A 115,343-nucleotide genomic window follows, 5' to 3' on the forward strand; every position below is an offset into this window, starting at 1 on the left:
ACTATTGCTAGTAATCGTTGAGCCTGTACCCGTGGTTGTAAAGCTATTGCTAGCGACAGAACCACCAGTTACTTTTATTTCAAATTGGTCGCGTTTGGCATTACTGTCATTAACACGCGTACCGTTCAAGACTTTTTTGACAACTAGCTTTGGTGGGGCAAGACAGAAGTAGAAGTCTGAGTAGCCTACGATATGTGCACCATTAATTTCTCGCTTTGTATTGTTATGTTTTAAACTCAAAGGAGTATTAGCAATATTGTAATTCCAACTAGTATCAATGTTACATTCTCCGACCCCGCAGTTTTCGCCCTCTCTTGCCGTTACTATATTATTATTGGCATTAACAGTTTGAAAAATACTATTAAATGTCAGTTTTCCATTATTGGTAGATACATCTACTTGCTCAATATAGGGTGTAAAACTGAAAAAATAGTAGTTCACCTTTGTAGAGTCTAGATCTTGTATTTTATAGCCTGTTTTACTTACAGAACGATTAATACTTATATTTAAAATATGATTAGTTTTTGCGCTAGTAGAATCATGAGATAAGTTAAGGGCAGACGAAGTAACACCGTTGACGGATCCATAAAATGGTGGTTGACCATAGTCATTGTTTAGATCTACTGCTAGAGGAAAATTAATGTTAAAGATTTTATTACCTGTAGCTTCAGTAAATGTAAAATCCTTCGTGATACTTCCTGCGCTCCAACTTAGAGATTGAGTTTCTATAGGAGTATGTTTTGGTGGACTTGCGCCTATATAATACATTTTATGTCCAGATGGACAGCTAGCTATTTCGGAAGTTGGGGAAGACTCAAAAAGGTTGAGGTTAGCTACAGATAAGTTACTCACTAACAGAGAAATGATAAAAGCTATCAACGCTAGTATTCGGTATATATAGTGATTAAATGAATAGCTACTAATTAAATCTAAAAAGCGTTGAACTTGATGCATAGTATTGTTCCCAAACCAAATATAGGTTTAATTTGTATACTTATTTATTATTTCTATACATATTATTTAATATATTATGTTAGAAGATATGTAATATAGCTTCCATATATATGGCTACCAGCGGTTGATTTGATACGATGAGGGTTGTTTAGTTATAGGGTAAATACAGTTGATGCCTAAGAAAACAGAATGGGAATAGAAGAGATGAAGTGTATTTTTTATTATCATTTTTAAAAAAACTAATCGCTATTTATTTATAAAATACTTGTTATGTTGTCATTTCTCTACAGCCATAAACATTTGCATCATAAGCGCTTATAATAAATACCTATCCCTGTTTTATAATCATACATATAGGTATTGTAAGTATGGTTGATAACTGACGTTAATGATCAAAGAGGTTGGGCAGCCAATATTGTATTTGAGCTTGTTAACCCTTTAATTACAAAGAACATTATTCGTATAACTGCATGAGACAATCAAATGCTTAAGCGCAGTAAGGACGTCGTAAAGTAAACCATATCTCATCACACACTATTTAATAACGACCTACCATAAGGTGGGAATGACTCATATAAAAGGACAGACAAAGATGAATTATTATAAGGATGCTGATAGCACCGAAACGCAAGAATGGTTGGAAGCTTTTGAATCCGTCATTAAGCATGCCGATAAAGATCGGGCGCAGTTCTTACTCAAAGCTTTATACAATATGGCGGTACAAGAAGGGCTACCATTTAACCGCCTAGATACGGCCTACATTAATACGATTGCAGTCGAAGATGAGCCTATGTATCCTGGTGATCTGGCTATCGAGCGTAAGATTCGTGCTTTGATTCGCTACAATGCCTTGGCGATGGTCATGCGTGCGAATAAGAACGATGATGATTTGGGTGGTCACTTGGCGACATTTGCCTCTAGTGCGACTCTTTATGAGACTGGCTTCAACCATTTTTTCCGTGCCGCTAACGACCACTTCGGTGGCGATATGGTCTACTATCAAGGTCACTCAGCACCAGGTATCTATGCCCGCTCTTATTTAGAAGGCCGTTTGACAGAAGAGCAGCTTGATAATTTTCGTCGTGAAGTCGGCGGTAAAGGTCTATCAAGCTACCCACATCCATACTTAATGCCAGACTACTGGCAGTTCCCAACTGTATCAATGGGTCTTGGACCTATTATGTCGATCTATCATGCTCACGTGCATCGCTACATGGAAAACCGCGGTTTGCTAGAGGCTGAGGGTCGTAAGATTTGGACATTTTTGGGAGATGGCGAAACTGATGAGCCAGAAAGCTTAGGTGCAATCTCACTTGCCGGTCGCGAAAAGCTCGATAACCTCATATGGGTAATCAACTGTAACCTACAGCGACTCGATGGCCCAGTGCGTGGTAACGGCAAAATTATTCAAGAGCTTGAGTCTGTCTTTCGCGGTGCCGGCTGGCGCGTAATTAAAGTTATTTGGGGCGGCAAGTGGGATACGCTACTGGATAAAGATGAAACTGGCGTACTAAAACACCGTATGGAAGAGGTGGTCGATGGTGAGTACCAGCTTTATGAAGCACGCCAGCCTGAATTTACCCGCAAAGAATTTTTCGGTAAATATCCAGAGCTTGAAGAGATGGCAAGTGAGCTAACTGATTATGATATCTCACGCCTAAACCGCGGTGGTCATGACCCAATGAAAGTGTACGCTGCCTTTAGTGAAGCAATGAAAACCAAAGGTCAGCCGACCGTTGTCTTGGTTAAAACTGTTAAAGGTTACGGCCTATCTACCCAAGCGCAAGCGGTCAATAAGTCGCATCAGATCAAAAAGCTGGATCAAGACTCGTTGATGTATTTCCGAGATCGTTTTGAGTTGCCGTTTACGGATGAACAATTAGAGACCTTACCATTTTATCGTCCCGAAGAAAATTCACCAGAAATGAAATATCTAAAAGGGCGTCGTGAGGCCTTAGGTGGTCATCTACCAAACCGCCGTAGTGGTCATATTCCGCTTCCTATTCCTGACTTGTCTATCTTTGATCGAGTATTAAAAGGCAGTAACGGTAAAGAGCAATCAACGACGATGGTGTTCGTGCGTTTATTATCAGCGATGTTAAAAAACAAAGACATCCAAGACCGTGTGGTACCTATTGTACCTGATGAAGCACGTACGTTTGGTTTAGAAGGTATGTTCCGTCAATTAGGTATCTACTCAGCTTCTGGGCAAAAATACACGCCTGAAGACAGTGAAGCTTTGATGGGTTATAAAGAAGCCATCGATGGTCATATGTTAGAAGAAGGCATCAATGAAGCGGGTGCGATGAGTACTTGGATTGCACTAGCAACCAGTTATTCTGTCAACGCCTTACCGATGATTCCTCTATATATTTACTATTCTATGTTTGGTTTCCAACGCGTTGGTGACTTGGCATGGGCAGCTGGTGACTGTCAGGCACAGGGCTTTTTGTTAGGAGCAACTGCTGGTCGTACTACGCTAAATGGTGAAGGCTTACAGCATCAAGATGGCCATTCACAAATTCTCTTTAACGTCGTGCCCAATTGTGTGACTTATGATCCTTGTTTTGGTTATGAGCTAGCAGTAGTGATGCATGATGGTCTGCGCCGGATGTATGGCGAAGGGGAACGTGTTTTTTATTACTTAACCCTAATGAATGAGAACTACGAGCAACCTGAAATGCCAGAGGGTGTTGAAGAAGGCATCAAACGCGGTATGTACTTGCTTGAAGACAATGGTTCAAGCCAAGTTCAGCTATTAGGTTCTGGTGTTATCTTACGTGAAGTACAAAAAGCATCAAAAATACTAAAAGATGAGTTCAATATCACATCTAACGTATGGAGTGTGACCAGCTTTAATGAGCTGACTCGTGATGGTATGGCTTGTGATGATTACAACCGTTTGCATCCTATGGAAGAAGAAAAGGTATCATGGGTGACAGAGCAGCTTGCACCGCATGAAGGTATCGTGGTTGCAGCAACGGACTATATGCGCAATTACTCAGAGCAAATCCGTGGTTGGTTACCGGATAACCGTCCTTATACTACTTTAGGTACAGATGGCTATGGTCGCTCAGATACGCGTGAACAGTTACGTAGTTTCTTCCACGTAGATGCTGCTCATATTGTAGTTGCAACGCTTAAACGCTTAGCTGATGAAGGTGAAGTGGAGATGCGTTTGGTCAAAGATGCTATCTCAAGCTTTGATATTGAAGTAGATCAGCCGCCTGCATGGCAGCAGCAGCCTTATTATGATCATTTCCCAGATGCGCCAGCCCCAGCATCTGACAACGTTAATCCAAATCCTGTACCTGAGTTTGATGATGAAGATGACGATGAGATTAGCACAGAAGGCCGCGCTGAAGATCAAGCTGATGCCAAATTACTTAATGATGGTGACGTCGAAGAATAATAGCTAAATAATAACTATAAGACGTTGTAATCATAAGACCAGGAGAAAAAAATGGATATTAAAGCCCCCGATTTAGGTGTCGATAGCGCCGAAGTCAGTGAAATTATGGTAGAAGTCGGTGATGTTATCGCTAAAGACGATAATATTATCTTAATAGAATCTGATAAAGCCTCAGTCGAAGTGCCCAGTTCTGCTGCTGGTAAGGTCACTAAGGTGAATGTTGCTGTCGGTGATCAAGTCAGTGAAGGCATGGTACTTATCGAACTCGATAGCGATGCTGATACTGACAGTCAAGATGATAGTCAAGGCGTGGATAAAGACAGCGAACAAGCGCCTGCAACTGAAAAGCAAGATGAGCAACAAGCTACTAAGAAAGAAGAGCAAAAAGACTCATCTAAATCTACTGATTCTGACTCATCTAAATCTACTGAGAAGACAGGAAAAGCAACGACTCATGCTTTGCCAGATATGGGTGTTGATGAGGCGCAAGTAGCCGAGATTATGGTCAGTGTTGGTGATGTGGTCAGTGCCGATCAATCAATTTTGCTAATTGAATCTGATAAAGCTTCGGTTGAAGTACCAGCGCCAGAAAACGGCAAAGTTGAGAAAATACTTGTCGAAGCGGGTGATATGGTCGCCAATGGTCAAGACTTCATTGTCATCGTTGGCACTGGTGGCAGTGGCAGTGATGATACTAGCGATGAAGAACAAGCGACTGAAGCGCAAACGCAGCCCAGCTCAGATAATAAAGATGCTAGTTCTGACGCTTCTAGCAAGAGTGCTGCATCATCTGCCAAGCAAACGACTGGTGAGCCCAAGCAAGCTGAGGTAAAGTCGACTTCTGCGAACGCACAAGGTGGTAAGCTTACAGAGTCTCAGGTTAATGAGAAGTTAACCGATGTCTATGCAGGTCCTGCAGTACGTAAGCTCGCCCGTCAGTTAGGCGTAGACATTACTCAAGTAAATGGATCAGCTCTAAATGACCGTATCTTAAAAGAAGACTTGTTTGCGCACGTCAAAGAAAGTTTGAGTACCCAAAAAACTGCACCTGCTAGCGGCAATGTAGTGAGTTCGAGTCTACCAAACTTACCAGACATGAGTAATACCGAGATTTGGGGCGAGACTGAAGTACAAGATCTTAGCCGTCTACAAAAAGTCTCAATTCCGCAGCTCAACTACAATACTTATCTACCTCAAGTGACCCAGTTTGATGTATCAGATATTACGGAAACTGAAAAGCTACGTGGCGAGCTAAAAGGCGGTATGAAAAAAGAAGGCATTGGTCTGACTATCTTAGCCTTTATCGTTAAAGCAACTGCTTACGCGCTTACTCAGCATCCACGCTTTAACAGCCACTTAAGTGATGATAATACGCAAATTATCTTGCGTAAAACTGTCAATATGGGTATTGCAGTAGCGACTGATGATGGTTTGATAGTCCCAGTGATTAAAAATGCGCAAGACAAAGGTATCAAGCAGATTGCGATTGAGATTGGTGAGCTGGCTGCGAAAGCGCGTGACAAAAAGCTCAGTACCAAAGATCTGCAAGGTGCTAGCTTTACGATTTCAAGTCAAGGTGTTTTGGGTGGTACGTCGTTTACGCCACTAGTCAACTGGCCACAAGTAGGTATATTAGGCGCCTCTGAAGCAACGATGCAGCCACGCTGGAATGCCGATAAGCAGACCTTCGAGCCACGTCTGATGCTACCATTATCATTATCTTATGATCACCGTGTCATTAATGGTGCTGATGCTGCCGTATTTACGCGCTATGTCGCAAGTTTACTGGCTGATCCACGTCGTATCCTATTGTAAAGCTAGCAGATAATTCATGTAATACTTAAACAAAAAGACTGTCTTTGGATGGTCTTTTTTATACTTGTATGTATTTTATAATCTGTCTTTTATAGCCTATGCTAGTTTTTATTAAATAAGACAAACAAAAAAGCCAGCATAAAAGCTGGCTTTCTTATCTAAGGTATTTGGCTTATAGTAGTTGTCTATATTAGAACTGTTTTACAAAAGCAACGCCGTACACCCAAGGGCTGATGTCTACTTCACCAATATCAGTGCCATTTAAGCTAGCATCGGTTTTGATGTCCATATAACGCGCATCAATACGGAAAGACTCAGTTGGAGCAAAAGGAATATCTAAGCCAATGTGACCTGCAACGCCAACACTATCATCTAGCTCTAGATCATTGCCATTATTAAGATAAATTCTTTCTTTAAAGAAAGTTGTATAATTGACCCCAACACCAACGAACGGTTTTACATTCATAGGCATGTTATAGCCGTCAAAATGATATTGTACAGATAGAGTAGGTGGTAGATGCTGGGTTTTACCTTCAATTTCACTACCATTAGCATCAGTTAGAGTAATGTCATGATGAAACGGAACAGCAGCTAGTAATTCGACACCGATATTGTTCGCAACAAAGTACTCGCCGCTTACAGTTGGACGAATGTCGCTGTCTACATCTACAGAGTAAGCGCCATCTAATACTGTGCCATTGTCGCTTTTTGGGTCAACATAGTGTGCACCGGCAGCAACGGTCCAAGTACCTGCAGGAACTGCAAAAGCAGTAGTCATAGTTAACGCAGCAGCAGTCGCCAAAACTAGGGATTGTAGTTTCATCGGGTGGTTCCTTGAAATAATAGATAATAAAAGGTAAGTATTTAATGAGGATTACATTAATTACTTATAAAGAATAATCACATTTATTTCATAAAATGTAACTAATCTGTTTCATTATAATACATTTTCATTACTACAAATAGGGTTATAAAGCGCAATAAGCAAAATACCTGATGTGTGGTAGCAAATTTGTCTTTAGTAGTGCCTAACGTCTCTTATTTCGCCAATATTATCTAAATTTTATTCACAGAGCTAAGAGTTAAGGTTGGAACAACTACCTATTATTATGCAAATTGTCTATTGTATGAATTATCTGTGGTAACAGATATAAGAGTGTTATAGGCTATACGTGTTGATTTTAGTGAATATTTTCTATGTTTATTCAATGTAAGTAGGGACATTTTGTAAAGTAATAAAAACTATTAAATTATTTTTGCAAAACACTGTGTGAAAGGGATGATAATATATTTATGACTGGCTATTGTAGTAACTCTCCTATGCGTTGTACGAACGCATATTCGTTGATTATACTGAATCAAGCTGATAATAGTTGTTCTGAATGCGGGTTATCACTGGTACCTGCGGCAAGCTCAAGTAGTAGCTCTCGTATGGAGCTACAGTTTTTGCATATAAGCTTAGCTATTACCATTTTATTACTGCTGGCTTTGATATATATATCGTACGTAAATTTTGTATAATTCATTCATTTAATTACGGTACTCTACCGCATAGGGACGGCATGCTATTCCAATCTATACGGCGCCTGCGTCACTTTGTATATGATGTCTTGCAAAACGAGGATCACGACACCTTATTTAGTCGTTATGTCGATTATTTTTTGATTTTTTTAATCATGACCAACGTCGCAGCAGTGATTGCTGAGTCTGTTGATCAATGGTATTACCCATATCAAGAATATTTTACCTTGTTTGAAAATTTCTCAATTGTGGTGTTCTCTATTGAATATTTGCTGCGTTTTTGGAGTGTGGCTGAAGCTAAGCCAGATAATACTACTTGGCGTCAGCGTTGGGAGTGGATAAAAAGCCCAACAGCTTTGATTGATTTGATAGCGATCGTTCCTGCGTTTTTAAACTTCTTTGTCAGCTTTGATCTGCGCTTTCTTAGAATCCTACGTTTATTTAGAATCTTAAAGCTCACACGTTATTTTGCCTCGATGCGCATCTTGCTTGTGGTTATTAGTAAAGAAAAGGGCTCATTTCAAGCGGTCATTTTTATTTTAATAATCATGATTGTAACGGCCTCTAGCGGTATTTATTTGGTAGAAAACCACGCGCAACCAGAAGAGTTTGAATCGATACCCAAAGCAATGTGGTGGGCTGTGGTGACACTCACAACTGTCGGTTACGGTGATGTGACGCCAATTACCAATGCAGGTAAGATATTAGGGGCGATCATTACTATATTAGGTGTGGGTCTGGCGGCACTGCCAGCAGGTATTTTGGCGACAGGTCTGGCTAATGAGCTTGCACAGCGCCGAGACGAACTTGAGCAACACTTTCGTGAGCAGCTGGTGGACGGTGATTTTGACTTAGTGCAAAATCAAGTGATGATTGATAAGATACGCCGTGAGCTTGGGTTAGACAAAGAGCAAGCACAAGATATCGTGTTACAAGTATTACGTGAGCAAGAGCTTGAGCGCCGCGAACAAGAAGTACGTAAAAAGAATTTTTGTCCTAATTGCGGAGAGCCTTTGGACTAGCGTCAGGCTTTATAAAAAAGGGCGATAAACTAGTGAATAGTTTATCGCCTTTTTTAATTTAAAATACTGTCATTGACTTGAATCTAACATAGCGTTTGTCTTAACATCATTGGGCGCTTCAATTGGTAGCATGCGATGCTGGGATAGGCAAAGCACGCGCCAGTTCATGGGCGACTTGTTGCGCTGCTTTTTGCAAGTCAGTTTCAGAGAGTGGTAGGTTTTGCAAGGTTAAATACCAATCGTCGGTTTCACGGCGTAAACCTGCGACCCAAACTGCACTGCAATCACGCGGCAGTTGTTTTAGGTTGACTTCAAACGCATAGTTACCTTCATCATCACTCAAATGGATTTCACCAGCCTTTAACTTGCCGAAAGGCTCTCCATGGTATGAGCTTGCAAGCAGACCTATATGACTGATGTGAGCTGGTATCTTATCTAGATACAGACGAATCTGTTCTTGATCCATCGGCGCATTATACAACGCTTGCTCGCCACGATCTTTGCCATTAAGACTATCGCCTTGATGACGGATAGACTCGGCTTTATCGCGCAGTTGCTTAAACCAGACTATATCACTGATCGTACAATTGTCATCGTATAGTACGCAAGCAATATCGATATCTATTGCGCTTTGACCCTTTTTAAAGCGCTTCATCATACCTTTGGTTTCGGTTTTGGTAAACTCGTAATTCAGCGAAAAAAACAACATATCGGCAGTCAAGCCTAACGTGCTTAAACTCTCTGAAAGTAGCGGTGCTGAGGCGGTAGATGACATGGTATTCCTTGTTTATACTTAAATTTTTATTGGTTGATTTATTGCTCGTTATCTGTTGTTTTATCCAACACTACTTGATAAAGAAGCGGCGGTTTGGCGTCTAATAAGCCTTTTCCAAAACCGCGCAGCCACCAAACCAGTTGTGAGGTCAGATTGACAGTCGCATGAATCGTCAAGGTATCGTCGTCATTGAATACCACGACTTGATCATCACTAAGCTTACTTTCGGTCAGGCTTTTGCCAGCTCTTTTGGTAAAGCGCAGTTCGATAGGGGTATTCTTACCCCGCTCAGGTAGCTGACTCAATAAAGGATGGGTAAAGCCCATGCTACCAGCGTCCAAATAGCTGTCTAAGTGAAAGTTGTCTGGTGTCACCGCTGTGCTATCTAGTATCTCAACACTAGCGAATCGATGCAGCGCAAAGGTGCGGATAATGGCTTCTGGATCATCGGTTCGAGTGGCAAGCAAATAGATAATCACGCCACGTTGAATGATGGCAATAGGATTTAAGACATACTCACTGGCCTCTGATTTATTACTGCGTGTATAACAGGCTTTGATCTGTAATTGATAAAACAGAGCATGGTAAATGTTATCTTTACTGTCCAAGTCAATATGCGGGGCAATCAATGGCTGAGTTGCTGTCTCAATACGTACGCGATCTATCCATGAGTGCGTGACTTTGCTGTTTTTAAGCTGTCGCCGCGCCAAATCAAACCATGGGAATAGCTCATCTAAAACAGCAGGCGGAAGTAGCTGAGTAAGATTGGCTTCCACCATATTAAAGGCAACCGCTTGCGATAAATTCATATGTGGCAAGCTTTGCAATGGGGCGTCGTCTTTCCAGCGCCAGCCTTGTGGGTTGGCGTTATTTTTTTCAATTGGGAAACGTTTGGCCAAAGCGTTCAAATCTCTTTGTACCGTACGTAAGCTAATATCAAACCCAGCGAGCTTGAGCTGCTCATAAATATGAGTCGTGCCTACCCAGCGGTTGCGCTGGAGCTGGGATAACACTTGCCATTGCCGCGCAGTAGTTGCTGCTCCATGACGGCTAGCCGCTGTATCGTTCGCTAGATTCTCGGAGCTCTCAGTAGCTGATAAAACAGGCTGTTCTGTCTGCTCATCAGGAGCGTTAGAGGTAGAGATGTCTGTTGCGTTATCGGTTTGCGCAGTCATTGAGAGATAACCTATATAAAGTCTGTCATAAACAGTAACATGTTAAAACATAGCTTGCTTGGCATAAAAGACGTTTATCATCGCAGAAAATAGCTTAAGCGTCTAGGAGGTTTGAGTTTGGCTTTTAAATATTGTTATTTGATAATTTTTCTAGACATTCTAACAAAATAATTTTAGTAAAAAGCATGAGCGCAAGCGATGATCATAAAGGACAGTGCTACCTTTTCACTATTGATTATCACCATCGTTCTCACTTTTGCGCTGTTTTTGTTTGTCTTTTTTCTTACGGCGTTTAGACTTACGTTTCTTATTGGCTTTCTTTTTAGATTCTTTGTCCTCAATCGGCTCGTCTGTATCTTGATTTTCGTCCCATAACATCAATCGATGCAAGACTTTCCCAAATAAGGTGTTTTTACGATAACGACCTTTTTTATTCATCGTATCGATCGGCAGGCCTGTCATGAGTGTTAAGGCTTCACTAATCGTATGTACGCCATAAATAGAAAAGTCACCTGCCTTAACTGCGGCGATAATATCATCTCGCAGCATCAATTGGCTGACATTGGCCATTGGTATCACCACACCTTGTTGACCTGTCATGCCTTGCTCGCGACAAGCATCAAAAAAACCTGCAATTTTAGCATTAATGCCGCCGACGGCTTGCACTTCACCTAACTGATTCATAGAGCCTGTAATAGCAAAGGCTTGATTGATAGGTACATCCGCTAAAGCTGATAGGAGCGCACAAGCTTCACTGACTGTCGCACTATCGCCATCGATATGAGCGTAGCTTTGTTCAAAGGCTAGAGAAGCACTAAAATTTAGCACATGATGCTGACTAAACAGAGCTCGTAAGTAGCTGGTCATAATCAGCATACCTTTAGCATGTAAGCTGCCGCCCAAATCGACATCACGTTCGATATCGAGAATCTCGCCTGCCCCAAGGTTGGGTTGAATCAAAGCAGTAAGACGTGCTGGCATGCCAAACTCACTATCAGCATAGCTGACGACAGTGAGAGCATTAACTTGACCGACAGCCTCACCTTGAGTATTGATGAGCTGCTGACCGTTTTTTAGCTCGTCCCAGTATAGATCACGCAAGTAACCTGAGCGCTCATCCATGTCACTGATAGCTTGAGCGACATGACTGGCGTCGACAATGCTTTTTTCGCTCAGACGTGCATGACGGTTCGACTCATGTAATAGCTTGATGAGACGATCGCTGTGCAGGCTAAGACGGTCTTGATCTTCAGCTTGTAAGCTTAAATGCTCAAGAAGAGCCGCCTGGGCGCTATTATTAAAAGGATAAAGGTCGGCATAATCGATAATATCGGCCATTTTGGCGACCAACGCCAGCTCGTGCTCAGGTGTACGTGTGACATCGTCATGGAAGTCGGCACGAACTTTGAACACAGCATCAAACTCTGGCTCTAGCTCTAATAATTCATAATATAAATCTGCTTCTCCAAGCAAAATTACTTTAACATCAAGATCGATTGGCATCGGCGCTAACGATAAACTGCCTGTTAAAGTGAGCATTTGCTCAAGGCTGGATAGTTTAATTTTGCGTGATTGTAAAGCGCGTTTTAGACCTTGCCAAGCATAGGGGTGCTCGAGTACATGACTGGCTTCAAGGAGTAGGTAACCGCCATTTGCTCGGTGAAGTGCGCCTGCTCGTATCATACTGACATCAGTGGTTACTGTACCCAATTGAGTAATTTGCTCGACATGACCCAGCAAATTAAGATGAGTCGGTAAGTCTTCAAATATGACTGGTACGCCACTTTCAGGCTCATGACTCACCATGACATTGACAGCGTAACGGCTAGGGGTGGTTGCTAGTACAGCAGGAATAAACTCTTCGTCATCGCCATTAACGATACGCTCTACATGAGTCACCATATCAGCGAATATCGCATCAAGATAACTCACAACATCTGGCAGCTTAACGAACTGCTCTTGTATGGGAGCAAACAGGGGTTGTAACGCACGGTGGGCAATACTACGATGTAGCGCTTCTATTGCGTCATTTGCCTCATCCTCTAGCCTTTCTAAAGCGATGGTAAGCTGGCTAAGACGCTTTTGCATGTGATTTTTGTGTGCAAAGCCATTTAGCTCAGACTCATAGTCACTTTGTGTCGCAGCGTTTGTTGGCTCAGTCGTATCAGTGAATACAGGTTTGGGGGTGGTAGAAGTCGCTTTATCATTTTCCTCTATGGGCAATTGACTTGGATGCACAAACATCGCTTTATTATCAAATGAGCGAAACGTCAATGCCAAGTCGTATTGTTTGCCTTCAGCATTTAGGGCGTCGTAAGCAAGGCTCTCTTTTTGATGCGTGTCATTTTTGATCGCTTCGATCTTGCTTTGATACTGGTCACTACGAAAACGTTGACTGAGGCGTTTTTTTGCCTGTGTCCATAAGTCGCTAACTTGCTGTTGTAACAATATTGCTTGCCCAGCAGGCAATCGTATCGCTAAAGGTGTGCGAGGATCGGTAAAGTTGTGCACATAGACCCAGTCATCTGGCGTCGGTGCATCCATAGCGATGTGCTTTAAGAAACGGCTAATAATGGTACGTTTGCCAAGTCCATTTTCACCAGCGGCAAAGACGTGATAGCCACTGGCCTTTATATCAAGTGCAGTGTGCAATGCTTTGAGTGCGCGCTTTTGCCCAAAACCAATATCTAAGTCAGGCGCAGTACGGGTGTCAGTAGGCAAGATATCAGTAGCACTATAACGCTTCAATTGGTTAGCGGCGATAAGACAGCGCTGATTAACCGCTCTAAATATCGGATGGGGCGATGAGGCATCTTGTTTTTCTTCTGTATTTTTTACTTTTGCTAATATAGGGTCTGTCACAACAGTAGTTGTCGTCATCAATTCATTATCATCCGAAGGTTGCGTTGTACAGGCAGTAGGCTGTTCAGTCATAGGCGTATGGTCAGTCGTTGTATAAGAATTTATAAGGTGAAAGGGATAAGTTGTAATAGCGACATCTTACAAGATGTCTTGATATTTTAAATCGGTCATTGACGTCAATTTTGTATCATGCAAATACAGGTCATAGTACCAGTAACAATAAAAAAGTAATCCTATCTAAGGATATAAAAATAAATAACGGTCTAATCCTAGCGCCGATAGTATAAGATGATGGACATTAGCGCAATCTGCAACTATTCAATATGTAACCTGCATGATAAAATAAAAGGTTCACATGCCAAAACTGGATGATTCGTCGTATGTCAGCTTCTGTCAAAACTTCTCTGCCTTCTACTAGCGTAGACAATATCAGTATAGATGCTACTGGTTTTACAAAACTTGGTAAGCAGTTACCGATGCTGGCCAATATCTTGGCTCAAGCAGTGCAAGAGCTTGATCTAACGTTGAGCCAAACGCAGCAGCGCACGTTATTATTGTACTTAGATCAGCTTTTATTATGGAATAAAGCGTATAATCTGACCGCGATTACTGATCCGGTAGAAGCCTTAATTAAGCATGTCATTGATTGTTTGGCTATTATACCGCATTTGCCACCAGGTGCACTGCTAGATATCGGTACAGGAGCGGGGTTGCCTGCGGTTATTATTGCGATTTGTCAGCCTGAACGCTCGTGTACTGCACTCGATAGTAACCAGAAAAAAATTCGTTTTATTAAGCAAATCAGTAGTGAGCTTGGTTTGAATAATGTACAACCAATTGCTGCACGTATTGAAGCCCATGAAGCTACTTATGAAGTGGTCACCTCTAGAGCATTTGCAAGCTTAACAGACTTTGTTGAAGTGGCGCAGCCGCGATTGGCGAATGGTGGTCGATTGTGCGCTATGAAAGGTAAAATACCAACGGATGATGAGCTACAAGTTTTAAAAGAAGAATGGCACATCAAAACCATTATTCTTGAAGTGCCACGTTTGCATGATAGTCGTCATTTGATTGAATTATCTGCCAAAAATGTCTAAGCTATGGGCACATTAGTAGCTATGAAACATTTGACGTAGCCAGTTAGGTTTAGATTTAGCATAATGATTAAAGCGTAAGACCCTAATTTTATAAGGCTTTCTAGCATTGATTTTTATAGCCTATAATAAAATTATGAACAGATTGTTTGTGAAGTATGATAATAAAAATGCAAAGTTAAAGACTGTTAGAGCAAAAACAAGCAACAGACCTTAATCAAATTGAGTAAGTGTATGGAAATCATAGCAATTGCAAATCAAAAGGGTGGCGTTGGCAAAACGACAACGGCAGTAAACCTGACTGCCAGTTTGGCGGCAAAGCGTAAACGCGTACTGCTAATTGATTTGGATCCACAAGGCAATGCTACTAGTGGTACTGGTATAGATAAAAACGATTTAGAGTTGACAATAGCAGACGTCCTACTTGATGATGTGTCACTACAAGATGCTACTGTTATGAGCCCAGCAGGTTTTGATGTGATCGGTGCTAACCGTGAGTTGGCAGGTATGGACGTCACGTTAATGGGACAAACCAACAGTCATGAGCTGTTACAGACTGCAATGACTAACTTAATAAATGCCCAATCTGGCTCTGAAGAAGGGCCCTACGATTATGTCGTTATGGATTGTGCCCCAAGTTTAAACCTGTTGACGATCAACGCTTTGGTAGCGACCGATGGCGTCATTATTCCAATGCAATGTGAGTATTATGCATTAGAAGGTTTGGCTGATTTATCCCAAACGATTGAACGCCTAACTGAGCTTAACCCCAAATTATATATTCGAGGGGTGGTAAGAACGTTGTTCGATGCACGCAATACGTTAGCGCGTGATGTGTCGGCCGAACTTGAAGCTCACTTTGGCGATATTATGTACAAAACTCATATTCCAAGAAACATTCGCTTGGCTGAAGCACCTGCGCATGGACTACCAGTGATTGCCTATGAGCGATGGTCAAAAGGGGCGCGCGCGTATCAAAAACTGGCAGCTGAAGTGATCAAACAAAGCCGTTAGTAGAGGCTAACATTAAGAAGATATAGCAAACGTAATCATCAGCTGGCTGGGCGATAAAGTACTAAGTCGCATATTTATCAGTGAGCATTTATTAATAATCATTTGGCTTTATTTAGCGTTAGAGGATAGGTAATCATGGCGAAAAAACGAGGATTGGCTGCCAATCGAGGTTTAGATGCCTTATTAGGATCAATCAAAAAAGAAAAGCAAATTACCGCCTCTGCTTTACAAGACGATACCGTTATACATGATGGTGACGAAACGGTCGCTGCTACTTCTATTGCTCAGATGCCAGAATCATCTGCTACCCCAAGCAAAGCTCAGACGACAAAAAATGATAAAAAAGTAGCTACAGACACAAATGAGCGTACAGCGCCGCGTACTACCCGCAGCAATACAAAAGCTCGTCATTACCCCAAAAAGAACACTAGAACCACAAGTGACGCAACAGACAACAGTATCACTGAAGATCAAATCAGTTTGGTGCAAATTGCAGTGACTCAATTGCAAGCAGGTAAATATCAACCGCGTCGCGATATGAGCGAAACGGCGTTAGCAGAGCTTGCATCTTCGATCGAGCAACATGGAGTGATGCAGCCAATTGTCATCCGGCCGTTGCTTGCAAATGAGGACAAAAGTACAGTCGATGTGACTCACGAAATCATCGCAGGCGAGCGTCGTTGGCGTGCAGCAAAAATGGCAGGTAAACCAGTCATTCCAGCGATTGAACGCGCTTTATCTGATGAACTGGCAATTGCACTTGCATTAATTGAGAATATTCAGCGCGAAGATTTGTCAGTTATCGAGCAAGCAGCAGCATTACAGCGCTTTCACACTGAATTTGGCATGAGTCATGCAATGATTGCAGATGTGGTAGGCAAAGCGCGAACGACTGTATCGAATTTACTACGTCTTAATCAGTTGCATGACGCGGTAAAAGATCATCTGGCAAATAACGCTTTAGACATGGGACATGCGCGCACACTATTGGCGTTATCCTCTGAGCAGCAGCCTATCATTGCACAAAAAATTATTGATGGTGGGATGACTGTAAGAGAAGCTGAAAAGCTGGTCAAGTCAATCTTAAATCCTGTATCTAAAGCCGATCGTACTGAAAAAACACAGTCTCACGATGCTGAGCGTTTAACGCAGCACCTAACAGATATGCTAGGGGCGGAAGTAAAACTTAAGCATAAAAAAGATGGTCAGGGTAGTGTAGAGATATTTTTTCACAATCAAGATGAGCTTGCAGCGTTAATCAAACAGCTAGAAACGCAGCGCTAATGCACTTATTTAAACTGACGTACTAAAGACAATATACTTAATCAGCATGTAAGTATTTTACTTACATACTGAGCTAGAAATGACTTTCATTACATAATGGTCGCAAGCTTTTGGACAGGTTAAACGGTATACAAGAGAGTCATTATGTGGGAATTGGTAAAAGCAGGTGGTTGGTTGATGATGCCAATCGTCATATGTTCGATAGTTGCACTTATCATTATCATTGAGCGCAGTAGTACGCTACAGTTTAGTAAAATCGTACCTGGCAGATTACGTGAACAACTAATAACGCGCCTACGTGAAAATGGCGATATTGGTCGCACTCAGCTAATGAATGTTAAAGAAAGAACCCCATTGGGTGATATCTTAGCGACAGGATTGGTATATCGTCAGTATGGTCTAGACTCAATGACTATGCACATGCAAAATAGAGCCAGTGTACAGATACATCAGCTCGAAAAAAACATCAATATGCTCGGTACCATAGGAGCAATTGCTCCACTACTTGGTCTATTGGGTACTGTGCTGGGCATCATATCTTCATTCTTAGCCATTACAGATGGAGCAATGCAGGATCCTACTTTGCTGGCAGCCGGTGTCTCGCAAGCTTTAATTACGACGGCGGCTGGTATGGTCGTTGCGATACCAGCGCTCGTCGCTTATCGCTATTTTCAGCGCCGGATTGTAGACATTAATGCTAGGTTTGAGACTGAGGCTGGACTTATGATTCAAGAGCTTTATGACTATCAGTTATTGGCTGATGCGCATTTATCACTCAACAAACCGTTCGCTGCGATGGTAGAAAGTCGGCATACAGACGATGAGCAGTTAGGTGCTACATCGGGGTTTGATACTGAAAATACGCACCAACCTGCATAGAAGATACTTGCGTTTTCGCCTTCTAGCCTTACGTCATCAGAGAATTAGCCATGCGTTTTAGAAAGCCTACCGTCGAACCATTAGAAATCAACTTAACACCCATGATTGACTGCTTACTGTTTTTGATCGTGTTTTTGTTATTAGCAACATCATTTAACCACTTCAGCCGCTTAAATATAGTTTTGCCTGAAGCGGAAGGTGTCGCACTTGTTGAGCAAACCAATAGTATTGAGGTGGCTGTACAAGAAGATGGTAGTTATATGGTCAACGGTATGAGCCTTGCTAACAATAGTGAGGCTGAGCTGACCAATATGTTGCAACAAGAAGCAGGCAGTGAGCGCGATATCTTGTTTGTTATCGCTGCCGATGCCAACGCTACCCATCAATCTGTGGTAAAAGTGATGGATATTGCGGGCAAATTGGGCTTTTTGAATTTAAATATCAGTACCGTCATGCCGCTCGGCCAAACACTGCCGCAGTAGACAGAGGTAAGCTATCTATTTTCTCATTATTACATCTGCATTCTTTTGTATATAATGACGCTGCCAATACTACGAAGCTACGAATGTCACAAACCCATCTACCAATATTTGACCCGAGGCTTTTATGAGTCAATCTGACGTAACTAAAACCTCTGCCAATCTTAAGCTTGCCCAGCCATTGACTCCGCCTAAGCATAAGACGCTGCTACGTTTGTTAAGATATTTAAAACCATACTGGTGGGCGCTTCTTTTAACAGTGTTAGGCTTTGCTATTAATGCGGCAACAGAGATCTGGATTGCCAAACTATTACAATATATCACCGATGCTATTAATCAAAACGATCAGGCAAAGCAAAATTGGTTTCCTGCTTTAATTATTGGGCTGTTCTTTGTGCGCGGTGTTGGTAGCTTTTTAGGTAACTATTATTCTGCGTTAGTCTCACGAAATCTGGTTTATGAGCTACGGGTTCAAGTGTTTAATAAGTTATTACGCTTGCCAAGCTCTTTTTATCTGGCCAATCCTGCAGGAACCATCTCTTCCAAACTAATATTTGATGTCGAACAAGTAACGGCTGCTAGTACCGATTCTATGAAGACTGTGTTGCGCGATGGTTTGACAGTCGTCGCTTTGATTGGTTTTTTGCTTTATAGCAATTGGCGCTTGACGTTGATTCTATTTTTGGTATTACCACCGATCTTATGGTTGATTCGTTTTGCCTCTAAACGTTACCTAAAGCTGTCCAAAGGTATCCAAGAAACCATGGGTGATGTGAGTCACATCACTAACGAGGTAATTGGCGGTTATCAAGTAGTAAAAAACTATGGCGGGCAAGCTTACGAGGCTGAACGCTTTAACATCACATCAAAAAAAAATCTGCGTCAAGGCATGAAAGTGGTCGTCACTAATAGCATCAATACTCCAGCGGTACAGCTATTAATGGCAATGGCGATGTCTGTGGTAGTATGGCTTGCTCTGCGTCCATCGGTGATTGACAATATCTCAGCAGGTGAGTTTATATCTTACATTGCAGCAGCAGGTCTTCTGAGTAAACCTGTACGCTCATTGACCGATGTCAACCAAAAACTGCAAAAAGGTATCGCTGCTGGTGAGTCTATATTTGCATTACTTGATGAGCCTGAAGAGCGCGATACTGGTACGCTTAGTCCGTCACTATCAGGTGAGATTCAATTGGATCACGTCAGCTTAATCTATCCTGATTCAACTGTCGCGTTGCAGGATTTTAGCTTGAATGTACGAGCAGGTGAGACTGTCGCATTGGTTGGTCGTAGCGGTGCTGGCAAGTCATCATTAGTCAATTTGCTAACGCGTACCTTAGCCACGACTTCAGGGCAGATTACGATGGACGGTATGCCTATTGAAGACATTACTTTAGAGAGCCTGCGTGCGCAAATTGCCATGGTTAATCAACAAGTGGTGTTATTTAATACCTCTGTTTTTAATAACATCGCCTATGGTAGTTTAGCGACCAAGTCGCAGGCTGAGGTTGAAGCTGCTGCTAAAGATGCCTTTGCTCATGACTTTATTATGAAAATGCCGCAAGGTTATCAAAGTCAGATTGGAGCAGAAGGCTTGCAGTTGTCTGGTGGACAACGCCAGCGCCTATCGATAGCACGAGCTCTGCTAAAAGACGCGCCAATTTTAATATTAGACGAGGCGACCAGTGCGCTTGATAATGAGTCAGAGTATTTTATTCAGCAAGCGCTCGACAATGTAATGAAAGATCGTACTACTTTAGTCATTGCGCATCGTCTCACAACGATTGAGTCAGCAGATCGTATTGCCGTGATGGACGGCGGACGCATCGTTGAGATTGGTACCCATAATGAGCTTATGCAAAAGCAAGGTTATTATGCGCAAATGTATGATCGGGATTTTGAGTGATAACAGTTTGAATTACAAATTACGGGCAAAACTGGATGGATGCTAAATAATGAGTATTGAGACGACAATTACTCGTGCTTGGCAGCGAAAAGAAGCTTGGCTTTGGTTACTATTGCCTATTAGCTGGCTATATGGTTTGCTTGTTTTTTTGCGTCGTCAGGCGTATAGACTGGGCATACTGTCAAGCTTTCGTGCGCCTGTGCCGGTTATGGTTATCGGTAACGTTACGGTTGGCGGTAGTGGCAAAACGCCTTTAATTATCACTTTGGTCAGTTATTTGCAAAGGCAAGGCATAAAGGTTGGTGTGATTAGCCGTGGTTATGGCGGCGATACATCCCAAATGCCAGCGTTAGTAACCAAAGAGAGTTTGCCAAGTACAGTAGGCGATGAGCCGTGTTTGATTGTCAACAACACTGCTGCGCCAATGGCAGTATGCCCAAACCGCAAGCAGGCAATTACGACTTTGCTAAACGCGCATCCTGACTTACAATTAATTATCGCTGACGATGGTTTACAGCATTATACGTTGCAACGTGATATCGAATGGATAGTAGTAGATGTTGCACGTGGATTTGGCAATGAGCAGCTATTACCGACAGGGTTTTTACGTGAACCAATGTCACGGCTAAAAGATGCAACCGTTATCTATCATGAAAAACCCAACGGAGTATCGGCTCTTAACGATAGTGAAAACTTAGCTCAGCGTTTAACGATGCAGTTACAGCCAGATGAGTTATACCCCTTGTTGTCTGATGATGAATTAGTCGAGTTGAACGTTTCAAACATAATCACACCTTTGTCAGCTAAGGTAGTACCGTCAAAAGGTGATAAGGTACATGCGATTAGTGGTATTGGCTATCCTCAGCGCTTTTTTGCCACACTGAGCACGCTTGGTTTTGATGCTATAGGACATCCTTTTCCAGATCATCATAACTTTAGTCTGAGCGAACTACTACAATACACTGAACATCCTATGATTGTGACGACTAAGGACGCTGTAAAAATTAGAACATTGCTAGTAGCAGGAATCAGTAAAATAGGTGCTATAAAATCGAATGAAACCATTGATATTGATAGTCACAGTGGTAATGATATTAGAGCCTTGATAAACAGGCTATGGGTATTGCCTGTGACTGCCACATTATCTGATGCTTGCTATCAGACATTGCAGCAGCAATTGACCGTACAGGGTATCAATATGGTTGGGTCAAGTTATGATCATTGAGTTGGTCGATGCGTATAGTTGATTTTATGTCTAAGCGTATGTCTAAATTACCCGCTTATTTATACATTACCTATTTAAATTTATGAACTATTTGTTATAGGAAGTATTTATGTCGTCTGCTTTAGCACCTGCCAAAACTCATATCGTTATTCCTGCACGCTTTAAAAGTACACGTCTACCAGGTAAACCTTTGTTAGATATTCATGGTAAACCTATGATACTTTGGGTCGCTGAAAAGGCTCAAGCCGCGCATTTTGCCGATGATATGTGCATTGCAACCGATGATGAACGAATCGCTAAGGTTTGCTTGGATTCAGGATATGAGGTGGTGATGACAAGTGCTGACCATGTCTCAGGTACAGATCGTTTGGCTGAAGTTGCGACGATTAAAGGCTGGGCTGAGCACGACATTATCATTAATATGCAAGGGGATGAGCCGCTAGTGCCACCGTTACTGCTCCAGCAAGTCAAAGACTTGTTGGTAAAAGATGATGACAGCGTTATGGCGACTTTATACGAGCCCATTGAAGATTATCAGACGTTTATGCGTCCTTCGGTAGTCAAGGTTGTGAGTACAACTGCTGGTGACACTCAACGCGCGCTGTACTTTAGCCGTGCCCCAATTCCTTGTGATCGTGATATTGCGTTGGCAGTGGCTGCTGGTAATTTAGATACAGCGGAGCTACCCGCCCCAAAAGAGGCTTACCGACACTTAGGGTTATATGCTTATCGGGTAAGTTTATTACAGCAATTTGTCCATTGGCCTCAAACGCCGCTTGAAACGCTTGAGAGCTTAGAGCAATTACGCGTTTTAGAAAACGGTGGCAGTATAGCTATTGCAGCTGCAAAAGTTCAGCTACCTGCTGGCGTGGACACGCAAGAAGATTTGGATCGTTTAAATGCAATGAGTATTAATAAATTTACAAGCGGTACATAATAAATAGCCTAAGCATATTATTTACATTTAATGCTTAAAAGTAACTGCAAGATGAACTGAGATGAGTGCTAAACCCAGTGAATTTTAAATAAAATAGTAAGCGATAAGCGTGAAACATATGACAGACAGTATTTACTTTGCGCCACTATTACCTTGGCAGCAAGCCTTGTGGACGCAGCTTACAAGTCGTGTACTATCACCCCCACATGATCTGCCGCATGCCTTACTTGCTGCTGGTATGCAAGGGATGGGTAAACGTGCTTTTATTTGGCGTCTAATCGCTTGGCTATTGTGCCAAGAGCGTCATCAGCACCCGCTTGGTGCCTGTGGTCATTGTCAAAGTTGCCAATGGCTTAGGTCTGGCACGCATCCAAGCTTACAAGTATTGCCTATCACCAGTATGCCCATCAGCACTGAGAGTCAGGAATCCAATCAGGCTGTTAGTAATAATAAAAAAACCAAAGCCAATACTAAGTCGGCAAAAGCAACCAGTAGTGCAGTGTTGACAGTAAAGGTAGATGATATTCGCGCGTTGCAGCCTTTTATCTATCAGGGCGGACAGGGGATGCGTATTTGCGTGTTAGATCATGCTGAAAAAATGACTATGGCAGCGGCCAACGCGCTTTTAAAAACATTAGAAGAGCCACAGGCACAAGTCCATTTGTTTTTAATCAGTGACATGCCAGCAAAGCTACTTCCGACGATTAAAAGTCGCGTACAGCAGTTACCATTGCAAAGGGTAGGACCAGCTGTTGCAAATGATTATGTTGCTCAAAAGCTTGGAAATACGATCAATCGTGAAGTAGTGAGTCCGATACAAATTACGCAGTTGCTACAGTTAGCAAATGGTGCACCGCTTGCAGCAATAGAGCTGGCACAGGCTCCATGGTATAGCAAACGCGCACTATGGTTGACCACATGGCAGGCGCTACGTAGCGGTAAGCGTAGTAGTATAGCAGCTAGCGATTATTGGCAAAGTGTGATTGATCTACCAGACTTTCTCAAACTGACTGAACTTATGCTGATTGATATTCGGCGCGTTTGTCTCGGTCTTGATAGTAGTCAAAAAGATATTGCTTTAACAGTAGCGTTAGAGCAGTATCGACCTACAGACAGCGCATTAGACACACTACTAAGTCGATTGCAGCAAACAAAAATAGCGCTTCAACAAAATGTGCAAGAAAAATTTGCCTATGATAAGCTGATGCAAGACTTGGCTCGTCTATAGAGTCTAACTGAGCATATAGACTCAATCTAGTAAAACTAAAGAGACAATCAAGCGATATCTAACTGTAGATTAACATTAAGGATTTTATTATGGCAATGCCAGGACGTGGCGGTATTATTACCTGTCATATTGAAGATGTCGAAAAACTATATGCCAGCTATCTATCTTTTGTAGATAATGGTGCCCTGTTTGTACCTACCAATCGTGTACATGAGCTGGGTGATGAAGTCTTTATTGCTATTACTTTACCCAATTCTAGCGAACGCTTACCGATGAATGGCAAAGTCGTTTGGATCAATCATAAAGCTCAAGCTAACCGTCCTGCAGGGTTTGCCGTCCAAATCGGTACGGATGTTGCGGGACAAAAAATAAAGCAAGAAGTTGAACGCTTGCTAGCAGGTAAGATTGATAGCCAGCAAGCGACTTATACTATGTAAGACGGACTATAGTGTAAGGCAGACTATAAGGCCACATTATATAGGTAAACGTATTATCAGTTATTGACTGTGACATTACAAAGGTCTAATAACGTGATGGAACGTACATATCGTCTGGAATAGGCTCTCGATAGTATTCGTCATCGCGCTTACGTTCGGGCAATTCTACTTCCTCGCGCGGCACTTCTTTGTAAGGTATCTGTTCGAGTAGATGAGCAATGCAATTTAGACGCGCCCGTTTTTTATTATTGCCCTCAACGACCCACCACGGTGCTTCTGGAATATGAGTACGCTCAAACATAGTCTCCTTGGCTTTGGTATAATCCTCCCAACGACGCCTTGATTGCAAGTCCATTGGCGACAGTTTCCATTGTTTGAGTGGATCATGAATCCGGCTCATAAACCGTGAATGCTGCTCGTCATCAGTGATAGAAAACCAATATTTGACTAACCTAATACCGGAACGCACGAGCATACGCTCAAACTCAGGTACAGATTGAAAAAACTCCTCATACTGGGCATCGGTACAAAACCCCATTACGCGCTCAACACCGACACGGTTATACCAACTTCGATCAAACAACACAATCTCGCCAGCTGCTGGCAAGTGCGCCACGTAACGCTGAAAATACCATTGTGACTGCTCACGCTCGGTTGGAGCCGGCAGGGCAGCAACTCTACAAACGCGCGGATTGAGACGTTGAGTAATACGCTTTATAGCGCCGCCTTTTCCTGCTGAGTCACGTCCTTCAAATATGACGACAATGCGCTCACCGCGATCGACTACCCAATCTTGTAATTTGATCAACTCACGCTGCAAGCGCACCAGTTCTTGAAAATAAGTACGACGATCAAGCTTTTCTTGCTCTGTCATCTCAAGTCCATCAAAACGAAAATCACGTACATAATCGTCTATTTCATTTTCAAGCTCTTCATCATAACCGTCGATCAAATCCTGATGCATCTTACGACGTAGCTCATCATTAAAGACCTCTTTGTCCATGCGTGTAATGAAGTTGCCTTGTTCAGGTTTGCTTAGCTCAGCATGTTCCTGCGGTGTCAAAGACTTTGGGTCAATTGCCGAGGGAATCTTACTCATAGAAAACTCCTAATAAATATTCTTATCATTGTATTAATTATGGTCTTTACTTTAGCATATCTGATGGTGAAGCTATGCGGTGACTGCGTTTTATTATTGTGCGGTGCATCCTTGTATGGCTCGTTATCACGCTCGCAGATTTGTCACTGCTTTTAAAAATAAGGGAGCATAAAAAACACCCTCTAATCAATCGATTAAAGGGTGTCAAAAAACCAAAATATTAAGCTATTTGTCCGCTAAGCAGATAAGCACCAGATTATTTTTCTAGGATACAAGTGACGCCTTGACCGCCAGCTGCGCAAATAGAGATAAGCGCACGACCTGAGCCTTTTTGATCTAGTAGCTTAGCTGCTGTCGCAAGGATACGACCACCAGTTGCTGCAAACGGATGTCCAGCAGCAAGTGATGAACCATTCACATTTAGCTTGCTACGATCAATAGAGCCCAACGGCGCCTCAAGTCCTAGGCGCTCTTGGCAAAATGTCTCATCTTCCCAAGCAGCAAGGGTCGATAACACTTGTGAGGCAAAGGCTTCGTGAATCTCGTAAAAGTCAAAGTCTTGTAGGCTTAAACCTGCACGCTCAAGCATACGCGGTACTGCATAGGCTGGTGCCATCAATAAACCTTCTTTATTGCCAGATTTACCGATAAAGTCAACAGCCGCTGTTTCTTGGTGAACGATATAGGCTAAAGGCTTCAGACCGTGTGCTTCTGCCCACTCATCATTGGCTAGCAATACACAAGAAGCACCGTCAGTTAGTGGCGTTGAGTTGGCCGCTGTCATGGTTGGGTTAGCGTTTTTTTTACCAAATACTGGTTTTAGTTTGCCCATCTTTTCAAGAGTAGAGTCTGGACGTAGGTTGTTGTCACGAGTCAAACCTTTATATGGCGTGATAAGATCGTCAAAGAAGCCTTCATCATAGGCACGAGCCAAGTTTTTGTGGCTATTAAAGGCCAATTCGTCTTGATCTTCACGGCTGATATTCCATTCAAGAGCAGTAATCGCTTGATGTTCACCCATAGACAAACCAGTGCGCGGCTCGCCGTTTTGTGGTGATTCAATTAAATCTTTTGGGTTCAGACCCATCAGGGCTTGCAAGCGTTGCTTATTGTTTCTTGCCGCTCCTAATTTTAAGATGACTTTACGTAGGCCATCACCAACCGCGAGGGGCGCGTCTGAAGTCGTATCGACACCGCCTGTGATGGCTGAGTCGATTATACCTAAAGCAATTTTGTTTGCAGAAGCAAATGCAGATTGTAGACCAGTGCCACAAGCTTGTGAGACATCATAAGTAGGTGTATGTGGGTCTAAAGCGGTATTTAAAGCAGCTTCACGAGTTAAGTTAAGATCGCGGCTAAGCTTCAAAACAGCGCCAGCGACCACTTCACCCACACGCTCATCTTGCAAGTTATAACGTTCGATAAGACCATTAAGTGCAGCGGTTAACATATCGATGTTGCTAGCATCAGCATAAGGACCATTTGAGCGAGCAAATGGAATACGATTGCCTCCTAAAATGGCAACGCGATGTTGGCCTGAGCTTAGCTTGGTCGCGCTGCTCTTTTTAGAGGCAGTATTTGGCTTGCTAGTCTTAGCCGCTGCCTCATCGGTATCATCATTACGATCATCTGATTGCACTGACTGGCTCTGTGTGTTGCCTTCATCTGTCTCGCTCGCTTCGGACTGCGCTGTAGTATCAAATACATTGAGGTCTTCAGGCTCACTAAGATCAGACTCATTAACTAAGTCTTCTTTAATTTTTGCTTTTTTCTGGGCCTGATCGTTTTCAGCATTGCCATCAGCATCAACAATGTCAGTTGCTTCTTTTAACTCAGCGATTGAGTCGTAATGAGCATTATTCTCTTGATCATCTTTGTTTGGTTGAGTATTTTTCTGTGTGCTATCCGCCGCTGGAGTGTTACCTTTAACAACCGTACTCTCGACGATAGGGCTGTTTTTTTTGTTACTCATAAAGTTATCCTTAAAACGAGTGAATGTAGCAAATGATAAGGTAATAAAATATCGTGATAAACAAATTAGGTCATCAATATATAAGATGTTAGCCGTTTATCGTAATAATTTTTACCCTGTTATTGTATGTCTTTAGCAAGTCTGGTAACAGAGGCTCAGATTTACGTAAATGGCAAATACATAGACTGAGCAGTATTGCTTATTAGTATTGCCTAACTAGGCATCTGATAATATATTGTTATCAGTATTTGATTGAGTCATAACTTCTAGGTTTTATTTTAGCATATAAGTTTATTTTTCAAAGAAAGAGAAAGTAACTGCTGCGTTTGTAGGTCCGTCCGCTTATCCATGTTTATACCGTTGACTTTTGGACTTGTTTAGCTTAGGCGTGTATAGTTGTGTCAACTTTGAATTCACTTACTAAAGTCTCATTATTATTATCCGTGTTTGCGGAGATAATAAGCTTTTATAGTAAGGGCGTTAAGATTAATGGACCCATCCGTTTTCATTCATTATTTATTGTTCTAATTTTAGATACAGGAGTATTTTATGTCAGACCGTTATGGTGATTTTGTTCAATCCTCGATTGGTAAAAAAGTGGCTAAAAACTTAGGTCTACCGCTACCAGTAAGTCTCGATCGTTTTGAGAGTGGTCAACGTCTTGTACGCGGTAGTGTGCTCGTTGGCTCAGCCGCTGGTGATGACAAGCGTGTTAGTGAGTCTATCGCTCGTATCTTGTCAGAGTTGCATGCTGAAGTGTTTGTTAATAGCAGAGACAGTATCAAAGATGCGCTTGCTGATGCAAACGTAGAAGCAAAAGCCAATACGGGCAGTGAAGATAATTTTAAGGTATTATTGTTTGATGCCAGCAATATCAGTAATGCAGATGAGCTCAAGCAAGTTTATGAGTTCTTTCATTTTGTAGCACGCCGCGTAGAGAAGTCAGGGCGCGTCATTATTATTGGTCGTCCACCTGAAGAAATCATCGATGTAGAGACAGCATTAGCCCAGCGTGCGCTCGAAGGTTTTGTTAAGTCGGTTGGTAAAGAGCTTAAACGCGGTATTACCGCTCAACTGATTTACGTTGCTGAAAACTCTGAAAGCAATCTGGATTCAACATTGCGCTTCTTTACCTCAGCGCGTTCAGCTTATGTCTCAGGTCAAGTAGTACGTGTGAGCATGGGTGATGCGGTTGAAGTCGATTGGACACAGCCGTTGGGTGGTAAGACCATGCTGGTTACGGGTGCGAGTCGCGGTATTGGTGAAGCGATCGCTCGCGTATTGGCTCGTGAGGGTGCGCATGTCATCTGCTTAGATGTACCACAGCAACAAGCTGATTTACAAAAGGTTGCAAGTGAGATTAGTGGATCGACTTTGATGGTTGATATCACCAGTGATGACGCTGGCGAGCAAATCGCTGAAGCTGCCAAAAAGCGTGGCGGTCTAGATTCTATCATTCATAATGCAGGGGTAACTCGTGATAAAACACTTGCCAAAATGGATGAAAAAAAGTGGGATATGGTCATCAATATCAATCTTGCTAGTATCGCTAGGTTGAATCGTTATTTGCTTGATAATGATGTACTAAAAGAGAATGCGCGCATTGTTTGTGTGTCTTCAATCTCAGGCATCGCAGGTAATCTTGGTCAGACCAATTATGCCACCTCCAAAGCTGGTGTCATTGGACTGGTAAATGCAACTGCTAAACAACTGGCAGAAAATAACAAAGGCATGACGATTAATGCGGTCGCTCCAGGCTTCATTGAGACTCAGATGACCGAAGCAATCCCATTTGCTATTCGTGAAGCAGGTCGCCGTATGAACTCAATGAGTCAAGGTGGATTACCAGTCGATGTGGCTGAAACGATTGCATGGCTTGCCTCTCCTGCATCAGGTGGCTTAAATGGCAATATCGTACGTGTCTGTGGTCAAAGCTTGTTAGGTGCATAGTATTTATACGCACAACAGGTGTTTATCGTACTTAGAGATATAAATATATTGATAACTTTCTAAGTCGATGATATTACTAGTGATTTATTGTATACATCATTGTTACTTACGACAAATTTGCTAACTTATTGTAATAAAGCTGCCTATAGGTGGCTTTTTTATGTTAAAACCACAAGGCTTATAAGGTAAATTAAAAGTATTGTTTTTGATGGATATTTTTATATATGTCTTTAGTTTTGCTTATTTAGTAACTTTTTAGTTCTGTATTTTTGGGTTAAGATGTTGCAAAATAAGCGACTAAATAGCCAATGGATGTGCTAAAAATTCGCTTAAGCCTCAATCAGGATAGATTTATGTCAGATAAACACTATGATGCGTTGCCAAAAGCGCATACCACTTACGCTAATATAATAAAGAGCCTGTTGCCTATCGGTGACAACGCAAAAGTTGGCAAAGATGAGCTGCCGCAAGCGACCTACTATGTGGATGATCTGCACATCGATCAAAGTAATTTAGAAGATTACCGTAATATTTGCGGTTTTGCTGATGACGGAAAAATTCCAGTTACTTACTTTGCCGTGCTCTCTCAAGCCTTACAAATGAACATGATGGTCAAAGAACCATTTCCTTTTGCGATGTTAGGGCTGGTGCATGTAGACAATAAGGTCACGCAGTATCGTCCTGTAGGCGAACGTGAGACAGTGGCTATGTCAGTGTCATTCGATAACTTACGTGACCATGCGCAGGGTCAACAGTTTGATTTTGTGACTACAGTCAAATCGCAAGACGATGTCGTTTGGGAAGGGGTATCGACGTATCTAGCCCGTGGTAAAAAACCCGCCAGTAATGCAAGTAGCAAAAACAAGCCGCGTCCGGTAACGGTTAAACCAATGGTCGATGAAGAAGGTACCCATGCGGTCTTTGAAGTGCCAGAAGATATCGGACGTCGTTACGCCTTTATATCTGGGGACTTTAATCTTATTCATTTACATCCTTTATCGGCACGAGCTTTTGGATTTCCTAAAGCTATTGCCCATGGAATGTGGTCTAAGGCCAAATGTTTGGCAATGATGGGCGAATTACCTGATGCCTATACTGTTGAGGTATCATTCAAGCTACCTATCTTTTTGCCATCTGAGGTGGAGCTTATTGCCGAATCGGTGGCCAAGCTTGATACTACTAACGATCATTGTAACTTTGGCTTATATAGTGCCAAAAATGACAAGCCGCATCTTGCTGGTGTGGTGAAGCTAAATGAAACAGAGTAAGCAGTAAAAGCTTGTTTTTAACCTTTATATTCAACTAACATATATATGACTATGACTTTAAATATAGACGCCCAATCTTCCACCGATGTAGATGCTGCTCCAGCATCAGTAGCTGATAATGGTATTAATCTCTCAAAGGTACTTGAGCCTTATTTTCGCCCTGATGAACAGACAATCGTTTGCGGTGCGCTTGATGAATCCAAGGTAAAAGCGTTAGCAGTTGCAGGGGTTGAGCTTGTCATTAATTTGCAGCCTGATGATGAGCTTAGTTTTGATGAATCAGAGGCAGTAACGCGCGCTGGCATGTATTATGAACAGCTACCTATAAGTGGCGCTCAAGATTTAAAGCAGCTTAACATCTTAGCGTTTGATAACATACTACGTCAGTATCATGGCAAAAAAACCGCATTGCACTGCGGGTCGGGAAATAGAGCAGGGGCAGCAATTGCCTTGCGTGCTGGCTGGTTACGTGGGCGTAAGATGGATACGGCTATGGCGCGAGGTCGCAGTCATGGATTGGCTGGTCTTGAGCAAGAAGTACATAACCGCCTACTAGTGCCGCGTTAATGTGATAGTAGGGTTAGAAGTGTGTTTTTAGAAGGCGACCAGTGGGTGGCCTTTTTTATTGTTGTCTGATAAAACTATCTATCATCAAAAACCAAGTGATAATCAATAAGTGAGTGAAACGACAATGCAAGATACTACTAACAACTATGATCGAAGCGGTAGGATTGATACCAAAATACAGCAGCGCCTGCAACAATTGCTAACCGATCTACAGCTAGATGATGCCCCAGCAGGTGGATCACTGATCGTTTATCAAGCTGGCAAGTGTATTGCGCAGGCCAGCGTCGGTATGGCACAACCTGATATCTTATGGCAACCGGAAACTCTATCCCTAAATTTTTCAACAGGCAAAGGGATATTAGCAACGTTGGTTCATGTCTTAGTGTCACAAAAACTACTGAATTATGATACACCAATTGCCAACTATTGGCCTAAGTTTGCCTCTAATGACAAAGCTGATATCACTTTACGCATGCTAATGTCGCATCAAGCCAATTTGTTTTCGATCAACAGTATTGATGCTGATAGCGAAACCTTGCTCGACTGGGACAGTATGCTTGCTAAGGTCGCTGCAATGCCCATAACTTTGCCTGAGGATGCAACGCGATATGACAGTGCTTATAGTGCGCTGGTTTATGGCTGGATATTAGGAGGTGTTATAGAAGCGGTCACCGATATGACGTTGGCCGAAGCATTACGTCATTATCTAACGGAGCCGCTAGGTATCGCTAGTAGTTGCTATTTTGGTGTACCAAGCGATAAAGCAGATAAAGTGGCTATATTGGTAAAAGATTTTAAAACCCTTAAGCAGGATCATAGTGTAGAGCGTCCCCAGCTGCGTTCTCGTCGAAATAAGCCTGTATTAAAACCTGACTCTAAAAATACATTGCGTACCTATGCAAATCTGTCAATTTATAAATGCTGGAAGCAACATGCTATAAAACTTCAAACAACTAAAGAATATAGTAATGACGAAAGTATAGATGAATTGTCGATCTTAGATACCGCTCAGATCAACCGCTTATACCTTAATACCAGTCAGTTAAACTTAAAAAACTATAAGGCTGCACTCATACCGGCCAACAAGCAACCTATAGATTACTATAACCGTCAAACGCTGCAGGCAGTTATTCCAGCCGCAAATGGTGTGGCTTCAGCCAAAGCCTTAGCGACCATCTATGCTATGTTAGCAAACGGTGGTAAATGGCAAGGGCAAACTCTAATCGATGAAGCAACATTCGAGCAGCTATCTACTCCGCAAGTCACAGGGATGGATGCAGTAATGCCTGCTCACATGCATTGGCGCTTGGGTTATCATCGTCTGTTTAGCGTTTGTGCTAATACCGAAGCGGGTTTTGGACACATGGGCTACAACGGCTCAGTCGCTTGGTGTGATCCTACTCGGCAGCTGTCTTTCGCTTTTGTACACAACTTTGATGTAACTATGCTAAATGATGTCCGCCAGTTTGCACTGACGGAAGCGGTATTAGATTTAATCAATACAGATTGAGCATACGAATTAAGGTTACAAACTTGAACTATGAGCGTGGTTTATTTGCTGTCATTTTTAGTAATTTGGGCGCACTTAAACCATGCATAAAGATAGAGGATAAGATAACAATAGAGCATACCACCCAAAGCTTAAGCGCGTCTTCTTCCCCAAAAAATCCGTGATTAAGGGCATAAGACAAATAATATAAAGTACCAATGCCTCTAATACCAAGGGCAGATATTGCATATTTTTCTGTTCGAGGTAGGTTTAATCCTGTCAGTGCGATAATACCCCCTAGCGGACGGATGAGTAGTAAGAAGGTAAAGCTTACAATATAGACCCGCCATGTCAGCTCAACACCTGATTGCAACCCTTGTCCAATAAGTATGCCAAAAGCTACCAGTACTAAAGACATCAATAGACCTTCTGATTGCTCAGCGAAGTCATGCAGTTTTTCATGATAACTGTGTTCGTGCTCTGAACGGCGAAAGGCAAAAGCGGCGATAAAGACAGCAATAAAACCATAACTGTGTATATACTCAGCCAAGCCATAAGCTAACAATGTCAATGCAATGACCACGTAACCTTGAGAGATGGTAGTCTCACGAGTATGCTTAGAAAACACCACTTTTGCCAAAGTCTTTCCAACGACTATACCGACCACTAAACCTGCACCAATCTTCCATAATACGTCATGTGTAAACCAAGTCCAGAGTAGCTCGCCTGAGAATCCTTGACCTTCACTATAAGCTTCAGCTATCTTGATGGCTAAATATACAAAGGGAAATGCCAAGCCATCATTGAGTCCGGCTTCTGATGTCAAGGTAAAACGCGGGGCATCTTCACCCCCAGTATTAGGCGGTCCAACTTGAATGCTAGATGCCAATACAGGATCAGTAGGCGCAAGTACAGCCCCTAGTAAAATTGCTGCACCTATAGTCAGACCAAACGCGTAATAGCCTAAGACAGCCATTGCAAAAATACCAACAGGCATAGTAATAAGTAACAACCGGGTGGTAGGACGCCACAAACGCCAAGATAATGGCGTATCGATTTTGATACCTGCTCCAACCAGTGATACAAGTACCACAATCTCGGTGAGTTTCTCGATAATAACGCCATGTTCCATAGGGTCCAAAAATGACAAGGAGAGCCATAAATAGCCAATCACAATGCCAAAAGTAACTTGAAGCATGGGTAGAGATACAGGTAGAGGCTTAAATACGATAGGAAAAATGGCACCAAATAAAAAGGCGATGCCGCAGACTAATAAGAATAAATTATAATTTTCAATCATAAGGTTTGTGCATGCCGCTTGGTCCATTTAAAATATTTATGAGCTTTTAAATAGAAAGTTGATAATAGCTATCTCTAAAAGTTGTAAGGTGTAGGACGTAAATGTAATCTATGAAAGCGTTCAAAAACCTATAGTGACGAAAAAACGCAATGAGTTTCGCAAAAAATCGTTATCAAAACGACAGCTGCGTTGTTTTTTAGTGAAAAAAAGCCAGCATGAAAGCTGGCTTGATTTGAAAAATTAGTTCATTGCTCTGTAGTTAGCGCTCCACTTGACTCACATCTCGTATCGCACCAGTGTCCGCACTGGTAGTCATAGCAGCATAAGCACGTAGGGCAGGCGTGACATAACGCTCACGACTTACAGGCTTCCATGCATCGCGGCCGCGTGCTTCCATCGCCTCACGACGTGCTGCTAAATCTGCATCGCTGACCTGCATATTGATGGTACGGTTTGGGATATCAATATGGATGGTATCGCCTTCTTCGACCAGACCAATCGCACCGCCTTCAGCAGCTTCTGGACTGGCGTGACCGATAGATAAGCCTGATGTACCACCAGAGAAACGACCATCAGTGAGTAGCGCACATTCTTTACCCAAGCCTTTTGACTTAAGATAGGTGGTTGGATAAAGCATCTCTTGCATGCCAGGACCCCCTTTTGGACCTTCGAAGCGGATAATGACCACGTCACCTGCTATGATTTGATCATCAAGCACGGCCGCTACGGCTGCATCTTGTGATTCAAAAATACGCGCACGACCAGTAAAGGTTAAGATACTTTCATCGACGCCAGCAGTCTTGACCACGCAGCCACGCTCAGCGATATTGCCATAGAGTACGGCAAGGCCACCATCTTCTGAATAGGCATGCTTGACGCTACGAATACAGCCTGACTCACGGTTGACATCAAGGTTAGGCCATTCTTTTGACTGTGAAAACGCCTCAGTGGTACGTACGCCACCAGGTGCAGCAATGTAGCGCGCGCGCGCCTCAGTATTATCAGGATTCATGATATCCCATTTATCAATGGCCTCTTTCATTGAGGGGCTATGGATAGTCGGTATATCGGTGGTAAGTAACCCTGCTCGATCAAGCTCAGCAAGTAATGCCATCACGCCGCCAGCACGGTGTACATCCTCCATATGATATTTTTGCGAAGCAGGAGCGACTTTAGAGAGACAAGGGACACCGCGACTTAAACGGTCGATATCTGCCATTTTAAAATCTACTTCCGCTTCATTTGCTGCAGCCAATAGATGCAAAATAGTATTGGTCGAGCCGCCCATCGCAATATCTAAGCTCATCGCATTTTCAAAGGCGGCTTTGGTCGCGATAGAGCGCGGCAATACAGAATCATCGTCCTGCTCATAGCGGCGTTTGGCCAAAGATACAATCGTACGGCCCGCTTCTAAGAATAACTCGCGGCGTAATGCATGAGTTGCTAATAATGAACCATTACCAGGCAATGATAATCCCAAAGCTTCGGTCAAGCAGTTCATTGAGTTGGCAGTAAACATACCAGAGCATGAGCCACAAGTTGGGCACGCTGAGCTTTCAATAGCTAAGACATCTTCATCGCTAATGGTGTCATCAGCGGCATCCATCATCGCATCAACAAGGTCAAGCTTACGAATCGCATTGCCTTTACTATCAGTAGCATGTACGTCGCTGCCGCCATCATTGTTATGGCTGTGGGCAACGGTACTAGCAACAACTTTTCCCGCTTCCATTGGTCCGCCAGAGACAAATACCACGGGCACGTTTAGGCGCATGGCCGCCATTAGCATACCAGGTGTGATCTTATCGCAGTTAGAGATACAGACCAACGCATCGGCACAGTGAGCATTGACCATATATTCTACCGAGTCAGCGATGAGGTCACGGCTTGGCAGTGAATACAACATACCGCTATGACCCATTGCGATACCGTCATCGACGGCGATAGTATTAAACTCTTTTGCCACACCGCCCGCTTTTTCGATCTCACGCGCTACCATCTGTCCAAGATCTTTTAAGTGCACATGTCCAGGTACAAACTGCGTAAATGAGTTGGCAATCGCGATAATCGGTTTGCCAAAGTCGCCATCAGTCATGCCAGTGGCGCGCCATAGTGCGCGGGCACCTGCCATATTACGACCACCAGTAGAGGTTTTTGAGCGATAATCCATATGATATTCCTTACAAATAGGCGAGGCTCGTTAAAGATATAGCCTCAGCTTTAGCTTTGATGTTTATAGTGTGCTTTTTATATAAAGTGAATACTAGTGAATAATACTAAGAGGTTACCATACCATTAGATATGAATAACTAAAAACAATTCGTAGTTGATGTTAAGGCGTCTCACATAAAAACTTACGTCATATTCTTAGGCGATTCGTTCTAAAATAGCTGCTTCAAACCAAGGTAATTCTGCTTTATCCGCTTCTAATCTAGCAATAAGTGTCAAAGCATGAGTGGCTGACAGCTGTTGATATTCTGTACTAGCATCAATAGTGAGGAGCGGCTCATCGCTTGCGTTTTGCTCATCGATACTGACAAGGGCTTGTTTATCATTTTTATATAATACATCGACACGGCCAAAAAACTGCCATTCATTAAAAGCCGCTATCATCGCATCGTCTGCGTCCTTGGTGTATATCTGCTGCGTTGCTTTGCCCGTATTTGTCCAATGTAGGCGCACCGCTAATTGCAGAGCTTCGCTAAACACAACCAGCGAGCCCATGACTTTTACATGCCAAGGGCTGGTTACTAGCGCTTTATCAATACCGATAAGCTTAGCAGCCTCATCCGCTGTCATAAGTGTATTAAACTGAGCAAGTAGAGCAGGTGTCAACGGATGGGTCTGCTTGATCGCATCGTCTAAACTGTCGTAGTAATATAAAAACGCTAAAGGCTTATCTTGAGTGAGCGTTTTTTCACTAATTTTACAATTATGAATGCGCCAACTGATGGTTGTATCGGTTAGAGCGTCCGCCAAAATGATAGCATTTGGCGTGATGGTTTTTGGGACGGCACCACTTACTGATGAATCCATATAATCTGACGATGCAGATGATAGTTTATCAGAGTTAGAAAATGTATCGGCATTAGAATTGGATGATAAATGAGTAGGTAGGGTAGTCAAATTCATAAACCTAGCATTGGCAGAGTGAAGGCTTAATATAACATTTAACGCACATACATCGCGAACAAAATAAGCATTTAAACGATCGATATAGCGATTTAATATTTGATAAATACGCCTTGTTATAAACGATAATAGTGAGAAGGTATCTTGTACTCAAGCTCTATTTCGTCCACTATATATGGCAGATAATAGGTAACTAGATAAGATGATGCATTAACCGCTAATGAGTATTTAAGGAGTAATATAATGAGTCAGGACAATCAGGTAGTCAAGTACGATGACAATAACATCTTTGCTAAAATGTTAAACGGTGATATTCCGCACCATAAGGTGTATGAAGATGATAAAACTCTCGCCTTTATGGACATCATGCCGCAAGCAGAAGGTCATGTATTGGTCATCCCTAAGCAAAAGGCCGTTGATTTGGTGGATCTTGAGCCAGAATATGCGGCAGCTGTTTTGATGACCTCAAAAAAGGTCATGCAAGCGCAGCGTCAGGTCTTTGCACGTGAAGGTATTATTCAGATGCAACTAAATGGCGCGCAAGCAGGTCAGACGGTGTTTCACTACCATGTGCACCTGATACCAGGGAATATACATGAATTGGGTATTCATGCTGCCAAGCAAGCCGATAGCGATGAGCTTGCCCATACTGCACAGCAACTGGCCGCGGCGATTTCAGATTCTTAATATAGTGCTATTATTTTTGGGCTATATAAATTAATTACATCGGATAAAGGCGTTAAGTCCTAGTAAACTTGTCATAAATATAAAAAGGTAGCTAACAAGCTACCTTTTTTATTGCTTGGTAATAATCATGTAACAAGCGTTAAATTAGTGTTACAAGCTATAAGTTCTTCTGGGGTTTGGTACAAGAGTGTGGTAAAAAACATGCTTTATTGGGCGCGTTTGTACTACTTCATCTATACGAATGAGTTTTTCGTTCGATAAAAGTGCCTTTAATTTGAGGACTATATCTTTTATGAGTAAATTACCTCGCTCCACTATTTTGTTGCCAGTATTTGTACCAGCTGCTGCCATTATGCTGTTATTGGTAATTGGTACCGCAATTAATCCAGAGGCTGCTGGCGAGCTATTTAGTTCAGTACTGGCATTTACCACCGATACTTTCGGTTGGTTTTATATGTTGGCAGTTGCTATATTTTTGATGTTTATTATTGCTTTGGCTTTTTCGCCTTATGGCGGTATTAAGCTGGGTCCTGACCATGCGGAGGCTGAATACAATTTTCTTGAATGGTTTGCCATGCTATTTTCAGCAGGTTACGGCATTGCGTTGCTATTTTATGGCGTCGCTGAACCTGTGCTACATTTTGCCAGTCCACCACTCTCAGAGCCTCAAACGATTGCTGCTGCTAAAGAGGCGATGCAGATTGCCTATTTTCATTGGGGATTCCATATTTGGGCGATATATGGCGTGGTAGGTTTGTCATTGGCATATTTCTCTTTTCGTCATGGGTTGCCATTGTCAGTGCGCTCAACGTTATATCCATTAATTGGTGACAAAATCCATGGACCTATTGGGCATACGGTCGATGTGTTTGCGATTGTGGGTACTATGTTTGGTATCGCCACCAGTTTGGGTTTATCGGTAGCGCAAATCAATGCAGGTTTGAACTACTTATTGCCTAATATGGTACCAGTAAGCACGACAGTGCAAGTCATTATTATCGCTTTGGTTACTGCAGCAGCGCTCGTCTCTGTACTGGCTGGAATGGACAAGGGTGTTAAACGGCTGTCTATTCTAAACATGGTCTTGGCAACAGCACTGATGATATTTGTATTTGTCGTCGGTCCATCAGTATTTATCTTAAATGCCTTTATGGAAAATACGGGTAGTTATTTGGGCAATATCGTTGAGCGTACTTTTAGTTTGCAAGCCTATCAATCTAGTGATTGGATCGGTAGTTGGACGTTATTTATCTTTGCCTGGACGATTGCGTGGGCGCCGTTTGTCGGTTTGTTTATTGCTAAGATTAGTCGTGGGCGTACCATTCGTGAGTTTGTACTGGGTGTCATGTTAGTACCAACGCTGTTTACATTCTTTTGGTTTTCAGTATTTGGTGATACGGCGCTACATATGATTATGGTTGATGGTTACAATGCTTTGATTGGGGAGGTGCAGAATAACCAAGCGATAGCGTTATTTAAATTGTTAGAGAATTTGCCGTTTACACAGATAGTTTCATCATTGACCGTACTATTAATTATCACCTTTTTTGTGACGTCATCAGATTCAGGGTCGCTGGTCATTGACTCACTTGCCGCAGGCGGACGCAGTGACACGCCGTGGTGGCAGCGTTCGTTTTGGGTGGTAACCGAAGGTGCAGTCGCGGCAGCGTTACTTATTGCTGGAGGTCTGAGCGCTCTACAAACTGCTGCTATCGTCAGCGCGCTACCTTTTGCAGTCATCATATTGATCTCTACATTTGGCATGTGGCGTGCGCTACGTATCGAGGGGCATCGCAACGAGAGCTTAGCCAATGACAATCATCTGCCACCGCATTTACTCAAACTAGATGCATGGCGTGACCGTATTGATTATATAACTCATCAACCAACGCGTGACAAGGTACTGGACTATATTAAAGGCACGGTTTTATCTTCAATGCATGAAGTTGCAGAGAAGTTTGAAGAGACAGGTTGGTTGCCTGAGGTGAATTATGATGAGGTTAATGATCGTGCAGTGCTTGAATTAAGACGCGGCGAAAACGTTGAGTTTTGGTACGAGGTTCGTTTGTCCGAGCATGAGATTCCTGATTATTATACTGAAGATATGGCCAATACATTACCGCAAGAGCATCACCATCGTGCTGAGGTATATCTGCGCCGTGGTGGTCAAACCTATGATTTGTATGGTTATCAATCAGAATCGGTGATTAACGATATCATCGATCAGTTTGAGAAATATCTACACTTTGTTAATGTGTCGCCAGACATTCTGCCTTGGCGTATGCAAGAGCATGATGATGATATTACGCTTGAGCAAGGTAGTGTGTTTGATAAGTAAGTATCGAATCATTTGATTGTCACTAAAGGCAGCTAGATGGCTGCCTTTTTTGCTATAGAAAACGCCCTTTTCATTATAGTTTAAAAGCGCTATGGTTAACGCTATTTTAAACTATCGCTTACTGGGCTTATAGATGAATGAATTGTCGACAAGCGTTATTTGTGCATACTAAAGACATATAAATACTTTAAAAAAACAGATGTTATATAAGCGTATCATACACCTATTCAAATTTATGATTTTTGAGAACCTTTTATGAGTAAGCTATCTCGTTCGACTATTTTGATGCCGGTATTTATACCGACTGCTGTGGTCATGGTATTGTTGGTGATCGGTGCTTCGGTCAATCCACAACTGGCAAGTGGTTTGTTTGCACAAGTGCTGGGCTTTACCACCGAGACTTTTGGTTGGTTTTATATGCTGGCCACAGCGCTGTTTTTGATGTTTATCGTGATTTTGGCGTTTTCGCCTTATGGTGGCATCAAGCTAGGACCTGACCATGGCACGGCGCAATATAATTTTATTGAATGGATCTCTATGCTGTTTTCGGCAGGCTACGGTATCGCTTTATTGTTCTATGGCGTTGCTGAGCCTGTAATTCATTTTGCCACACCGCCGCTGTCAGAGCCGCAAACCATTGCTGCAGCCAAAGAGGCGATGCAAATTGCTTATTTTCATTGGGGTTTTCATATTTGGGCCATTAACGGTGTGGTGGCACTCACCTTAGCTTATTTTGCTTTTCGACATGGTTTGCCTTTGTCGATGCGCTCGACGCTGTATCCGATAATCGGTGAAAAAATCCATGGCCCCATCGGTCATGCGGTTGATGTATTTGCTATTTTAGGCACTTTGTTTGGTCTGGCAACCAGTTTGGGTATCTCTGTCTCGCAAATTAACACCGGCTTGAACTACTTGATGCCGAGTATTCCAGTTAATACCACCGTACAGGTTATTGCAATCACCGTAATAACAGGCTTGGCACTGATATCAGTATTGGCGGGTATGGATAAGGGCGTCAAACGCCTGTCTATTTTAAATATGACACTCGCGACCTCCCTCATGCTGTTTGTATTTATCGTCGGTCCTTCAGTGTTTATTCTAAATGCTTTTATGGAAAACACAGGCAGCTATCTGGGCAATATCGTTGAACGTACCTTTAGTTTGCAAGCCTATCAGCAGGGTGACTGGATCACCAGTTGGACGTTGTTTATCTTTGCATGGACGATTTCATGGTCACCGTTTGTTGGTATCTTTATTGCCAAAATTAGCCGCGGGCGTACCATTCGTGAGTTTATCGCCGGTATAATGCTAGTACCGACTATCTTTACTTTCTTTTGGTTTGCCGTGTTTGGTGATACGGCGCTAAACATGATTATGGTACAAGGCTATGAGTCACTCATTAGTGAAGTACAGAACAACCAAGCTATCGCTCTATTTAAGCTGCTTGAAAACCTACCATTTACTCAAGTGGTATCTGGTCTAGCGGTCGTACTTATTATTACCTTTTTTATCACTTCTTCTGACTCTGGATCGTTAGTGATTGACTCGCTAGCTGCAGGGGGACGTAGTGACACGCCTGCATGGCAGCGTACGTTTTGGGTGGTGATATTGGGTGTTGTCGCCTCGGTGCTGCTGCTGGCAGGTGGGCTACAAGCACTGCAAACGGCAGCCATCGTTAGTGCCTTACCGTTTACGATGATTATCTTGATTGCAATGTTTGGTATGTGGCGGGCGCTGCGTATTGAAGGTCACCGTGATGAAAGCTTGGCAAATGAAAACCGTTTGCCACCGCATCTGCTTAAGCTTGAGTCATGGCGCAATCGGATTGATTACATCACTGAACAACCCAGCCGTGAAGATGTTTTGGGTTATATTAAAGGGACGGTCATGTCATCGATGAAGGAGGTGGCAGAGAAGTTTAAGGAAACGGGATGGCATCCTGAAGTCAATTATGATGACACCAATAACCGGGCGGTATTAGAACTACAGTATGGCGATGATGTAGAGTTTTGGTATGAAGTGCGGTTGACGCACCAAGACATACCTGTTTATTATAAGGACAGGGTCAGCAGTGAGATATCGCAAGATCACTATTACCGTGCCAAGGTCCACTTGCGCCGCGGTGGTCAGGTTTATGACTTGTACGGTTATCAATCAGAGTCGGTGATTAACGATATCATCGATCAGTTTGAAAAATATTTGTACTTCTTAGAAGAGTCGCCGAACAGCCTGCCATGGCGTATGCAAGAGCATGACGACGATATTACACTTGAGCAGGGTAGTGTGTTTGATAAATAGTTGGTTTCATTGTTAAAACTGAGTATTAGTTGTTGCAAGTTATTCGCTTGAATGGCTTGCAATAAAATCAAGAACCCTTAGAATAACGGCTTGTTTTCTATGCAAATCAAGCCGTTTTTTATGCTTATAAATAATCCAGCTCATGCTGAATCGGTCGTACAACCTATCAGCGCTCATCCATTATTGCAGCCTCTTAATATTGGCGGTCTGACGATTGAAAACCGCCTTATGGTGGCACCAATGGCAGGCGTGACAGACAATCCTTTTCGTAGGCTGTGTAAGTCATTTGGCGCAGGTCATGCAGTTAGCGAGATGATAATCGCTGATACGGCGCTTTATGCGCGCAAAAAATCTCTTTATCGGGCCAATTTTGACAATGAAATCGCGCCAATTTCTGCCCAGATAGCAGGAGCTGAGCCGGATAAGCTCGCTGAGGCAGCGCGTTATCAGATTGATAATGGTGCGCAGATTATCGATATCAATATGGGTTGTCCTGCCAAAAAAGTCTGTCGCAAGCTGGCGGGTTCTGCACTATTACAAGACGAAGATTTGGTTGCGCGTTTGCTTGATGCTGCGGTAGGCGCAGTCGATGCCCCTGTCACCTTAAAGACGCGTTTGGGGTTTGAGAATGGACGAGAAAATATTTTGCGGGTGGCAAAGCGAGCAGAGCAAGCGGGGATCGCAGCGATTGCCATTCATGGGCGCACGCGTGAGGACATGTATACTGGCGTAGCACGTTATGAGCTGATACGAGAAGTCAAAGAGAGTATCAGTATTCCTGTCATAGCCAATGGCGATATTGATAGCGCGCAAAAAGCGCAGCATGTCTATGAGATGACAGGATGTGATGCGGTGATGATAGGACGCGCCGCCCAAGGGCAGCCGTGGTTATTTCGTGATATTGAGCATTTTTTACGTACTGGTGAGCGTCTTGACGCGCCAAGTATCGGCGAGATAAAAGACATCGTACTGGCGCATCTACAAGAGCTATATGATTTTTATGGTGAATACTCAGGTTGCCGTATTGCCCGTAAGCATATTGCTTGGTACACCACAGGTATTCCTAACTCTAATGCCTTTCGTCAAGCAATGTATGGCGAGGAAAGCACCGCTGGGCAGTTTCGCGTGGTCGAAGATTTTTTGCAAACGCACGAATGACTTAAATAAATGTCATACCAAGAGCATTATTTATAATGCGCACTTCGAGTCTGAGCTTAAGGGTCTAACTCTGAGTTTGATTTATCAAAATTGTCATTATAAAGTTTTTGATTTACACGCTGTGCCCCCTGCGGTGATTTTTCTTTTTGCCACGGGAAGCGTCCTTCTAGCTCGACTTGTAGTGATAAGCTCAAAAAAGTTCGAATGAGTACGATAAAACCCAATACCAAAACGCCGCGTAACGTCGGCTCTGTGACCACGGTTGCCATAATGTCGGCAGCGATAAGTACCTCTAAGCCTAGTAAAATAGACTTACCAACGGTCTGTCTAATCTCGACATAGGTATCATGATTGAAGCCATTAGATAATCGAATGCCGCGATAAAACGCAAAGAACAAACCGAAAAACATAATAAGTACACCAATGATCTCAACTACCTTGGCAACCAAATCGATATAATGAGCTAGCATTTCTATCAAAATATATCCTTATTATCAAAAAACTTAGTTAAGTAAAAAACTAATTAACCAAAGACCCGCCATAATATCCAAAACAATCCTGCCATAATGGCTGCAATCACTAAAAGCCTCTTAGCCCAGTAGGGGACAAGTGATTTTTTGTAGCCTATATCATCCAATTTGCTATCGACGCCTCTTTGTAAGCTTTTAAAACCTTGTTCAGATTGCGTTGTTTTGACGCGGTGCTTGACAAGCGTTTCAGGCGTGGTCTCTACTTCTGGTTCTCTATCAAAGCTGAGAGCTTCATTTGGGATGCCTTGTTTATTGGCAATTGTAGTTAGGTTTTGATGTTGTTTATTCTTAATCTCGGTCTCATAGGCGTCAATACGTAATTTTGCTGCGTCCATGCTGATGTTTTCGTCTTGAGCCAACGTCTTGATGGCCATCACTAGATTGCCTTTTTCGACCATCATACCAATAGACTTGGGTAGCTTTGCACTGGCAGGTTTTGAGTTTGAGTCGGAGTTAAACATGATAGTCCTTGCTATTTAATGACGTTAGAGCGCTTGTTAAGAATGTCAACCATTATAGCAATGTTATCTCTATAAAATTATTGTTCGATGGTATCGTTAATACTAAATCAATTGAATACACCAGATTATGACGCGAGACTGGGAAAATTTTTCTTGCGTGCTATGTCTCTTTTATATTAGCCTGACTATGAGGCAAGACCTTTATAACTTGATAGTTTTTCAATATGACCTAAATTTACACAAAAAAATACCGCCGTCATAGAGATGATGGCGGTATTTTAAATGGTGCTTGTTGACTATCTAAAGCGACAATTTACATATCTTTCCAGCGCTGGATAGATTCTTTGATGACTTCTTTCGCTTCGCTAACGTCACCCCATGATTCGACCACGGTAGTACCTGCTTTTTTTAGATCTTTATAGTGGCTAAAGTGGAAGTGTAATTGCTTGATGAGCTGTTCTGGTAGATCTTCTAGGCTGTTATAAGCGTTACCATTATTACGATCATCAGCTGGTACGACGACGATTTTGTCATCCACTTCGCCATCATCAACGAACTTCATCACACCAATGACTTTGGCTTTTAAAAAGACCCCGGTCGTTAATGGCTGCTCTGTAATAATCAATGCGTCAAGCTCATCGCCATCTTCATCAAGGGTTTGCGGGATAAAACCATAGTTGCAAGGTTTGGCAAAAATCTGTGGATCAATACGATCAAGCTCGAACACGGCCAGCTCGCGATTCCATTCAATTTTGTGACTGCTGCCGGTTGGGATTTCGACTACGACATTGATAATGCCGCCATCAACATCGCCTGCGTCTAAGATTTTATTGAAATCTGCCATAAAATACTCCTATTTGCTTTTGTTATAAATGCTTGATTGGCTAAAAATGTTTACAGGATGATATGCGGCGTAGGATGTGTATCACTACGCCTAATTTGTGCCGCCTGCGAGTATAGCAAGTTTGACTTAAATTTTCTTGTTAAGCTTAAGTCTAAGAAGGCACGATATTATGCAAAATAAGACTCAATACTTTAGATTGGCATAAAATAATTAATATAAAGTAGTAAGACAGCTGCTACTTATAAGAAGTAATCGGGCGCAATTCGATCAAACCAGCATGACGTTTGGCGACGTTATCAATAAGCTTTTGGGTAATTTGCTCATAACTCAATGCTGCGCCTATTTGCTGATCTTGCTTTGCATCATTATTCATTGCTACAAAATCCGCCAATCGCAGCATTTGCATGCCAGCATAACCGCAAGGGTTGATGGCATTAAACGCCGACAAGTCACAATCCAAATTAAGCGCAATGCCGTGATAACTAAAACCGTGTTTAATCTTAAAACCTAGTGAAGCGACTTTTCCTAGCATAATGGCATCTCCTGCTGAAGAGACGGGTTGATGGTTTTTGTCATCGTCAGTATCTCTATTATGAGCATGAGACATATCAGCATATAGATAAACCCCTGGTGCATCACGGCGCGAATGAGCACTAATAACATCGTTACTATTCGATGGCGGCAGGCTTTTTAGACAGTCGTTAACGACATCTTCTATCGCTTGTTCAGCATGTGATACCAGATTTCGAACACTCCAGCCAAGACTGTGTAAGTCAAATAGCCAATATACTACCAGTTGTCCATGGCCATGCCACGTCACTTGTCCACCGCGATCAGTCTTGATAATGGGTGTGTCCGTATGCTGTAAGATATGCTCTTCTTTACCTGCCTGACCTAGAGTATAGACATCATTATGATCGACTATCCATAACTCATCAGGCGTACGTAAGCTTTGCTCTTTTTTCAAATTGATGCGCTCAAGTGTGCGCTCAAGCATGGCATCGTGAGTGGCATTATAGTCTGCAGAAGATAACGACTTACTAATGAGCATATCGCTTATTTGCGACGTTTCTTGTGAGGTTGTTTGCATGGTTTCTATAGTGGGATTTTTCATGAGAGTCAGCTTCTTATTGTCATATAAGCAATTTGCTTAGGATAAATAATGTTACTAGCGAGTTTAGCAGTTTTTGCTATTATCACCCAACCTATAGGCGAATGCTTCTTTCCTAAATAGGTAAATAGGGACAAATGCTACTTTAATAGACCGTTTATGCAAACCTGCCAGTATGTGAATCGACCTTTTCATTCCCTACTCGATACGCTACATTAAATAGCAACTGGCTAGGGTGCGTTCACTTTAGCGTGTATGACAAGGAAGAAACATGATAGATCATGACCAGACTATAGACGACCAAGCTACAATCAATCAAGCAACAACCGGCTCTAATAAGCCGCTGAGTACTATTACAACGATAGAGCAATTGCAAAAAAAGTTTTCGCGCATGCAAACCTTAAGCCGTCATCAGCCTATTACTGATTGGGCCACGCGTGAGAGTCAGTTAGACAATCTAGAAGCGCTACTAAGCGATAATCAAAAAAACTTAGCCAAGGCTATCAGTGCAGACTTTGGTCATCGTAGCGAGTCAGAAACGCAGTTTGCAGAGCTGTTTCCAAGCTTTACTGGTATCAGTCATGCCAAAAAACATGGCAAAGCATGGATGAAAACCCGCCGCGTTTCTATTTCAGCATTATATATGCCTGCACATAATGAGATTCAGCCGCAGCCGTTAGGCGTGGTCGGTATTATGGTGCCATGGAATTACCCATTGTATTTGGCAATAGGACCGATGATTGATGCATTGACGGCTGGCAATCGGGTAATGATTAAAATGAGTGAGGCTGCACCAAAGTTCGCTGAGGCGTTTGCTAAAGCAGTTGCGCATTATTTTTCACCCGATATGGTCTGTGTCGTATTGGGCGAGGTTGATATTGCGGAAGCTTTTAGTAAGCTGCCGTTTGATCATCTGCTTTATACTGGCTCTACTGCGGTCGGCAAAAAAGTCATGGCAGCCGCCGCACCGAACTTAACGCCAGTGACACTTGAGCTGGGCGGTAAGTCGCCAGTCATCGTACTCGATGATGTGAATTTAGAGAATGCAGTCAATCGAGTAATGATGGGTAAGACCCTAAACGCCGGTCAAACTTGCATTGCGCCTGATTATGTATTGATTCAGCGTCAATATCACGAGCGCTTTATCAGCTTAGCAAAAGAGTGGATGCAAAAACATTATCCTAATATTGGTAACAATCAAGACTATAGTCACATTATTAATGACGACCAGTTTAAGCGTGTAGCAGGTTATCTACAAAAACTGCCAGAAGATCGTGTGCAGCCGCTCACCGATGTTGAGGCAAGTCTCGATACGCGCTTGATGCCTCCGGTTGTCGTCACTGATCCTGAGACGGACAGTGACGTGATGCAAGAGGAGATTTTTGCACCGATTCTGCCATTGATGGATTATGAAACGCTTGATGATGCCATTCGTTTTATTAACGAGCGTCCTCGTCCATTAGCATTATACGTATTTGGTAACAACGAGCGCGATGTGGAAAAAGTACGCACGCATACGGTATCGGGCGGTGTTTGTATTAACGAGGTCATCTTGCATGTTGCCCAGCATGATATGCCATTTGGCGGAGTAGGTCACTCAGGTATGGGTGCTTATCACGGTAAAGCAGGGTTTGAGCGCTTAAGTCATATGAAGCCTGTCTTTGTACAATCAAAACTTAATGGTATGAATTTGTTGTTGCCGCCTTATGGTGAGCTATTTAAAAAAGGTATGGCTCTGCTGTTAAAGTAGTTAATATTTAAACTTAATTATTTAAAGTACCAAAGCGTCTATTGACATAGGCGCTATTTTTTTATTTGAAATATAGTCAGTTTTTAAAAAAAGAGCTAAAACCATTAGCATGTACTACCAAAATAAGCTTTTTTTGGTCAAAAAAAGCATTAGTGATGAATAAGTAAGCGTTTGTCATCAATACTATAAATCGCTACACTTCGTAATATTACTAGACGGTAGTTGTGGTAAATTTATATTTCTGATTAGAAACAAGCTTTGGTTTTAATAATGAGCGTCTACCCAATTGACTGGTAAATCATTAATAATAACTCGCTAAAATAACGATAAATAGGACATAACATGCGCCAATGGATTGCGTTAAGTTTACTTTGTATGAGCGCGTTGTTACTGCCAATATCGGCGTCAGCAGCCTGCCAATCACCTATCAAATTTGGCGCACTAACATGGGAGAGCGGTCAGTTTATCTCTGGTGTGCTGAAGTACATCACTGAAGATGGCTATGACTGTACAATTGAAGAAGTGCCAGGAGCAGGGCCTGCGCTCGAGACGGCATTGTCACAGAACGACATCCAAGTCATTGGTGAGCAATGGGTTGGACGCTCGCCAATTATGGAACAAGCCATTGAACAAAACAAAGTAGCAGTCATTGGCGATACACTCAAGGGCGGCGCAACCCAAGGTTGGTATGTTCCTAAATATGTCCTAGAAGAAAACCCAGGTCTACGCAGTTATCAAGATTTGCCTAAGTATGCTGAGCTATTTCCAGACCCTGAAGAACCTGGTAAGTCACGTTTTATGAACTGTCCATCGGGCTGGGCATGCGAGGTTTTTAATACTCGTTTGCTTAAGAATACGGGTTTGGATAGTGTTTTTAACAATGCCCATCCCGGAACCGGTGCTGCTCTCGATGCCGAGATTGCCTCTGCATTTGAGCAGCACAAACCGCTACTATTTTATTACTGGCAGCCTACGGGTTTGATGGCAAAATATGACTTTGCGTCATTAGAGTTCCCTGCTCATGATGACGCTTGTTGGCAAGATTTGTTACGAGCTGATGGTACAGCTGATTGTGTGTCTGGCTTTCCGGTATCACCTTTAGGTATTGCAGTATCGACGCCTTTTATTGAGTCTAATCCCGAGCTGGCTGAGGTATATAAACGTATTCAGTTTACCCCTGATGAGCTTAATGGCGCTATCTTAGAGATGAGTGAGACTAAGCGTAGTGGGGATGAGCAAGCGTTAGCGTTTTTACGTGATAATCCAAATGTTTGGCAAGAGTGGTTGTCTGATGAAGCAGCTAAGCGTCTAGCTGCTAAGTTAGGTATAAGCTTAACAGGCGCGGCTGTTGCTAATACTGGTGTTGCTAACAATAGTACAGGCAGTGACAATCAATCAGGTCTAGCATCAAGCTTTCCTTCGTGGTCACTTGAGACTCCGCTGAATAATACCTTGGCAAACGTTGTTCAAAACTATGGTGATGTGTTTCGTACCATCAGTACGATGGCGCTGACCTACTTGTTGCTCCCTATCGAACGTCTGTTGACCGTTATTCCACCATGGATCATTATCGCGCTCGTGACGATACTTGGATGGTTTGGTGTTCGCAAAATATGGTTTGCCTTGGCCTGCGGTGCGGGGCTATTTTTGATTGGTGCTTTTGGTCTGTGGGGCGCGCTCATCGATACCTTAGCGCTACTGATTGTATCGGTACTGGTTACGGTGGTGATTGGTATTCCAATTGGTATTGCGATGTCAGGTAGTAAGATTCTGCGCAAAGTTGTGACTCCTGTACTAGATGTGATGCAGACCATGCCAAGTTTTGTTTATCTCATTCCAGTGCTGATGCTGTTCGGTATCGGCAAAGTGCCTGCGCTATTTGCTACGGTCATTTATGCACTGCCGCCACTGATTCGCTTGACGACTCTGGGTATCACCCAAGTCAATCACGAGATGATAGAGGCAGGACGCTCATTTGGTAGTACTCATTTGCAGCTGCTTATCTGGATTAAGTTACCGCAAGCACTGCCTAGTATCATGGCGGGGATTAACCAAGCAGTGATGATGTCGCTTGCTATGGTAGTACTAGCTTCCATGATTGGTGCACCAGGTCTTGGCGAAGATGTCTTGCAATCTATCCAAACGCTTAATATCGGCCAAGGCTTGCAAGCAGGTACCGCTATTGTCATTGTTGCTATTATTATCGACCGTATTACTCAAGCATTTGGTCAAGGTAAGCGGGCGCGTCAAAAAACTATTGACGCAGGTAAACGCCCGATTGGTTAGGAGTTTGCTTGGCGTTAAGGTGAACATAACCAGTTAAAAATTGAGTGTAACAAACAGCAAAAATGACAGTAACGACAATAATAAATACCAACAGCGAGAGCAATGATGAATCATATCCAATTAGAGAATATCAGCAAGATTTACAATGCCAATAGTACGCAAGCGCAGTCTGTATTGACGTTATTGGCTGAGGGTATGGACAGCATTAAGGTGAAAGAGCAAACCGGCTATTCGGTTGGGCTATATGATATTAATCTAAACGTTAAAGCGGGTGAGCTGCATTGTATTATGGGATTGTCAGGCTCTGGCAAATCGACATTGATACGTCATATTAACCGCTTAATCGATCCAACCAGTGGCAAAATATGGGTAGATACTTCTATCAATACAAAAAATATTAATGCAAAAAACCCTGCTAATATCAAAAAACCTAACAATGATATTCAGTCAACTGCAACGACTACTGACATCAATAAAGCACCAGTGGGAAACGAAAAGTCATCTTCTGCGATTAATGTATTAGAGCTTGATGATAAAGGGTTGCAGCACTATCGCCAGCAAACCGTTAGCATGGTGTTCCAGCATTTTGGCTTGGTGCCTCATATGACCGTCATGCAAAACGTCGCTTATGGTTTGCGTGTCCGTAAAATGAGTGTAAGCGAGCGTCATGAGGTTGCTCGGCACTGGCTTAATGAAGTTGGACTGCCAAATTTAGAGCACAGCTATCCTGATGAGTTGTCAGGTGGTATGCAGCAGCGTGTTGGGCTGGCGCGCGCGCTGGCAACGGACAATCCTATTTTGCTAATGGATGAAGCATTTTCTGCGCTTGATCCACTTATCCGTGCTCAATTGCAGGATCAGCTGCTTGAGCTACAAAAACGGCTAAATAAGACCATTGTCTTTATTACTCATGATATCGACGAAGCAGTAAAAGTCGGTCAACGTATTAGTATCTTAAATGGGGGGCGTCTAGTGCAAACGGGTACACCTCATGACTTACGCCACAATCCAGCCGACGACTATGTCGCCCAGTTTATGAGTGCTAAAGCCTAGAGCAGGTTAAACATTTATAAATTTAAAAAATATAAGTCAGCTAAAAGCAGTTTTTTAGTCTTTGAAAAAGCGTATAGCCAACAAATAAATTTTTCTCAGTTATGTATGTTTATCTGTTTTATTTAGGGCTGACGATATCGATGGTATTGAATAGTCCAAAATGAAAATTAAGGAAATCATCATGGATAATTTTGAAGAGCTAAGACAGCAAATGATAGATCGCCAACTTGCGGCTCGCGGTATTTACGATCAAACGGTGCTTCGTGCGCTGGGTACGGTACCACGTGAAGCTTTTACGCCTACAGACCTTGTCGAATTTGCTTATAGAGATTCACCTTTACCTATTGAAGAAAACCAGACTATCTCACAACCCTTTATTGTTGCATTGATGACGGCGGCCCTTGAATTGAAGTCAGATGATCGTGTACTTGAAGTCGGTACAGGTTCGGGATATGCTGCAGCCGTGCTTGGGGAGATTTGTGAGACTGTTTATACCATTGAGCGCCACAAAGCTTTGGCAGATACTGCTCAGATAAAACTCAAAGAATTAGGGTATACCAATGTTCAGGTCAAGCATGGCGATGGGACACTTGGTTGGGTAGATCATGCCACTTTTGATGCCATTATAGTTGCAGCAGGAGGGCCTGAAGCGCCGCAAGCCCTCAAAGAACAGCTAGCCATCGGCGGGCGTATGGTCATTCCCGTAGGCGCATCTTTGAATTCTCAAAAACTGGTTCGTATTCGGCGTATCAATGAAAATGAATATGAGACAGAAGATTTAGGAGGTGTTCGTTTTGTACCTCTTATTGGCGTAGCAGGTTGGCAGGAGAAAAACAATGAAAGCTAATAGAAGTTTGTCTGAATTGATTGGTCAATCAAGTGAGCATTTTACGAGTATTAATGATGTTAACCTAGATAATCTCATGGAGCGTATCGGAGATAGTCGTGTAGTACTGCTTGGTGAGGCGTCACATGGTACGGCTGAATTTTATGAAATGCGAGCTCGTATAACCAAGGAGCTTATAGAAAAGAAAGGTTTTACTATTGTCACTGCTGAAGCTGATTGGCCAGATGCGGTGCATATTAATCATTATATTCATGGTAGAGAGCATGATGCTTTGCGGCAAAATAAACCTTTTTCTAGGTTTCCTACTTGGATGTGGGCAAATAAATCAATGCTTGAATTTACCCACTGGCTCCATGACTATAATAAAAAAACTGAATCTTCAGAACAAAAAATAGGTTTTTATGGTTTAGATTTATACAGCTTATATAGCTCTATTGACAGAGTATTGGATTATTTACAAAAAGTGGATCCTAAGACGGCAGAAATTGCCCGAGAGCGCTACGACTGTCTGATGCCTTGGGAAGACGATCCTTCTTTATACAGTCGTGCGATGATAACCGAGCAACATAAAAGTTGTGAATCAGAAGTACTCAACAATCTACAGGATTTACTCAAGATAGAGTTAGAGTATTCTGCCACCAATGGTGAACAACTTTTTGATGCCAAACAAAATGCCAAGCTAATAGCCGATGCCGAACGTTATTATCGTACTGTGTATTATGCCAAAAACAACTCATGGAACCAGCGTGATCAACATATGTTTGAAACATTGCAGGCGGTGCTTGAGTTTAGAGGCGCTCAATCAAAGGCTGTTGTTTGGGCACATAATTCCCACCTTGGTGATGCTCGAGCAACCCAAATGAGTGCACGTGGCGAATTAAATATAGGCCAATTGGTGCGCCAAGAATATGGTGACAAAGCCTACAATATAGGTTTTGGTACCGATCATGGTACGGTTGCTGCTGCGTCTAGCTGGGGCGGACCCATGGAGATAAAACAAGTACAACCATCACATGTTGACAGTTATGAACGTGTTTTTCATGAGGTTGCTACTGACAATTTTCTTTTACCATTGCGCCATCCATTGCATGAAGATATTCGTAAAAAACTACTCCCAGAGCGTTTAGAGCGAGCGATAGGCGTCATTTATAGACCTGAAACGGAATTACAAAGTCATTATTTTTATGCCTCTTTGCCAGCCCAGTTCGATGAGTATATCTGGTTTGATAAAACGCGTGCCGTTGAAGCGTTGCCAAAACAGCGGGAGGAAGGATCATTTGATACATTCCCGTTTGGTTATTGAGGACACACTCTAGCCAATCGTAGTAATTTTGCTGTAATCAATAGCGAGTTCTGAAAAAAACAACAAACTTCGTTATACTTGACCTTTTATTGATGACTCATGAGCAGTAAGTGTTCTGAGCTTATCGATCACCTATTATGTCGCTTTAAGTGTTAGGTGACGTTTATTTCTTATTTTTGCGTTTTTAAGGCCCTAGCATGACCGTTACCTATGCACCTATTATTACCTCGTTACTTGATAACGATTTGTACAAATTTACCATGTTACAAGCCATGCTACATCAGTTTCCACAGACACACGGGGTTTATCGTTTTCGCTGCCGTAACAATAAAGACACCGCTTATCCGCTAGCAGATATTAAAGCGTCACTAGAGCAACAGCTCGACAGTTTGTGTGAATTGCGGTTTTTAGAAGAAGAGTTGGAGTATTTACGAGGGTTGCGTTTTATTCGTTCAGACTTCGTTGATTATCTTGAGCTGTTTCAGCTAAAGCGTCGATTTATTACGGTAAGTACTGACACAAAAGGCAGGTTATGTATCGATATTGAAGGACCGATGATACAAGCGATGTTCTTTGAAGTGTTTGTGTTAGCAATAGTGAATGAGCTGTATTTTAATGCGTTGTCCGATCCTAGTGTGATTAAAGAAGGTCAGCGTAGACTGGATGCAAAAGTTGCCTTGTTGCATCACTATGCAGCAGAACAAGCCCAATACAGCCATGATACGCCGCCCTTTATTGTCGCTGATTTTGGTACTCGCCGGCGTTTTAGCAAAGCTTGGCAAGCGCATGTGGTTGAGACTCTACACAAGGCTGCCCCAAAGATAGTGGGCGGTACCTCTAATGTATATTTGGCAAAAGAGCTGGGAATGACACCAATCGGTACGATGGCACACGAGTTTATGCAGGCGTTTCAAGCGTTAGATGTACGTCTTCGTGATTCACAAAAAGCGGCTCTTGAAGCATGGGTTCATGAGTATCGCGGCGACTTAGGTATTGCTCTAACAGATGTCGTTGGTATGGATGCATTCTTACGCGACTTTGATTTGTATTTTGCCAAGCTATTTGATGGCCTGCGTCATGATAGCGGAGACCCTTATATCTGGGGTGATAAGGCGATCGCTCATTATAAGAAGTTAAAGATAGATCCTAAGACCAAAATTTTGACCTTTAGTGACGGTCTGAATCTTGATAAGGCATGGGAGCTGCATCAATACTTTAAAGATCGCATCAAAACCAGCTTTGGCATTGGTACCAATCTCACCAATGATATGGGCATCACACCAATTAATATCGTTCTTAAACTGGTTGAATGCAATGGGCAACCAGTCGCTAAACTGTCTGATAGCCCAGGCAAGACCATGATCAATAATAATACCTATCTGGCGTATTTGCGCCAAGTTTTTGAGGTTGATGAGCCAGAATAACGACTGTCTAAAGATCGTTAGTCTCTGTTTTCTCTTCTTCAGCAAAAGCTGCATCTAGTGCTTGTTGCACGGCATTGATACGGGTTTCGCACACGCGATAAGCAGCGATCGACTCTTCTACCGTTGTCATCAGATTATCAATGTCTGGCTCGTCTTGCTGTTGTAGTTCAGCTGCATTGGTTTTTAGAATATCGTAAGCCGCCTTAAAGGTTTTTGGGGCGGCTTTTTTGCGTCGGCGAGTAGGGGTTGTCATAAGGTTTCCTAATGTTCAAAAGTAGGGTTAAAAAAAGGGAGATAAAAGTTACTAAAATTCGACTTATGATTCGGTTAGTGTGTCAGTAGATTCTGTCATCTTGTTGTCAGTTTTAATATCAATAATCTGTGCTTTTGCTTTACCATCTTTTAAGACGATATGAATGGTCTGCTCAGGATAAAGCTGCGTACTGCTGGTGAATATCTGCTTATCTTTTGCATCAGTCAGCATGGTATAGCCTTGTTTAAGTACGCGAGACGGACGGTGCAGTAGTACAATATCACGTAAATGTTCGCTATTACGTTGTGCTTGTATGACGCGCTGCTGAGCACTTTGCATAACAGTTTTTTGATAATCTTTACTATCAGTGGCAGCGATTGTTAATTGCTGATAAGCCAAGGCTTGAATCTGCGCGCGTAGCTCGCTTGTTCGTCTTGCTGCTTGCTTTACTTGGCGCTGGGCGCTTTGCTGAATGCTTTGCCACGCATAATCACTGTCTTTTTGTAGTGCGGTTAGCTGGCCGATGGTTTGCGATTGTATTTGGCTCAGTTGTCGTGACGTTTGTTGTTCAGCTATATTCAACTGCCGCTTTGCTGCTTGCTTGATTTGTGCTTGATATTGCAAAGTCTGAGTGACTAGTTGGGCTAAATGACTACTGATTGCGGCGATTACTTTTGATGGAGTGTCAAAGCTGGTATGCGCCACCTCATCTAAGATAACTTTGTCACGCTCATGACCGATACCGACCCATACAGGAATAGGCTGCTCAGCCACCAATGCTGCTAGCTCATAATCATTGAGGTAGGCCAAATCACCAACAGCGCCGCCGCCACGAATAATCACTAACAAGTCTGGCAAACGCTGATAGGCATCATAAAATTGTTGTTGGGCGCTGACGATAGCTTGGCGTATCTCGCCTGGTGCATGATTGCCCTGAAAGGTGGCATGATGGTAATGAAACTGACACGCACCGGTACTGGCTAAGCGATCTGCATCGGCTTGAAAATCTCCCAACCCTGCGGCCTTTTCGGGTGCGATGACCAGCACATGCTCGATATCAAATGGCGTAGGCAGCTGCTGATTTAGGTGCAACAAACCTTCACCGGTCAAGCGGTCGATCATCTCTGCATATTGCCGTGCCAAGTCTCCCAATGTATAGCTAGGATCAATATCTTCGATAGTGAGCGAGAAGCCATATTGTGCATGAAAACCTGCTGACACTTTAAGAAGTACCGTTAAATCACGCTCAAGTGGCATACCCGTTGCGCGCTCAAACTTTGCTAAGACGCGGGCGGCTTTAAAACGCCATAGGTTGCCACGGCAGCTGGCAATAACTTTGCCATCGTCGTCTTTTTCTGCCAGCTCAAAGTAATAATGTCCGCCTTTGCTAGACAGGTTGCGAATCTCTGCTTTTACCCACACACGATGATTAAAGGTTTGTTTGATGACCATCTCAACTGCTGATAGATAATCGCTAAGCCGCAGAACAGTGTCTTCTAAATTGACTTCAGGACTGTTTTCTTGCTCAGCGAGTTCAGCTTCCAATGTCGCCAAATCCTTGGCCGGTGCCAATACTTTCGCTTGTTTAGTATTTGAGAGATTGGGTTTGCGCATAATAAGAAACCAAAGGTAAGAAGAGATTAAGAGCTGGGTGTCTGTAGTCTGTTTGTTTATAAATTAATTTTTTAGACTAAATAAGGTGGGGTTAAACATTTAACACGATAGTTTAACCCAAAAACGGACATACAAAAAGAGAGGACAGTGATACTGCAATTAATCTATTTTGTTTGTTATAGACTTATTGGCAATCACTGATAATTACTGGCAACGAAAGTTGATCTTGTACTCATAATCGTCGCTACGGGACAAATCTGGCGTACCAGTGCCGAAGATTGAGCCGATAACCGCACCAGCTTGTCCAACCATACGACCAGTACGCTCATCCAAGATACCGTTATACGTCACTTTGTCATCCACGATAATCACTTGCTTACTCTTGCAAGTCTTTTGCGCGCTGTCTATCGCATTTTGCTGCGCTTTCACTTTTGTATCTGCAATACCAGTCGTCTCATAAATAGAGTTGGCACGCTGAATGACAGGTGATGAAGGCGTACTTTGACAAGCGCTTAGGGCGAGGGCGGCGGTGACAGTAGCCGTTAATAGTATGGTTTTATTAAAAGTATTCATAAATTATTCCCAGTTTTTATACGTTGTTTTTATACGTTTTCTATACGTTAAGCACGAAAATTCATTAATCACTCAAAACAATTGATTATAACAAGCAAGAGTCAAACAAACATCAACAGTACACAGCAAATCACTTGAAATATAAATCATATCTAGGATAATTAACATATCTATTCTTAATTAATAAGTAAGTCTATGCAATTGATTCCTGCTCCAGCTGGTGTACTTGAAGTTGACGCACTATGGCAACAAGATAACCCTAATGATCCAGATACCGATACAGTGGCGCTGCTTTGCCATCCTAATCCACTTTTTGACGGTACGATGAACAATAAAGTGGTCACGACTATGTATCGTTTTGCTCGTGACAACGGTATGCATGTAGTGCGTTTTAACTTTCGCGGTGTTGGGCAGTCGACCGGTGAACATGATTATGCCGATGGTGAAGTAGTAGATGCAATGACCGTGTTACAATGGATTGCAGAACAAAGCTCTGCACGTAAGCTATGGCTTGGTGGTTTCTCTTTTGGTGGCTATGTGACGGCGCGGGTCGCTGAGCAAGTACTTGAGGCCTCTCATATTTGGGGGTTGAGTGATTTTGAAGTTGCAAAAATCGCCCTTATCGCACCGTCAGTGGAAAAGAACGACAGCAGCGATCTAGATTTGCCTGCTGATAAAACCTTTGAGATTTATGGTAATGCTGATGAGGTGATTGAGCCTCAAAACATGCAGGCATTTGCTGAACGCTTAGGTATTAGCGTCAGTGTGGTAGATGGCGCAGGTCATTTTTTTCACGGGCGTTTGTCTGAGCTTAAGGGTTTGTTAGAAGAGCACAGCTTTGGGAGTGGTACATAGATTTTACCTAATAGTTTTATTTATTAGCATGACTATTAATTATAACTGGTTCTCAGTTTTCCTGCGTTATGGGGAAGCAGAGTTAACGGGTTACTTTATTATTTATTTTGTCTAACGATGAGTCGTATTATGAGATTATCTCCATTGCAACGCTACGAGCAAGCCATCAGTACTGATGAGTTTACTCGAGATGAGCAGCAATATCAGGCTATGAGCTACCTTGATGAGCTTTACCATCAGCTCAATAGTAGCGCTGAACAAAAAAAGGGCTTTTTTAGCTTTTTAAAGTCCAAACCTGCCGCGCCAAAAGGTCTGTATATGTGGGGCGGTGTTGGCCGTGGTAAAACATGGATGATGGACATGTTTTATGACTCTTTAACGATTGAGCGTAAGATGCGTCAGCATTTTCATCATTTTATGCAGCGCGTACATAGCGAGCTAAATACGTTACAAGGTCAAAGTGATCCGTTAGAAAAAGTCGCTGATATTATTCATTCAGAAGCGGTGATTATCTGTTTTGATGAGTTTTTTGTCTCGAATGTCTCTGATGCGATGATCTTAGGGGATCTGTTTACCATGTTGTTTAACCGCGGTGTTACCTTGGTTGCCACCTCTAATATTGAGCCATCGGGCTTGTATAAAGATGGCTTACATCGCGACCGTTTCTTGCCTGCCATTGCTGAGGTTGAGCGTCATACTACCGTGATGAATATTGACTCGGGCATTGATTACCGTTTGCGTGTATTGCAGCAAGCAGAGCTGTACAAGTCGCCGATGACCAAAGCCAATCATCACTGGCTTGCCAACCGTTTTGCCAGCTTATCTAATAATCAAAAAATCAGTAATGAGCCCATCGTTATCAACGGTCGTGAAATCAAAATTAATGCTCGTACCGAAGATATCTTATTTTGTGACTTCCGGCATCTATGCATGGAGCCGCGTTCTGCCTCTGATTTTATTGAGATTGCTAAGCAATTCAATACCGTACTGGTCAACGCAGTACCAGCACTAGATGATGACTTGCGTGATCCTACTCGTCGTTTCATTTATCTGGTTGATGAGTTCTATGATCGCCGTGTCAAGCTATTGGTACGAGCTGAACAGTCGATTCTAGAGTTGTACCAAGGAGAAAAGTTAGCATTTGAGATTGAGCGTACGCGCTCACGCTTGCTTGAGATGCAATCAGAAGACTATCTAAAAATGGAACATCGTGTTGAAAGCGTTGATGCTGCGTGATTGTGTCTTTTAGTATAGCTATTAGAATTCAGCTAGTAAATTAAGTAGTCATCTATAAAATAACACAAGTACTGAACAATAATAACTAAGGACAGACGATGAATGTATCTGACGATAAAAAAGATAAAAGTAATGAAGAGATGCTTGTTGACAATACAGACATCAATGACACAGGCTACACCAGCACTCAATTGATCGATTGGATTAATTCAAGACGCAGTATGGGGAATCTAGACGCGCCAGCACCAACTCGTGCTCAAATCCAACAGGCTATCGAATGCGCTGCAACAGCGCCTGATCATAAAAAGCTTCGCCCATGGCGCTTTATTGTGACCGAAGGCGATGCTCGTCATGAGCTAGGCCTTGCCCTTCTTGAAGCTGCACAAGCAAAGGCGGTGCAAGATGGTGAAGAATTGACCGAAAAGACCATCAAGAAAACCCGCAACATGCCATTGCGAGCACCCCTTATCATTACCGTCGTGACTCAAATGCAAGCACACAAAAAAGTCCCACCTTTTGAGCAAATGTTAAGCACAGGGGCTGCTGTGCAAAATTTGATTTTGGCTCTAAAAGCGCAAGGCTATAGTACTGTATGGCGCACTGGGTTACTGTGTAACGAGCCTGCAGTAAAAGCGTATTTCGATGTCGGTCCAGATGATTATGTCACCGCTTTTGTTTATACTGGCACCAGTCCTAAGGATGAGCCAAAACGCAAACCTATTGATATCGAACCGTTAGTACGCTTTGAATCATAAGCGTCATTTATTAGATTCAATCATAGCTGGTGTGGTGATGTACAAAAACTAAAGCATCATATAACGCTATACCTTTTTATGCAGACAGTGTAATCTGCCTCAATGATATAAGCAGTCAACACGGATAATTAGATATGACAAGCTCTACTGAAAACAATTCATCTAACAAAAAGCCAAATAAAGAAGCTGTCGATAAAAACGCTTCTAAACAAAAGACAGATGATAGAAGTTCGGATCAGGTTAATACTGAAAAATCTAGTGGTTTGCTGGCAGGTATTATTGAGCGCGCGACTAAATCAGGACTTGGTCGAAGAAAGCTTAATCCTAGTGCGGTTGAAGCAGATGTCGCCAAAAACATGGGACAAGTACGTGATAATCCAGACCAGCTGCGTTTGGCGTTTTTGGGCGGTGGTAGCTTTGGTACAGCGATGGCAAATTTGGCAGCACGCAATGGCTGTGATACCACCCTTTGGGTTCGTAACAAGCGTACGGTTAAATCTATGGCTAAATCGCAGATGAACAAAAAATATCTGTCCGGTTATAAGCTAGATGAAAGCCTTAAATACAGTCACGATTTAGAGTCTGCCGTCAAAGACAAAGACATTATTTTTCTTGCAGTACCAAGCATGGCATTTCGTGAGACACTTAAGAGTATCGCCCCATTTATTACGGGACAGTCGGTTGTGTCTCTCACTAAGGGCATGGAAAAAGACACCTTTGCGCTGATGAGTGACATCATCAAAGAGGAGCTGCCAGAAGTAAACTTCGGTGTTATGTCAGGGCCAAATCTCGCTATTGAGATTATGAAAAACATGCCCTCAGCGACAGTAATAGCCAGTCATTCTGAGCCTTTGCGTCATGCAGTGCAAGCTGCACTACATAGCGCGTTTTTTCGAGTATTTGCCAGTGATGACATACGCGGGGTAGAGCTTGGCGGAGCGCTCAAAAACATTTATGCCATTGCTATGGGTATGGCTGCTGCATATGATGTAGGCGAAAATACCAAAGCCATGCTACTAACCCGAGCGTTGGCTGAGATGAGTCGTTTTGGGGTAGAAGCTGGCGCCAACCCTTTGACGTTCTTAGGCTTGTCAGGCGTTGGGGATCTGTATGCTACCTGTAGCTCAGAGCTTAGCCGTAACTATCAAATTGGTAATATGCTTGGTCGCGGTATGAATATTGATGCAGCCGTCAAAAAGCTGGGGCAGACTGCCGAAGGAGTCAATACGATTCAGCAAGTGCATGAAAAGGCATCTAAAGACGGTATTTATATGCCGATTACCCACGCTCTATACGCTGTTATTTATGAAGATAAGGCAGCGCTTGGCGTAGCACTGCACTTGATGGAAGCAGGGTTTCGTAGCGATGTCGAGTTTGTCATGCCACACGATTATAGTAATGCTGCGCTTACTGCACAGATGCAGGCGGCGGCAAACAACCCTCAAGACGATAGTGATAACTCTGACAACAGTTCTGACACTAATGACTCGGTTCACCACAAAACCGCGCAAAACACTGATAAAAATGACAATTTTGATGAAGAAGATACCGACAAAGACAAAAAATAAGTTTGCTAAAAGTTATGTATTAAGTAGTAATAAAGGGGTATTATGAAGATTATATTAATGCGTCATGGACAAGCAGAAGATGAGACTCGGCCAGATAGTGCACGGCAGTTGACTGACTATGGTCAACAGCAAGCAGCACAAACGGCTGAATATATTATTGAAAATTATGCGCCAGACCACTTTGTAGTGAGTCCTTATAAACGCGCGCAGCAAACGTTGTCCGCCCTACAATCGCGCGCTCCTACAGTACCGTGTATAGTACAAGACAATATTACACCATCCGATGATGCTCACATGGCATTGGCAGATATTGCAAAGATTGAAGCCGAGTGTTTGGTAGTGGTTTGTCATATGTCTATCGTTGCTTATCTTGCCGGTTTACTAACAGGCGATAGTCCTGAATCATTTGCTTTGGCTGAAGCACGTGTCTTTGAGATGGAATTTGTCATGACGGGTATGGCAAACGAGATAGACCGTTTTGTGCCGCAGCAGCCGCGTTAATATTATACATGCGTAAGTCAATACTAGGCTTTGACTTAACTGGCAACCATGATTAAATACCAAAATATTTGATGGTTGGTTTTATTTTAATAATTTATCTCATAAGTTAAGTAAGGACACGCTTGGTGTTACATGTTTGGATAAGATCGCAGCATAGTCCGTTAGCAGTTTGGCATGCTAACACAAAAGAGTGGCAGTCTGTAAGCGGCTGGCAACAGCTGTATGATATATATGGCAATAGCAGAAACAGCTCTACATCACTTTGTCTTTATTTTCCCTCCAGCCATTTGTTGCAAGTCGACACAAAGCTAAATGCAGCTCAGCTCAAGCAGCTTGGCAACACAGGTAAACAGTATTTATTTGAAGAGACCTCTTTAGCGCCAGTTGAGCAATTGGCAGTCAGGCAGATCGGCGATACTCATGCGCATTATCTTTATGCGTTGGCTGAAAACGACATAGAAGCATGGCAACAAAGTGCATCTTTGGTCGGCCTAAGCATCAATGCACTACTGCCAGACTTTTTACTGTTGCCTATTCCTGAAGAAGGCGCTGCTCAGCAAGTAACCTTATATCAAGATCAATATACTGCCTTATTACGACAGTCACAATATCAGGGCTTGGCAGTAAATTACTTACCGCTTATTTTTGAGCGCTTACCGCATTTAAGTGAAGTTTGTATATTGCCTTCGATACAATCGATTGATCCAGCGTCTATCAGCGCTCCAATTGATTCATTTGATGACTTGGCAGATGATAGCAGCAACTTGCAAAAGACTAACTTAGAGTCAGGCCTTATATCAGACTCTACAACAGAAACAAGTATCGCGACAGAAACAGCTACTTTGCTGGCAGAACAGCAGATATTATCAACGCCTTTATCTATAGTCCCTATACCAATAGAGATACCAGAACGTCACGCGCTTAACTTTTTTGTTAAATCTTCAGAGACGAAGCTCTCACCCTACTTACGAGTGGCGATGATGGTCGCATTGTCAGCATTGGTGTTGCAAATGGCAACTGATGGCTTACAAATTTATCGTTATAACCTTGCTGCAGATGCTACGCAGAGGGCAACTGCAGAGCAGTATCAGTCATGGTTTCCAGATGAGATACTCAATACCAATCGCACTAAGCTGCAGGTACAAATGCAACCAAAACTGCGTAGCGATAGTCAAGAGTCAGCATCGCACCTAGCAGTACTCGGTCGAATATCACCGCTTATTAAGCAGTCTTCGTTACATGCACAGTCGCTGGTTATGGAGCCATCTGCTTTAAGCTTTACCTTAATAGCGCCAGACCGGGGAAGTCTTGATAAATTCGCCAGTACACTGACTGCGCAAGGTATTCAAGCAAGTCTAGAGCGGGTCAATAGCAATGAGCAAGGGCAGTTTAGTGGGCAGATAACCGTCGATGTTGAAGATGATCCTGCGGCTGTAGATAACGTGGCTCAATCTTAATTTTTAGTTTGTAAATTTTATACCATCCATCAAGGTCAAGTGATGAAACTATTACAGCGCCGCACTACCCAAAACCCGTTAGCAACCAAAGCCTTGTCAGCACGTGTGAACAACTACCAAAATGCGCTATGGTCACGCTGGCAAGCGCTCTCTTCTCGTGATCAGATGGCATTGGCTGTTTTGCTGGTGTTTTTATTGTTATTTATCGGTGGTTATGGCGGTTATAGCGTCCATCAAACTGCCAAAGAGAGTAAGTCTGATTACCAAGAGCAGGTCAATGATTATTTTTGGCTACGCTCGCAGGCAGGTAATATCGATCCTAATGCATTAAATGCTACCAGTAATCAAGACGGTGCTGATGCGGTGCCACCAGCAAGCCGTGTGAATACTGCGTTAAACAGCTCAGGTATTGATAATGCGCAAGTGGTGGCCAATGGTGCAGGGGTGCAATTAAGCTTTAGTCATCCGAGTCAAGCGACTGTCAGTGCTGCACTTGGTAAGCTTGAGCAACAAGGCTGGCAGTTTACAAAGCTGTCGATGCAGCAGGACTTGGCGACCAAGCAAGTGCAAGTACAAGCAACTATCATCTCTTAATAAAATCTATTTTCAAAATTTGTCTCAAAATTTTTTTATATCTATCCATGTTTAACCTCTGATATAGGTCAAACTATAAGGAAGTGATGGTTTTATCTTGAAAGCGGCGCTATTTGCCACAATTGAGTACTTAATGGCTACTGTCAGTTATGGATAGAAATTATGAACCAGTCTTCTAACAATAATTCCGATAAGCATTCATATACAAGAACGCAGACTACCGAACCTTTTATTGACTCACAAACGACACACAGACTTATGCAGCAAGAGAGACCACTGTTGACTCAAAAAGAGCAGCGCTCATTAACCACCTACAACCACATTACTTATCTGCTCTACGTGATCAGCTATTTTACGGCAGGATTATTATGGATTGTGCCAATCATGATGAACTATGGCAAACGTCGTGATGCTGAGGGTACTTGGCTTGCGACGCACTTTGACTGGCAGATTAAAACTTTTTGGTACAGTATTATTTTTTTCGTTATAGGAACGATTATTATAACGTTTGCGCTCGGTGGTTTTGGCGTTAGTATGTTGGCTGATAGCGGTAATATAGCTATCGGTTCATTTTTGTTGGCTGGGTTTGGGGTGTTGATAATGCTCTTTACCTTTATCTGGCATCTATACCGTATTATCAGAGGCTGGATTGCGCTTACCGACAGTCGTCCTGTACCGTAAGTTAGTTAACTACCAATGCGTCTGTTTATGTGCATTAAAGCGCAGCTAATACTTAGGTGCAGTCGTTGATATTAGGAATGAAACTTTGGTCTTATTATTATTAAGCTGATATAATCGCAGCGTTTTATGACACTCAATTTTTCATTCGTGTTGTCCCATTCATTATTTTTATCCAGACCGGGTTTATCGTTATTATGTCTTATGCCTTGCTTCGCCCTTTTTTGTTTAAGATGGATCCTGAACACGCTCATGATATGACTCTATCTTTATTGGCTAAAGCTCATAAGGCGCGCGCTTTGGGATTGGTCTATGGTCAGTCTATGCAACCAACCGATTGTATGGGTTTGCAGTTTTCTAACCCAGTTGGACTGGCTGCAGGATTGGATAAAAATGCCGATTATATCGACGCATTGGCTGAGCTTGGTTTTGGCTTTATTGAGGTAGGTACGGTCACACCAAAGCCACAAGCTGGGAACGATAAGCCGCGTTTGTTTAGAATAAGACAAGCAGACGCTATTATTAATCGTATGGGTTTTAATAATCTGGGTGTCGATTATCTGATTGAAAATGTCAAACGCTGTAAATATAAAGGTAATATCGGTATCAATATTGGTAAAAATGCCAGTACACCTGTCGAGCATGCTGCTGATGATTATATTTATTGCCTAGAGCGTGTCTATCCTCATGCCTCATACATTACAGTCAATATCTCATCACCCAATACAAAGAATTTGCGTGACTTACAAAGCGGTGAGGCATTGACACAGCTGTTAGACGTGATTAAAAACCGTCATAGCCAGCTGGCGACAGAATACGGGTTCTATGTGCCGTTGGTATTAAAGGTCGCTCCTGATTTAGATCCACTACAAGTTGATTATATCTCGCAGCAATTATTGGATTTTGAAATTGATGGTTTGATTGCGACCAATACAACCTTAAGCCGAGTAGGGGTTGAGGATCTTACAGATGGCGATCAAGCAGGCGGTCTATCTGGTCGTCCAGTCAGTCATATTAGTACTCAGATTTTGCAACAGTTCTCAGATCAGCTAGATGGTAAAGTGACTATTATAGGCGTCGGTGGCATTGATAGCGGTGAAAAGGCTGTCAAAAAGATCAAGGCTGGGGCAGATATGGTTCAGCTTTATACAGGTCTTATCTATCGCGGTCCAGGCTTGGTGCAGTCTTGTATTCAGGCCATTGGCGGCTACTATGATGCCCAAGAGATTTAGTTAAATCGGTTTTATAAAGTCATAAGGCGGTAAATATGAGTGGTCTAGATATCGTTATTGCCATTGTTGTCCTTATTGGCTTATGGCGCGGTTTTCAGATAGGACTTGTCAAGACAGCTGTCGGCTTAGTCGGCTGGTTCATCGCTTTGATTATTGCGACTCGTTTGGCTGGCCCTGTTGCGCCGCAGCTATCAGGGTTGACCCAAAGCTCTGTATTACAAATGGCGATGGCTTTTTTGCTCATAGTAATCGTAGTGTTAGCTGCGATACATCTAGTAGCGTTTGTATTTTCAGGAGTACTTAAAACTTTACGCTTGGGTGTGGTAGATAAAATGGCAGGCGGTGTATTGGGGGCGGCCAAAAACGTTCTTGTGGTTTTAGTCGTTCTTAGTGTCAGTGCGCCGTTATTAGTGCAGCTTCCGCAGTGGCAAACTTCTGTGCTGGCTCCTGAGCTACTTCCTTATGCGCCAATGGCAAAAACGCTTGCATCCGATGTATTAGGCAGTGCGTGGGAGCAGATTAATCAGTCATAACTATTAATAACTATCAACAACTATGGTTAATATCAAGTAATATAGTCAAACATACCGTGTAAAACATAACATAGTATATAGCCTTGATAAATTGGCATTTAACATCATTTAGCATTCATGATGTTTATAATATAAATTGTTATGGTTGATAAAGTTTAAGCTAAATATCATAATTTATATGCCATTATATACAGTGTATTCATTCTTATATTCATCAAATCTTAGCGTGAACATGACGTTAATAACGAACAAGTATCGTTAACTAGATATCATCAAATCCTCGGTTAGCTTATAGGTAACATCGCTATTAAGCTTACCGTTATTGCGTTACTAATATGTGGTTTTAAATAGGACATAAATATGTGTGGAGTCGTTGGGGTTGCAGCTCATGAGCCGGTCAACCAAATTCTTTATGATGCCTTAACTATGTTGCAACATCGTGGTCAAGATGCGGCAGGTATTGTGACCTTGCAAGATGGGCGCCTATATCTGCGTAAAGAAAACGGTATGGTTCGTGATGTCTTTATGAACCGTCATATGATAAGACTGGTGGGTAAGTTTGGTATTGGTCATGTTCGTTATCCCACTGCAGGCACCTCAAGTAGTGCAGAGGCACAGCCATTTTATGTGAACTCGCCTTATGGCATAACTTTGGCTCACAATGGCAATTTGACCAATGCTGAGAGCTTAGCTAAATCGTTATATCAAGAAGATCGTCGTCATTTAAACACTGACTCAGACTCTGAAGTTCTATTAAACGTTCTTGCTCATGAGATGCAAAATCTAGGTAAGACTCATCCAACGTCTGACGATATTTTTGAAGCGGTAAAAGCGGTCTATGCTCGCTGTGAAGGCGCTTATGGCGTAGTAGCGATGATTACTGGTCATGGCTTATTAGCGTTTCGTGACCCAAATGGCATTCGCCCATTAATCTTTGGTGAACGTTTGGCTGCCAATGGCGGTACAGAGTACATGGTTGCTTCTGAGTCAGTGGCGCTAACTGGTTGCGGCTTTACTATTATTCGTGATGTCAAACCTGGTGAGGCCATCTTTATTGATTTGGATCATAATCTACATACATATCAATGCGTAGAGCAAAAAGAGTACACGCCTTGTATCTTTGAGTATGTCTATTTTGCGCGTCCAGATTCTATTATGGACAATATCTCTGTCTACAAATCGCGTCTTCGTATGGGCGAAAAGCTGGGACAAAAAATCCTCGATGAGTGGGGTGATGACCACGACATCGATGTTGTGATTCCCATCCCTGATACGTCGCGTACTTCAGCGATGGAGCTGGCACTTAAGATGAATATTAAATACCGTGAAGGGTTTATGAAAAACCGTTATATCGGTCGTACCTTTATTATGCCAGGTCAACAGCAGCGCAAAAAATCGGTCCGTCAAAAGCTCAGTGCCGTGCCGTTAGAGTTTAAAGGCAAAAATGTCTTGTTGGTTGATGACTCTATTGTCCGCGGTACTACCTGTCATGAGATTATTCAAATGGCACGTGATGCGGGGGCGAAAAAAGTGTTTTTTGCCAGTGCGGCGCCACCGGTAAAATATCCTAACGTATATGGCATTGATATGCCGGTACGTAGTGAGCTTATCGCTTCAGGACATAGCGTAGAAGAAGTACGTAAAATCATCGGTGCTGATCGTCTGATTTTCCAAGATTTAGATGATCTTATCGACGCGGTAAAAGATACGAAGCATAGCCGCGTTGAAGGCTTTGATTGTGCAGTATTTAATGGCTGCTATATCACTGGACAAATCAATGAAGCTTATCTTGACCATTTACAAGAACAGCGTAGTGAAACCGCTAAAACTGGCAAAAAAGGCGTACAAATCGTCGCGGATACGCCTGTTGATATGATGGGTGTCGAAGAGTCTTAAATAATCATTTTTAGTCAGTATAGTCGATACCGAATAAAACCGATACGTTGTAACGTAATGCGCCACTGGTATAAATTTTTCTTGCTTGCTGTGTCTACGCTGACAGAAGCTGCAAAAAAATTATACCAGCCTCGCTGTATCGTTTTTATAGCGAGTTAACTATAGTATGACTTAAAGGTGATTATATAAAAGTAATGATATAAAATAAAAGGCTGGATTCGATTAAGAATCCAGCCTTTTATTGTTTTTATTTAATTATTATTGAGTAAGACCTGCCAGCTAATAAAGACTATCAACTTAGAACGTTATTTAACAACCAAAGTAGGCCATTAATCGCTGTAATACCCACAACCATGCTTATTAATAACTGACGACTGATGTGATAAACCATTAATACCAATAGCAATGCGCCAATTTGAGCAAGTAATAACTGTACCTCGGCGCTATTTAGCCCAGTACTGGCAGATATGTCTTGATAGGAGAGACTGGTGAGAATCAATAAGACCATGACAGATAGCGGCAAGCTCTCGTTAAGGCGATGTAGCCAAGGAGTATCAAGAAGCTTTTTGGGTATCAATGCTGGAATAGCGCGAGTAATAAAGGTAACTCCAGCCATCGCGAAAGTGGCTGCAATCAAATAGCTACTATTCATCGTTCTCTCCTGTCACTTTATTCTGTATCCAAAAACCACGTCCCAAAATCATAAGCATACAAATGGTAATGGCTACCAACAGTAACCAATTACTGGTAAACAATGAGGCAATAGCCAAAGCAACGATCGCAATCCCAATAGGGAAGTAACGTTTAATACTTTGAAACTGCTCGTAAGCCAAAATTGCAAACAGACAAACCAACGCAAAGTCCAAATGCGGCACCAAGTCACTAAGAGTGCTGCCGATCATCACTCCAATAGCGCCTGCTAACACCCACCAACTTTGGTTAAATAGACTAATAGGCAGTATCAGCGCCTGTCTCGACTCATTGGGCAGGCTGGTCATCACCGAAAATGTTTCGTCCGTTAAAGCAAACAAACAGTAGGTTTTGGCTATTTTATTTTTGGGTAAAGACTGCAATAACGGCATCCCATAAAATACATGACGCAGGTTAATGGCTGCGATATTTGTCGCAATATTACCTATCGGCAAGCCGGCGCTGAGCATGGGTAGACAAGCGTATTGAGCTGCCCCTGCATATAGTACGACACTTAGCATAATCGTCGCCCATATAGGCACACCAGCCACCTGTGCCAAGACCCCAAAAGCAATACCTGCAGGTAGATAGCCCATGGCGACAGGAATGCTTTTTTTGAAGCCTTCAGCCCATTGATAGGTGGAGTTTCGCTGTTGTTCAGAATAAGTATTCACAAGATATCCTAAGATCGTCAAACTTAACTAGTTGGTAAAGAGGTCGTTTTATAGACATAATGACTTATAAACAGTGGTTTTTGCTATATGCATCAATAATATCGATAAACATGTATTTAATTGTTCATTAAATTGGCTGTAATTCTTCATAACTGCCGGTTCTATGCGCATGATACAAAAAACCGCTAAGAATAAGCATACGTAACAATAATAAGCTCCAAACACTAAGCCAAATACCAGTCATATCCCACTGCTGATATAGTAGCCAGCTAAGGGGAAAGAAAATGATAGCCAATATTAATGCAGCATTGCGAATAATATGGCCTGCTGTCAAACCAAAAAATATACCATCAAGCCAATAAGCCCCCACACCAACGAGTGGTAGCAGTATTGCATAGCCTTGATAGCTATTGGTTAAGGTAAAAACCGTCTCAATATTGGTCATCAAATCTAAATAAATTGGCATAACAAGCCACCAAATCGAACTTAATAGTAGAGCAAGAGTATAGCTGACGACGCCTGTACGCTTGACAATAAGACGAAAACGCACCCAATCGCGACGTCCCGCTGCTTGTCCACTCAAAGTTTCAGCTGATACTGCTACGCCATCAAGTGCAAAGGCTGAAATGCTCAATACTTGCAATAAAATGGCGTTGGCGGCCAATACCAGATCGCCGCTTTGAGCAGATAAGCGAGTAATCCACGCAAAGCTCAATGTTAGGATAAGTGTGCGAATAAAAATATCTTTATTCAAAGAAAATAGCCTAAGCATTTTTTCTTTAGTAAAATGCTGTGGATTAACTTGAAAGAAAATAGACCAAGACAATTGCAGATTTCGGCGACTAAGCCACAATGCCAATACCACCCCTGACCAAAACGCGATGGTAGTGCCTAATGCAACGCCTGCTATTCCCAGCTGCATACCGTAAACAAAAAACAGCGTCAAAATAATGTTAAATACGGCAATAAAACCTTGCTGATAAAGCATATAACGAGTTTTACCTTGACCTGCAAACCAGCCGATAAAAGCAAAGTTCATCAGCTCAGCCACAACGCCCCAAAAACGCACATCCAAATAAACTTTTGCAGCAGCGCCACTATCAGGATTAGCTGACAACGCCTGCAAGCCAAAATCAATCAGCCAAGGCTTTGCTAGTAGTAGTAGAAGACCAATGATAATGGCCAATAATAGCGCGCGCTGTAAAATCGACAGTAGTGGTGACAGCTTATGTTGCAGATTAGCAGAATCATTGCGATCTGCAAGCTGCCCCAAAGCTTGTGCAGACAAACCAGAAGACGCATATTGCAAAAAGTTAAAGCTAACGAGTAACAAGGACAAAAGCTGTATTGCCAGCCCCATACCTGCAAGCTTCGCTGCATCATTCATGTTGCCGACTATAGCGGTATCAATCACACTTTGTAGTGGCATAGCCAGATTGGCCAGTAAGACTGGAACGGCAATCGCGACAATACGCCTGTAGCGTGTATCAATGGGCGGCATGGCTTTTGGTGAGGTAGTCGTTGGCATAAGAGGATCACTTCTGCATAAACACAGATAATACCCGCCCGTTTACTACATGGCTGCGGGATGAGCTTTTGCTATTAAATATATTGGATGGTCATACAAAGATAAAAGCACCTAACGGTTAGGTGCTTTTACTCGATTCTTTAGTTGTATCTTAGTATGTGCTACTACTAAACAGTACTATTAAAACCAATATGATCCAAATAGGCGTTTAATATTAATCTTGTTCAAACATCTTTGGGTCATTAAAAGTCACAATCTCTTCTTCAAACTCAGGCTTCACTTTTACCACGAAATCATCGCGTGATAGACCCATTCTAAGAGGAATAGAGCTTGCAATATAGGTTGATGAATAAGTACCAGCAAGCAGACCAATAAACAGTGCTACTGAGAACCAATACAACCCATCACCGCCTAAGAACATCATGGCCAAGACCACTAATAATACTGTGGAAATAGTCATAATAGTACGGCGCAGTGTTTCAGTTAATGATAAATCAACCGTCTGACTAGGACTAATACCGCGAACACGGCGGAAGTTTTCACGTATGCGGTCATAGACGACAATGGTATCGTTTAGCGAATAACCGATCAATGCTAATATGGCTGCCAATACGGTTAAGTCAAAAGGGAAGCCAAACAATGCAAAGACACCGATGGTGACGATAGCATCATGAAATAATGACATGACCGCGCCAAGTGACAGCTTAAACTGAAAACGTAGAGCGACATAACCTAGCATACATACTAGTGCTAGTCCTAACGCCATGACTGAATTTAGATAAACCTCGTTACCGACTTGACTGCCGATAATGTTGACGTTACTAATGTCAGCGGGGTTATTAGGTAAGGCTAAAGCTTGAGTTAGGCTAGCACTCAGACCATCAATGTTATCAGATTGTGGTGGCAATCGTACGAGCAGCTCTTGGCGGGTGCCTAGATACTGTACGATAGCATCATCGAAACCATTATCCGCCAATGCTTGTACAACTTCAACTTGCTCAGCGGGCTGCTCATAACGTACATCTGCTGAAACCCCGCCTGTAAAGTCCAAACCAAGATTAAGACCATTAACAGCGATCGCAATAACACTAGCAATGACCATAAATAAAGATAAAATTGCCATAGGCTTTTCTATCTTCATAAACGGAATAATACGCTGATTACCAACTGCCTTGATACCGCCTTCTTTAGCAGCAGCGTCATCAGCAGCGCTATCAATAATTTGGTTATGATCGTTATCGATAGCAGCATTAGATGCTTGAGTCGTTACTGCTTGCTCATTCTTTGAACTTTGGTTGTTTCGGCGAGATTTGCCTTTACCAGTTTTTGCTGTTGTAGGGTTATTGGCTTTGGCGTTGCTGCCTTTACCATCACGGCGCGGCTTACTACGGCGGCGACGTTTTTGGTTGTCATTAGGACTGTTACCTGCACCGCCTGAGCTGCTAGACGTCGGCGTGTTATTTTCAGGATTGTTATTTTGTTCAATCGCCATGTTATTCTCCTAGCCGATACTCAAACGTTTGATAGATTTACGCTTACCATAAGCAATTTGTACTAGTGCGCGTGTCACCAAAATTGCGGTAAATAGCGAGCTGACAATACCGATCGCTAAGGTAATTGCAAAGCCTTTAATCGGACCAGTACCAATCGCAAATAAAATAAATGCAACCAATAACGTGGTGATATTTGCATCAAAAATACTACTAAAAGCACGATCAAAGCCTGCCACGATTGCAGATTTTGGCCGCACCCCGTTTGCCAGTTCTTCTCGTATACGCTCAAAAATTAGCACGTTGGCATCTACTGCCATACCGATGGTCAAAACCACACCAGCGATACCAGGTAAGGTAAGTGATGAGCCTAAGATCGACATAATCGCAACAATAATGATGACGTTGACTGCCAGTGCTACATTGGCAATGACCCCAAACAGGCGATAAAAGATAATCATAAAGACAAAGACTAATAGGTAACCGATCTGAGTTGAAAACAGACCTTTAGCAATGTTCTCTTGACCTAATGAAGGCCCAATGGTTCGTTCTTCGACGAAATACATCGGAGCTGCAAGTGCGCCCGAGCGTAATAGTAGAGCAAGCTCAGCCGCTTCAGCATTGCTATCTAATCCGGTAATACGGAACGATGAACCTAATACTGCTTGGATATTAGCGCGGTTAATGACCTTGGTTTCAGAATAAGGGGTACGTACTTCAACAGACTCGCCTGTAGCCGGATCTTCTTCATATGCGATTCTTTGTTTATTTTCGATAAACAATACCGCCATTTGATCGCCAACAGCGGTACGGGTCGCATTTTGCATAAGCTTACCGCCAGCGCTGTCCAAGGTAATATTGACCTCAGGGCGACCGCTTTCATCAAGACTGGTCTGAGCATTGGTAACTTTATCACCAGTAACGATAGCTTGACGCTCTAACAATACAGGCGGACCATCAAGGGTTCCAAACGGGAAAGCTTCAGTACCAGCAGGAGGAATACCGCCCATGAAGTTTTCGCTGTCTTTGGCAACCAGACGGAACTCAAGGTTTGCAGTACGGCCAAGCACACGTTTGGCTTCAGCGGTATCTTGTACGCCAGGTAATTCGACGACGATACGGCTAGCACCCTGAGACTGTACTAAGGCTTCGGTCACGCCAAGCTCAGCAATACGATTGCGCAGGGTGGTTAGGTTTTGGTTGACGGCATAGCTGTTAATTTCATCCAATGTCGCATCATTATAAGCCATGATGAGCGCAGGACCTTGCTCATCAATAGAGGACTGTAAGTTGAAGTTGTTGCCCATCGAACCTTGCAGAATATTTTGTGCACGGTTACGAGCATCTGTATCAGCGAAATGCAATACAATACCTTGTGACTCAGTCTTAATACCTTTAACTGCAACACGCTGTGCACGTAGCTCACGGCGTACATCGCGACTGGCACTTGTCAAACGTTGCTCTAAAGCTTTCTCCATATCAACTTCTAGAACGAAACGTACCCCACCGCGCAAGTCTAAGCCAAGCTTCATCGGTTTTGCACCGATATCGCGAAGCCACTGCGGCGTTGTCTGTGCTAGGTTGAGCGCTACCACATAATCGTCACTAAGGTTCTTTTTGAGGACTTCTTGTGCTTTGAGCTGAGCGTCTGGATTGTCTAAGCGGACCAGTGCGCTGTTGCCCTCAAAAGTGCCGTCATGATGGCTTATACCAGCCTCTTCTAGCAGACTCTCTGACTGAGTCAAAATACCTTCAGATAGCTGTGTACCTGCTGCAGCACTGGTAATCTGTACAGCAGGCTCATCAGGGTAGAGGTTGGGCGCAGCGTACAGACCAGCGATGATCAGTACGACGGCGATGAGTAGGTACTTCCAAGCGGGATATTGCATAATCACTTCTTTAAGTTGATAAAATACTGGCGATGCAGGCCACAGGTTGGCAGATGGAGTATTTACATTTGCAATGAAAAATGACCACAATCAGGGAGCATCATTTATCATTGCAAGCATCCGCTATGATAATAGAACGTAACGCTAAGCATTATAGAACGACTAAATTTTGAGTCGTAATACGCAGACAAAAGGTAAGTTTGCTACAGTGAACCGACTAACTAGGAGGTAATAAGTTAACCTAAAAACTAACAAGTAATAAACATATCGTTAATTTGGTAGTCTAGTAGCAGAAAATGACCGTAAAATATCAACGGTCATTTTTATCGATGCATGAGTCAATACAATAATGATAAACGTTAAACGTGACGAGCCATTATCAATACTTATACGCTTTCTATAGTGCCTGCAGGTAATACTGAGATGACAGAAGCTCGCTGTACTTTAATGTCAGTATTGCTGTTTAAGCTGATAATAGCGTAGTCGCCTTCAAGGCTTTTGATACGACCCATAAGCCCACCAGCGAAAATCACTTCGCTGCCAACAGTCAAAGCATTTACCATGGCACGATGCTCTTTGGTACGCTTCGATTGAGGACGAATGACCAAAAAGTAAAAAATCGCAAAAAAAGCTACCGGTAATAGAATCTGACCAAACAGTGATGCGCCGCCTGCGGCTTCAGGAGCAGCAGCATGGGCAGCTTGAATAAATAAGCTCATAATTTCTCTCAATAAGTCATAGGGAACGATAAAATTAAACGCATAGTAACAAAAAATCCCAATCTTGGTAACTGTTAATCATGGGATGAGGGTATTTTCCTTAATGTACTGGCATACTAGCAGCCGATATCTAGCGCGACAATCTTTTTAAGCACTAATCTATTAAAACAAAACAGCGGTATATTAAAATATATTAAGTAAGTAGATATTGAAGTTAGGTCAATCTAACACCACCAAGAAGGAAGTCGCTTGTACAGTCTTCTATCTATGTTTTTTATTAAGAGTAGGTTGTTTTTTGGACAGGTATATAGCATGACATTTAATTGTTAAATATAAGCATCAGTGCTAATATCAAATGATTGACTATAGCGTCTGTCAGTACAGATAATAGCGGGTTTATCGTTCTTGTTATATAGAGCTATTTTATCAGCTAAGTTTTATTGATTAAGAGTTGAACGCAAGTAGTCACTGTATTTACTAGCAATAAAGCTTATTGTATTTTATCCTTTTTTATTCTTTTTCTTTGTTTAGGTTACCTAACTTGTTCACCATTTTTTCGTCTACACCTCGTCTATGTCGTCCACGCGCTTATCAAAAAGAAGCGCCTGCCGAACCTCCACCGACGACGCATTATTATTGTCCTAGCACAAAGGTAGTATTTGGTCTATCAGCACTGATGACTGTATTAATCACTATTTTACCTCATCCAGCACAGGCGGCTTTATCACAAGCTGCTGAAACCCCAGCGTCAGCGGCACCAACAGCTACCAGTATCGCTCTATTAATACTCTTTGTTGCTATTGCTATTGGCGTATCGTTTATTTGCTCTTTAGCAGAGTCCGCATTACTCAGTATGACCCCTTCATATATCGCTGATGTCGAAGAAAGCAATCCTAACAAAGCAAACATGTTAAGACGCTTAAAGATTGACAACATCGATCAATCGCTAGCAGCTATTTTGACATTGAATACGGTCGCCCATACGCTAGGTTCGATTGGCGCTGGTGCACAAGCAACCATTGTCTTTGGCAGCGCATGGTTTGGTCTGTTTTCTGCGATTATGACTTTGGCGATTTTATTCTTATCTGAGATCATTCCAAAAACATTAGGAACTGTCTACTGGCGTCAGCTAAGTGGCATAGTGGCTTACTTTGTACGCGGTATTATTCTTATCCTTTATCCTCTGATTTGGTTTTCAGAGCGTTTGACAAAGTTACTGGTGCGCAGTAAAGAGACCCATGTCTTTAGTCGACGTGAGTTTGCTGCTCTTGCTAGTATAGGTGAGGAGTCAGGTCAGATTGATCCATTGGAGTCGCGGATTATTCGTAACTTGCTCGCTTTTGGCGCTATCAAAGTCGAAGATATTATGACACCGCGCTCAGTGATGCTGGCGTTTGAACAGAACAAAACAGTCGCTGAAGTATTGGCCGATCGCCCAAAATTGACGTTTTCGCGGTTGCCCATTTATGATGGAGATTTGGATAACATCACAGGTTTTGTCCTAAAGACGGACATGCTATTGGCGAAAGTTAATCATGCAATGCATAAGCCCTTGACCCAATTTGAACGAGAAATTACGTTTGTATTCTCAAAGATGAAGCTGTTTGATTTATTAGAGTTAATGCTAAAAAATCGTATTCATATTGCTATTACTGTGGGTGAGTATGGCGAAGTTAAAGGTCTGGTGACTTTAGAAGATGTCTTTGAGACTCTATTAGGCCTTGAGATCGTTGATGAAATAGATCGGGTTGAAGACATGCAGGCATTGGCACGTCAAATGATGGATAGGCGTGTGGAGCGCTTAGGTATGAAGCTTAATGACGATGAAGAGATTACAGATGACAATACTAGATCCTAGTGAATGTATAAAAAATTGTTAGTGGTCTATAAAGGTGCGGATAGATAAGAAAATTAGGGTCAAGCAGTAGGATACTAGGTAGGTACGCATGCAATAATTACACATGGCGTTACATAGGTGTGAGTATTTAGTGATAGGCTAAAAATACCATCAATAAAGTATAAATCACTCAACATAATTGGATAATTAGAAACTACCTTAAGGATTGCAATGAAACAACTATGGAATAAAGGGCTATTAGCTCTCTTCATAAAAAGTGCGAGCGTCGCTACGTTAGCAGCGGTGGTTGGTACTGCTGCTGTTACTGCTCAAGCTGCCACCATGAGTGAAGACTTGGTACAAAACTATGCTACTGCGATGAAATCAGCCGCCAATAACAATAACATCAATCAAGTTGCGCGTTTGGTATCTGATGATGCACTGATCTCCTTATCTAGAAAGGGCAAGTCAACCAGCCTTGATAAAGATGCGTATTTAAAACTATTACAAGACAGCTGGAACCAAACTTCAAATTATCATTATGATATTAGTATCAATAATATCGTTACGACTGGCTCACAAGCAAAGGCCAACGTGAAAACCGTTGAAAGCTGGGTAAAAGATGGCAAAAAAGTCTCATTTGTGACTACATCAAGAGTCACGCTTACTTTATCGACTGGTAACGCTGTGCTGTTACGTGCAGTCTCTCAAGTAACGATTGATTAATTTAAATTTTGCAGATCATCTTCTATAGAAGTATGGTCTGTCTCTTGTATTGTATATTATACTGTCGATTGTCCTCATTACTTCTCGTCGCTAGGAATCTTCTATCATCATGTCTACTGTGTCATCAAAAACCCAATCATTTATAGCCTTGCCATTGACACTTGCGGTGTCAACCTTGCTTATCAGCGCATGTAGCAATACGTCAGCGGTAAAAAATACCGGTGCTACCAATAGCTCGTCTGTCGTGAATAAACGTCCAGCCAAACAGTCTGGAGCTGCTCGCCCAAGTACGAGTGATGACTACTCAACTGCATTTTTGGATGCAGAAAGCCTAGATGAGTTGGCAGACTTGTTAGAAGCGACTGATATGACCATGGTTGAAGACAACAAACTGGCTATTCAGCAATACGGTGATCTGTGGAATCGTCTAAGAGCTGGTTATCGTATGAACGGTGGTCAGCCTATTTACAACCAGCGTATCGAAGGGCAAAAGAGTTGGTTTACTAGCAGGCAAGATTATTTAAACCGATTGACTGCGCGTGCCAGTCGTTATATTTACCATACAGTACGCGAAGCTGAGCGTCGCAATATTCCAACTGAGCTTGCTCTATTACCAGTAATTGAAAGCTCCTATGATCCGAGTGGCACCAGTAGTGCAGCGGCAGCAGGTTTGTGGCAGTTTATTCCAAGTACTGGCCGGATTTATGGTTTGAATCAAAGTAGTACCTATGATGGTCGCCGTGATGTGATTGAATCGACACGTGCAGCCTATGACTTTTTGACAGCATTATACAATCAATTCGGTAGTTGGGAGCTGGCATTAGCAGCCTATAACGCAGGCCCTGGCCGTGTACAAAAAGCCATCGATGCCAATGCCGCTCGTGGTCTGCCCACTGACTATTGGTCACTTAGACTGCCTACTGAAACGATGAACTATGTACCACGCTTTTTGGCGGTGGCCGAAATCGTCGCTAAGCCTGAACAGTATGGCGTGTATCTACCAGCTATTGCCAACCGTCAGCATTTTCGTAGTGTGCCGGTGAACTATGGTGTCAGTTTGGCTGAAGTGTCACAAGTGACTGGTGTCAGCTATGATGAACTAGAGAGACTAAACACGGCTCTTACCTCAGGACGTGTTGATGCTTCAGGCCCACAGCGTATCATTATCCCCAATGATATTAGTACCAATCTTGACGCCAAACTTATATCGCTAAGAGGTAATGGCACAAGTAATGTCATTGCATCAAGCAATACGAGCAGCTCAAGCAGTACTACTGCGCCAAGTTATAACAGTCAGCCGTATACTAGCTCGTCATTACCTTCTACTGGTAGCGGCTTGGCAGATTACGCGGCTAGTGCAAGCGTGCCGCAGCAAACAACCAGTTATATCTCCCCGACATCGTCTCGTGGCTCTGGATATAATAGTAGTTCAACAGCTCGCACCGAACCGCCTATTACAAGTAAAGAGATCAGTAAGATTAATGCTGAGCTACAAAGCAGTAATAGCTTACCGACGACTTCTGCACAGATTACCCAAAACAATACCATCGTCCAAGAGCCTCCGCTTAGTAAAGAAGAGCGCGACTTCATCGCCAATCAGATTCGAGCCAAAACGCCTGAAACCGACGTTATCAATGCTGATGGCAACATCAATCTGTCAGCAGTGCAGACGCAGCAGTCTATTTTGGAGGCCAGTGGGGAAGATAAAAAACTTAGCTTTGCAAAAACGCCAGTCAGTAAGCCAAAACCTCAAGGTAAACGTACGACTTATACCGTAAAACGCGGTGACACCTTATCAAATATTGCCAGTCGTGCAGGCGTAAGCTGGCGCGATATCACTGAATGGAATCAGATCGATGCCAAGGCAAAGCTACTATCTGGTAGCACTTTATATCTGTACGATGCCAAGCCCATTGAGCCATTGAGTAGTGCAAATACACAGACCAAAGACCAGCCAGACAGTTACATTGTACAATCGGGTGACACCCTTATCGGTACGGCAAACCGCTTTGGCTTATCAGTGACACAGCTAGCAACTTACAATAATTTGAGTAGCCGTTCTGATTTATTAAAAGGTCAAAAACTGTGGTTAATACCAGGCAAAGTTACCGCTCCAGCCACAACGCCTGCTGCACCCTCTACTAAAGCTCGTAAATCTAGCACTGCGACTAAAAACTACAGAGTAAAACCTGGTGATGGTCTCATTGCGTTAGCGCGTCAGTTTGGTATGGCAGCCAATACGCTGGCCAGTCTCAATGGTATTCGGGCAACAGACTCTTTATACGTAGGTCAAACGCTCAAAGTACCTGATAGTGTCGATCTTTCTGCCAATAACAATTCTAGTAGTACAAATACGAGCAGTGCTAATAGCTCAGTCTCTACCAGTCGCTATACAGTAAAGTCAGGAGAGACACTAATTGGTATTGCTAATAGTATTGGTGTCAGTGCAGAAGAGGTCGCGGCAGTGAATAGCAATTTTAATGCTAAAGCTCGCTTGCAACGCGGGCAGACAATTAAGGTGCCTGTATCAAAAGCAGAAGTAAATCGCCAATTAAACAATCAACCCATAAGCTATAAAGTACAATCCGGTGATAGCTTAACAGGGGTGGCCCGTCGCTATAATATTGGTATCAGTGACTTAGCAGCAGCCAATGGTCTGAGTACGACTTCAAACTTAATACGTGGTCGTACTATCACTATTCCAGCCAGTGGCAGTGCCCGCGCTGCTAGTAATAATACCAGCTCTAGTAGCCAAAGTACGGCAACCAGCAGTAGTGGCAAAGTGCTTGGCAACACTGAAAATTATAGAGTACAGTCAGGCGATGGTTTGATTGCTTTATCACGTCGTTTTGGTATTGCAGTAGAGGATTTGGCAGCGACCAATAATATGGCGACCAATGCTCAGCTACAGCGCGGCCAAACCATCAAAGTCCCTAAGGCTACGGTGCGATATACGGTTGGCTCTGGTGATAGTCTTATCGGACTGGCTCGTAAGTATGGGGTCTCAACCCAAGAGCTTGCTGATATGAACAATATCGCGGCAGATACTATGCTACAACGTGGTCAACGCCTGACAGTACCTAATCGCTAACCTGTCATTGCTTACGATTAATATAATGCAATAATAAAAAAGCTGCTCTTATTTAGGAGCAGCTTTTTTGTGTTTTTCTATAAGCTTATTTGCTTAAACCATACGAGTTTTAATCGTTTCAAGATAGCTTCTGATATTACTTACATAATGCATCGCCTGTCCATAACGACTATTGGAAGCTCTGTTTTCTGACAAATACGTATAGACGTTCGCCCAGCTTTTATCATCGATACCTGCATCACTTAATTTGCGCTGTATACGTTTGACCGCATTGGGGCCCATGTTATAAGCAGCAAGCGCAAACCAGATACGGTCAGTCTTTGGCACATCAGCAAAGTCAGCTTTCATCTGCTCTAAATAACGAGCACCGCCGCCGATGCTTTGATAAGGATCGACACGATCTGAGACGCCCATTGCTTTTGCAGTGTTGTTGGTGAGCATCATCAAACCGCGTACGCCTGTCGGTGATACGGCATTGGCATCTAGATGCGACTCTTGATAACCCATCGCTACTAGCAACTCCCAATCATGATTATAATTGCGGGCTTGTTCTTCAAAAGAAGACTGGTAATCAGGCAGCTTTTCTGTCAATGTCTTTTTAAAATGATCTTGGCTATAAGCATCTTTTAGTAAGTCTTGATTATAAAATGCAGCAAGCTTTTGGGTGTTTTCAAGCTTGATACTATCACACAAGAAGTAACTGGCTTTTTGGGATAATGGATCATCCGCTTGGTTAAATGTCCAGCTAACTTTAGGATGTAAGCCATTTTTTGTTAAGCTGGCATCATAACCGCAACTGACATTAATAGAGGACAAATCTAGCTGGCTTTTTAGCTGCGTACTCGCCGTTGTCAATGCCATATCAGCGTCACCTGATTTTAGCGCTCTTAATGCTGCCTCTTCGCTAGCATAAGCTTTTAAGTCAATCTCAACGCCAAGCTCATCAGCATAACTACGTACTAGGTCAAAACCAAAGCCGTGTTGAAAGCCATCGGTCGCAAAATAAGTGCTGTCTCCTGGGACAGCTGCGATCGTGAGAGTCTCCTCGAGCATCACTTTCGCATAAGTTGGTACTGCCGAGTCCATCATGGTGAGACTTTCAGCAGGCAAAGAGAGAAGGGCAATACTAGATACTTGTGCCATCTTTTTCGTTTTGGCAAAACGGGTCAACTTGGTAGGGGTAACGGATGAAACGATGTTACTTTTGGTGCTAAGTGAGCGCTTGGATGGACGCAGTAAATAAGAAATACGGCGTTTAGCACCTTGCGCAGATACTTTTACACGATAAGTAATACGCTGCATGGATGTCTCCTGATGTTAGCCATCCTGCTTACCGCAAAGCTGCCATCATATTAATGTTTACGTAAATAATAAGTAGACATTTCGAGGGTAGCTTAGATGTCATACAGCTCGTAAATTCAGATCGTTAATAATACGGATCTTAATGTTATAAGCATTACAACATCCCAATCAATATAATAGTGAGTTTATAAAACAGCATCATAAACCGTATGCCACAGCCTTAAGCATGTTAAAAATAACATCACCCAATTAAAACGGCATAAATAAAGACAAAGGACAATGACAGTTACGTCCCCTTCATCAATAATGGCTGAAAATATGCTTAAAACATTATATTGACTATAGGTAAGGTCATGAGTAAGTTATTGAGACAAAAATTAAATAACAACTTGCCATAAAATCAAACAATATAAATCATAAATGATTGATTATATTGGCAATGTTATGCTGTCCAGCAATGTTAATAATTAATCGTATGAGCTTTGAGATATCAATTATTTATAACGTAAATGCTATCTTGTCTCGTACAATTAAGTTATAAAACTATTGCAACGTCACGCTAAAAAAGCATCAATCGTAATTTATAGTAAATACACAAATTATCACTTATTAGCTTGGCGCTATAACCGGAGGCCATAGTAAATGGGAAGTTTCATGACAAAACATTCTCTTGTTAGTTGACTTTATATGGCTTATAAGGCCATTATTCAAGTAAAGTTAATTAAAGAGTGATAAAACTTAACAATTTGGTAATAGACGGTCAAAAACAGCCATTATATTCATGTAAACGAATAAAGTCTATTTTATCGACAATTAAACGGTACTACATTAATATTTTTTAAGAAAGCTCTACTTTTAAGAGAGCTCTATGGTGTAGGTTTAAGCAGGATTATCGATATCGATAAATGTCACTGGTAGTCCAAAGTGCTGAGCCACCAACTCTCCAAGCGCTTGAATACCACCGCGTTCTGTCGCATGATGTCCACAAGCAAAGTAGTCAATCCCAAGCTCGCGCGCGCTATGTGTGGTACGTTCAGATATCTCACCAGATAGATATGCATCACATTCCATCATAGCGGCCTGCTCAATCATATCCTGCGCACCGCCTGTACATAAGCCTATACGTTCGATCAGTTTTGTGTGGTTTGTCTCACCTTCGTTTGTTAAGCGACAGTCATTTGGTAGAGAGTCACTTAGTGAGAAATCACTTGAAATATGTAGAGGCACGCGCCCTAGTGCTTGAGTAATCGTTTGGATTAGGGTTTTGGCACTTTGCGGCTCACAAATAGCGATATTGCCAACAGGATGGGATTCATGAGGGTAGAGTGCTTCCGTGATAGTCAATCCTAGCATCTCAGCGAGTTTGGCATTATTACCGATGATAGGGTGCGCATCAAGAGGTAGATGATAGCCAATCATAGAGATACCGTGCTGCATCAATTTGCGAATGCGCCGACCTTTCATACCAGTGATAGTTTCAGGCTCACCTTTCCAAAAGTAGCCATGATGTACCATAATCGCGTCGGCTTTTGCCTCGATAGCAGCATCGATCAAGGCTTCACAAGCAGTAACGCCTGTCACAATACGTTTGATAGGTTGCCCGCCATCTACTTGCAAGCCATTTGGGGCATAGTCTTTAAAGGCGTTTGCAGATAAATAGTCATCGCAAAACTGTGTTAACGCTTGGGCAGTAATCGCTATATTTAACGAGTCGTTTAATGGGTCTTTGGCTGGCATTAGGTGTCCTTATCATGTAAGTTTAGAAGTCGTTGTTTTAGTTAATCAGATAATCGAAGTACATAAATTTTGTAGTAAACATTTTAGCATGATGTTGCAAATGAGTAGATAAACCCCATAACTGAAATGGTACACGATACGTTACTATTTTAGGGTATGGCCAGTTATAATTTACATACGTGAGCCTGCTGAATGAAACGCTTTTGACTGATTTTGTGGTAGCTGGTAGTAAACACAAATAGCAAGCATAGATTAGTCATTATCCTACCGTATTTAACACTGTTTGATTAAATTTATAGAGGTTTATATATGTCGTCATCTCCGAACACCAACAACAAGGCAACGCTATGGAAGTGGTTGCCTTGGGTTTTATTGCTGATAATAGTTGCAGCGTTTGTCTGGTTGTTTATGAGTATGAAGACACCATCAGAGACGACATGGGAGCCACCAAGAACGACAGCGGCTGAGCAAGAAGCCATAGCACCTGCGTCAGATAAACCTGAACCTATCGCTTCTTATCATAACGCGGTGGCTCGAGCCTCGCAGTCAGTGGTCAATATTTATACCACCCAGACGATGGCCGAACATCCTTACATGGATGATCCTGTCTTGCGCCGCTTTTTTGAATTCAATGGCGGACCACAAGGTCAAAGACAGGGACCGACCAATCTCGGCTCTGGGGTCATCGTATCAGAGGATGGCTATATCGTCACCAATGCCCATGTGATCGAAAAAGCGGATGAGATTACAGTGGCTTTCAACGACGGACGTAAAAGTCGAGCCAAAGTCATCGGTACCGATCCCGATAGTGATTTGGCCGTGATTAAAGTCGATATGACAGGGCTTACGCCGCTTGGCTTTCGTGAAAAACCTAGTCGCGTTGGTGATTTAGCATTAGCTATCGGTAATCCGTTTGGTGTCGGTCAGACTGTCACCCAAGGGATCATTTCAGCGACTGGTCGTACGGGTCTTGGGGTCAATAAGTTTGAAGACTTTATCCAGACAGATGCCGCTATCAATCCAGGTAATTCAGGCGGGGCACTTGTCGATGCTCGTGGTGAGCTGGTCGGTATCAATACAGTGATCTTTTCGCGCTCTGGTGGCTCGATGGGGATTGGCTTTGCTATTCCAACCGCTATCGTTGAGCAGGTTATGAATGCCCTTATTAAAGATGGTAAAGTCAGTCGCGGCTGGCTAGGTATCGAGATCCAATCACAACTACGTGACCCAACTCGCCTTGAGACCTCGACAGGGGTAGAAGTCTTAAATGTCGTCGCTCAAGGTCCTGCTGCCAAAAGTGGGCTAAGAACCGGTGATATTATTTTGACCATCGATGGTGTCGAGATGACGGATGCCAATACTTTAATCCAGTATGTAGCGCGTAAGGCACCAACGACTGAGCTAAACGCTCAAGTACTGCGCAATGGCCAAAATAAGCAAGTTAAGATTATGCTCGAAGAGCGTCCTGTTCAAGAAGTCGTAGAAGTTCAGACACCTAGAATCTTGCACGATGACAGATTAAACGGTCAAGGCGGTACAGGGGCTCAAGGTGAAGAGCATTACTATGATGATCCAGATGCGCCTATGATGTCAGAAGAAGAACGCAACCGTATGCGTGAAGAGCTGTTAAAACTGTTTGAGCAAGACACTGCGCCGCAATAAGCAAGACAGACATAGCTATTAATATAAAAGCGCGCTATCTTATCTAAGGTAGCGCGCTTTTTGTTGAGTGCTTTTATTTTAATAAACGAGTGATTACTTCACGATAGGCTCATGATTGATATAAATGACGCCTTGCACACGGCAACAGCAAGGCAAGATTTCATCTTCTTCGATCATAGCAAGCGGTGCAAACGGATAGTCAACTACATGTGAGCTGGCTATACGCTTGACTCGGCAGCTACCGCAATAACCTTCACGGCATTGATAATTGACCTCGTGCCCTGTACGCAGCAGCCCATCGAGCAAGCTTTCATCATCATGCAAATAAAACTGTTTTTTACTGGTCATTACCCAAGTCATAGTCTATCCCAGTAGTACTTTATTAACACTATATCCATCTATTTAGAACGTATTTTATCCTTAAGACGTAGAGTTACCTTTAAGCTCAAAGTCATTTAAAGCTCAAAACTATCTTAAAGCTCAAAGTCATCAAAGTCGCTTTCTGATAGATCCGAATCAATCTGCCCGACTAAGTACGAGCTGATCTCTGTCTCTTGCGGGGCAACCTGTACGTTATCAGACGACAACCATGTGTTGATCCATGGAATTGGATTGGACTTTGAGTTTGGGAACGCTGATGGCAAGCCAACCGCTTCCATACGTAAATTAGTAATATATTCGATATATTGACAAAGGATGTCTTTATTTAGGCCAATCATCGAGCCGTCTTTAAACAGATAGCTGGCCCATTCTTTTTCTTGCTCGGCCGCCTTACGGAATATCTCTACACTTTCATCATAGCACTCGCTTGCAATCTCGACCATCTCAGGATCGTCTTTGCCGTTGCGCATTAAGTTGAGCATGTGCTGCGTGCCAGTTAGATGTAGCGCCTCATCACGAGCGATAAGCTTGATAATTTTGGCATTACCTTCCATCAATTTGCGCTCAGCAAAGGCAAACGAGCAGGCAAACGACACATAAAAGCGAATGGCTTCTAAGACGTTGACCGCCATGATGCACAGGTACATCTGTTTTTTGAGCGATTTCAAATCAACGGTGACTTGCTCGCCATTGATATTATGCGTACCTGGACCGTACAAGCTATATAGCTGCGAGTTACGGTACAGCTCATCATAGTATTTGGCAATGTCGGACGCACGTTCCAAAATGTGCTCATTTTGCATAATGTCATCAAAGATAATATTTGGGTCATTGACGATATTGCGAATGATATGGGTATAGCTGCGCGAGTGAATGGTCTCGGAGAACGACCACGTCTCAATCCACGTCTCAAGCTCAGGGATAGACACCAGTGGCAGTAGCACCACGTTTGGACTACGACCTTGGATAGAGTCGAGTAAGGTCTGATACTTGAGGTTGCTCAAAAATATGTGCTGCTCATGCGAGGACAGATTGCTAAAGTCGATACGATCGCGTGACACATCAACTTCTTCTGGACGCCAAAAAAACGATAGCTGCTTTTCAATCAATTGCTCAAAGATTGGGTGCTTTTGTTGGTCATAGCGCGCTACGTTGACGGGCTGACCAAAGAACATCGGCTCTTTTAGCGCATTGTTTGGCGTTTGAGAAAAAATCGAGTAAGTCATGGGACTGCCTTTATAAGTGTTACGGTTATTAATTTATATGGGTTTGACTGGTTTTGATCTGATGCTATGACACATTTTTGGATTATAGCGTTTTAGCTTAGAGGTTCTCTAGAGATATCTGTGTCGCTTCTTGTCCATCGTTCATATAAGCTTTAAAAATCTCACTCAGCTCACTATCATCGAGTGCTTCTAATTCATCGAGCGCGCTTTTGCGTAGGGTACTCACATCCGATTCTTCCGCTATTTTTGTGTCTTTTTTAGCCGCTTTTGATGCTGGTTTTTTGGCTGCTTTTGCCACGCTTTTTTTGGTGATGGCTGCTTTTGGTGCTTCATCTGCACTTAACTGCTGACGCACCTCTGCAATATCAACCTCGACTTGTACGATGTGTGAGCTACCATCGTTTAGGTCTGAAAATACGTTTGGGATAAACAAACCACCGTCTTTTATGATTGCGGTATATTGCACGTCTATGACCTCCGTCATTTTTATGTTGTCTGTGTTCTAATTATAACAGTAGCCAATCCCGCCTACCGCTTGTATCTGCTTAATCGCCATTATCATCAGCAGGATAGTTGCTACAGAATTTGCGAAAATGCAAATTCTCTTGCGCTCGGACGAAGCATTGCTTCGTTATTTCCTCGCTCAGGACTAAATGACCATGTTAGGGCGTCTTTCTTTTTTCTTAGCGACCTTGCTATTTGAGTTTATTTTGTAGGGTGCGTCTCGCGCACCTTTAAATATAAGTTCTATATCATCGGTGTGCTGAGCGCACCCTACAACTTAAATTATCTATCAAATGTCTTTCACCCATTTTGCTACCCATTTCTCAATAGATGAAGATGAGTTTTTCTGTATAAAACTTAGCCAGTGTTTTCTCTCATCTTTAGGTAGGATTTGTGCCGCTCTAATAACAGCTAGTTTTTCCTTATTATTAAAATTTTGTATTTCGTCCTTTTTATTTCTTATCCATGATAACTTATTTAGTTTTATAGCTGCTTTCGATTGACAATTGATGCTGGTGTTTGCAAATACAAAAACCTCAATTTGCGGTATCTTAAGAATTTCTATATTTCGAGATATGTACCACTCGAACCATGTTTTTACAAGATTTCGCTGCATAAATGAAGAAGTTGATAATCCTATAATTTCATTTTTCCACTTGTCAATGAAGTTAGTATCACTTACTTTGTCTAGATATAGGAAAACATCATTCACTACAGGTAGAAATAAATTGAAATTATCAAAGATAACCTGTGCTGATTTTTCTATTTTATGTTTCTTTGACTTTCTAATAAAGTATCTAGCTATTCCTAAGTCCAGATGCTCATTATCTAGTATTCTTTGAGAAACCAAGTCGATTTGCTCTTCAAAAGAGTGATTTTCGTCTAGAAACGGATTATCCATTTCTTCAAACTGCTCAGAATAAGGATTGAATACTTCAATTTTTCTTATAATTTCTTGCTTTTCAATTTCATAACTATTGAACATAACTTTGTTAATATATTCTTTACTTCCCATAATACCTGTTTTATCAGTAGCTATGGTCAATCTATGGCTCTTGTAAAGATACAACGTTAAATTTTCTAATACTGAGGTGAGTTTTTCTTTATTATTTGAGAATATTCTATAGTCATCTACATATCTTGTATGTTTAATATTTTGGCCAATTAGATATTCATCTATATCTAGTAGAATGGCTTCAGCCATCAGTACACTGGCAGCAGGGCCTACGGGGATACCTTGAGAAGTTTTCCCATTCAAGGTAGATAAAAAGTACTCAACATCTTCAGCCACTTTTTCTAAAGTATGATCAGCATAAGAAATAGCGTTACACAGTCTATGGAGATAGATTTGATTATAAAAATCTGTTATATCAGTATAAAGAACATAATCAAACTCAGAAGCCAAACTTTGAGATTTATCTATATATTCCTGAAATCCATTACCATTCGAAAAAAAACTACCATTCTTAATTTCTATTCTATATGAACAAGCTACTTTAGATTCTTTTGGAACTCTCTTATTCTCAATAGCTTCTGCCACTGTATAGGCTAAACTTATATATATTAAAGTTTCTATTGCGTCTAGCTGTTGAACTACACGGAATCCACCTTTAGGCTTGGTCGAAGTAGATGTCGTAGGACTATTAAAAGACATGCTTTTAATACTAGTAGACATTAGTTCTTTTTTTACTTCGTCCCATGAATGCCATAAAGCTTCATATTCTTCTAGTTTCGGGAAGAAGTCAGAATCATAATATTTTTCTATATGTTCTCTGGCGAATTCTAAAGATTGATCAGATAGAAAGCTCATTTGATATGTCTCTGATATTGTTACTGATGATATAAAATAGCTAAGACTACAATAAGTAAACAGCGAGCTTAACTAAAAAGCCAAACCCGCCATCCATCAGAGCTTAAATCTTACAAGCCCCGCCAGCACAATCATCTTCCATATCCGCTTGGGCATCGTTCGCACCATCACGAGTGTTGTGGTAGTACAACGTCTTCACACCCATTTTATAAGCGTTTAGCAAGTCTTTTAGCAATATCTTCATCGGTACACGGCCACCTGCATAACGAACAGGATCGTAGTTAGTGTTGGCAGAGATACTTTGATCGACGAACTTCTGCATGATAGCGACCAGCTTTAGGTAACCATCATTGTTTGGCATTTGCCATAGTAGCTCGTACTGATCTTTTAGGGTAGCAATCTCAGGTACGACTTGCTTTAAGATGCCGTCTTTTGACGCTTTGATAGAGACCAGACCACGTGGTGGCTCAATACCGTTGGTCGCGTTGGCGATCTGACTAGAGGTCTCAGACGGCATCAAGGCGGTTAGGGTAGAGTTGCGTAGACCGTGCTCAGTGATCTCGCCGCGTAGCGTTTCCCAATCGAGATGTAGCGGCTCTTGGCAGATTTTATCCAAGTCGGCTTTGTACGTATCAATCGGCAAGATGCCTTGTGAGTACGTAGTTTCATTGAACGCAGGACAAGCGCCTTGCTCTTTTGCCAATTTGTTTGAGGCTTTTAAGAGATAAAATTGCAACGCTTCAAACGTCTGATGGGTCAGACCAAGCGCGCTGTCGTCAGAGTAGCGTGCGCCATTCTTAGCCAAGTAGTAAGCATAGTTGATTACGCCCACACCAAGCGTACGGCGACGCATGCTGCCGTTTTGAGCGGCTTTAACTGGATAGTCTTGGTAGTCGAGCAGGGCGTCAAGCGCACGGACGATTAGCTCAGCTGGCTCTTCGATATCGCTGACGTTTTCGACCTTACCCAAGTTGACCGCTGATAGCGTACAAAGGGCGATTTCGCCTTCTTCGTCATTGATGTTATCCAGTGGCTTAGTCGGTAGCGCGATTTCCATACATAGGTTTGACTGGCGAATCGGCGCAATGGCCGCGTCAAATGGGCTATGGGTGTTGCAATGATCGACGTTTTGGATATAGATACGACCTGTGCTGGCGCGCTCTTGCATCATTAGGCTGAACAAATCAGCAGCTGGGATTTGACGGCTACGGATGTTAGGATCATTTTCGTACTTGGTATATAGCTCTTCGAATTTGTCTTGGTCTTCAAAGAACGCATCATATAGGCCTGGCGTGTCACTTGGTGAAAATAGCGAGATGTCTTGCCCTTTGATGAGGCGCGTGTACATCGTTTTGTTTAATTGTACGCCGTAGTCCATATGACGGACACGGTTGTCTTCGACGCCGCGGTTGTTTTTGAGTACCAGTAATGACTCAACTTCCAAATGCCATAATGGGTAAAATAGGGTCGCAGCACCGCCACGGACGCCCCCTTGTGAGCAACATTTCACCGCTGTTTGGAACAGTTTATAAAATGGGATACAGCCAGTGTGCTGCGCTTCACCGCCACGGATAGGGCTACCAAGGGCGCGGATACGACCTGCGTTGATGCCGATACCAGCGCGCTGTGATACATAGCGTACGATGGCGCTGGTGGTCGCGTTGATTGAGTCTAGGCTGTCACCACATTCGATCAGTACGCACGAGCTAAACTGGCGCGATGGCGTACGTACACCCGACATGATAGGCGTCGGTAGGGAAATCTTAAACTGTGAGGTCGCATCATAAAAGCGTTTGACATAGCTTAAGCGGCTGGCCTTGTCGTAGTTGGCAAACAGGCACATACCGACCAGCATATACAAAAATTGCGGGCTTTCATAAACGCGCTTGGTGACGCGATCTTGTACGAGGTACTTGCCTGCCATTTGCTCAACCGCTGCATAGGCAAGGTTCATATCACGCCAGTGGTCAAGGTATTCTTCTAGCTCATCAAATTCTGCACGGCTGTAGTCCGCTAGGATATGCTCATCATATTTGCCAGCGTCGGTTAGCGTTTTGACGTGATCATACAGGTGCGGCGGCTCAAACTGGTTATAAGCAATCTTACGCAGATGGAAGATCGCCAAGCGCGCGGCGAGATATTGATAGTCAGGCGTGTCCTCTGAGATGAGGTCGGCGGCTGATTTGATAATGGTTTCGTGAATATCACGAGTCTTGATACCTTCATAGAACTGGATATGGGATTTTAATTCAACTTGCGATACCGACACATTGTCCAAGCCATCAGCCGCCCACGCTATTACCTTATGAATTTTGTCTAAATTAATAGGCTCTAAACGTCCATCACGTTTGGTTACTTGGATTTTATCAATATGTGTCATGTTAGCCTCTATTTTGATTGCTTATAGTGATGCTGCGCGCCAAAGGAGCGGCAGACATTCTTTATGACGCGATTGTAGTCGATGGTAGCAGCAGTTTTTTGGCAACAAGCAGCCACTACCCATAGTGATAGCAAAGATCACTGAGTACTACATGTAGCGTTTTTCTTAATCGGTAGGCACAATATAGCGGGAAAATTTTGAAAATACTATATTGATTTTAGGATAAAACTATGTTGCTACAACGTTGTAGACGGTCCAAATTTTGGCAAAGGACGATGGGATAAGGGTTAGGCGCAAATGAGGTCGATCATAAATTTTTTGTAAAAATAGTGCGGCCATTTGCTTTTTATTTTCTCAGCGATTGTCGCCTGATAACCATCATCGTGGCGGCAATAATGCGGGCGCAGATTGTACATCAAACCACAAAAAATCGCCACCCATATGTTATTACTAGTGAGTGACGATCTGGACTAAAAAGGTGCTAAACCTGCCTGAACGATTTATAAAACCATGCGAACCGTTTTGGCATTATCAAGAGACGCATAAAGCTTGTTTACTTGATCGGCCTCTGTCAGATATAAATTAACGCGGGCTGAATGAAAGCGACCTGTTCTAGAAGGTTTTACCTCGATAGAGGCCAAATCAAAATCAGGGAACTGACTGCCCAAGATGAGCTTGATTTCATTAAGCAAGCTCTCGTGCTCGCCTTCATGACCAATGATGCTGAGTGGGTAGTTCATCGGGAACTCCCAAAGCTCAGGATTTTGAATGTCTGTTTTTTTGCCTTTTAAGACGCCTTTATTTGGCGTCAAATCAGTGACTTTCACTGATGGCTGATTGCTGGTTGGGTTATTTACATTGTTGTCGACGTTGTCGTTGTTATTTTTTGAATCATCACTCATGATATGAGCCTCGCTTTTATAGATAATATTTTTGAATAAATCAGCTGGTTATAGTAGAGATTTTACCTACAGTATCTTTGTCTACTATTTATAATGGCGTGCGGTAGATTATTCAAGTTACGTTTGCCGCTCGTTTATTGTATGGCGCTTAGATGACGGCAATATTTACGGCAAATAACCATCAATAGGCATAATATCAGTCGGCAGATTGGTTTCTCCTAGCGCTTCTCGCAGATTGATTTCGATCGTGCGGGACAATGCCGTCAATGGAAGTTGGTTGGCTGCCAAACCAAACGGCTCTTCTAGCTCTTCACTCAATGCATCTAACCCAAAAAAGGTATAAGCAATCACGGCACAAACCAAGGGCGTTGCCCAACCAAGCGAGGCAACCAAGCCAAAAGGCAGCATGATGCAATACAAGTAGGTCGTACGATGTACCAGCAGCATATAAGCAAAAGGTAGCGGTGTGTTATGAATGCGCTCGCAGGCTGCCAAGACAATCGTCATAGAGGTCAGGCGCTCATCCATGTTTTGGATGACTTGCTCTGAGACCAGTCCTTGACGCCGAATATCGCCGAGATGCTTACCCATGAGGCGCATTATATGGTCAGGGACATTTTTTGCTTGATGCATACCATCATGATCTACCGCTGTGACAAAAGGCTTAATATCCGCCCAAGGTGGCGTACCACGCAGCCTGTGGCGCACCGCATGTGCAAAAGCAATGGTCAGATATACCATGGTGCGCTGAGTCTCACGACCATGCTCGTTGTCATCATCTATAAAGGATAGGACTTGACGGGTTAAGCTGCGAGCATCATATACCAACTGGCCCCATAGCATCCGTGCTTCCCACCAACGCTGATAGCTGGCGTTATTTCGAAATCCCAAAAACAGCGATAATGCGATGCCCAATAAGGTAAAAGTGGCGATACCATAATAAGGAAAAGAGTCAGGAATCCAGTGTTGAATAATGGTAATGGCTGTACTAAGGATGGTAACTAATAGCAGCTGCGGATATATTTTTGGAATGATTGAACCGCGCAGCGCAAAAAATATCTTAAACGGGTGGGGTGTTTGCCGGACAATCATGTCAGCTTCCTAGCGATGGTATGTATATATTTCTGGCATATTATATAGTGTAAGATTGCACTATAGGGTAAAAAACTACTAATTTTTCTCGTTAGTTAATCTATTAAAAACTGACATTTTATAAGCTTTTTAAAAGAGTAGATAAAGTGTCTGTATGCTTGTTAAGCTGACGAAGAATATTTGCTTATAAGAAAATTTGGAATTTATATGTCGAGTTATATTGAAGTGGATAGACAGTTTTCAGTTGTTTCTAAAGATAAAGATGATTTACAAGATATTGAAAATTACCTTAAATTTAATACTGGACAGTCTGAGTCATGGAATTCGCTTCTCAACGAGCTTCGTTGTATAGTACTCGCTGAAGCAGGTGCAGGAAAAACGCTTGAGTTCAAGGAAAGAGCTTCTTTGATGAATCGTAAAGGGGAGTATGCATTTTTTATTAGAATTGAAGATATTGATCGTCATTTTTATGACAGCTTTGAAGTTGGCGATGAGGAGGCGTTCGATAGTTGGTTAGATTCAAGTAAAGAAGCATGGTTTTTTCTGGACTCTGTAGACGAAGCTTTGCTTGCCAGTCCAAGGGCATTTGAAAAATCAATACGGTGTTTTGCTAGAACGATTAAGAGAGGTCAGCTTAGAGCACACATATATATTTCTAGTCGACCTTATAGCTGGAGAGCAAAGACTGATCAAGAATTAATGGATGAAGTTTTACCGCTAAAAGATAGTGATCATCAAAAAAGCGCTACCAGTAATGAGCAAAAATCTAATGATACGTTTAAAGTTTATAGCTTGCTTCCTCTAGATAAAGAAAGAATCACTACATACTGTCAAAAAAGAGGGGTTGAAGATACTCATCAATTGTTGGATGAGATTGAAAGACTTGATCTTTGGAGCTTGGCCGAAAGACCGTTTGACTTAGATACCATAATCGATAAGTGGAAAGATGATAAGTCACTCGATGGACGCTTAGAACTTATACAACATAATATTGATCTACGGCTTAATGAGAGTCATAGCGCTGGCTATCGCCTTGCATTAAATACAGATTTTGCGCGCAGCGGGGCACAGCGCTTGGCGGCAGCTTTACTATTGACAAGAAATGCAGAAATTAATGTGCCTGACTCGAAGCATTATAAACAGGGCATTGATGCAGAAACCATACTATACGACTGGGATAGAGGTGATATAAAAAAACTATTAGAAAGTGGGTTGTTTAACGATATCCTATATGGCGCAGTACGATTCAGACATAGAGATATACGCGAGCTATTAGCGGCAGAGTTTTTTAGTTCGCTACTAAAAGGTAACTATAACCGTTTACAAATTGAGTCCTACTTTTTCAGAGAACCTTTTGATGTAAATATTATTACCCCTTTGCTTCGTCCAGTACTGTCTTGGCTGATTCTATTTGATGACAATATTTACGCTAAGGCTTTGAGTATAACACCAGAAATCCTCATTGAAGGTGGTGACCCGTCTAAGCTAGCTATGCATTTAAGAAAGCAAGCAATCTTAAAGCTTATCGACAGTATAGATAAAGATCGCTACAAAGCATACATAGGAAGCAATACAGCAATTGCCAATCTTGCCCAGCCTGATTTAGAAAGTGATGTGCTCGAACTTATCAACCATTATAAAGGTAACGACAATATCATTCTATTTCTCAGCCGATTGGTGCTTCAAGGAGCACTGTCGAAATGCGTTAATACATTGATATCTGTTGTTATTGACGAGGATAGACAGAAGTATACGAGAAGAGTAGCTGCCAGTGCAGTTATGTCAGTTGGAACTCAAGAGCAAAAAAATACTGTATGGCAAGGTATTAATAATTCTAATAAGAAGATCCCAAGATGGCTATTAGCAGACTTAGTCCTGTATGCTGAATCAACGATTTCAAATGTTGATTTGATTATCCATAGTGTTGTTAATTTATCCGAACCAAACGAATTTACGCCAACAGCCTTGTCTGGAGCAGTGTCTGGATTTATTGAGCGTACAAATAATGATGTTACTGTTCATCTATTGAATAAGCTCCACAGCCATCTAAGCATACAGGTGTTGAATGAAACAGAAAGGGACGAGGTATCAAAACAAGATAAGTGGCTGATGAGTATAGCGCTAAAATGTATAGAAAGATTGATTTTAGCAAAAAATAAATATGCTCTATCAAATACATCCCTGTCAGTATTGGCTCGTGCAGCTGAGTTAAGATTCTATCGAGAAGTGCGTTTTGATGCTTGTGAAACGAATTTGCAACATATATTACCTCAATGGACTGAGTTGAACGATGCCCTGTACTGGTACAGTATAGAAGATGAAAGAACAAGAATGAGTAGTGCTGATCAATCTCGACCTTTGAATTCTGACTTCCTTCTATTTTATAGAGATAATTACTGGAGGTTTGAAACGTCTGATTTTTCAAGAGTGCTTGCGTACGTCGGGTCACGAACGCTAGATGATGATAAGCTAGTCGCACTTGGTAATGCGTATCGAATATATCATCAGAGCGATTGTCCCACTGAAATGTTGGACGATTTGCGCAAAACTGTATCAGGAAGTGATGTACTTGAGGATAAGTTAGAAAGATTATTGAATCCTGAAATCAGTGAAGCAATGAAAAAGTATGAAGAAGAATCAAAAATAAGGTGTGAGCAAGCAGACAAAAGAAAAGAAGAGTGGGAAAAAAGTAAGAAAAAATGGATAACGCATTTACGCAATAATCCATCCGAAGTTATTACACCTTCAGTAGAGGAAAGTGAAATCACTAATAATCATGTATGGCTATTAGATGAGATAAGAAAAAATAGCGTAGATGCCAGTTGTCTATATTGTACCAACTGGAAAAGCCTGATTCCTGAATTTGGTAATGAGGTTGCTTTAGCATACAAAGACTTTTGTATGAATTATTGGCGGTGTTATAAGCCTCGGTTAAAATCAGAACAAGACGTTGATAATTCAATTTCTAACGCTTTATTAATTGCTTTGTCTGGTCTGGAAATTGAATCCAATGAAGTCAGTGACTTCCCTAACTATTTAGATACTAATGACCTGAATACAGCATTGCGTTATATTACTTGGGATATTCATGGTTTTCCCAGTTGGTTTGAAAGAATGCATAGAGCATTTCCAAAAGCCACAGAAGATGCTATGTGGAAAGAGCTAGTTTGGGAGCTAGAAACCTGTAGTTCTGAAGGTTCTTTGAGTCATATTTTGCAAGACTTGATTCAACATGCTCCTTGGCTTCATGAATTTATGGCGGGCAGAGTATTAGACTATTTGATGGGTCGTACCAGTCCACTTACTATTCGTAAAGAATACTGTGTGAAGATATTGATTGAGGCTGGTGTTGAATCTGGAAAGCTGGCCACACTAGCTGATAAATATATAGCACTTAATGCTGATGACTATAAAGAAGTGGCTTGGTGGTATGCACTATTGGTTGATAATGATGCAGATAATGGTCTTCCAAAGCTTGAGCACTGGCTATCTGGTTTGAATAATACAGATGCTCAGCAACAAGCTGCAGCTATATTTATTACAGGCTTATTAGGCGGAACTTATACCCAGAAAAAAGTATATAACGCAGGAAAATTTAAGATAGCCCCTCATTTAAAGACCCTTTATGTGCTGATGCATAAATATATTAAGCTAAGCGATGATATACAGAGAGCTGGAGAAGGTGTTTATTCTCCTACCATTCGTGATGATGCTCAAGATGCTAGAGATAGATTATTAAGTTATTTGGTAGAGACACCAAGCAAAGAGAACTATTATGTTCTTAAGCAAATTTCTAAAGAGCATCAAGAAAGCTCACATAAATTGTTGCTGCAAAAACGCGCTTACGAAATGGCGGAAAGATATGGAGACATAACGCCATGGTCTGCCCAACAATTTAAGGACTTTTATAAATCTAAAATGTTGTCCCCTCAAACACATAGACAGCTTTTTGAGTTGGCAGTACAACAGTTAAAGGCGCTCAAAAATTGGGTCGAAAATGGCAATGACAGTCCATGGTTAACTTGGCAAAAAGCAGAAGAAGAAAATGAGGTTAGAACCCTTGTAGCGGGTTATCTAAATCAGCACAGAGGCGGTCACTATACCATTGCTGAAGAACCTGAACTGGCTAATGAGCAACGAATGGATATTTGGCTTGCTAATCCAAAAATTCAATCGCCTGTACCTATTGAATTGAAACTGCTTGATAAAAGCTGGAGTGGCTCAAAATTGTGTGAGCGATTGAGAAATCAGTTAGGCGGTGATTATCTGAGAGAAGAAACGTCGGGGTGTGGTATCTTTCTTCTAGTCTCCCTGAATCAAACAAAGCGTTGGATAATTGACGGTAAAACAGTCAGTATTGATGACTTGGCATCAGCTTTGAAGCAGTATTGGCAAACTATCTCTGATCAATATACGGGTATCGAGGAAATAGAAGTTATCGTCATTGATTTAAAAAAACGAGCACTAGTTTCTGATGCATAAGCTGTTAGATATCAAACCGTGATCTTTACGCACTTTAAGACCCGCAATACTTAACTAGAGCCTTTAAAGTATAAAAAAGCCGAGATAAACTCGGCTTTTTTTATTTAGCTTCATTGAATATTAGTCATTTTCAAGGAAAGAACGTAAATGCTCAGAACGTGAGGGATGACGCAGTTTACGCAACGCTTTTGCCTCAATCTGACGGATACGCTCACGCGTAACATCGAACTGCTTACCAACTTCTTCTAGAGTATGGTCTGTCGGCATATCGATACCAAAACGCATTTTTAGCACACGCGCTTCACGCTCGGTTAAGTTACCAAGTACATCACGAGTGGCTTCTTGCAGGCCAGCGGCCGTTGCATCGTCGACTGGGCTTGAGATAGTACCATCTTCGATAAAGTCACCTAGGTGTGAATCTTCATCATCACCGATAGGCGTCTCCATAGAGATCGGTTCTTTGGCAATCTTAAGCACCTTACGGACTTTGACTTCGTCCATCTCTAAACGCTCGCCTAATTCCTCAGGCGTTGGCTCGCGGCCCATTTCTTGTAGTAGCTGACGTGAGACACGGTTTATTTTGTTAATGGTCTCAATCATATGCACAGGGATACGAATAGTACGTGCTTGGTCAGCGATAGAGCGGGTAATCGCCTGACGAATCCACCACGTGGCATAGGTCGAGAACTTATAACCACGGCGATACTCAAACTTATCTACCGCTTTCATCAGACCGATGTTACCTTCTTGAATCAGATCCAAGAACTGCAGACCGCGGTTGGTGTATTTCTTCGCGATAGAAATAACTAGACGTAAGTTGGCCTCGACCATCTCTTTTTTGGCTCGGCGTGCTTTGGCTTCACCAATCGCCATACCGCGTGCCACATCTTTCATGTCGTTGATTTCCATGTCGAGCTTTTGCTCATAATCACGGATTCTACGTTGTAGTAAAATAACATCATCAGTGACTTTTTCTAGCGTGCCCGCAAATGCAGGCTTACCTTTTAAACGTTCAGTGAGCCAATCGACATTGGTTTCGTTACTTGGAAAAGTCTTACGGAATTCAGAACGCGGCATACGACCACGGCGAATCACCAAACGCATAATCTGACGCTCTTGCTTACGTACGTCATCATACACATCATGCATGATAGCCATGACTTGATCTGACAGACGGTTGTTAAGCTTTAACATCATAAAGCGGCTGGCAAGCTGTTCATAAGCCTCGTCAGCTTGTGCGCTACCACGACCATAATCAAGCAAGGCTTGTTTGGCTTTAAGAAATAAATGTTCAATCTCTTCTAACCGCAAGCGTACTTCTTCTGGATCGATACCACCAGTCTCTTCTTCAGTATCATCGCTGTCGTCAACATCTATATCATCGTCGTCATCATCATCGTCATCTTTTTCAGCCTCAGCTTTTGAATTGGCTTTAGCCTTCATGACTAGGATTTGTTCTTTTTCTTCTTTAACTGCTGCGATGTCTTCATCTGTCTCAGGATCCAAAAAACCAGTAATAACGTCAGAGAGTTTCTTTTCACCATCTTGGACTTTTTGGTATTCATCAAGAACAAATTGTACAGTACCTGGCCAGTAAGCCATCGCATGCTGCACATCACGAATACCTTCTTCGATACGCTTGGCAATAGCAATCTCGCCTTCACGAGTTAGCAAATCAACTGTACCCATCTCGCGCATATACATACGAACAGGGTCAGTGGTGCGACCAGGCTCAGTTTCGACAGAAGCCAATACGGCTGCCGCTTCATCAGCTGCCATATCGTCATCGCTTGAATCATCGTTCATCAAGATATCATCAGCATCAGGCGCGGCCTCAAAGATTTTGATACCGACGTCAGTGAGCATTTGGACAATGTCTTCAATCTGGTCGCTTTCTGTTATAGAGTCAGGCAACTGGTCGTTCACCTCAGCATAGGTAAGATACCCTTGCTCTTTGCCCATTTGGATTAAGGTGGCCAGTTGAGATGTGGAATTGGAAACTGACTTATCGCTCATAAATACTCACTTGCTTGCGTCGGGCATTTTCGTAACATAACAGACTATCGCTTGTGCGGTGCGCTGATCTAATCGGTAGATTGATCACATAAAAAGCGTAGAAATTGTCAATAATAACGAAAATGAGTTGATATGAATAAAGGCTCAAAAAACTACAATATAACGGCTAAATAAAAACTTGCTAAAAACACTACTCAAAAATAAAGCAATATAACTGTATTTGAAAACCACTGTATTCAAAAATAATGGTACTTAAAATAACAGTCAATATCGACAGCGGCATAGTTTAACACAGACCATCGCTATCAAGCACAAGACAGCCAATCAGTTGCTGTTTATATCATAGTCAATATGTGCTTGCCATAATCATAGATGATGGGGTCAATAGCCAATGTTTTAAAGGGTCAATATTTTATCTGTTATTGAATAACCCAAAGTGGTCTTCAATTGGGATTAAACGCTTATCATTGATGCTGATTGCTCTGCTTGCTGCGCGCGCAACCAGTCATTTAGTAGTTGTGTCTGTTTACGTACGATCGCAAGTCTAACATGATCTGGATTTTTAATGAGATCTTGCATCTTTTTTTGCATATGGAGCTTAAGTAACTGCATGACTAAGTTTTCGATCAGCTCATCGACGCTCAATATGTTTCTTGTGGTTAATGTCTTATAAAAAGGGCCCCAACTACGGCTTAGTGTCTTTTGAGTAGTAGGCTGTACGTTTGACATAATAAAATGTGCAGCAGCGTTTGCATCCGTTGGTAGATAGGCCAAGCAGCGTTTAATCGTATTGACAACATCGAGCAATGGCGCATCATGTAAGTCTTCCCATGCTAATGGCCGACATGCATCCAAAGGCGCTTTTTGTTTGATATGAGCAGGCAGATTTAAACTATTAATACCTGCTTTTTGCCAGATTGACTCGATGGTGTCTTCTTGCAGTACGCGGGGCTGAAACAAAAAACACAATTGCAACTGCTGACTGATGGTCATATCACCATCAAAATCGAGCAGCGCGTCTTTGGCTTCGACATTTTGGCTGCGCTTACCACCCAGTTTTTGGTATATATCGTTATTAAGCAAATACCGAAAACTACTGCCTTTAGGTAATGCAGTGGTCAATGAGCGCACTTGTGACATCAGCTTGGCTTTACCTTCTGCCAATGCCAAATCGTAACGCTCACTTAGATAGGCAAAAATGTATTGTGACAATGGCTTTGCATTGACGATTTGTTCACGCATGGCTTCACTGCCATTTGCTTTAATAAAGGTATCAGGATCATGACCATTGGGTAAGGTCAAAAATCGCAGCTCTTTATCGTCGGACAGTACTGGTAGGGCCACTTCAAGAGTGCGCCAAGCGGCTTTTTGTCCTGCGCTATCACCATCAAAACTGAGCGTTAATGTTGGGTTTAGAGTGAGTAGGCGCGAGATTTGGCTCTCATTGATGGCGGTACCCATAGAGGCTACTGCGCCATAAATGCCTGCTTGATAAAGGGCGATCACATCCATATAGCCTTCGACCACAAGCCAGTGATCGGCACGCTGCTGACGCGATTCATAATAGCCGTATAGTACATGCTGTTTATGAAAGACAGGTGAGTCAGAGGAGTTGATGTATTTGGGCTTCACGTCATCGTCTAATGCGCGACCACCAAACCCAATCGTGCGTCCTTGATTGTCGCGAATCGGAAAGATAACCCGATCGCGAAGCAAGTCATAATCGCGTCCAGACTCCGACTGTCGCACTAAGCCCAAGGCTTTAAGTCCTTCAATGTCTTGTGGAAACTGATGCTCAAGGTGCTGCCAACCAAATGGCGCATAACCCAACCCAAAAGTTTCGAGGGTCTCTTCGGTGATACCACGGGTCATAAAGTAGTGCTTGGCATGAGGGTGCGTGGTTAGATTATGCTGATAAAACTGCTGAATTTGATCTAATAGCTCATATAAGTTGCCATCTTGCTCAGCATTGCCGCTGCCGTTATCGCCAGTCAGCCTCACATTTGTCTCTGTCAACCAAGCAGGCGGATAGCCATTTTCATTATCGTCTTGATAATCTGAGCCATAAGCATCTATTGGATAGGGAGCTGAATCGTAAGCGTCTAATGGTGGATAGTCATCGTAACCAACATTGTCACTATAGACAGGTTGATCGTTATAGCCGAGTTGACTTGATCCTTGATTCCTTAAGTCAGTTACGACAGAAGGAGTATGAGCAGTCTGTGCTTGGTTTTGCGGACTAACAGTCGGACTAGGCGCTGATGGAGCTACCGGCTTGGGTGCACGACGTTGATAACTGACGTTACGTTGCTCATCTTTTGGCACTTCAATGCCAGTTTGTTTTGACAGCTCATTGACCGCTTCGATGAAGGTTAAGCTTTCATAATCGCGCAAAAAGCTGATGGCATTACCACCGACATTACAGCCAAAGCAGTGATAAATATTTTTTTGTGGATTGACATAAAACGAAGGCGACTTTTCGCCATGGAACGGACAGCACCCTTTATATTCACTACCAGCACGTTTAAGCGTGGTATGGCGACCAATAATACTGATCAAGTCAGCTTGGCTGTTTAATTGTTCAAGAATATGATTGGGGATACTCATGAGAAAAGACAGTTTATCATAGAATAATGCAAAAGTTATTTTAACATTTTTATTGTTTGCAATAAGTACTCATAGATTATGAGTACCTTACTTTATACCAAAAAATAGCCTAAGCGACTAAAAGCTTAAACTTATTAATAACGATTTAAATTTAACTTATCATCATGTAAAAGACAAAGCTTAATCAACGACCAAACGATGACAAATGGATCACTTAAACCAACAAGCAAATAAGACCAACTATACTATATAGTTGATCTTATTTTTAATGGGTCATAGACGATTGTAAGAATAGCAGAATAAGTACAGCGAGCGTTTAGTTGTTGTCGTTCAGCTCTACCGTATTACTATTATTATCATTTGGTAGTGTGGTACGGCGCATCGGGTTCATGTTTTGTGGATCGACACTGGCCTCTCTAGCAGTAGATCCTGTGCTGGCCTGATTGGTCACGCGCTCGGTTGAACTTTCAGGTAGACCCAAACCTACATTGACACCGCTGTTGCTACGGGTTGGTGCGCCGCTAGTAGCGGGAGCAGCTGCATTATCAGCTGGCAATCTGAGCTGAGTTGCCGCTCGAACGATTTGAGTTTTGGTGGCGCCAGTATATTCACCGTTATTCATAGGCACATCTTTTAAGCTTGCACGTCCAAGCTGGCCAAAGGTCAGTTTATTTAACCAAGAGCGGTCCGCTTTGGTAGACAGTCTGACACGGCCATCATTAGTGAGCCATTCTGGGTAATTGATTTGGAGCAGAGTTTTATACTCTTGTGCCAAGTCAGTCAATCCTAGCTGCTGATGGCTATAAGCAAGGATGGCGATCGCTTCTGGTACTGCTTCACTAAGTGGATAATACTGAAATACCCATTTGGCACGGTTGACCGCGGCGACATGCGCTTTGCGTTCGATATACCAGTTGGCTGCGGCCAGCTCACTACGAGCAAACTGATTATAAATAAAGGTCATACGCTGCGCTGCATCTGGCGCATATGGGCTGTTAGGGTATTTATTGATGAGCTCTTGGAAGTTGGCAAAGGCAATACGCAAATAGGCAGTATCGCGCTCAGATTGGTCCATCTTGAACAGTCTAAGACCCTCAGATGAGCCTTGCATGTTGGCCACACCGCGTACGTAGTATGCATAACTTACTTGCGGGTTAGCAGGGTAGAGGCTGATGAATCGATCCGCACTTGCTGCTGCTGTCTCAAAGCTACCACTTGCATATTGAGCATACATAATATCAAGCAGCGCTTGTTCAGCATATTGTCCCGTTGGATAAAAGGTACGTAAACTGGTCAGATCCTCTATCGCCTGTATATAGCGGCCTTTATCAATCTGAGTGATGGCGTCGTTATAATAACCTTGCTCTGATTTTTCAGCCGTTTCGACCGCGTCGCTGTCTGTATTTGTCAGGTTTTTAAAAGTCTGACAGCCGACCAAGTTTACACTTAGAGCAAGTAAGGTCACTGATGAAATTTTGATAAACGTGTTGCCAATAGGGCGCATACTTCTTCTCCGGCACAAGGCGCGCAATAGCGGTGACGCTATCGCACTAATAACAAAGTTGATGATAAAAGGCTGATTATTAAATTATAAGATAACAACGTCCAAAACAGCAAAGCAATAAGATATAAAGTAACTAGCGGCTTATAATCGAACATAGCATACAGCAAAATCACGTTTACTTTATAGAATAACGTCTGCTTCGTCTATTTTTTCGTACGCTATTTTGTAGTCAGATAACAACGTAGCAGGGTCTGACATCATAAATTTTGGATAGTTTAGCATGAGCATCTGTGCTGAGCGACGACAAATGTTGCTATTCATCTTTAATATACAGTAAATTACGGCAACGTTATATTATAGAGAGTTATCAATATACCCCTTTATATGACGTGCTCTTAGCAATAAAGAAGAGATAACTGTGTGTAAGCATAGGGTGAAAGGTTCTTAGCATGGTACACTATGACGATATTTGACCAGCTTTTTGTTGGAGTCTTTGAGGGGTATTACTTAAATATCCAATAAATCGCGGCTTTATAAAGTTAATCCTTATGACCTAATCGTTTATGAATATGGTCACCTACGAATCTGCTATGAACAATAATGCTATGACCACAAACACAACACCGAAACAAACATCAGAGACTAAATTGTCAGCGCAACAGTCATCTATGCAAGATGAATTGACAACCAATGGCTCGAGCCTTGATGCTGATTTACTTGATGAGAGTTTGTCTGATGATGAGTTAGCATCTGCTTATGAAGAAATCGACGACGATGAAGATCATAATGAATATGATAGCGATGTTAACTCTGTAGCTGGGCAAGCCATACCGCAAGTTATTGACGTGACGCATACGGTTACCGAAAAAGAAGCAGGTCTACGTATAGATAAGCTTGCTTCGCAGGTTTTTACCGACTTTTCGCGAGCGCAGTTACAAGGCTGGGTTGGCGATGGTAGCTTGTTACACAACGGTAGCGTGCAAAAGCCTAAACAACGTGTCAAAGCTGGAGACGTCATACATCTGTCTACGACATTGCAGCAGCATAGCGAAGATCAGCCAGAAAATATCGATATTGATGTCGTTTACGAAGATGATGATGTGCTGGTGATTGATAAGCCTGTCGGTATGGTGGTCCATCCTGGGGCTGGCAATCAGACAGGCACTTTGGTCAATGCATTATTATATCATTATCCTCAGCAGCATCACTTACCACGCGCAGGCCTAGTGCACCGTATTGATAAAGATACCTCAGGTCTTTTGCTGATTGGTAAAACTAAGCCTGCGCAAATGGCTTTGATGGAGCAGCTAAAAGACAAGTCTGTTTATCGTCACTATCAGTGTGTCGTAGCAGGGGACGCGGCAAGCTTACTGCGTCATCGACGTATCGATGCACCAATTGGACGCCATCGTAATCAGCGCACAAAGATGACGGTAATGACCGCTGGACGTGAAGCTGTAACGCACTTATTAAATGTCACACCGCTCAATGACAATTACTGTTTACTGGACGTCGGCCTTGAGACTGGTCGTACCCACCAGATTCGTGTACACCTAAGCCATATCACTTATCCGATAGTCGGTGACCGTGTCTATGGCGGACGTCGCCAACTGCGGGCAGGTTTGACAGAAGCGCAGCGCCAGGCGATTAGCAATTTTCCAAGACAGGCATTGCACGCATATACTTTGGGGTTTGTGCATCCAACGACAGGTGAAGATATCGAAGTGACGACTCCCATTCCTGAAGATATGCAAAAACTCATATCAGTGTTAACTGATGGCTACGATGACGAATAAGATATGACAGACAAACTTCCATTAACGGTGTTAGCGCAGCTCGATGATGTGACGGTATTTCAAACAGCCGCCTATCAAACGGCTGGTTTGGAACATGCTGATATTAAGCATAGAGAGCTAGAAAAGCCTCAGCAAATGCTGCAAATAGGTCAAGCAAGCTACGGTGAATTAAATCTTGGACTGCACGTCGCTGATAATCCTACTCAGGTATTGGATAATCGTATGCGTTTGCTAGCGACTATCAACCAACAACTAAAAACGCAGCAGCGTGCGCCCATCGGTCGCTTATGCTGGGTAAATCAAGTTCATGGCAAGCAGATTTATGATGTAGATGCAGGCCCGCTTAGTATGCGTCCGGTAGATGCTGATGCAATGGTCAGTCAGCAAGATGGTTTGGGACTGGCTATTATGACAGCTGATTGCGTTTCAATCGTATTATACCAACCAGCCAGCGGCCAGATTGCAGCGATTCATGCTGGCTGGCAAGGGCTTGCCTGCGGAGTTATTTCAACGACAATAAAGCGTTTTACAGAGTCTGGCGAAATCAAAGCGTGGATAGGTGTCTGTATCAGCCAAGAGAACTACGAGGTTGATAGGCAGGTTCGAGATAAGCTCTTGACAGGTTGTATCGACAATCAGTCATTATTAGCACAAGACATGAGTAATACTGATCGCTTCGATCAGTTGTATGCGGTAGATTCTAACATTCATAGCTCGACTAATACGGAATCACATACAGACAAAATTAAGCTTGATTTACCAAAGCTGGCTGCTGATCAGCTAAGCGCTGCTGGTGTGATATTAGAAAATGAAACCTCGATAAGCTGTAGCTATGCTGAACCTAGGTTTTATTCGTATAGGCGCCAGACACATTTGCAGCAGCCAGCGACGGGGCGTATGGCATTGATTATTGTGCGCAGTTAAGTGGTTTATCTAAAGCACTGGTAATATTGACAACAACACCATTAGAAAGTGCCTGGAAAAAAATGTCGAGGCGGCAATAAAAAAAGCAGGTATTAGCCTGCTTTTTTTATTACTGCTTCGATATGCTCATTTATATTAGCACACAGAGTCATTGGACTTTGGTACTGAAAGCCCAAATAGCGGACGTAGGTACAGAGCTAAAAAAGTGCCTGCCATAGCAAGTATGCCCCAGATGTAGCCGTGCAAGCTAAAAGATGCGATGCCGCCGAAGTAGGCGCCAATGTTACAGCCAAATGCCAAACGTGCCCCATAACCCATCATCAGACCACCGATGACTGACGCTGCAAAATTACCCATAGTAATCTGAGTAAATCTAAACAGACCGCCCGCCGCCGATGCAATAAAAGCACCAATGATAATACCGATATTCAATACGGTCGTTGAGTCTGCAAAAATAGACGCATCAAGCGTCGCGGCATTCGCCCCTTGCCAATAGCCCCAGCTAGCGACATCAACGCCCAAACCGCTCGCTATCTTGGAGCCCCATAAAGTAAATGCTGAGGTAATGCCCCAAGGCTGACCACGCGTCAGTAACGTCAAGGCATTGAGTAGAGCAAGAACAATCGCTGCTGCAAATAGGGGCCAAGAACCACGAAAGATGCGCTTCCAGCCAGACTCAGATGGTACAGGTGCCATCTTAGGTGCAGCTCTTTTTTTCTCAACGATCAATGTAACCCAAGCAATCAAACCAAACAACGCAAGCGATACCAGCCAAGCACCTGTATAACCAAGACCTGTAGAAGTGGCTAATGAATAGGGGGCATAAGCTGGCATCTCCTCTGTCCAAAATGGCAGATGATAAGCGCCAATCGTAGCGCCTATTATAAAAAAGATAAAAGTGATGAACATAACCGAACGTCCACCGCCTATCGCATAGAGTGTACCAGAAGCACAGCCACCACCAAGTTGCATGCCGACACCAAAGACAAAAGATCCAACTAATAGACTGACACCCAACGGCGCCACATAACCTGCAACTGGCCCGCCAAATATTGTAGTGCCATAAGCAAGAATGGGAGCAAACAATGTCACCGCGACTGCCAGCATTAGCATATGAGAGCGCATCGCCTGTCCATTACCAACAGCCATGATACGTCTAAATGCTGAGGTAAAGCCAAAACGCGCATGAAAAAGAGTATAACCTAGCAAAAGACCAATACCCAGTAGCAAAGATTGGGAGATATGCTGAGTGTCAAGTAAGTGAATCAGGAGTAGCAATCCTGCTATCACTCCGCCTGCTATCAATGCTTTTTGCGGGGCATTAAGTGCAAGAGTGCCTCTTGCAATGGGATCCTTTGCATCATTTACAGGCTGGACTCTAGTGGTGGTATTTAACGTATTCAAGGCAATAACATCCTTCTCCGATGCATGTGATCGGATGTGATTTGTATAAATATTTATATGAGAATAAAAAGTAGAGTTATAGAACTCGTTTGGTATTTTTAATAGCGTGTGAGTAAACGCTCCATCATAATCCTATTATCATTAAAGTAAATATTAGCGTATTAGAAGAATAAGAATGATGATATAACAATATGGAATATAGATAAGTTGTTTAGCATGGACGATTTGTCACTATATTTGTCATTAGTAGGCGGGCACATTGCGTATTAGGTCTTTGCTTACTGAGGTATAAAGAGTAGTAACTATTGTAGTAACTATTACAGAAGGATAATTGATAATGCGCAAAAATTCGCTACAGTGTGCATTAATAGATAATGCGCAGTAATAAGCTGGTACTCATCAAAACATGCCTGTTACAATATGCTTGAACTTACTGAAGTCTACCGCATATCAGGTAATAAACCTCTTCACCAGCTGTACTGATAACTTTACCGATCCTACGTCAAGGGTTTTGTAGCTACAATATCCTACTGCTAAATTATTTACTTATCATCCATTATTAGAGTTTGTATGAATACATCAACCGAAGCATCTTTATCATCGTCTTTAACTACAAAAAACGCGCCTAATGTATCGATTGCTGTCATTTTCCATAGTAACTATGGACATACCAAGCGTGTTGCACAAGCGATTGTACAAGGCGCTCGCAAACAGCTGCCAGAAGCTCAAGCAAAAGCAATCGATGTCCATGATGTTGATTGGGATTTTGTAGATCAAGCTGATTTGCTGGTATTTGGTAGTGCAGTATATATGGGTAGTGTCACTGCCGAATTTAAGACCTTTATGGATGAGACCTCAAAGCGTTGGTATCATCGCAAATGGGAAGGCAAATGGGCGGCGGCTTTTGCCAATTCAGGTGGACTAAGTGGAGATAAGCTTGCAGTATTGCAGCAGATTTCTTTGTACGCTATGCAACATGGAATGAACTGGATTGGTCTGCCATTGATGCCGACAGGTCATGAGGCTCATGATTTAAACCGACTATCGAGCTTTTTAGGTTTGATGACTCAGTCGCTTGATGGCCCACCTGAAGAGACTCCAGGAAAGGGCGACATTGATACTGCTATTTGGTTTGGTGATCACTTGGCGAAGACGATTATCAAACATCAACCAGCCAGCTAACCCACATAAACTAAAGCTTTGTACCTTCGTACTTATAAATAAGCAACTATTAAACTATAAAAAGCAGATGTCAGTATTGATGTCTGCTTTTTTTTGAGCTTTATTTATCATTATCTATATCAGTGTGGGATGAATTAAGACTGGAAGTCACAGGGATAGGGCTATCAAAAAGTAGCAAGGATTGACAGCCAGTAAGCAGCAGCATCGGTATTAGCATGCAAAAAAGATTAAAGGATTTCATAGTAGTTTTTGGCATACCTTTTATATGGCTGGAATCGGAGCTTGAACGTGAATCTGGACTATAGTATCGAAATGATAAATTCAAATTATGTCCTTTAGAGCTACAAGGTCTAGATAGCTTCCATCATAATCCAAACTTATTATTATGCAACCATATACGGTCGCTTAAAAGTTTTTGTTGCTAAAAATAATCAACTTAACTTAAAAGAGCATTTTCTGTCTTTTTAGGTTGTATAAATTAGGAATTTGTGATTGTTAATTTTTCGCTAAAAAATCATCCGCAGCCTTTGTATATACTGTGTATCCGCTGTTTTTACTAAAATGGATATAAGTGAACAAAATTGTGAGATTTAGGTAGCTGCTAGGCATTTATTTAACAAAAAACTGGTTAGCTATTTTTCTTAGTTTATGTTTTTTAAGGTTTTTTTATCTAAGTTTTTAATATTATGTATTTTTTATTATAGATTCGGCGGTTATAGAGCGTCCTAATGTGGATTTTTAATTTTTGTAAAAAAATGAGATGAATAGGTTAATATTTAAGCAATACTAGCGAAATAGTTTTACCTTTATAAGAATAAACATAAGCTAGTTGATATACAAACGTAATAATCAATGGAAACTAGGTGTTTATACATGAGCAATTAACACTTGAGGCAACATAAGCTTTAGCCATGTTCTCCTTAAACTTACTAAAATTAAAATACTACTAAGCTATTAACTATTAGAAATTGCTGGTTATCTTGCTACTGTCTTTATTGGACAGCCTTAGTTTTTGCCAGCCACTATATGCCAGCTATATGAGGATATTATGAAGCCACTTTCTATGATGTTATCGGTGCTTGTGATTGGTTTCACTTCCAGTACGGTAATGGCTGAAGATGTTAACCTATCAAGCGCTAGCCTACCCAATGTAAGCCCAGCCAATAGCGATTTGGTCAATCGAGGAGCGTATATTGCACGCGCAGCTGACTGTATGGCTTGCCATCGTGAAGATTATGCTGGCGGTGTCGCACTTGAGACGCCAATGGGTGAGATTTATGCAACCAATATTACCCCATCGAAACGCTATGGTATCGGTAACTATACCGAAGCCGACCTAAAAAAAGCACTGCAAAAAGGTCGTGCACCCGATCATATGCTTTATCCAGCCATGCCATATCCTTCTTATAATGGTATGAAAGATGAAGACATCAGCGCATTATTTGCCTATCTACAGACGGTTCCCATCGTAGATGAGGCCCCTGATTACGAAACCAATCTACCGTTTCCGTTTAACTTTCGCAGTCTAATGTTAGGCTGGAATGTTCTCAATGTTCCTTCTACTAAAAGCCGTGAGGGATTGACGCAGACGCAGCAACGCGGAGAGTATTTGGTCAATAATCTTGCTCATTGCGGTACTTGTCATACTCCGCGTAATAGCACAATGGGTTTTGATAACGACAATTATTTAGCAGGTGCCCAGCTTGGAACATGGCATGCGCCCAATATCACCCCCAATAAATCGAGCGGTATAGGTAACTGGAGTGAGCAAGATATTGTCACCTATCTGCGTACAGGCGAGCTGGATCAACGAGTCTTTGCTGGTGGACCTATGGGAGAGGTGGTATCGCACAGTACTCGCTATTTAAAAGATGCGGATTTAAACGCTATTGCTTCTTATCTTAAGACCGTACCTGATGTTCAAACGGACGATAAGGTACATCCGGTTGATGCGTCACGTTTACCAACCCCAATCAGTGAATCAATCACTCATGACCTGCTTGCTCAAAAAGACTACTTAGCACAGGCAAAAGCCGACGTTCAGGGTGGCAGTAATTCACCAGAAGCATTATATCTTGCTGCTTGTGGTAGCTGTCATGGTGTCGATGGTTATGGCCAACCTGACGCTCGTTATGCACCTATTGTGGGTCTAAGCAGTATCCGCCGCGAAAAGCCGGATGGTTTAATCAATGTTATTCTTCATGGTGTTGATGGCGCAACCAATACCAGTCCTAAGATGCCTGGCTTTTCAGAAGAGCTAAGTAGCGAGCAAATCGCTGGTATTAGCAATTATGTACGGGTGAACTTTGGTAGTTTAGATAGTAGTGATGTCAGCGCTGCTGATGTCGACCGCGTGGCAACTACAGGCGCTAATCAGCCTTTTTTGATTAAGTACGCAGGTCTGCTTGCGATACTAGGTCTTATCGTAGCTATCGTCATTATCATATTTATTGTGCGAGCGTTCATACGTTCTAGGCGTCATCGTTAGTTGAATCAATGAATTTAACTAGTAAAACAGGCAACTTAACAAATGCGTGTTAGGCGCTTATTATAAGACATAGATTCAGTGTAAGTCAGTAGAGTATTAAAGCTTAGCGTCATAGACAGATTATATGAGCTGAACCAATAATAAAAGTGAATGCCTACCGCCATACACGAAAATCTACTTTAAGGATATTATTATGAAAGACATGCTTCAATCACCAACGCGGCGCCAACTGCTCTCGATGATCGGTAAAACAGCGGGTGCAACTGCGATGTATCAAGCAATGACTACCTTAGGATTTGCTTCTGAGTCTAGCTTTAAAGAATCGATGGACCTAAAAGGAGCGCCTCCAGGAGCGAGTATTGTCATTCTTGGGGCAGGTCTTGGCGGTCTAACCGCTGCTTATGAATTACGTAAAGCAGGTTATGATGTTAAGGTACTTGAGTTCCAAAATCGAGGTGGTGGACGTAGCTGGACGCTCAACAGTGGTGACAGATATACTGAGCTTGGCGGTGAGGAGGTTACCTGTGATTTTGAAGAAGGTAACTATTTTAACGGTGGGCCTTGGCGTTTACCAAGTCATCATTATGCAGTATTTCACTATTGTAAAAAATTCGGTGTTGAGATGCAGCCTTTTGTGCAGACTAACGACCGGGCTTATCTGCATCGCTCTACGCACTTTGGCGGTGTACCGCAGCGCCTAGGAGATGTAAAAAACGACATACAAGGCAACATAGCTGAGCTACTATCAAAGGCGGTCAACGTTGGCGGACTAGATCGTTCAGTGAATACTGAGGATAAAGAAAAGCTGCTTGAGGGCTTAAAAGGCTGGGGCGTACTAGACAAAGACTATCGCTACAGAGCCAGCAATGAGACTACCAAACATCGCGGCTTTAGCGTCTTCCCTGGCGGTGGCCTTATGCCCAATGAAAAACCCTCAAAGCCTCTACCTATTAGTGAGATATTAGACTCTGGTATGTGGTCAGACATTTATGCCAATCATATGACCTACGGCCATCAACCAACGATGTTCCAGCCAGTAGGCGGTATGGGCAAAATCGGTGATGCGTTTACTCGTGAGTGCCGCGATATGATTGAGTTTAATGCCAAAGTCACTAAGATTCATCAAGATGAAAGTGGTGTGACTGTCAATTATGTCGATAGTAACAGCCCGGATGGTGCGACCAAGACCATACGTGCTGACTGGTGTGTCTGTAATATCCCGCTTACCGTATTGACCCAAATCGATATCAACGTCTCAAAATCGATGAAAAAAGCAATGGCAGCAGTGCCGTACGACACCTCTTATAAAGTTGGTCTCGAGTTTAACCGCCGCTTTTGGGAAGAAGACGAGTGGATTTTTGGCGGGGTCACTTATACTGATATGCCCATTACACAAATCGCTTACCCGTCAGAAGAGATGTTCAAAACAGGGACAGGGGTACTGTTAGGAGCCTATGGTTTTGGCCCAACTTCTTATAAGTTTAATACATTAACGCCAAAGGAGCGTATTAACGCCGCCCTTGCTTATGGTAAATACATTCATCCGCAGTATCCAAAAGAGTTCCGTACAGGTACGTCAGTGGTGTGGCACCGTATACCATGGACCTTAGGTTGTTATGGTATTTGGAGTGAGTCGAGCCGTGACCAATACTATGATCAGCTATGTAGTATCGACAACCGTATTGTACTGACAGGCGAGCATTGCTCACATATTCCTGCATGGCAAGAGGGCGCTATTTTATCCGGCATTGATGCAGCCAATCGTCTGCACAAAAAGGCAAAAATGCTTGGGTAATGTTGATAACCATAATAAATTCAGAGGCTGTCATGGACAATATAAGCATGAAAAAAACGACATTTAAAATGCTAACTGTGATGTCACTTAGTATGATAAGCAGTGCAGCATTGCTAGGCTGTAGCCAAAAATCAGAGGATGTAGAGACAATAGCAAGCAAACAAGATGCTGTACTACCAGTTAATAATCAAGCCAGCCGTAACACTGGCGCTTGGGGCGGTGTATATATGACTCGTGATGAGTTAAGAGCGCCAAATATCAACATCGTCGACGATAGCTCATTGCCAAATATGGAAAATGATCCCAGCCTTACAAAGTGGGAAGCTAAGTTTGAAGGTCAAAATGCTTTTGTTACTACCAATGGTAAAAAGCTATATCATGATTCATGTGCAGGCTGCCATATGCATGAAGGCGAGGGTGCTCAAGGTGCAGGCTATTACCCACCATTAGCAAATAACAGTAAAATGCAGTCGAAATACTACATTATTGATATATTGATTAATGGTTTTCGTGGCATGCCGTCATTTCATATGATGATGGACGATGAGCAAATGGCCGCTGTCACTCAATATGTCGTCAATGATTTAAACGGTTTTAAACAGACTGTTACTGCTGAAGATGTGGCGCAGCTAAGACATGCCAATCCACCAGGTTATGATCCAAGCGAATAAGTGCATCACAACCAACCTTAGGTAATAGCTACTAATAGTCATGTATAAAAAAGCGCCCGATCATATGATTGGGCGCTTTTTTATGTGTGCGAAGCAAGAAATAAGCTGGTATTAAGGCGACAAGTTTATAGAGCTGAAGGCTTATTTGGGGCTTGATGACCATACTGGGGAGCGGATAACGCCTTGACCAGACTTACCAAATG

General features: G+C 42.5%; 86 protein-coding genes (2 of these 86 cut by a window edge). 49 read left to right on the top strand and 37 right to left on the bottom strand.

Annotated features, from left to right (window positions below; translation table 11 throughout):
- A protein-coding gene (locus tag Q0895_RS07980) for a hypothetical protein (RefSeq protein ID WP_299187467.1) crosses the window boundary here: on the bottom strand, positions 1-954 show its beginning. Its footprint begins 1,080 nt before the window's first position; 954 of the gene's 2,034 nt are visible here — the first part of the coding sequence; its start codon is at positions 952-954; its stop codon lies beyond the left edge, outside the window.
- A 592-nt stretch (positions 955-1,546) separates the two neighbouring features.
- On the opposite strand from Q0895_RS07980, the gene aceE reads away from it, so the two are divergent.
- Positions 1,547-4,366, top strand: a complete 2,820-nt coding sequence (gene aceE, locus Q0895_RS07985; protein ID WP_299187469.1) for a pyruvate dehydrogenase (acetyl-transferring), homodimeric type — start codon at positions 1,547-1,549, stop codon at positions 4,364-4,366.
- Positions 4,367-4,417: 51 nt separating this feature from the next.
- Positions 4,418-6,181, top strand: a complete 1,764-nt coding sequence (locus Q0895_RS07990) for a 2-oxo acid dehydrogenase subunit E2 (RefSeq protein ID WP_299187471.1) — start codon at positions 4,418-4,420, stop codon at positions 6,179-6,181.
- Between the two features lie 190 nt (positions 6,182-6,371).
- Here Q0895_RS07990 and Q0895_RS07995 read toward each other — a convergent pair whose 3' ends face one another.
- Entirely contained in the window at positions 6,372-7,004 is a 633-nt protein-coding gene (locus Q0895_RS07995; protein WP_299187474.1) for an OmpW family outer membrane protein, read from the bottom strand.
- 739 nt (positions 7,005-7,743) lie between these two features.
- Here Q0895_RS07995 and Q0895_RS08000 point away from each other — a divergent pair.
- Complete coding sequence (locus Q0895_RS08000; RefSeq protein ID WP_299187477.1) at positions 7,744-8,724, top strand: ion transporter; 981 nt, start codon at positions 7,744-7,746, stop codon at positions 8,722-8,724.
- 118 nt (positions 8,725-8,842) lie between these two features.
- Here Q0895_RS08000 and Q0895_RS08005 read toward each other — a convergent pair whose 3' ends face one another.
- The 3 genes from Q0895_RS08005 to Q0895_RS08015 form a co-directional block, all read right to left on the bottom strand.
- Positions 8,843-9,499, bottom strand: coding sequence for a TerD family protein (locus tag Q0895_RS08005; RefSeq protein ID WP_299187479.1), 657 nt, complete (start codon positions 9,497-9,499; stop codon positions 8,843-8,845).
- Positions 9,500-9,537: 38 nt separating this feature from the next.
- Positions 9,538-10,674 carry a WYL domain-containing protein gene (locus tag Q0895_RS08010; protein WP_299187481.1) on the bottom strand — a complete coding sequence of 379 codons (1,137 nt, stop codon included), beginning with the start codon at positions 10,672-10,674 and terminating at the stop codon, positions 9,538-9,540.
- Positions 10,675-10,902: 228 nt separating this feature from the next.
- Entirely contained in the window at positions 10,903-13,608 is a 2,706-nt protein-coding gene (locus tag Q0895_RS08015; protein WP_299187483.1) for an ATP-binding protein, read from the bottom strand.
- Between the two features lie 308 nt (positions 13,609-13,916).
- Here Q0895_RS08015 and rsmG point away from each other — a divergent pair, with 308 nt between their 5' ends.
- The 10 genes from rsmG (at position 13,917) to Q0895_RS08065 (ending at position 24,019) form a co-directional block, all read left to right on the top strand.
- Positions 13,917-14,633 (top strand): 16S rRNA (guanine(527)-N(7))-methyltransferase RsmG, encoded by a 717-nt coding sequence (gene rsmG, locus Q0895_RS08020; protein WP_299187485.1) that lies wholly within the window; start codon positions 13,917-13,919, stop codon positions 14,631-14,633.
- Between the two features lie 231 nt (positions 14,634-14,864).
- Positions 14,865-15,644: a ParA family protein gene (locus tag Q0895_RS08025; protein ID WP_058369685.1), complete on the top strand. Its 780-nt coding sequence runs from the start codon at positions 14,865-14,867 to the stop codon at positions 15,642-15,644.
- A 135-nt stretch (positions 15,645-15,779) separates the two neighbouring features.
- Positions 15,780-16,928 carry a ParB/RepB/Spo0J family partition protein gene (locus Q0895_RS08030; RefSeq protein ID WP_299187488.1) on the top strand — a complete coding sequence of 383 codons (1,149 nt, stop codon included), beginning with the start codon at positions 15,780-15,782 and terminating at the stop codon, positions 16,926-16,928.
- Between the two features lie 144 nt (positions 16,929-17,072).
- Positions 17,073-17,807 (top strand): MotA/TolQ/ExbB proton channel family protein, encoded by a 735-nt coding sequence (locus Q0895_RS08035; RefSeq protein WP_299187490.1) that lies wholly within the window; start codon positions 17,073-17,075, stop codon positions 17,805-17,807.
- A gap of 50 nt (positions 17,808-17,857) precedes the next feature.
- Positions 17,858-18,289, top strand: coding sequence for a biopolymer transporter ExbD (locus Q0895_RS08040; RefSeq protein ID WP_299187492.1), 432 nt, complete (start codon positions 17,858-17,860; stop codon positions 18,287-18,289).
- A 124-nt stretch (positions 18,290-18,413) separates the two neighbouring features.
- Entirely contained in the window at positions 18,414-20,192 is a 1,779-nt protein-coding gene (gene msbA, locus Q0895_RS08045; RefSeq protein WP_299187495.1) for a lipid A export permease/ATP-binding protein MsbA, read from the top strand.
- 49 nt (positions 20,193-20,241) lie between these two features.
- Positions 20,242-21,417 carry a tetraacyldisaccharide 4'-kinase gene (lpxK, locus tag Q0895_RS08050; protein WP_299187497.1) on the top strand — a complete coding sequence of 392 codons (1,176 nt, stop codon included), beginning with the start codon at positions 20,242-20,244 and terminating at the stop codon, positions 21,415-21,417.
- Between the two features lie 109 nt (positions 21,418-21,526).
- On the top strand, positions 21,527-22,354 hold the full coding sequence (kdsB, locus tag Q0895_RS08055) for a 3-deoxy-manno-octulosonate cytidylyltransferase (protein ID WP_299187499.1): 828 nt from the start codon (positions 21,527-21,529) through the stop codon (positions 22,352-22,354).
- Positions 22,355-22,472: 118 nt separating this feature from the next.
- Positions 22,473-23,582, top strand: coding sequence for a DNA polymerase III subunit delta' (locus Q0895_RS08060; RefSeq protein ID WP_299187501.1), 1,110 nt, complete (start codon positions 22,473-22,475; stop codon positions 23,580-23,582).
- A gap of 89 nt (positions 23,583-23,671) precedes the next feature.
- Positions 23,672-24,019 (top strand): PilZ domain-containing protein, encoded by a 348-nt coding sequence (locus tag Q0895_RS08065; RefSeq protein WP_299187504.1) that lies wholly within the window; start codon positions 23,672-23,674, stop codon positions 24,017-24,019.
- 85 nt (positions 24,020-24,104) lie between these two features.
- Here Q0895_RS08065 and ppk2 read toward each other — a convergent pair whose 3' ends face one another.
- On the bottom strand, positions 24,105-25,118 hold the full coding sequence (gene ppk2, locus Q0895_RS08070; RefSeq protein ID WP_256713825.1) for a polyphosphate kinase 2: 1,014 nt from the start codon (positions 25,116-25,118) through the stop codon (positions 24,105-24,107).
- Between the two features lie 256 nt (positions 25,119-25,374).
- A complete protein-coding gene (locus Q0895_RS08075) occupies positions 25,375-27,090 on the bottom strand; it encodes an acetyl-CoA C-acetyltransferase (RefSeq protein WP_366139928.1) in 1,716 nt (571 codons plus the stop codon).
- 549 nt (positions 27,091-27,639) lie between these two features.
- Between Q0895_RS08075 and Q0895_RS08080 the strand changes: the two genes are divergently transcribed.
- The 4 genes from Q0895_RS08080 (at position 27,640) to Q0895_RS08095 (ending at position 32,385) form a co-directional block, all read left to right on the top strand.
- Entirely contained in the window at positions 27,640-29,040 is a 1,401-nt protein-coding gene (locus tag Q0895_RS08080; RefSeq protein WP_299187508.1) for a 3-oxoacyl-ACP reductase, read from the top strand.
- Positions 29,041-29,393: 353 nt separating this feature from the next.
- Positions 29,394-30,308: a MaoC/PaaZ C-terminal domain-containing protein gene (locus Q0895_RS08085; protein ID WP_299187510.1), complete on the top strand. Its 915-nt coding sequence runs from the start codon at positions 29,394-29,396 to the stop codon at positions 30,306-30,308.
- A 45-nt stretch (positions 30,309-30,353) separates the two neighbouring features.
- On the top strand, positions 30,354-30,875 hold the full coding sequence (locus Q0895_RS08090) for a sulfur transferase domain-containing protein (RefSeq protein ID WP_299187513.1): 522 nt from the start codon (positions 30,354-30,356) through the stop codon (positions 30,873-30,875).
- A gap of 124 nt (positions 30,876-30,999) precedes the next feature.
- Positions 31,000-32,385 (top strand): serine hydrolase, encoded by a 1,386-nt coding sequence (locus Q0895_RS08095; RefSeq protein WP_299187516.1) that lies wholly within the window; start codon positions 31,000-31,002, stop codon positions 32,383-32,385.
- A gap of 28 nt (positions 32,386-32,413) precedes the next feature.
- Here the strand turns inward: Q0895_RS08095 and Q0895_RS08100 are convergent, their stop codons facing one another.
- The 3 genes from Q0895_RS08100 to Q0895_RS08110 all read right to left on the bottom strand — a co-directional run bounded on the left by Q0895_RS08100 (position 32,414) and on the right by Q0895_RS08110 (position 36,796).
- Positions 32,414-33,664 (bottom strand): cation:proton antiporter, encoded by a 1,251-nt coding sequence (locus Q0895_RS08100; protein WP_299187517.1) that lies wholly within the window; start codon positions 33,662-33,664, stop codon positions 32,414-32,416.
- A 259-nt stretch (positions 33,665-33,923) separates the two neighbouring features.
- On the bottom strand, positions 33,924-35,834 hold the full coding sequence (gene ilvD, locus Q0895_RS08105; RefSeq protein ID WP_299187520.1) for a dihydroxy-acid dehydratase: 1,911 nt from the start codon (positions 35,832-35,834) through the stop codon (positions 33,924-33,926).
- A gap of 197 nt (positions 35,835-36,031) precedes the next feature.
- A complete protein-coding gene (locus tag Q0895_RS08110; RefSeq protein WP_299187522.1) occupies positions 36,032-36,796 on the bottom strand; it encodes a hypothetical protein in 765 nt (254 codons plus the stop codon).
- A gap of 243 nt (positions 36,797-37,039) precedes the next feature.
- Here Q0895_RS08110 and Q0895_RS08115 point away from each other — a divergent pair, with 243 nt between their 5' ends.
- The 4 genes from Q0895_RS08115 (at position 37,040) to dusB (ending at position 43,277) form a co-directional block, all read left to right on the top strand.
- Entirely contained in the window at positions 37,040-37,483 is a 444-nt protein-coding gene (locus Q0895_RS08115) for an HIT domain-containing protein (protein ID WP_058368063.1), read from the top strand.
- A 292-nt stretch (positions 37,484-37,775) separates the two neighbouring features.
- A complete protein-coding gene (locus Q0895_RS08120) occupies positions 37,776-39,821 on the top strand; it encodes a BCCT family transporter (protein ID WP_299187525.1) in 2,046 nt (681 codons plus the stop codon).
- Between the two features lie 255 nt (positions 39,822-40,076).
- On the top strand, positions 40,077-42,119 hold the full coding sequence (locus Q0895_RS08125; protein ID WP_299187527.1) for a BCCT family transporter: 2,043 nt from the start codon (positions 40,077-40,079) through the stop codon (positions 42,117-42,119).
- Between the two features lie 120 nt (positions 42,120-42,239).
- Positions 42,240-43,277, top strand: coding sequence for a tRNA dihydrouridine synthase DusB (dusB, locus tag Q0895_RS08130; protein WP_299187530.1), 1,038 nt, complete (start codon positions 42,240-42,242; stop codon positions 43,275-43,277).
- 56 nt (positions 43,278-43,333) lie between these two features.
- Here the strand turns inward: dusB and Q0895_RS08135 are convergent, their stop codons facing one another.
- The 4 genes from Q0895_RS08135 to Q0895_RS08150 all read right to left on the bottom strand — a co-directional run bounded on the left by Q0895_RS08135 (position 43,334) and on the right by Q0895_RS08150 (position 46,202).
- Complete coding sequence (locus Q0895_RS08135) at positions 43,334-43,747, bottom strand: DUF1622 domain-containing protein (RefSeq protein ID WP_299187713.1); 414 nt, start codon at positions 43,745-43,747, stop codon at positions 43,334-43,336.
- 53 nt (positions 43,748-43,800) lie between these two features.
- Positions 43,801-44,268 carry a hypothetical protein gene (locus Q0895_RS08140; protein WP_058368060.1) on the bottom strand — a complete coding sequence of 156 codons (468 nt, stop codon included), beginning with the start codon at positions 44,266-44,268 and terminating at the stop codon, positions 43,801-43,803.
- A gap of 313 nt (positions 44,269-44,581) precedes the next feature.
- Entirely contained in the window at positions 44,582-45,112 is a 531-nt protein-coding gene (locus Q0895_RS08145) for an inorganic diphosphatase (RefSeq protein WP_058368059.1), read from the bottom strand.
- A 235-nt stretch (positions 45,113-45,347) separates the two neighbouring features.
- A complete protein-coding gene (locus Q0895_RS08150) occupies positions 45,348-46,202 on the bottom strand; it encodes an octanoyltransferase (protein WP_299187716.1) in 855 nt (284 codons plus the stop codon).
- A 292-nt stretch (positions 46,203-46,494) separates the two neighbouring features.
- Between Q0895_RS08150 and Q0895_RS08155 the strand changes: the two genes are divergently transcribed.
- From Q0895_RS08155 to pncB, 6 genes are all read left to right on the top strand, one after another.
- On the top strand, positions 46,495-47,973 hold the full coding sequence (locus Q0895_RS08155) for a coniferyl aldehyde dehydrogenase (protein ID WP_299187537.1): 1,479 nt from the start codon (positions 46,495-46,497) through the stop codon (positions 47,971-47,973).
- Positions 47,974-48,315: 342 nt separating this feature from the next.
- On the top strand, positions 48,316-50,259 hold the full coding sequence (locus tag Q0895_RS08160) for a glycine betaine ABC transporter substrate-binding protein (protein ID WP_299187539.1): 1,944 nt from the start codon (positions 48,316-48,318) through the stop codon (positions 50,257-50,259).
- A gap of 105 nt (positions 50,260-50,364) precedes the next feature.
- The gene (locus tag Q0895_RS08165; RefSeq protein ID WP_075102926.1) at positions 50,365-51,312 is read left to right on the top strand and encodes an ATP-binding cassette domain-containing protein; all 948 of its coding nucleotides are present in this window, start codon (positions 50,365-50,367) and stop codon (positions 51,310-51,312) included.
- 181 nt (positions 51,313-51,493) lie between these two features.
- Complete coding sequence (locus Q0895_RS08170) at positions 51,494-52,159, top strand: protein-L-isoaspartate(D-aspartate) O-methyltransferase (RefSeq protein WP_299187541.1); 666 nt, start codon at positions 51,494-51,496, stop codon at positions 52,157-52,159.
- A complete protein-coding gene (locus Q0895_RS08175) occupies positions 52,149-53,462 on the top strand; it encodes an erythromycin esterase family protein (RefSeq protein ID WP_299187543.1) in 1,314 nt (437 codons plus the stop codon). Before Q0895_RS08170 ends, Q0895_RS08175 begins: the two co-directional genes overlap by 11 nt.
- Positions 53,463-53,659: 197 nt before the next feature.
- Entirely contained in the window at positions 53,660-54,886 is a 1,227-nt protein-coding gene (gene pncB / locus Q0895_RS08180; RefSeq protein ID WP_299187545.1) for a nicotinate phosphoribosyltransferase, read from the top strand.
- A 7-nt stretch (positions 54,887-54,893) separates the two neighbouring features.
- Here pncB and xseB read toward each other — a convergent pair whose 3' ends face one another.
- The 3 genes from xseB to Q0895_RS08195 form a co-directional block, all read right to left on the bottom strand.
- On the bottom strand, positions 54,894-55,139 hold the full coding sequence (xseB, locus tag Q0895_RS08185; protein WP_058368594.1) for an exodeoxyribonuclease VII small subunit: 246 nt from the start codon (positions 55,137-55,139) through the stop codon (positions 54,894-54,896).
- A 63-nt stretch (positions 55,140-55,202) separates the two neighbouring features.
- Positions 55,203-56,753, bottom strand: coding sequence for an exodeoxyribonuclease VII large subunit (gene xseA / locus Q0895_RS08190; protein WP_299187553.1), 1,551 nt, complete (start codon positions 56,751-56,753; stop codon positions 55,203-55,205).
- Positions 56,754-56,957: 204 nt separating this feature from the next.
- Positions 56,958-57,326, bottom strand: a complete 369-nt coding sequence (locus Q0895_RS08195; RefSeq protein ID WP_058368596.1) for a hypothetical protein — start codon at positions 57,324-57,326, stop codon at positions 56,958-56,960.
- A gap of 195 nt (positions 57,327-57,521) precedes the next feature.
- Here Q0895_RS08195 and Q0895_RS08200 point away from each other — a divergent pair, with 195 nt between their 5' ends.
- The 11 genes from Q0895_RS08200 (at position 57,522) to purF (ending at position 68,631) form a co-directional block, all read left to right on the top strand.
- Entirely contained in the window at positions 57,522-58,181 is a 660-nt protein-coding gene (locus Q0895_RS08200; RefSeq protein ID WP_058368597.1) for an alpha/beta fold hydrolase, read from the top strand.
- Between the two features lie 129 nt (positions 58,182-58,310).
- A complete protein-coding gene (gene zapE, locus Q0895_RS08205) occupies positions 58,311-59,417 on the top strand; it encodes a cell division protein ZapE (RefSeq protein WP_058368598.1) in 1,107 nt (368 codons plus the stop codon).
- A gap of 98 nt (positions 59,418-59,515) precedes the next feature.
- Entirely contained in the window at positions 59,516-60,172 is a 657-nt protein-coding gene (locus Q0895_RS08210; protein WP_058368599.1) for a nitroreductase, read from the top strand.
- Positions 60,173-60,306: 134 nt separating this feature from the next.
- Positions 60,307-61,740 carry an NAD(P)H-dependent glycerol-3-phosphate dehydrogenase gene (locus Q0895_RS08215; protein ID WP_299187564.1) on the top strand — a complete coding sequence of 478 codons (1,434 nt, stop codon included), beginning with the start codon at positions 60,307-60,309 and terminating at the stop codon, positions 61,738-61,740.
- A gap of 42 nt (positions 61,741-61,782) precedes the next feature.
- Positions 61,783-62,241: a phosphohistidine phosphatase SixA gene (gene sixA / locus Q0895_RS08220; protein WP_058368600.1), complete on the top strand. Its 459-nt coding sequence runs from the start codon at positions 61,783-61,785 to the stop codon at positions 62,239-62,241.
- 125 nt (positions 62,242-62,366) lie between these two features.
- The gene (gspL, locus tag Q0895_RS08225) at positions 62,367-63,698 is read left to right on the top strand and encodes a type II secretion system protein GspL (RefSeq protein ID WP_299187720.1); all 1,332 of its coding nucleotides are present in this window, start codon (positions 62,367-62,369) and stop codon (positions 63,696-63,698) included.
- Positions 63,699-63,740: 42 nt separating this feature from the next.
- Positions 63,741-64,292: a type II secretion system protein GspM gene (gspM, locus tag Q0895_RS08230; RefSeq protein ID WP_299187571.1), complete on the top strand. Its 552-nt coding sequence runs from the start codon at positions 63,741-63,743 to the stop codon at positions 64,290-64,292.
- 162 nt (positions 64,293-64,454) lie between these two features.
- Positions 64,455-64,973 carry a hypothetical protein gene (locus tag Q0895_RS08235; protein ID WP_227511724.1) on the top strand — a complete coding sequence of 173 codons (519 nt, stop codon included), beginning with the start codon at positions 64,455-64,457 and terminating at the stop codon, positions 64,971-64,973.
- A 194-nt stretch (positions 64,974-65,167) separates the two neighbouring features.
- Complete coding sequence (locus Q0895_RS08240; protein WP_299187573.1) at positions 65,168-66,202, top strand: quinone-dependent dihydroorotate dehydrogenase; 1,035 nt, start codon at positions 65,168-65,170, stop codon at positions 66,200-66,202.
- 35 nt (positions 66,203-66,237) lie between these two features.
- Positions 66,238-66,735, top strand: coding sequence for a CvpA family protein (locus Q0895_RS08245; protein ID WP_058368603.1), 498 nt, complete (start codon positions 66,238-66,240; stop codon positions 66,733-66,735).
- A gap of 360 nt (positions 66,736-67,095) precedes the next feature.
- The gene (gene purF, locus Q0895_RS08250) at positions 67,096-68,631 is read left to right on the top strand and encodes an amidophosphoribosyltransferase (RefSeq protein ID WP_058368604.1); all 1,536 of its coding nucleotides are present in this window, start codon (positions 67,096-67,098) and stop codon (positions 68,629-68,631) included.
- A 292-nt stretch (positions 68,632-68,923) separates the two neighbouring features.
- Here purF and Q0895_RS08255 read toward each other — a convergent pair whose 3' ends face one another.
- The 6 genes from Q0895_RS08255 to yajC form a co-directional block, all read right to left on the bottom strand.
- The gene (locus Q0895_RS08255) at positions 68,924-69,283 is read right to left on the bottom strand and encodes an AzlD domain-containing protein (RefSeq protein WP_058368605.1); all 360 of its coding nucleotides are present in this window, start codon (positions 69,281-69,283) and stop codon (positions 68,924-68,926) included.
- A complete protein-coding gene (locus Q0895_RS08260; RefSeq protein ID WP_227511726.1) occupies positions 69,276-69,917 on the bottom strand; it encodes an AzlC family ABC transporter permease in 642 nt (213 codons plus the stop codon). Before Q0895_RS08260 ends, Q0895_RS08255 begins: the two co-directional genes overlap by 8 nt.
- 205 nt (positions 69,918-70,122) lie before the next feature.
- Positions 70,123-71,523: an MATE family efflux transporter gene (locus Q0895_RS08265; protein ID WP_075102939.1), complete on the bottom strand. Its 1,401-nt coding sequence runs from the start codon at positions 71,521-71,523 to the stop codon at positions 70,123-70,125.
- A 214-nt stretch (positions 71,524-71,737) separates the two neighbouring features.
- Complete coding sequence (secF, locus tag Q0895_RS08270) at positions 71,738-73,015, bottom strand: protein translocase subunit SecF (RefSeq protein WP_299187582.1); 1,278 nt, start codon at positions 73,013-73,015, stop codon at positions 71,738-71,740.
- 9 nt (positions 73,016-73,024) lie between these two features.
- Positions 73,025-74,902 (bottom strand): protein translocase subunit SecD, encoded by a 1,878-nt coding sequence (gene secD / locus Q0895_RS08275; RefSeq protein ID WP_299187585.1) that lies wholly within the window; start codon positions 74,900-74,902, stop codon positions 73,025-73,027.
- A gap of 386 nt (positions 74,903-75,288) precedes the next feature.
- Positions 75,289-75,621 carry a preprotein translocase subunit YajC gene (yajC, locus tag Q0895_RS08280; RefSeq protein ID WP_299187588.1) on the bottom strand — a complete coding sequence of 111 codons (333 nt, stop codon included), beginning with the start codon at positions 75,619-75,621 and terminating at the stop codon, positions 75,289-75,291.
- A 541-nt stretch (positions 75,622-76,162) separates the two neighbouring features.
- Here yajC and Q0895_RS08285 point away from each other — a divergent pair.
- The 3 genes from Q0895_RS08285 (at position 76,163) to Q0895_RS08295 (ending at position 81,275) form a co-directional block, all read left to right on the top strand.
- Positions 76,163-77,479, top strand: a complete 1,317-nt coding sequence (locus tag Q0895_RS08285) for a hemolysin family protein (protein WP_227511725.1) — start codon at positions 76,163-76,165, stop codon at positions 77,477-77,479.
- A 210-nt stretch (positions 77,480-77,689) separates the two neighbouring features.
- A complete protein-coding gene (locus Q0895_RS08290; protein WP_058368609.1) occupies positions 77,690-78,184 on the top strand; it encodes a hypothetical protein in 495 nt (164 codons plus the stop codon).
- Between the two features lie 109 nt (positions 78,185-78,293).
- Complete coding sequence (locus tag Q0895_RS08295; protein ID WP_058368610.1) at positions 78,294-81,275, top strand: LysM peptidoglycan-binding domain-containing protein; 2,982 nt, start codon at positions 78,294-78,296, stop codon at positions 81,273-81,275.
- Positions 81,276-81,368: 93 nt separating this feature from the next.
- Here the strand turns inward: Q0895_RS08295 and Q0895_RS08300 are convergent, their stop codons facing one another.
- Both Q0895_RS08300 and Q0895_RS08305 read right to left on the bottom strand, forming a co-directional pair.
- Positions 81,369-82,577 carry a transglycosylase SLT domain-containing protein gene (locus Q0895_RS08300; RefSeq protein ID WP_299187596.1) on the bottom strand — a complete coding sequence of 403 codons (1,209 nt, stop codon included), beginning with the start codon at positions 82,575-82,577 and terminating at the stop codon, positions 81,369-81,371.
- Positions 82,578-83,456: 879 nt separating this feature from the next.
- Positions 83,457-84,314: a Nif3-like dinuclear metal center hexameric protein gene (locus Q0895_RS08305; RefSeq protein ID WP_299187599.1), complete on the bottom strand. Its 858-nt coding sequence runs from the start codon at positions 84,312-84,314 to the stop codon at positions 83,457-83,459.
- 309 nt (positions 84,315-84,623) lie between these two features.
- Here Q0895_RS08305 and Q0895_RS08310 point away from each other — a divergent pair, with 309 nt between their 5' ends.
- Positions 84,624-85,976, top strand: coding sequence for a trypsin-like peptidase domain-containing protein (locus Q0895_RS08310; RefSeq protein ID WP_299187602.1), 1,353 nt, complete (start codon positions 84,624-84,626; stop codon positions 85,974-85,976).
- 93 nt (positions 85,977-86,069) lie between these two features.
- On the opposite strand, the gene yfaE is transcribed toward Q0895_RS08310, so the two are convergent.
- The 7 genes from yfaE to Q0895_RS08345 all read right to left on the bottom strand — a co-directional run bounded on the left by yfaE (position 86,070) and on the right by Q0895_RS08345 (position 94,271).
- Positions 86,070-86,336 (bottom strand): class I ribonucleotide reductase maintenance protein YfaE, encoded by a 267-nt coding sequence (gene yfaE / locus Q0895_RS08315; RefSeq protein ID WP_299187604.1) that lies wholly within the window; start codon positions 86,334-86,336, stop codon positions 86,070-86,072.
- A 113-nt stretch (positions 86,337-86,449) separates the two neighbouring features.
- A complete protein-coding gene (gene nrdB, locus Q0895_RS08320) occupies positions 86,450-87,583 on the bottom strand; it encodes a class Ia ribonucleoside-diphosphate reductase subunit beta (RefSeq protein WP_299187607.1) in 1,134 nt (377 codons plus the stop codon).
- A gap of 97 nt (positions 87,584-87,680) precedes the next feature.
- Positions 87,681-88,049 carry a hypothetical protein gene (locus tag Q0895_RS08325; protein WP_299187610.1) on the bottom strand — a complete coding sequence of 123 codons (369 nt, stop codon included), beginning with the start codon at positions 88,047-88,049 and terminating at the stop codon, positions 87,681-87,683.
- Between the two features lie 327 nt (positions 88,050-88,376).
- Entirely contained in the window at positions 88,377-89,897 is a 1,521-nt protein-coding gene (locus Q0895_RS08330) for an RNA-directed DNA polymerase (RefSeq protein ID WP_299187613.1), read from the bottom strand.
- Positions 89,898-90,000: 103 nt separating this feature from the next.
- Positions 90,001-92,277, bottom strand: a complete 2,277-nt coding sequence (nrdA, locus tag Q0895_RS08335) for a class 1a ribonucleoside-diphosphate reductase subunit alpha (RefSeq protein ID WP_299187616.1) — start codon at positions 92,275-92,277, stop codon at positions 90,001-90,003.
- A gap of 500 nt (positions 92,278-92,777) precedes the next feature.
- The gene (locus Q0895_RS08340) at positions 92,778-93,089 is read right to left on the bottom strand and encodes a DUF493 domain-containing protein (protein WP_366139929.1); all 312 of its coding nucleotides are present in this window, start codon (positions 93,087-93,089) and stop codon (positions 92,778-92,780) included.
- Positions 93,090-93,344: 255 nt separating this feature from the next.
- Positions 93,345-94,271: a bestrophin family ion channel gene (locus Q0895_RS08345; RefSeq protein WP_299187622.1), complete on the bottom strand. Its 927-nt coding sequence runs from the start codon at positions 94,269-94,271 to the stop codon at positions 93,345-93,347.
- A 207-nt stretch (positions 94,272-94,478) separates the two neighbouring features.
- Here Q0895_RS08345 and Q0895_RS08350 point away from each other — a divergent pair, with 207 nt between their 5' ends.
- Positions 94,479-98,753 (top strand): hypothetical protein, encoded by a 4,275-nt coding sequence (locus Q0895_RS08350; protein ID WP_299187625.1) that lies wholly within the window; start codon positions 94,479-94,481, stop codon positions 98,751-98,753.
- A 120-nt stretch (positions 98,754-98,873) separates the two neighbouring features.
- Here the strand turns inward: Q0895_RS08350 and rpoD are convergent, their stop codons facing one another.
- From rpoD to Q0895_RS08365, 3 genes are all read right to left on the bottom strand, one after another.
- A complete protein-coding gene (rpoD, locus tag Q0895_RS08355; RefSeq protein WP_299187628.1) occupies positions 98,874-100,769 on the bottom strand; it encodes an RNA polymerase sigma factor RpoD in 1,896 nt (631 codons plus the stop codon).
- Positions 100,770-101,222: 453 nt separating this feature from the next.
- Positions 101,223-103,376, bottom strand: a complete 2,154-nt coding sequence (locus Q0895_RS08360; protein ID WP_299187631.1) for a CHC2 zinc finger domain-containing protein — start codon at positions 103,374-103,376, stop codon at positions 101,223-101,225.
- A 316-nt stretch (positions 103,377-103,692) separates the two neighbouring features.
- The gene (locus Q0895_RS08365; RefSeq protein WP_299187634.1) at positions 103,693-104,880 is read right to left on the bottom strand and encodes an outer membrane protein assembly factor BamD; all 1,188 of its coding nucleotides are present in this window, start codon (positions 104,878-104,880) and stop codon (positions 103,693-103,695) included.
- Positions 104,881-105,443: 563 nt separating this feature from the next.
- On the opposite strand from Q0895_RS08365, the gene Q0895_RS08370 reads away from it, so the two are divergent.
- Complete coding sequence (locus Q0895_RS08370) at positions 105,444-106,676, top strand: RluA family pseudouridine synthase (protein WP_299187637.1); 1,233 nt, start codon at positions 105,444-105,446, stop codon at positions 106,674-106,676.
- A 3-nt stretch (positions 106,677-106,679) separates the two neighbouring features.
- The gene (locus Q0895_RS08375) at positions 106,680-107,600 is read left to right on the top strand and encodes a polyphenol oxidase family protein (RefSeq protein ID WP_299187640.1); all 921 of its coding nucleotides are present in this window, start codon (positions 106,680-106,682) and stop codon (positions 107,598-107,600) included.
- A gap of 135 nt (positions 107,601-107,735) precedes the next feature.
- Here Q0895_RS08375 and Q0895_RS08380 read toward each other — a convergent pair whose 3' ends face one another.
- A complete protein-coding gene (locus tag Q0895_RS08380; protein WP_299187643.1) occupies positions 107,736-109,004 on the bottom strand; it encodes a YeeE/YedE family protein in 1,269 nt (422 codons plus the stop codon).
- A 570-nt stretch (positions 109,005-109,574) separates the two neighbouring features.
- Here Q0895_RS08380 and Q0895_RS08385 point away from each other — a divergent pair.
- The 4 genes from Q0895_RS08385 to Q0895_RS08400 all read left to right on the top strand — a co-directional run bounded on the left by Q0895_RS08385 (position 109,575) and on the right by Q0895_RS08400 (position 115,140).
- Complete coding sequence (locus Q0895_RS08385; protein ID WP_299187647.1) at positions 109,575-110,186, top strand: flavodoxin family protein; 612 nt, start codon at positions 109,575-109,577, stop codon at positions 110,184-110,186.
- 1,048 nt (positions 110,187-111,234) lie between these two features.
- Entirely contained in the window at positions 111,235-112,674 is a 1,440-nt protein-coding gene (locus tag Q0895_RS08390) for a cytochrome c (RefSeq protein ID WP_058368625.1), read from the top strand.
- Between the two features lie 193 nt (positions 112,675-112,867).
- On the top strand, positions 112,868-114,469 hold the full coding sequence (locus Q0895_RS08395) for an NAD(P)/FAD-dependent oxidoreductase (protein WP_058368626.1): 1,602 nt from the start codon (positions 112,868-112,870) through the stop codon (positions 114,467-114,469).
- A 47-nt stretch (positions 114,470-114,516) separates the two neighbouring features.
- The gene (locus Q0895_RS08400; RefSeq protein WP_227511727.1) at positions 114,517-115,140 is read left to right on the top strand and encodes a cytochrome c; all 624 of its coding nucleotides are present in this window, start codon (positions 114,517-114,519) and stop codon (positions 115,138-115,140) included.
- A 141-nt stretch (positions 115,141-115,281) separates the two neighbouring features.
- On the opposite strand, the gene Q0895_RS08405 is transcribed toward Q0895_RS08400, so the two are convergent.
- On the bottom strand, positions 115,282-115,343 hold the end of the coding sequence (locus Q0895_RS08405) for a translocation protein TolB (protein WP_299187655.1). Its footprint extends 1,231 nt past the window's final position; only the last 62 of its 1,293 coding nucleotides appear in the window; its start codon lies off the right edge, out of view; its stop codon occupies positions 115,282-115,284.

Origin of the sequence: uncultured Psychrobacter sp., assembly GCF_947495825.1 — a bacterium.
GTDB lineage: Bacteria > Pseudomonadota > Gammaproteobacteria > Pseudomonadales > Moraxellaceae > Psychrobacter.

Bases quoted from the DNA above. Each gene is read 5' to 3' on its own strand.
- aceE (WP_299187469.1), top strand. From the start codon at position 1,547: ATGAATTATTATAAGGATGCTGATAGCACCGAAACGCAAGAATGGTTG.
- Q0895_RS07990 (WP_299187471.1), top strand. From the start codon at position 4,418: ATGGATATTAAAGCCCCCGATTTAGGTGTCGATAGCGCCGAAGTCAGT.
- Q0895_RS07995 (WP_299187474.1), bottom strand. From the start codon at position 7,004: ATGAAACTACAATCCCTAGTTTTGGCGACTGCTGCTGCGTTAACTATG.
- Q0895_RS08000 (WP_299187477.1), top strand. From the start codon at position 7,744: ATGCTATTCCAATCTATACGGCGCCTGCGTCACTTTGTATATGATGTC.
- Q0895_RS08005 (WP_299187479.1), bottom strand. From the start codon at position 9,499: ATGTCATCTACCGCCTCAGCACCGCTACTTTCAGAGAGTTTAAGCACG.
- Q0895_RS08010 (WP_299187481.1), bottom strand. From the start codon at position 10,674: ATGACTGCGCAAACCGATAACGCAACAGACATCTCTACCTCTAACGCT.
- Q0895_RS08015 (WP_299187483.1), bottom strand. From the start codon at position 13,608: ATGACTGAACAGCCTACTGCCTGTACAACGCAACCTTCGGATGATAAT.
- rsmG (WP_299187485.1), top strand. From the start codon at position 13,917: ATGTCAGCTTCTGTCAAAACTTCTCTGCCTTCTACTAGCGTAGACAAT.
- Q0895_RS08025 (WP_058369685.1), top strand. From the start codon at position 14,865: ATGGAAATCATAGCAATTGCAAATCAAAAGGGTGGCGTTGGCAAAACG.
- Q0895_RS08030 (WP_299187488.1), top strand. From the start codon at position 15,780: ATGGCGAAAAAACGAGGATTGGCTGCCAATCGAGGTTTAGATGCCTTA.
- Q0895_RS08035 (WP_299187490.1), top strand. From the start codon at position 17,073: ATGTGGGAATTGGTAAAAGCAGGTGGTTGGTTGATGATGCCAATCGTC.
- Q0895_RS08040 (WP_299187492.1), top strand. From the start codon at position 17,858: ATGCGTTTTAGAAAGCCTACCGTCGAACCATTAGAAATCAACTTAACA.
- msbA (WP_299187495.1), top strand. From the start codon at position 18,414: ATGAGTCAATCTGACGTAACTAAAACCTCTGCCAATCTTAAGCTTGCC.
- lpxK (WP_299187497.1), top strand. From the start codon at position 20,242: ATGAGTATTGAGACGACAATTACTCGTGCTTGGCAGCGAAAAGAAGCT.
- kdsB (WP_299187499.1), top strand. From the start codon at position 21,527: ATGTCGTCTGCTTTAGCACCTGCCAAAACTCATATCGTTATTCCTGCA.
- Q0895_RS08060 (WP_299187501.1), top strand. From the start codon at position 22,473: ATGACAGACAGTATTTACTTTGCGCCACTATTACCTTGGCAGCAAGCC.
- Q0895_RS08065 (WP_299187504.1), top strand. From the start codon at position 23,672: ATGGCAATGCCAGGACGTGGCGGTATTATTACCTGTCATATTGAAGAT.
- ppk2 (WP_256713825.1), bottom strand. From the start codon at position 25,118: ATGAGTAAGATTCCCTCGGCAATTGACCCAAAGTCTTTGACACCGCAG.
- Q0895_RS08075 (WP_366139928.1), bottom strand. From the start codon at position 27,090: ATGAGTAACAAAAAAAACAGCCCTATCGTCGAGAGTACGGTTGTTAAA.
- Q0895_RS08080 (WP_299187508.1), top strand. From the start codon at position 27,640: ATGTCAGACCGTTATGGTGATTTTGTTCAATCCTCGATTGGTAAAAAA.
- Q0895_RS08085 (WP_299187510.1), top strand. From the start codon at position 29,394: ATGTCAGATAAACACTATGATGCGTTGCCAAAAGCGCATACCACTTAC.
- Q0895_RS08090 (WP_299187513.1), top strand. From the start codon at position 30,354: ATGACTATGACTTTAAATATAGACGCCCAATCTTCCACCGATGTAGAT.
- Q0895_RS08095 (WP_299187516.1), top strand. From the start codon at position 31,000: ATGCAAGATACTACTAACAACTATGATCGAAGCGGTAGGATTGATACC.
- Q0895_RS08100 (WP_299187517.1), bottom strand. From the start codon at position 33,664: ATGATTGAAAATTATAATTTATTCTTATTAGTCTGCGGCATCGCCTTT.
- ilvD (WP_299187520.1), bottom strand. From the start codon at position 35,834: ATGGATTATCGCTCAAAAACCTCTACTGGTGGTCGTAATATGGCAGGT.
- Q0895_RS08110 (WP_299187522.1), bottom strand. From the start codon at position 36,796: ATGAATTTGACTACCCTACCTACTCATTTATCATCCAATTCTAATGCC.
- Q0895_RS08115 (WP_058368063.1), top strand. From the start codon at position 37,040: ATGAGTCAGGACAATCAGGTAGTCAAGTACGATGACAATAACATCTTT.
- Q0895_RS08120 (WP_299187525.1), top strand. From the start codon at position 37,776: ATGAGTAAATTACCTCGCTCCACTATTTTGTTGCCAGTATTTGTACCA.
- Q0895_RS08125 (WP_299187527.1), top strand. From the start codon at position 40,077: ATGAGTAAGCTATCTCGTTCGACTATTTTGATGCCGGTATTTATACCG.
- dusB (WP_299187530.1), top strand. From the start codon at position 42,240: ATGCTTATAAATAATCCAGCTCATGCTGAATCGGTCGTACAACCTATC.
- Q0895_RS08135 (WP_299187713.1), bottom strand. From the start codon at position 43,747: ATGCTAGCTCATTATATCGATTTGGTTGCCAAGGTAGTTGAGATCATT.
- Q0895_RS08140 (WP_058368060.1), bottom strand. From the start codon at position 44,268: ATGTTTAACTCCGACTCAAACTCAAAACCTGCCAGTGCAAAGCTACCC.
- Q0895_RS08145 (WP_058368059.1), bottom strand. From the start codon at position 45,112: ATGGCAGATTTCAATAAAATCTTAGACGCAGGCGATGTTGATGGCGGC.
- Q0895_RS08150 (WP_299187716.1), bottom strand. From the start codon at position 46,202: ATGCAAACAACCTCACAAGAAACGTCGCAAATAAGCGATATGCTCATT.
- Q0895_RS08155 (WP_299187537.1), top strand. From the start codon at position 46,495: ATGATAGATCATGACCAGACTATAGACGACCAAGCTACAATCAATCAA.
- Q0895_RS08160 (WP_299187539.1), top strand. From the start codon at position 48,316: ATGCGCCAATGGATTGCGTTAAGTTTACTTTGTATGAGCGCGTTGTTA.
- Q0895_RS08165 (WP_075102926.1), top strand. From the start codon at position 50,365: ATGAATCATATCCAATTAGAGAATATCAGCAAGATTTACAATGCCAAT.
- Q0895_RS08170 (WP_299187541.1), top strand. From the start codon at position 51,494: ATGGATAATTTTGAAGAGCTAAGACAGCAAATGATAGATCGCCAACTT.
- Q0895_RS08175 (WP_299187543.1), top strand. From the start codon at position 52,149: ATGAAAGCTAATAGAAGTTTGTCTGAATTGATTGGTCAATCAAGTGAG.
- pncB (WP_299187545.1), top strand. From the start codon at position 53,660: ATGACCGTTACCTATGCACCTATTATTACCTCGTTACTTGATAACGAT.
- xseB (WP_058368594.1), bottom strand. From the start codon at position 55,139: ATGACAACCCCTACTCGCCGACGCAAAAAAGCCGCCCCAAAAACCTTT.
- xseA (WP_299187553.1), bottom strand. From the start codon at position 56,753: ATGCGCAAACCCAATCTCTCAAATACTAAACAAGCGAAAGTATTGGCA.
- Q0895_RS08195 (WP_058368596.1), bottom strand. From the start codon at position 57,326: ATGAATACTTTTAATAAAACCATACTATTAACGGCTACTGTCACCGCC.
- Q0895_RS08200 (WP_058368597.1), top strand. From the start codon at position 57,522: ATGCAATTGATTCCTGCTCCAGCTGGTGTACTTGAAGTTGACGCACTA.
- zapE (WP_058368598.1), top strand. From the start codon at position 58,311: ATGAGATTATCTCCATTGCAACGCTACGAGCAAGCCATCAGTACTGAT.
- Q0895_RS08210 (WP_058368599.1), top strand. From the start codon at position 59,516: ATGAATGTATCTGACGATAAAAAAGATAAAAGTAATGAAGAGATGCTT.
- Q0895_RS08215 (WP_299187564.1), top strand. From the start codon at position 60,307: ATGACAAGCTCTACTGAAAACAATTCATCTAACAAAAAGCCAAATAAA.
- sixA (WP_058368600.1), top strand. From the start codon at position 61,783: ATGAAGATTATATTAATGCGTCATGGACAAGCAGAAGATGAGACTCGG.
- gspM (WP_299187571.1), top strand. From the start codon at position 63,741: ATGAAACTATTACAGCGCCGCACTACCCAAAACCCGTTAGCAACCAAA.
- Q0895_RS08235 (WP_227511724.1), top strand. From the start codon at position 64,455: ATGAACCAGTCTTCTAACAATAATTCCGATAAGCATTCATATACAAGA.
- Q0895_RS08240 (WP_299187573.1), top strand. From the start codon at position 65,168: ATGTCTTATGCCTTGCTTCGCCCTTTTTTGTTTAAGATGGATCCTGAA.
- Q0895_RS08245 (WP_058368603.1), top strand. From the start codon at position 66,238: ATGAGTGGTCTAGATATCGTTATTGCCATTGTTGTCCTTATTGGCTTA.
- purF (WP_058368604.1), top strand. From the start codon at position 67,096: ATGTGTGGAGTCGTTGGGGTTGCAGCTCATGAGCCGGTCAACCAAATT.
- Q0895_RS08255 (WP_058368605.1), bottom strand. From the start codon at position 69,283: ATGAATAGTAGCTATTTGATTGCAGCCACTTTCGCGATGGCTGGAGTT.
- Q0895_RS08260 (WP_227511726.1), bottom strand. From the start codon at position 69,917: ATGGGCTATCTACCTGCAGGTATTGCTTTTGGGGTCTTGGCACAGGTG.
- Q0895_RS08265 (WP_075102939.1), bottom strand. From the start codon at position 71,523: ATGCCAACGACTACCTCACCAAAAGCCATGCCGCCCATTGATACACGC.
- secF (WP_299187582.1), bottom strand. From the start codon at position 73,015: ATGGCGATTGAACAAAATAACAATCCTGAAAATAACACGCCGACGTCT.
- secD (WP_299187585.1), bottom strand. From the start codon at position 74,902: ATGCAATATCCCGCTTGGAAGTACCTACTCATCGCCGTCGTACTGATC.
- yajC (WP_299187588.1), bottom strand. From the start codon at position 75,621: ATGAGCTTATTTATTCAAGCTGCCCATGCTGCTGCTCCTGAAGCCGCA.
- Q0895_RS08290 (WP_058368609.1), top strand. From the start codon at position 77,690: ATGAAACAACTATGGAATAAAGGGCTATTAGCTCTCTTCATAAAAAGT.
- Q0895_RS08295 (WP_058368610.1), top strand. From the start codon at position 78,294: ATGTCTACTGTGTCATCAAAAACCCAATCATTTATAGCCTTGCCATTG.
- Q0895_RS08300 (WP_299187596.1), bottom strand. From the start codon at position 82,577: ATGCAGCGTATTACTTATCGTGTAAAAGTATCTGCGCAAGGTGCTAAA.
- Q0895_RS08305 (WP_299187599.1), bottom strand. From the start codon at position 84,314: ATGCCAGCCAAAGACCCATTAAACGACTCGTTAAATATAGCGATTACT.
- Q0895_RS08310 (WP_299187602.1), top strand. From the start codon at position 84,624: ATGTCGTCATCTCCGAACACCAACAACAAGGCAACGCTATGGAAGTGG.
- yfaE (WP_299187604.1), bottom strand. From the start codon at position 86,336: ATGACTTGGGTAATGACCAGTAAAAAACAGTTTTATTTGCATGATGAT.
- nrdB (WP_299187607.1), bottom strand. From the start codon at position 87,583: ATGACTTACTCGATTTTTTCTCAAACGCCAAACAATGCGCTAAAAGAG.
- Q0895_RS08330 (WP_299187613.1), bottom strand. From the start codon at position 89,897: ATGAGCTTTCTATCTGATCAATCTTTAGAATTCGCCAGAGAACATATA.
- nrdA (WP_299187616.1), bottom strand. From the start codon at position 92,277: ATGACACATATTGATAAAATCCAAGTAACCAAACGTGATGGACGTTTA.
- Q0895_RS08345 (WP_299187622.1), bottom strand. From the start codon at position 94,271: ATGATTGTCCGGCAAACACCCCACCCGTTTAAGATATTTTTTGCGCTG.
- Q0895_RS08350 (WP_299187625.1), top strand. From the start codon at position 94,479: ATGTCGAGTTATATTGAAGTGGATAGACAGTTTTCAGTTGTTTCTAAA.
- rpoD (WP_299187628.1), bottom strand. From the start codon at position 100,769: ATGAGCGATAAGTCAGTTTCCAATTCCACATCTCAACTGGCCACCTTA.
- Q0895_RS08360 (WP_299187631.1), bottom strand. From the start codon at position 103,376: ATGAGTATCCCCAATCATATTCTTGAACAATTAAACAGCCAAGCTGAC.
- Q0895_RS08365 (WP_299187634.1), bottom strand. From the start codon at position 104,880: ATGCGCCCTATTGGCAACACGTTTATCAAAATTTCATCAGTGACCTTA.
- Q0895_RS08370 (WP_299187637.1), top strand. From the start codon at position 105,444: ATGAATATGGTCACCTACGAATCTGCTATGAACAATAATGCTATGACC.
- Q0895_RS08375 (WP_299187640.1), top strand. From the start codon at position 106,680: ATGACAGACAAACTTCCATTAACGGTGTTAGCGCAGCTCGATGATGTG.
- Q0895_RS08385 (WP_299187647.1), top strand. From the start codon at position 109,575: ATGAATACATCAACCGAAGCATCTTTATCATCGTCTTTAACTACAAAA.
- Q0895_RS08390 (WP_058368625.1), top strand. From the start codon at position 111,235: ATGAAGCCACTTTCTATGATGTTATCGGTGCTTGTGATTGGTTTCACT.
- Q0895_RS08395 (WP_058368626.1), top strand. From the start codon at position 112,868: ATGAAAGACATGCTTCAATCACCAACGCGGCGCCAACTGCTCTCGATG.
- Q0895_RS08400 (WP_227511727.1), top strand. From the start codon at position 114,517: ATGAAAAAAACGACATTTAAAATGCTAACTGTGATGTCACTTAGTATG.